We start from the raw sequence: 113,650 nt of genomic DNA, 5'->3' as shown, positions 1-113,650 counted from the left end.
GTTCCTTGGCGACCTCGTTCTTCGTGCGCCGCAGCAGGAACGGCCCGACGCGGCGCGCCAGCTGCGTGCGCACGCCGGCGTCGTCGTGCTTCTCGATCGGCACGCGGAAGCGGCGGCGGAACGAGGGGTCGTCGCCGAGATAGCCGGGCATCAGGAAGTTGAACAGCGACCACAGCTCGCCGAGATGATTCTCCAGCGGCGTGCCGGACAGGCAGAGCCGATGCCGCGCGTCGAGCTGCGCGACGGCGTGCGCCGCCTTCGAGCGCGGGTTCTTGATGTTCTGCGCCTCGTCGAGGATCAGCAGATGCCAGCCCTGGCGCTTCAATGCCTCGAGATCGCGCGGCAGCAGCGCGTAGGTGGTCAGCACCACGTCGACGTGCGCCATGGCGCTGAAGCGGCGGCGGCGATCCTGGCCGTGCAGCACCAGCACGCGCAGGTCCGGTGCGAAGCGCGCCGCCTCGCGGCGCCAGTTGAAGACCAGGCTGGTCGGGCCGACGATCAGCGCCGGCCGGTCGAGCCGGCCCTGCTCCTTCTCCAGCAGGATGTGCGCGAGCGTCTGCAGGGTCTTGCCGAGACCCATGTCGTCGGCCAGCACGCCGCCGAGGCCGCGCGTGCGCAGCCACTGCAGCCAGGCCAGGCCGTCGCGCTGGTAGTGGCGCAGCTCGGCCTGCAGGCCGGCGGGCGGCTCGACCGGCTGCGGCTTGAGCGCCCCGAGCTCGCTTTCGCGCAGCGCCGCGTCGCGGCCGAGATCGCCGAGCAGCGCGCCGGCCCAGCGCGGCAGGCGCAGGCTGCCGTCGTCCTGCAGCGGCGCATCGTCGTAGAGCTCGATCAGCGTCGCGAGGATCGGCTTGACGCGGCCGGCCGGCAGGCGGATCAGGCGGCCGGCGTCGTCGCGCACGATCAGCGGCGCGTCGTCGGCCATGGCCTGCAGCTTGGCCGGCGTCAGCTTGTCGCCGGCCTGGCGCAGCAGCGCGACCAGCAGCGGCAGCAGCGGCGTCTCGCGGCCGTCGATGACGATCTGCAGGCCGATGTCGAACCAGTCGGCGCTGCCGCCGCGTCCGTCGCGGCTGTGGGCGGCGACGCGCAGCCGCCAGTCGCTCTCGTCCGGCTCGTGCAGGCGCCAGGGAAAATCCGGATCAATCTCCAGGCGCCAGCCTTCGCCGCGCAGCTTCGGTGCTTCGACGGCGAGGAAATCGACCCAGCCGGCGCGGCCGACGCTCGGCGGCGGCGCGAGCAGGCCGGTGGCGTTGCGGTAGTAGTCGCGCACCGGTTCGAGCCGCGTCTGGCGCAGGCGCGCCATCAGCGCCTGCTCGCACGCCGGCTGGCGCTCGATCTGCGTAACGTGGCCGTCGACCACGCGCACCAGCGGCGCGACCGGCGTGTCCGGCGCGCAGCGCAGGCCGGCGTAGTCGAAGGTCAGCGAGGCGGCGTCGATGGTCTCCTCGCGCGCCCAGGACTGCGGCAGCCAGGTCTGGCGCAGGGCCAGCACCGGCACCGGCTGCACGTCGCGGCGACGACGGAAATGCACGGCCGGCGGCGGTGGCACGACCAGGGCGTGCTCGCCGAGCACCGCCGACCAGCGCTCGGTGAGCTTGGCGAGTTCGTCGGCGGCCGCCGGCTGCGCGCCCAGCAGCTGCCCGGCGAGGCGGTCCGGCACGCCGCTGTCGACCGGACCGGCGACCGCTTTGCGCAGGTCGACGTACCACGGCGGCTCGAGCGGCAGCACCGCGGCGGCGCCCTCGACGTCCAGCTGCAGATGGCTGCGCCCGTCGTCGCCGAGCTGCCAGCGGAATTCGCCGCGGCGCGCCTCGCCGAGCGACAGGGCCGGCGTCTGTTCGCTGTGCCAGTGGCAGCGGCCGGTCGCGATGAGCTTGCGCAGCAGCTCGGCGCCCCAGGCGCCCTGCAGCTGCCAGGGCGGGCCCGGCCGGCGCTGCTGGCGGTCGATGAACTGCAGGAGGCGGCGGTCGAGTTCGCTGACGTGGCGCGCGTGGCTGTGCGCCGCCTTCGGCTGCGCCTGCGCGCCGCCGTAGCCGCCGTCGCTGCGTCGCCGCGCGCTGATCACCTGCAGCTCCGGCGTCAGCGGTGCCCGCCGTTCGGCGTCGAGCAGGTACAGCAGGCGCTGCGCGCCCTCGCCGTCGGCCTCGTCGGCCAGCGGCACGATGTCGAGCTCCTGCAGCCAGCGCTCCAGCTCCGGGTCCGGCGGGCGCGTGCTCATCGCCGCCCCTCGCGCGCGGGCGCGGGAATGCGGAAGGGTCCGCGGGTGACGACGAGTCGGCGCATCAGGAACGTGGCAGCCAAAAGACTGCCAGTTTAGAGCTTGTCGGAACGGTCTACAAAAAGACCGGGGCGTCCGGCAGCTCGTTGCCGGCGTCCGGTCGCGCCGGCGGATAGCGGGCCAGCACGGCGGCGACCGCCTCGATCCCGGCCACCGCGCCCTGCTCGAAGCGGCCGGCGCGGAAGTGCTCCTCCATCAGGCGGCAGCAGGCCCGCCACTCGTCCGGCGGCACGCGCGCATCGCCGACGCCGCGGTCGGCGACGATCTCGACGTCACGGTCGGCGAGCAGCACGTAGATCAGCACGCCGTTGTTGTGCTCGGTGTCCCAGACGCGCAGCTGTGCGAACAGCTCGACGGCGCGGTCGCGCGGCGACAGGCCGGCGCAGAGCCGTGAAAGCGGCAGCGCGCCCTCGACGGCGAAGCGGATCTCGCCCGGATGGCGCACCTCGCAGGCGCGCACGGCGGCGGTGATCGCCTCGCGCGTCGCCGGCGGAAAGCGGCGGCGCGTCTGCCAGGGCGACATCGTCAGGTGACGCCAGAAGCGTTGCAGGCTCATCTCACCATCTCCCGGATGCGCCGCCGCCGCCGAAGCCGCCGCCACCGCCGCCGAACCCGCCCCCGCCGAAGCCGCCGCCACCAAAACCGCCGCCGCCGCGCGAGTTCCAGCCGCCGCCGAGCGGAATCACCGCGCCGAACAGGGTCAACACGAAGGCGACGAGGCCGAAGAACGCCGCCAGCAGCAGCATGCCGGAGAACAGCCAGGCGAGACCGAACACGGCGCCGCCGGCCAGCAGCGAACCGAAGCCGGCGCCGAACACGCGGCGCAGGAACTGCGCGGCGACCAGCGCGAAGAAGAGGATCGGGATCAGCGATTCGAGCTTGCCGCCCGAGCGGCGCTGCCGTTCCGGCGGCGGCGGCAACGGCTCGCCGTCGACCACCTTGATCAGCTGGTCGACGCCGGCGTCGAGCCCGCCGTAGTAATCGCCGTCGCGGAAGCGCGGCACGATGATCTCGTCGATCACGCGATGCGCGATGGCGTCCGGCACCACGCCTTCGAGGCCGTAGCCGACTTCGATGCGCAGCGTGCGGTCGTTGCGCGCGACCAGGATCAGCAGGCCATCGTCGACGCCCTTGCGGCCGAGCTTCCACTGCTCGGCGACGCGGATCGAATACTGCTCGATGGTCTCCGGCTCGGTGGTCGGCACGATCAGGATCGCGATCTGGCTGCCCTTGCGCTGCTCGAACGCCGCCAGCTTCTGTTCGAGCGCGGCCTTCTGCTCAGCCGTCAGCGTGCCCGTCTGGTCGGTGACGCGCGCCGCGAGCGCCGGCACCGCCACGTCGGCGAAAGCCGGCGCGGCGGCGAGCAGGACCAGCAGCAGCGCGGCGAACGCGCGACGCAGCATCGGATGTTCCCTGACCGCGGCTTACTTGCCGCCGCCGAAATCGACCTTTGGCGCTTCCGAGATCGCCTTCTCGTTCTCCACGGTGAAGCTCGGCTTGACCTGCATGCCGAACAGCTTCGCCGTGAGATTGGTCGGGAACGAGCGCACCGTGGTGTTGTACTGCTGCACGGCCTGGATGTAGCGGTTGCGCGCGACCGTGATGCGGTTCTCCGTGCCTTCGAGCTGCGCCTGCAGATCGCGGAACAGGGCATCGGCCTTGAGCTGCGGATAGTTCTCGGAGACCACCAGCAGGCGCGACAGTGCCGAGCTCAGCTCGCCCTGCGCGGCGGCGAACTGCTTGAGCTTGGCTTCGTCGTTGAAGCTATCGTTGTCGACATTGACCTGGCCGACCTTGGCGCGCGCGTTCGTCACCTCGGTCAGCACCTGCTCCTCGTGCTGCGCGTACCCCTTCACAGTGTTGACCAGATTCGGCACCAGGTCGGCGCGACGCTGGTACTGGTTCAGCACCTCAGCCCACGACGCCTTGATCTGCTCGTCCTGGCTCTGCAGCGAGTTGTAGCCGCAGGCGGACAGCAGGGTGACGGCCGACAGCAGCATCAGACGGATCAGTTGACGCATGGCGAACTCCCGTAAAGAAGGTGGCGGGCGCCAGTGTACGCGCGCCCGTCGTCAATATGCTGACAGCGGCGGCGCCTTCAAGAGCCGCTCAGGCGGCGGCGACTTCCACCAGGCAGTCATAGAAGGTCGGCGCGCGGCCGATATCGGTCAGACGCTGGCTGGTCAGCTCGTTGACGTTGCTGCCCTCGGCGCCGAGCTTGCGCCACCACACGCCGAGGCCGACGACGACGCCAGGCCGCGCCCGCTCGCTGACGTGTGCCTTGCAGACATAGCTGCCGCGATCGTTGAACACGCGCACGCGCGCGCCGTCACCGATGCCGCGCGCCGCCGCATCGCGCGGATGCAGTTCGAGCAGCGGCTCGCCCTCGATGCTGCGCAGGCTGCGCACATTGACGAAGGTGGAGTTGAGGAAGTGACGCGCCGGCGGCGAGATCATCGCCAGCGGATAGCGCGCCGCGAGCGCCGGCGCCGACGCGCGCGATTCGTAGTTGGGTATGTACTCGCCGCCCAGCCGCGCACGGCCGCTGCGGGTCGGGAAGCCGCCGTCAGCGAACGGCGCGTCGGCGACGGGCAGCTGCAGCCAGCCGTCGCGGCTGAGCCGCTCGAAGTCGACGGCGCGGCCGAAGGCCTTGCGGCCGATGTCGAGGTCGCTGTCGGCAAAACAGGGCTCGGTGAAGCCCAGGCGCGCGGCGAGGCCGCGGAAGATCTCGGTGTTCGGCCGCGCCTCGCCGAGCGGCGCGATCGCCGGATGGTTGATCAGCACCGAGGTGTGGCCGTAGCTCTTGTGCACGTCGAAGTGTTCGAGCTGCGTCGTCGCCGGCAGCACGTAGTCGGCGTAGTCGGCGGTGTCGGTCTGGAAGTGTTCGAGCACGACGGTGAACAGGTCTTCGCGCGAAAAACCGGCGACGACCTCGCGCGACTGCGGCGCGACCGCGACCGGATTGCTGTTGTAGACGATCAGCGCCTCGATCCGCGGCCCGAATGCCGGCGACGACTCGCGCAGCAGATCGGCGCCGATCGTGCTCATGTTGATCGTGCGCGGCTTGCGCGCGCCGAGCAGGTCCGGCCGTTCCAGGGCCATCGTGTCGACCGGATGCCAGCCCGAGGCCGACAGCAGGAGGCCGCCGCCGCGATGCCGCCAGGCGCCGCGCAGGCAGGGCAGCGCGGTGATCAGGCGCACCGCGTTGCCGCCGCCGCGGACGCGCTGCATGCCGTAGTTCACGCGGATCGCCGCCGGCGTCAGCGTCGCGTAGTCGCGCGCCAGGCCGCGCACGACCTCGGCCTCGATGCCGCAGGTTTCGGCGACGCGCTCGGGCGGCCATTGCAGCGCGCGCTCGCGCAGTTCGGCCCAGCCCTCGGTATGGCGGTCGATGTAATCCTGATCGAGCCCGCCATTCGCGATCAGCTCGTGCATCAGGCCGAGCGCCAGCGCGCCGTCCGTGCCCGGCAGCAGCGCAATGTGCTGATGGCATTTGTCGGCCGTCTCGGTGCGGCGCGGATCGATGCAGACGAGCTTGGCGCCCTGGCGCTTGGCCTGCTGGGCGATGCTCCAGAAGTGCAGATTGGAGGCAATGCTGTTGCTGCCCCAGATCAGGATCAGCTTCGATTCGGCGAAGAACTCGACGCGCATGCCGACGCTGCGGCCATAGCTGAGCGCCAGCGCCGTGGCGCCGGCGCTCGCGCAGATCGTGCGGTCGAGCCGCGAGGCGCCGAGCCTGTTGAAGAAGCGCGCCGCCATGCTCTCGCCCTGCACCAGGCCCATGGTGCCGGCGTAGCTGTACGGCACGATTGCCTCGGCGTTGCGCGCGGCAATCGCCTTGAGCTTGGCGGCGATGTCGTCGAGCGCCGCGTCCCAGCCGACGCGCTCGAAGCGGCCGCTGCCCTTCGCGCCGACGCGCTTCAGCGGATGCAGCAGGCGCTCGGGATGATAGGTGCGCTCGGCATAGCGCGAGACCTTGGTGCACAGCGCGCCGTGCGTCGTCGGATGGTGCGGATCGCCCTGCACTTTCAGCGCGCGACCGTTCTCCACGGTCACCAGCATCGCGCAGGTGTCGGGGCAGTCGTGCGGACAGGCGGCCTTGACGACGGTCGTGGTCATCGAGCTCTCGGATGCAACAGCGGAAGCGAACCACAGATTACACAGATAAAGGCAAGAAGCAGCATCGCCTTTTGATCTGTGCAATCTGTGGTTGTCGCTTTTTCCGACTCAGCCTTTCGCGCGCGACTCCAGCATCGCCACCGCCGGCAGCTTCTTGCCTTCGAGGAATTCGAGGAAGGCGCCGCCGCCGGTCGAGATGTAGCCGATCTTGTCGGCGACGTGGAACTTGTCGATCGCCGCCAGGGTGTCGCCGCCGCCGGCCAGCGAGAAGCCGCTGCTCGCGGCGATCGCCTCGGCCAGCGCCTTGGTGCCGCCGGCGAAGCTGTCGAACTCGAACACGCCGACCGGGCCGTTCCAGACGATGGTGCCGGCGCTCTTCAGCTGCGCGGCGAGCTTGGCCGCCGCCTTCGGGCCGATGTCGAGGATCATCTCGTCGGCTTCGACCTCGTCGATCCTGCGCACGACGGCGTGCGCCTCGGCCGAGAACTCGGTCGCGCAGACCACGTCCTCCGGCAGCGGAATGCTGCCGCCGCGCGCTTCGATCTTCTTCTGGATCGCCTTGGCGGTGTCGATCATGTCCATCTCGCACAGCGACTTGCCGACGTGAAAGCCGGCCGCGGCGAGAAAGGTGTTGGCGATGCCGCCGCCGATGATCAGCTGATCGGCGACGTCGGCGAGGTTGTTGAGCAGATCGAGCTTGGTCGACACCTTGCTGCCGCCCACGATGACGGCGAGCGGCCGCCTGGGCTGGGCGAGCGCCTTGCCGAGCGCTTCGAGCTCGGCGGCGAGCAGCGGGCCGGCGCAGGCCACCGGCGCGAATTTGGCGACGCCGTGCGTCGAGGCCTCGGCGCGGTGCGCGGTGCCGAAGGCGTCCATCACGTAGACGTCGCACAGCGCCGCCATCCTCTTCGCCAGGTCTTCGTTGTCGTCCTTCTCGCCCTTGAGGAAGCGCGTGTTCTCGCCGAGCGCGATCTGGCCCGGTTCGAGTGACACGCCGTCGATCCAGTTCGAGATCAGCGGCACGGTACGGCCGAGCGCGGCCGACAGCCAGGCGGCGACCAGCGTCAGCGAGGCGTCCGGGTCGAGCTTGCCGGCCTTCGGACGGCCGAGGTGCGAGACGACGAGCACCGACGCACCTTTTTCGAGGGCCAGCTTCAGCGTAGGCAGCGAGGCGCGCAGGCGCGCGTCGGAGGTGATCTTGCCATTGGCGACCGGCACGTTGAGATCCTGGCGGATCAGCACGCGCTTGCCGGCGAGATCGAGATCGGACATGCGAAGGACGGACATGGCGTTCTTCCTTTGTGGAATTCGGGGGCGGATGAATGAAATCTTCGGATCGATCGGCAATGACGCGATCGGAAAAAACGCGGAGCGAAACAAGAAGGGCGGCCTGAGCCGCCCTTCTTCGCCCGTCTTACTTGGCAGCCACCACGCGCACCATCTCGAGGCACTTGTTCGAGTAGCCCCACTCGTTGTCGTACCAGCTGACGAGCTTGACGAAGGTCGAGTCGAGGGCGATGCCGGCGCCGGCATCGAAGATCGAGGTGCGTGCGTCGCCGCGGAAATCGGTGGCGACGACGGCGTCCTCGGTGTAGCCGAGGATGCCCTTCAGGGCGCCTTCCGACTGCGCCTTCATCTCGGCCTTGATCTCTTCGTAGCTCGCCGGCTTTTCCAGCTCCGCCGTCAGGTCGACGACCGAGACGTCCGAGGTCGGCACGCGGAAGCTCATGCCGGTCAGCTTCTTGTTCAGCGCCGGGATGACGACACCGACGGCCTTGGCCGCGCCGGTCGATGACGGGATGATGTTCTCGAGGATGCCGCGGCCGCCGCGCCAGTCCTTGTGGCTCGGCCCGTCGACGGTCTTCTGCGTCGCGGTGGTCGCGTGCACGGTGGTCATCAGGCCGCGCTTGATGCCCCACTTGTCGTGCAGCACCTTGGCCAGCGGCGCCAGGCAGTTGGTCGTGCACGAGGCGTTGGAGATGATGGCCTGGCCGGCGTAGGTCTTGTCGTTGACGCCGTAGACGAACATCGGCGTGTCGTCCTTCGACGGCGCCGACAGGATGACCTTCCTGGCGCCGGCGGCGAGATGCTTCTCGGCGCTGGCCTTGTCGAGGAACAGGCCGGTCGATTCGATGACGACGTCGGCGCCGATCTCCTTCCACTTCAGGTTGGCCGGATCGCGTTCCTGGGTCAGGCGGATCTTCTTGCCGTTGACCAGCAGCGCGCCGCCTTCGACGGCGATGTCACCCTTGAAGTGGCCGTGCACGGAGTCGTACTTCAGCATGTAGGCCAGGTAGTCCGGCTCGAGCAGGTCGTTGATGCCGACGATCTCGATGTCGTGGAAGTTCTGCACCGCCGCGCGCAGCACGTTGCGACCGATGCGACCGAAACCGTTGATGCCTACCTTGACTGCCATATCTGCTTCCTCGGGTTGAAAGAAGGGAGCGGCCTGCCGCTCCGGATTCGCACCGCGGCGGAAACCGCGGCCTTGAAACGAAGACGCCCCGAAAACGGGGCGTCTATTCTAAACGCTTATCTGGCCAGAAGCTTTTCGGTTCGCTCCACGACATTGTCGACCGTGAAGCCGAAGTGCTTGAACACCGCGGCGGCCGGCGCCGATTCGCCGAAGGTGTCGATGCCGACGACGTCGCCGTCGAGGCCGACGAAGGCGCGCCAGTAGTTCGTGATGCCGGCTTCGACGGCTAGGCGCTTGCGCAGTTCCGGCGGCAGCACGGTGTCGCGGTAGCCGGCGTCCTGCCGCGCGAACACTTCGGCGCAGGGCATCGACACCACGCGCACGGCTCGGCCCTTGTCGGCGAGCAGCACGGCGGCCTTCACCGCCAGCTGCACTTCCGAACCCGTGGCGATGATCACCGCTTCCGGCGTCGACTTCGGCTCCCAGAGGATATAGCCGCCGCGCGCGGCGTCGGCCTGCTGCTGTTCGCTGCGCGCCTGGGCGTCGACGTTCTGGCGGGTCAGTGCCAGCGCCGCCGGGCCGTTGGCGCGCTCGATCGCCGCCTTCCAGGCGACGGCGGTCTCGAAGGCGTCGGCCGGACGCCAGACATGCACGTTCGGGATCAGGCGCAGCGACGACACGTGTTCCACCGGCTGGTGGGTCGGGCCGTCCTCGCCGAGGCCGATCGAATCGTGCGTCAGCACGAAGATCGAGCGCTGCTTCATCAGCGCCGCCATGCGGATGGCGTTGCGCGCGTAGTCGGAGAACACCAGGAAGGTTCCGCCGAACGGGATCAGGCCGCCGTGCAGGGCCATGCCGTTCATCGCCGCCGCCATGGCGAACTCGCGGACGCCGTAGTTGATGTAGTTGCCGGCCAGCTTGCCGTGGCGCAGGGCGACGTGGCCCTTGAAGTCGGTGCCGTTCGATTCGGACAGGTCCGCCGAACCGCCGATCAGCTCCGGCAGCCTGGCGGCGATCGCGTCGAGCACGGCCTTGCTGGCCTTGCGCGTCGCGTTCGGCTTGTCGGCGCGGGCGGCGGCGTCCAGCGCGGCGCCGATCGTCTGCGGCCAGTCGGCCGGCAGCTCGCCGCGCATGCGGCGCTCGAACTCGGCGGCATCGGCCGGGAACTTCGCGGCGTAGTCCTCGAACAGCGCGTTCCAGTTCCGCTCGCGCGCGGCGCCCTTGGCCTGCGCGTCCCAGCCGGCGCGGATCTCGGTCGGGATCTCGAACGGCGCGTGCGGCCAGCTGAGCTGCTGGCGGGTCAGCGCGACCTCGGCCTCGCCGAGCGGCGAGCCGTGCGACGATTCCTTGCCCTGCTTGTTCGGCGAGCCGAAGCCGATGACGGTCTTGCAGCAGATCAGCGTCGGCTTGGTGGTTTCGGCGCGCGCCGTCTCCAGCGCCTTCTTCACTTCGTTCGGGTTGTGGCCGTCGACATTGCGCACGACCTGCCAGCCGTAGGCTTCGAAGCGCGCCGGCGTGTCGTCGCCGAACCACGGACCGACCGGGCCGTCGATCGAGATGTCGTTGTCGTCGTACAGCACGATCAGCTTGCCGAGGCCCAGCGTGCCGGCCAGCGAGCAGGCTTCGTGCGAGATGCCTTCCATCAGGCAGCCGTCGCCGGTGAACACGTAGGTGTAGTGGTCGACGATGTTCAGGCCGTCGCGGTTGTAGCGCGAGGCGAGCGTGGCCTCGGCGATCGCCATGCCGACGGCATTGGCGAGGCCCTGGCCGAGCGGACCGGTCGTGGTCTCGACGCCCGGCGTCACGAAGTTTTCCGGATGGCCCGGCGTCTTGCTCTTGAGCTGGCGGAAATTCTGCAGCTCGGCCATCGGCAGGTCGTAGCCGGACAGGTTCAGCAGCGCGTACAGCAGCATCGAGCCGTGGCCGTTGGAAACCACGAAGCGGTCACGGTTGACCCATTTCGGGTTCGCCGGGTTGTGCGAGAGGAAGTCGTTCCACAGCACTTCGGCGATGTCGGCCATGCCCATCGGCATGCCGGGGTGACCGATGTTGGCTTTCTGGACGGCGTCCATCGCCAGCGCGCGGATGGCGTTGGCGAGTTCGAAACGGGTCGGCATGGCGTACCGGGGGCGGACAAAAAGGGGGCGTATTGTCCGGGTTTGGCCCGGCGCGGGCAAGAAACGCACGCGATGCGCGGCGGCGGCGTCACGAGGCTTTCACGCGCGCGGTCGACGATGGCGGGCGGCGCGGCACGCAGCCTCTATCCGCTGCTGTGGTGCTGCCCTACAATATCCGTTCATCCGTATAGACAGATTACCCCCGAGGATCCATCGATGTCCGAATACCTGTTCACGTCCGAATCCGTTTCCGAAGGTCATCCCGACAAGGTCGCTGACCAGATCTCGGACGCGGTGCTCGACGCGATCCTCGCGCAGGACAAAAAGGCGCGCGTCGCCTGCGAGACGCTGGTCAAGACCGGTGTGGCGATCGTCGCCGGCGAGATCACCACCAGCGCCTGGGTCGACCTCGAGGCGCTGGTGCGCAAGGTCATCACCGACATCGGCTACACCTCGTCGGCGGTCGGCTTCGACGGCGCGACCTGCGGCGTGCTGAACCTGATCGGCAAGCAGTCGCCGGACATCGCCATGGGCGTCGACCGCAAGAAGCCGGAGGAACAGGGCGCCGGCGACCAGGGCCTGATGTTCGGCTACGCCTGCGACGAGACCAAGGAGCTGATGCCGGCGCCGATCTACTACTCGCACCGCATCGTCGAGCAGCAGTCGAAGGTGCGCAAGAGCAAGAAGTCGGTGCTGCCCTGGCTGCGTCCCGACGCCAAGAGCCAGGTCACGCTGCGCTACCGCGACGGCGAGGCGGTCGGCCTCGACGCCGTCGTGCTGTCGACGCAGCACGACCCGGACGTCAAGCTCAAGACGCTGCGCGAAGCCGTGATGGAGGAAATCCTCAAGCCGGTGCTGCCGGCCAAGTGGATCAGCAAGAGCACCAAGTTCCACATCAACCCGACCGGCAACTTCGTCATCGGCGGTCCGGTGGGCGACTGTGGCCTGACCGGCCGCAAGATCATCGTCGACTCCTACGGCGGCTGGGCCCGCCACGGCGGCGGCGCGTTCTCCGGCAAGGACCCGTCGAAGGTCGACCGCTCGGCCGCCTATGCGGCGCGCTACGTCGCCAAGAACATCGTCGCCGCCGGTCTCGCCGCGAAGTGCGAGGTGCAGGTGAGCTACGCGATCGGCGTCGCCGAGCCGACCTCGATCATGGTCACGACCTTCGGCACCGGCAAGATCAGCGACGCCTCGCTGGAGAAGCTGGTGCGCCGCCACTTCGACCTGCGCCCTTACGGCATCACCAAGATGCTCGACCTCGTGCATCCGATCTACCAGCTGACCGCCGCCTACGGCCACTTCGGCCGCAAGCCGTTCGAGGTCAGGCTGGCCGACGGCACGACGGCGACGGCTTTCTCCTGGGAGAAGACCGACAAGGCCGAGGCGCTGAAGGAAGATGCGAAGAAGCTGAAATAAGCGTTCCGCGCTGCGCAAAAGGCCCGCCGCGTGCGGGCCTTTTCGTTTTCATCGCGGCCTTGTCTCCTGCTCCGGTTTTTGATTTCGCCTTGCGGTGCCGCACTTTTCCTTGCTTGTGCAAAGAGAAGCAAGGCCCGCGACAGCGCGAATGGAAAGGCCGGATCGGGAAGCACGACAGGGCGTCGCGTCCCTCGCACATCACCCCGTGTTCTGCAGTCCCTGCGCCACTCCGTTCACCGTCGCCACCAGCGCGCGCAGCAACTCCTCGTCCTCCGCGCCGCTGTCGCGCCAGCGCGCCAGCAGATCGACCTGCAGCAGATTGATCGGATCGACGTAGGGATTGCGCAGGCGGATCGATTGCGCGAGGCGCGGGTCGCCGGCGAGCAGGCGGTCGGCCCGCTTGATGCGCAGCACCCAGTGCACGGTGCGTTCGAACTCGTGCCGCACGCGCGCGAAGAACGCTGCATGCAGGGCGCCGGCGAGCTTCGAGTAGCGTTCGGCGACGTCGAGATCGCACTTGGCGAGCACCATGTCGACGTCGTCGAGCATGGTGCGGAAGAAGGCCCAGTCGCGCGCCATCTCCAGCAGGCGCTCCTCGCCGAATTGCCGCGCGGCGCGTTCGAGGCCGCTGCCGAGGCCGTACCAGCCGGTGACGATCGCGCGGCACTGCGTCCAGGCGAACACCCAGGGAATGGCGCGCAGCGATTCGACGCCCTGCATGGTGCCGCGCCGCGACGGGCGCGAGCCGAGCGTCATGCGTTCGATGACGTCGATCGGCGTGGCGGTCCGGAAGTAATCGACGAAGCCCGGCGCGTCGACGAACTCGCGATAGGCGGCGCGCGATTCGCGCGCCAGCAGCACCATGGTTTCCTTCCACTCCGCTTCACGCGCATCCGGCGGACGCGGCACCAGCGTGGCGCGCAGCGTGGCCGACACCGCGCGCTCCAGTTCGCGCAGCGCCAATGCGCGGATGCCGTACTTGCGATGGATCACCTCGCCCTGCTCGGTGACGCGCAGCACGCCGCCGACCGAGCCGCGCGGGCTCGCCATCAGCGCCGTCGAGATGCGTCCGCCGCCGCGGCTGGCGCTGCCGCCGCGGCCGTGGAAGAAGCTGAGCGCGATGCCGGCTTGCTGCGCGACTTCGAGCAGTTCCACCTGCGCGCGCTGCAGGCCCCAGCGCGACGCCACGGTGCCGCCATCCTTGCCGCTGTCCGAATAGCCGAGCATGACGACCTGGCGATCGCCGCGCACCGCCAGATGCGCGCGATAGACCGGATCGGCGAACAGTGCGCGCAGGGTGGCGGGCCCGTTCTGCAGATCGTCGACCGTCTCGAACAGCGGCGCGACATCGAGCGGCACGTGGCCGCGCGCGTCGACCAGACCGCCGTGGCGCGCCAGCGCCAGCACCGCGAGCACGTCGGCCGGACGCTGCGCCATGCTGATGATGTAGAGGCCGGTCGCCTCGCGGCCGTAGGTTTCGTGCGCCTCGGCCAGCTGCGCGAACACCGCGCGCGCGCGCTGCGCGACGGCGTCGCGGCTGGCGGCGAACACGGCGCCGCGGCCGGCGTAGGGGCGCAGCAGCGTCGCCTGCTCGTCGCCGGCGCGCTGCGGCCACTGCGCGTCGCCGAGCAGCGCGGCGACCGCCTGCGCGTGCACGCGCGAATCCTGGCGCACGTCGAGGCGCGCGAGGTGAAAGCCGAAGGTCCGCGCGCGCCACAGCAGGCGCCGCACCGCGAACCAGCCGGCATGCACGCCCTTGTGCGCGCGCAGCGAATCGGCGACGAGGCGGATGTCGGCGACGAACTCGTCGGCCTGCGCGTAGGCCTCGTGCTCGTCGCGCTGCGTCGCGCGCAGGCGCGCGCGCACCAGCGTCAGGAACACGCGGTAGGGCATGTCGGCATGGCGCGGACGGATCGCCGCCGCGGTTTTCGGCAGACGCTCGCGATAGTCGGCGATGCGTGCGGCCAGCGCGTCGCCGATCGCCACGCGGCGTTCGGTCTGGCTGAGCAGGCCGGCGAGCTCGGCGACTTCGGCCGCGTAGCGGTCGAGGATCATCTCGCGCTGGCCGCGCAGGGTCGCGGCGATCGTTTCGGCGCCGACGTTCGGGTTGCCGTCCATGTCGCCGCCGACCCAGGAGGCGAAGCGCAGCAGGCGCGGCAGCTCGGCCTGGATGCCGTAGACCGCCTGAACGGCATCCTCGAAAAGTTCGTAGAACACCGGCGCGACGAGATACAGCGGCCCGCCGAGATAGAAGCCGACGTGCTCGAACTCGTCCTGCACAGAGGGCTTCACCGGCGCGGTCTCGCTGGTCTGCCAGGCCACGGTCAGCGCCATGCGCAGGCGCTCCCAGTCGTGGCGATGTTCGAGCGGCGTGCGCGAGGGATCGAAACCGTTGATCAGGCAGCGCACGATATCCTGCTCCTTCTCGAGCAGGGCACGGCGCACGGCTTCCGTCGGGTGCGCGGTGAAAACCGGCTCGACGTCGAGCCTGCCGAGCGCGTCGAGCAGCGTCGCGGCGTCGACGCCCGCGGCTTTCAGCTGCTGCAGGCCGTCGACGAGGCCATCCGGCTGCGGGCGCTCGCTGGTGCGCTGGTAATCGCGGCGGCGGCGGATGCGGTGCACGCGCTCGCCGATGTTGACCGCCTGGAAATAGCTGGAGAAGGCGCGCGTCAGCGATTCGGCGAGCAGCAGCGGCAGGCCTTCCAGCTGCGCGGCGAGCGTCGCCGCCGGCTCGCCGCGTTCGCGACGCCTGATCGCCGCCGTGCGCAGGGCTTCGACGCGCGCCAGGAAGTCCTCGCCGAGCTGCTCGGCGAGCATCTCGCCGACGGTAGCACCGAGATGGCGCACATCCTCGCGCAGCGGCGCATCTTCGGCGGCGGTATCGGGGCGACGGACGACGGCGGCGGGGGATTCGGCGTTCATGCCAGACACGCTAGCAAACACCATGACAGCCGCAAGCGGGCTCGAGCCGTTCTTCTATATCCTTCCATCCGCATAAGCGGATATACTTAGCCCATTCGTCCCGCCGAGGGGCGCTGCGATCCGTGCGCGCCACGGGCCAGGCTCGGCGCGGACTTCAAGACGAAACCGGCGCGCCGCATCGTGTGCGCGGCGTTTCGAGCAACCGCGCCCGCTCCCGACGCCCAAGAGAACCTGTTTGCAGGAGTAACCGCCATGAACGCCCAGCTCAAACCCGCCGCCGCCGACTACAAGGTCAAGGACCTCTCGCTCGCCGAATTCGGCCGCAAGCGCATCGGCATGGCCGAGGAGGAAATGCCCGGCCTGATGTCGATCCGCGCCAAGTACGCGCCGCTCAGGCCGCTCAAGGGCGTGCGCCTGACCGGCTCGCTGCACATGACCAAGGAAACCGCCGTGCTGCTGGAGACGCTCGGCGCGCTCGGCGCCTCGGTGCGCTGGGCCTCCTGCAATATCTTCTCGACGCAGGACGATGCCGCCGCCGCGGTCGCTGCCGCCGGCACGCCGGTGTTCGCGTGGAAGGGCGAGACGCTGGAGGAGTACTGGGACTGCACGCTCGACGCCGTCACCCACACGCTGCCGGACGGCACGCTGACCGGCCCGGAGCTGGTCGTCGACGACGGCGGCGACGTGACGCTGCTGATCCACAAGGGCTACGAACTCGAGCAGGGCGACCGCTGGGTCGACACGCCGTCCGACAATCACGAAGTGAAGGTCATCAAGGACCTGCTCAAGCGCGTCGAGAAGGAACGCCCCGGCTTCTGGACGCGCGTGGTCAAGGACTGGAAGGGCGTCTCGGAAGAAACGACGACCGGCGTGCACCGCCTCTACCAGATGAAGGAAGCCGGCAAGCTGCTGGTGCCGGCGATCAACGTCAACGACTCGGTCACCAAGAGCAAGTTCGACAACCTCTACGGCTGCCGCGAATCGCTGGCCGACGGCATCAAGCGCGCCACCGATCTGATGATCGCCGGCAAGGTCGCCTGCGTGTGCGGCTACGGCGACGTCGGCAAGGGCTCGGCGCACTCGCTGCGCGGGCTCGGCGCGCGCGTCATCGTCACCGAGATCGATCCGATCAATGCCCTGCAGGCGGCGATGGAAGGCTTCGAGGTGAAGACCGTCGAGGACGTGCTGCCGTTCGCCGACATCTACGTCACCACCACCGGCAACAAGGACATCATCACCCTCGAGCACATGCGCGCGATGAAGGCCAATGCCCTGGTCTGCAACATCGGCCACTTCGACAACGAGATCCAGATGGATCGCCTCAATGCGTCGGGCGCCAGGCGCGACACCATCAAGCCGCAGGTCGACCGCTACAGCTTCGCCGACACCGGCCGCTCGATCTACATCCTCGCCGAGGGCCGCCTCGTCAATCTCGGCTGCGCGCACGGCCATCCGAGCTTTGTGATGAGCAACTCGTTCTCGAACCAGACGCTCGCGCAGATCGACCTGTGGCAGCACAAGGACGTCTACGAGAAGACCGTCTACCGCCTGCCGAAGAAGCTCGACGAGGAAGTGGCGCGCCTGCATCTCGAACAGATCGGCGTGAAGCTGACGAAGCTGACGCCCGAGCAGGCCGCGTATCTCGGCGTGCCGGTCGAAGGTCCGTACAAGCCCGAGCACTATCGCTACTGAGATGCGCGAGCACCCGGCGAACTGGTCGATCGGGCCGCTGCCGGCCTCGGACACGGCGACGGCCGAGGCGATCATCGATCTGCTGCGCGATCACAACGCGCCGTATCTCGGCCGTCCGTCGCCGGAGCCGTTTCGCCTTGCGCTGACCGGCGCCGGCCGCCTCGCCGGCGGCCTGCTCGGCCAGTTCCGCAGCCACTGGCTGCACGTCGAGATTCTCGTCGTGCAGCCGGCCCTGCGCGGCAGCGGCGCCGGCCGCGCGCTCATGGCGGCGGCCGAAGCGGCGGCACGCGAGCGCGGCTGTCACGGCCTGTGGCTCGACACCTTCGACTTCCAGGCGCCGCATTTCTACGAGCACCTGGGCTTCACGCGCTTCGGCACGATCGCGGATTTCCACGACGGCCATGCGCGCCACTTCTATCAGAAGCGCTTCTGAACAGCGCCGGGCGTCAACCGTGAGCACGATCCACTTCTCGTTCGAACTGTTCCCGCCGCGCACGCCGGAGGGTGCCGCCAAGCTGCCGGCCACCGTCGCGCGCCTCGCCGCCGTGCAACCGGCGTTCTTCTCGGTGACCTACGGCGCCGGCGGCTCCGGGCAGGACGGCACCTACGACACGGTCATGCAGGTCATCGGCCAGACCGGCATCGAGGCCGCGCCGCACCTGACCTGCGTCGGTTCGACGCGCGCCAAGATCGCCGCGCTGCTCGCCCGCTACAAGGCCGCCGGCATCCGCCGCATCGTCGCGCTGCGCGGCGATCTGCCGGCGACGGCGAGCTCGCCGAGCGCGCCCGGCGAGTTCCACTACGCCAACGAACTTGTCGCCTTCATCCGCGAGACGCACGGCGAGACCTTCAGGCTCGAAGTCGCCGCCTATCCGGAAATGCACCCGCAGGCCGCCAATCCGGCGCAGGACTTCGACGCCTTCAGGCGCAAGGTCGAGGCCGGCGCGCACGGCGCGGTCACGCAGTACTTCTACAACGCCGACGCCTATTTCGATTTCGTCGAGCGCTGCGCGCGCGCCGGCATCACGGTGCCGATCGTCGCCGGCGTCATGCCGATCACCAACTACACGCAGCTGATGCGCTTCTCGGCCGCCTGCGGCGCCGAGATTCCGCGCTGGGTGCGCCTCAAGCTCGAGGCGCTGCAGGACGACAAACCGGCCCTGCTCGACTTCGGGCTCGACGTCGTCACGCGGCTGTGCGAGACCCTGCTGAAGAATGGCGCGCCGGGCATCCATTTCTACACGCTCAACCAGGCCGAGCCGACCCTGAAGCTGTGGAAGAACCTCGGCCTGCCGGCGCCGCAAGCCTGAGAGAGGGGCTTGATCCGCTGCGTCGCGCCCGCGCAGGCCGAAGTCCGGCATCGAGCGCCGGACCGGCCGCGGTCGCAGGCCTGGATTTCCGTGCCGCCATGCTGGGCCGTTGATGACAAGGTCGCGGCGCGATCCGGCGCCGCGCGGGAATCGCCATGCCGACCGACGCCGCTTCGACTGAACCCTCACCACGCTGGCCGCCATCGGCCTTCACCGCGGCACTGGTGGCGACGCTGGTCGGCTTCGGCGGCACCATCGCCTTGATCGTGCGCATGGGCCAGAGCCTCGGCGCCAGTCCACCGCAGATCACGTCGAGCGTCACGGCCCTGTGTCTCGGCATCGGCCTCGGCGGCGCCTGGCTCAGCCTGCGGCTGCGCATGCCGGTCGTGCTCGCCTGGTCGACGCCCGGCGCCGCGCTGCTCGCCGGCGGCGCACTGCCCGGCGGCTACGCGACGGCGCTCGCGGCGTTCGCCGTCGCCGCGGCGCTGATGATGCTGCTCGGCCTCGTGCCGGCACTCGGCCGGCTCGCCGCACGCATGCCGACGACGCTCGCGAACGCGATGCTCGCCGGCGTGCTGCTGCCCTTCTGCCTCGCCTTGTTCCGCGGCGTGCAGCAGGAGCTGTGGCTGGCGCTGCCGGCGCTGCTGGTCTTCATCGCCCTGCGCCAGCGTGCGCCGACCTATGCCCTGCTCGGCGCGCTGTTCGTGGTGGTCGCGATGGTGCTCGTGCGCGGCGGCGGCGGCGCGCTGCCGGATCGCTTCACGTTCGGCCAGCTGCGGGCCACCACGCCGGCGTTCGATGCGTCGGCGCTGATCGGCGCCGGCGTGCCGCTGTTCCTCGTCACCCTCGCCTCGCAGAATCTGCCGGGCTTCGCCGTGCTGCGCGGCGCCGGCTATGACTTGCCGACACGGCCGGCGCTGCTGGTGACCGGCCTCGTCTCCTTGCTGCTGGCGCCGTTCGGCGCGCACAGCGTCAACCTCGCCGCGATCACGGCGGCGATCTGCACTGGCAGCGACGCCCATCCGGACGCGGCGCAGCGCTGGCGCGTGGCGCTGATCTACGCGGCGCTCTACGGCCTGCTGGCATTGTTCTCGGCGCCGCTGGTAGCGCTGTTCATGGCGCTGCCGCCGACCGCGGTCGCGACGATCGCCGGTCTCGCGCTGCTGGCGCCGCTGTCGGGCGCGCTGCTCGGCATGCTCGGCGACGCCGCGGAACGCGAGGCGGCGCTGCTGTGCTTCGTGGCGACGGCCTCGGGCCTGATGCTGTTCGGCATCGGCGCGGCGTTCTGGGGCCTGCTGATCGGCTTCGCCGCGCTCGGCGCCAGGCGTCTGCTGGCGCGCTGAGCGCGCGTCATCGCGGGCCGGCGGCGTGCGCGCCGCCGGAGCCGGCATAATGGAATGCCATGAATCTCGTGCGCATCCTCGATTTCATCGGCGTCGGCGTGTTCGCCGTGTCCGGCGCCCTTGCCGCCGGCCGCAAGCGGCTCGACCTGGTCGGCGTCATCGTCATCGCCACCGTCACCGCGATCGGCGGCGGCACGCTGCGCGACCTGCTGATGAACCGCACGGTGTTCTGGTTCGTCGATCCGTCCTACCTGATCGCCATCTTCGTCGCCGCGCTGCTGACCATGCTCTACGTGCGCTGGCGCCATCCGCCGGAGCGCCAGCTGGAGATCGCCGACGCGCTCGGGCTCGCCATGTTCTCGATCTCCGGCGCGCGCATCGCCGAGCGCGCCGAGCTGCCGGGCCTGATCGTCGTGGTCATCGCCATGATCACCGGCACCTTCGGCGGTGTGCTGCGCGACGTGTTGTGCAACGAGATCCCGATGATCCTGCAGCGCGGCAAGATCTACGCGAGCGCGGTGCTGATCGGCGCCTCGTTCTACGTCATCGCGCAGTCCTTCGGCGCGCAGCGCGACCTCGCCAGCTTCATCGGCATGGGCCTGATCGCGGCGCTGCGTCTCGCGGCGATCTGGTGGGATCTGACCCTGCCGGTGTTCGATCTCGAACGCCACCGCAAGCAACCGTGACTTCCGCACCGGGAATCCGCGCATGAGCCGCCGCCTGTGGCCAAGGCTGTTGCTGTGGAGCATCGCCGCCGTGCTCGCGCTGACCGTGCTGCCGGTCGCGCTGCTGCGCTTCCTGCCGCCGCCGACCACCTCTTACATGCTGCAGAGCCCGGTCAAGCCGGTGCAGTACCACTGGATGCCGGCGAGCCGGATCAGCGACAACGCGCGGCGCGCCGTGGTCGCCGCCGAGGATCAGAAGTTCTGGACGCACAACGGCTTCGATCTCGAGGCGATCGAGAAAGCGCGCGAACACAACAAGCGCTCGAAGCGCATCCGCGGCGCCTCGACGATCAGCCAGCAGACCGCCAAGAACCTGTTCCTGTGGCCGGGTGGCGGCTATTTCCGCAAGGGTGTCGAGGCCGGATACACGGTGCTGATCGAGGCGCTGTGGCCGAAAGCGCGCATCCTCGAGATGTACCTCAACGTCGCCGAATTCGGCCCCGGCATCTACGGCGTCGAGGCGGCCTCGCAGGCTTATTTCCACAAGCCGGCGGCGAAGCTGACGGCATCCGAGGCGGCGCGCCTCGCCGCCGTGCTGCCGAGCCCGCGCCACTGGAGCGTGACGCGGCCCGGCGGCTACGTGCAGCGCCGCGTCGGCTGGATCGTCGGGCAGATGGGTTCCGGGGGCCGCGCGCCGAGCGTCGAACCGGAACCGGAAATTCCCGACGAGCTGCAACGGCAGATCGACGCCGAGGACGAAGGCCGCAACGACGAGCCGGCGGCGGCGCCCGGCGCAAACGAGATCGCGCCGGCCACGGCGCTCGAGCCCGACGACGAGCCGCTGCCGCCGCCCGACTTGCCGGCCCCGACGCCGGCCGGTCCCGCCCCGGCGGAAACGGCGCCGCCGCCCGACGGTGCGCCGCCGGCGGCCGACACCTCGCGCTGAAAGCCGGCGGTGCGCGCTAGCGCACCGGCACGCGCAGCAGCGGCGCCGGCAGGCGCTCGCCGCTGATCCACAGCTCGTGGTCGTTCGCCCAGCACAGGGCCTCGAAGATGGTGTCGTGCACCGGCAGCTGCCGGCGCGGCAGGCGTCCGACCGCCTGCGGCGCACGCGCCAGCGCTGCCGCCCAGGATTCGCCCGCGCGCCGCGCGAACACCGCCCAGTGCGTATTGCTGAGCAGAGCCAGGCGGCGCCCGTCCGGCGACAGGTCCATCGCGCTCGCCGCGGCGCGGTAGCGGCGCATGGCGATCGGTTCGCTCGGCGTCGGCGGCTCCGGCCACCAGTCGGCGAGACGCGCGATCGGCCGTGCCGTCTGCATGGCCGGGCCGTCGAGATCGAGCGCATAGAGCGTGGCCGGCGGCCGGCGCTTTTCGAGCAGCAGGATCTGGCCGGCGGCGGCATCGACGGCCAGCGCCTCGACATCGCGCGGGCCGTCCGGGTAGCGGAAGGTGATGACGCGCTCCGGCCGCGCGCTGCGCTCGCCGGGCGCCGGTTCGCGCACGAGCAGTACGGCAGCGCTGTCGCGCAGCGCGAAGTTGTCGCCGCTGTCGGCAATGGCGAGATACGCGCCACCGTGCCAATCGAAGGCGGCGATGTCCTCCCAGTCGAGCGCCGCCGCGCCGTCGATCCGGACCCGCTCGCGCACCTCGCCGCGCGCATCGAGCGCGTCGATCACGGGCGGATTGCCGCTGTCGTTGTGGACCCAGAGCCTGCCGTCGGCGCGCTGCGAGCGCGCGCAGCCCGAGATTTCGGGCAGCGCACCATCGCGGATCAGCGCGACGCTCGGCGCCGCCGACGCAAGTTGCGGAAAATTGAGCAATAAAGCCGCCCACACCGGCCATCGGCAGCGGCCGGCGCTCACGTCCGGCGGCCCTGCAAATCGCCTCGGCTTACTTTAGGACCTGGCGCTAAACCCCTGTCACAGAGAAGAAAGCTCGGATTTGCCCACAAGCTCTGTGGATATCTCTGTGAGCAATGGTCGGAGTGCGCGCTTAAGTCGCGGTAACTGCGGCCATTTTTGCTTCCGGGCGAGTTTGTGATCATGCCGTTTTATTCATGTAAAACAAATGGATATCTGTTTTTTACGGCATTCTTGCAGAAAAAAGTCGCTACCATGCGGTTTGCGTAGCCGCTGCACCCGGGCTGTGCATAAATGCGGCAGCGCAGCGAAAGTTTCCAGCCGCTTGTCAAGCGTTTTCACCGTCGCCCTTTCCGGTTCCCGTCCTTGCAAGATGTCCACCGCCTCTCTTGACCGCCGCGCACGTGTCCTCTGTCTGTCCGGCCATGATCCCGGCGGCGGCGCTGGCATTCATGCCGACCTGGAAGCTGTCGCCGCGCAGGGCGCGCACGCCCTGACCGTGATCACCGCGCTGACCGCGCAGGACAGCGTCGACGTGCGCCAGGTGTGGCCCGTCGCGTCGGCGCGGCTGGCCGAACAACTCGAGCTGCTGCTGGCCGACGGCGCGATCGCCGCGATCAAGATCGGCCTGCTCGGCGACGCGACGCAGATCGCGGTGATCGTCGATGCGATCCGCCGCAGCGGCGCGCCGGTGGTCTGCGACCCGGTGCTGCGCGCCGGCGGCGGCCGCGACCTGAGCGACGCGGCGACGATCGCGGCCCTGCTCGATGAGCTGCTGCCGCACGTCGATCTGCTGACGCCGAACGCCGCCGAGGCGCGCCGCCTGAGCGGCTGCAACGATCCGTTCGAGGCCGCCGCCGCGCTGCGCGCGCGCGGCTGCCGGCAGGTGCTGGTCACCGGCGGCGACGAGGCCGAGGCCGAGGTCCACAACCGCTGGCTCGATGCCGAAGGCCGCGCGCACGAATTCCGCTGGCCGCGCCTGCCGGCCCGGTTCCATGGCGCCGGCTGCACGCTGGCGGCCGCCATCGCCGCGCGGCGCGCGCTCGGCGAGGACTGGGCGACGGCGGTCGAGGCCGGCCAGCGCTACACGCAGCAGGCGCTCGCCGGCGCGTATCGCGCCGGTCGCGGCCGCCTGATTCCGCGGCGGAGCGGCCGATGAGCCTCGCCATCCGCGGTCTGTACGCGATCACGCCCGAGCGCCTCGTGCGCGAGCCGGCGGCGCTGCTGACGGCGGTCGCCGCGGCGATCGGCGGCGGCGCCGGCCTCATCCAGTACCGCGACAAATGGAATCCGCCGGCCGAGCGCGAACGCCTTGCCGCCGCGCTCGCCGCGCTGTGCCGCGCACGCGGCGCGGCGTTCATCGTCAACGACGATCTGGCGCTCGCCGTGGCGAGCGGCGCCGACGGCGTGCATCTCGGCGCCGCCGACGGCAGCGTGCGCGACGCGCGCCTGCGCCTCGGCGCGGGGGCGATCGTCGGCGCGACCTGCGGCAATTCGCTGCCGCGCGCGCGCGCGGCGATCGCCGACGGCGCCAGCTATGTGGCGTTCGGCCGCTTCTTCGCGTCGCATACCAAGCCGGACGCAGCGCCCGCCGAACTCGCCACGCTGACGGCGGCGCGTGGCGAATTCGCGGTGCCGATCTGCGCGATCGGCGGCCTCACGCCGGACAACGTGCGTCTCGTGCAACAGGCCGGCGCGACGCTGTTCGCCGCCGTCGACGGCGTGTTCGGCGCCGACGATATCGGCGCCGCGGCGCGCGCCTACGTCAGCGCCCTCGAAGGGTGACGAGCGCGTCACCCACATCCCGTAGAATCCGGCTCCCGCCTCCAAACGCCGTCGACCGGCGCCGCCCGACGGTCGCCGCATTGCCATGAACCATTCCGAACAGCTGTTCCAGCGCGCGCAGAAAACCATTCCGGGCGGCGTCAATTCGCCGGTGCGCGCCTTCCGCGCGGTCGGCGGCACGCCGCGCTTCATTGCCAGCGCCGACGGTGCGTACCTGATCGATGCCGACGGCCGGCGCTACATCGACTACGTCGGCTCCTGGGGTCCGATGATCACCGGCCACCAGGACCCGGACGTGATCGCCGCGATCCAGCACCAGGCCGGCATCGGTGTTTCCTATGGCGCGCCGACCGAACTCGAGATCGAGATGGCCGAGCTGCTCTGCTCGCGCGTTCCCGGCCTCGACATGGTGCGCATGTGCAACAGCGGCACCGAAGCGACCATGAGCGCGCTGCGCCTGGCGCGCGGCGCGACCGGCCGCGACTACATCATCAAGTTCGAAGGCTGCTACCACGGCCACGGCGACGCGCTGCTGGTCAAGGCCGGCTCCGGCCTGCTGACCTTCGGCGTGCCGACCTCGCCGGGCGTGCCGGCCGATCTCGCCAAGTACACGCTGACCGCGCAGTACAACGATCTCGCCTCGGTCGAGGCGCTGCTGCGCGATCACGACGGTGAAGTGGCGGCGATCATCCTCGAACCGGTCGCCGGCAACATGAACTGCGTGCCGCCGCAGCCGGGCTTTCTCGACGGCCTGCGCGCGCTGTGCACGAAGAACGGCGCGCTGCTGGTCGTCGACGAGGTGATGACCGGTTTCCGCGTCGGCCCGCGCGGCGCCTGCGGCCTCTACGACATCGACGCCGATCTGGTGACGCTCGGCAAGATCATCGGCGGCGGCCTGCCGGTCGGCGCCTTCGGCGGCAAGCGCGCGGTGATGGAACAGCTCGCGCCGCTCGGCCCGGTCTACCAGGCCGGCACGCTGTCCGGCAATCCGCTGGCGATGGCGGCGGGCCTGGCGATCCTGCGCAAGCTCGACGACGCGCATCTGTACGCGCAGCTCGAACGCGGCACCGCGCAACTGCTCGCCGGCCTGCGCGAACGCGCGAGCGATGCCGGCGTGCCGTTCACCACCACCCAGGTCGGCAGCATGTTCGGCCTGTATTTCACCGACGTGGAGCGGATCACCACCTACGCCGACGTCATGCGCGGCGACGCGGCGCGCTTCAAGCGCTTCTTCCACGCCATGCTGGAACGCGGCGTCTACCTCGCGCCGTCGGCCTACGAGGCCGGCTTCGTGTCGACGCGGCACGGTCCCGAGGAAATCGAGCGCACGCTGGACGCGGCGTCCGAGGCGTTCGCCATCGCCAAATGACCGAAGCGCTGCAGTCGCTTCTGGCCTGGATCAACGCCCATCCGAACTGGGCGCTGTGGCTGCTGTTCGCGATCACCTTCTGCGATTCGCTGTTCATCGTCGGCGCCTTCGTGCCGGCGGCGCTGCCGCTGTTCGCGATCGGCGCGCTGGTCGCGCTCGGCGCGCTGGAGCTGTGGCCGACGCTGCTGCTCGCCGCCGCCGGCGCGCTGGTCGGCGACACGCTGAGTTTCTGGCTCGGCCACCGCTACGGCGAGCGCCTGTTCCAGGCGCGTTTCTTCCTCCGCCACCCGGAGATCGTCGTGCGGGCGCGCCGCTTCTTCGAGCGCTACGGGCCGTACAGCGTGCTGCTGGCGCGCTTCCTCGGGCCGCTGCGCGCGGTGACGCCGGCGCTGTCGGCGGCGGCCGGCATGCCGTACTGGAAGTTCCTGCTCGCCGACGGCATCGGCGCCTGCGCCTGGGCCTGCGCCTTCATCGTGCCCGGCGTGGTGTTCGGCGCCTCGCTCGGGCTCGCCGCCGAAGTCGCCGGCCGTCTCGCGAGCCTGCTGCTCGCGCTCCTGGTCGGGCTGTGGCTCGCCCTGTGGCTGACGGTCGTCATCACGCGCCGCACCAGCGCGCTCGCCAGCGTGTGGATTCCGCGCCTGCTGGCCTGGAGCCAGCAGCGCCGCGCCGCCGGCCGGCACGGCTTGGCGCTGATCGACGACGAACTGCCGGAATCGCCGGCACTCGCCGTGCTCGCCGTGCTGCTGCTCGCGATCGGCGCGGGCCTGCTCTACCTCGTCGCCGGCGTGCACCTGCACCACTACCCGATGCGCATCGACGGCGCGGTGTTCCAGTGGCTGCGCGACCTGCACACGCCCTGGGGCCTGTCGCTGGCGCGGCGCCTGCTGCAGATGGGCGAATGGCCGGTCTACGTGCCGGTCGCCGCCGTCGTCTTTGTCTCGCTGCTGGCGCTGCGCAAGCCGCGCGCCGCCGCGCACTGGCTGGCGGCGCTGGCCTTCGGCGGCGCGATCACCGCCGGCCTTTACGCGACGCCGCTGCTGCAGCCGCCGTATCACTACTTCGATGCCGGCGCGCCGCTCGCGGCGCGCAGCCGCGACCTGATTCTGGCGACCATCATCTACGGCTTCCTGCCGGTGCTGCTCGCCAGCGGCCGCAGCCCGTCGCTGCGCACGCTGCTGTATGGCATCAGCTCGCTGCTCCTCTTGCTGCTGCTCTTCGCCCACCTCTATCTCGGCCTGCAGTGGTTCAGCGTGGCCATGCTGCTGGTGCTGTTCGGCCTGGTATGGGTCGCCCTGCTCGGCCTCGGCTATCGCCTGCATCATCCCGACATGGTGCGCACGCGCTGGGTCGCGCTGCCGGTCGCGCTCAGCTTCGTGGTCGCGCTCGCCTGGCGCTGGCAGCAGCTCGACATCCCGCCGCCGCGTCCACCGCCGCATTACCAGACGATCACCGAGGCGGACTGGCGGAACGCGCCGGCCCGGCCGCGTTTCCCGACGCAGCGCCAGGACGCCGCCGGCCGGCTGCGCCAGCCGTTCACCGTGCAGTGGGCCGGCGCGCTGTCCGACATCGACGCCCGTCTGCGCGCCGCCGGCTGGCAGGAGCCGGCCCCGTTGGCGGCGACGCAGATGCTGCACTGGCTGACCAATTCGACGGCGGTCGGCGAACTGCCGGTGCTGCCGCAGGTGCACGCCGGCGAACATCCGGCGCTGATGCTGCGTCGGCCGATCGACGAGACGCACCAGTACTTCATCCGCCTGTGGCCCTCGCATTACCGGCTCGACGACGGCCGGCCGATCTGGGTCGGCAATGTCTCGCTGCAGGAAGCGCGCAGCTTCCATCGCCTGCTGCGCTATCCGGTCGCCACGGACTTCGATCCGCCACTCGCCGATCTCGTCGCGGCGCTGCCCGATACCGAGCACCGGCAGGTCGCGTCGGTCTGGCTGCTCTGGTAAAACCCCGTTTCCAGAAAACGCCCATGTCTTCCGAATCCTCCGGTCTGTTCACCAAGCTGCGTTCGCGCCTCAACAAGGGCGATTCGTGGCTGACGCGCGACCTCTCGACCCTCTTCGCCGCCGACAAGCTGACGCCGGAGGCGCTCGAGGAACTCGAGACGCGCCTGCTGCTGGCCGATGCCGGCGTCGACGCCACGCAGTGGCTGATCGAGCGCCTGCAGAATGAAGTCAACGCCGGCCGCATCAAGAACCCGCAGCAGCTGCGCGCGGCGCTGAAGAAGTATCTCGTCGAGCTGCTGGCGCCGATCGCCAAGCCGCTGGTCATGCCGGCCTTCATCAAGCCCTTCATCCTGTTCGTCGCCGGCGTCAACGGCGTCGGCAAGACGACGACGATCGGCAAGCTCGCGGCGCGCTACAAGCGCGAAGGCAAGCGTGTGCTGCTGGCCGCCGGCGACACCTTCCGGGCCGCCGCCGTCGAGCAGCTGACGACCTGGGCGAAGCGCGTCGACGTGCCGGTCCTCGCGCAGGGCGAAGGCGCCGACTCGGCGAGCGTGATCTACGACGCCGTGCAGTCGGCGAAGGCGCGCGACTTCGACCTGGTCATCGCCGACACCGCCGGCCGCCTGCACACGCAGGCGCACCTGATGGACGAGCTGCGCAAGATCAAGCGCGTGGTGCAGAAGCACGACCCCTACGCACCGCACGAAGTGCTGCTGGTCGTCGACGCGACGACCGGCGGCAATGCGCTGACGCAGGCGATCCAGTTCCACGAGGCGATCGGCCTCACCGGCCTCGTCATCACCAAGTTGGACGGCACTGCGAAAGGCGGTATTCTGCTGGCGATCGCGCGCCGCATGGCCTTGCCGGTGCGCTTCATCGGGCTCGGCGAGGCGGTGGACGATCTGCAGCCGTTCGACGCCGAGGCCTACGCCGACGCGCTCATCGGGGAATGACAACGGGAGCCATGGGGATGCGGAACGACAGGCGGCGGGCATCGCCGGACGCGGCGCCGGAGACGGCGCGCGCATGAGCCGCGCGACCTCCGACATCATCCGCTTCGATCAGGTCTCGTACCGCTATCCCGGCGGGCTCGACGTGCTCGACGGCGTCAGCTTCTCCGTCGCGCAGGGCGAGATGCTCTACGTTACCGGCCCGAGCGGTGCCGGCAAGACCACGCTGCTGCGCCTGATCGCCGCCCTGTGCCGCGCCAGCCGCGGGCAGGTCGTGGTCATGGGCCAGAACCTGTCGGCGCTGAAGAGCCGCCACATCCCGGCGTATCGCCAGCACATCGGCCTGGTCTTCCAGAACTTCAACCTGCTCTACGACCGCACGGTGTTCGACAACGTGGCGCTGCCGCTGGTGATCCGCGGCTACGCCTACGCCGACATCGGCCGTCGCACGCGCGCCGCGCTCGACGCGGTCGGCCTGCTGAATCGCGAGAAGTCGCTGCCGCTGACCCTGTCCGGCGGCGAGCAGCAGCGCGTCGGCATCGCCCGCGCCATCGTCACCAAGCCGGCGCTGATCCTCGCCGACGAACCGACCGGCAATCTCGATCCGGAGATGGCGCTCGAGGTGATGAAGGGCTTCCAGCGCTTCAACGAGGCCGGCGTGACGGTGATGATCGCCACGCACGCCATCGATCTGATCGAGGCGCTGCCGCATCGCATCATCCATCTCGAACAGGGTCACATCACCGACAAGCGGCCGACCGCCGCCTCGCAGCTGGGAGGGCGCCATGGCGCTCGTTGAAGCCGGACTCGAACGGCCGGGCTTCCTGGCGCGCCTGACGCAGGCGCACGCGCGCGTGTTCTTCTTCTCGCTCGGCAAGCTGGCCAAGGCGCCGCTCGCCGCCGCGCTCACCGCCCTGGTCATCGGCATCGCCCTCGCCCTGCCGGCCGGGCTCTACGTGCTGACCCGCAATCTCGCCGACGTCGGCTACAGCTGGCAGGCCTCGCTGCAGATTTCGCTGTTCCTCAAGGACAATGTCTCCGACGAGCGCGGCGCCGCGCTGGCGCGCGAACTGCGCTCGGAAATCGGGGTCGGCAGGACGGAGTACATCTCGCGCGCGCAGTCGCTCGCCGATTTCAAGGCGCAATCCGGTTTCGGCGACGCGCTGGCCATCCTCAGCGACAACCCGCTGCCGGCGGTGATCGCCGTGACGCCGAACCGCAGGCTCGGCAAGGCCGGCGTCGAGGAACTGGCCGCGCGTCTCGGCCGCGTGCCGGAGGTCGACCTCGCCAAGCTCGACCAGAAGTGGCTGGAGCGCCTGTACGCGCTGCTCGACATCGCGCAGCGCGCGGTCGGCATCGTCGCGGTGCTGCTCGGCGTCGCCGTCATGGTCATCATCGGCAACACCATCCGCCTCGACATCGAGGCGCGGCGCGACGAAATCGAGGTCATGAAGCTGATCGGTGCGCCCGACAGCTTCATCCGCCGGCCCTTCCTCTATGCCGGCTTCTGGCATGGCCTGCTCGGCGGCGTCCTCGCCTGGCTGCTGGTCGCCGGCGGCACGCAGGCCCTGCGCGGCCCGGCACAGGCGCTGGCCAGTGCCTACGGCAGCGAATTCAGCCTGACCGGCCTGCCGATGCAGGACGGCTTCGCCCTGCTGCTGGCCGGCATCGTGCTCGGCTGGACCGGCGCCTTCGTCACCGTCGGCCGGCGCCTGGCGCTCATCGAGCCGCGCTAGCTTGCAAACCGGCAAAACGCCCCCAGATGGGGATCGACCGCGCCGGATCAAGGACTTGGCCGCTGAGTGGCAGGGTTCCGGGGAACTTGGCGCGGTTTTAGCACTCCAATATTTCGAGTGCTAAACTCCATGAAGAGGGAGGTGATCGAGATGACTGCATCCACGACGCTTGCGCTGCGCCAGCCGATGGCCATGATGCCCTTGTCGATGGGCAGCCTCGACGCGTACATCGCGCACGTCAACCAGGCTCCGGTCCTCGACGCCGCGGCCGAGAAGAAGCTCGCGGAAAAGCTGCGTGACGACAGCGACATCGGCGCGGCCCAGCAGCTCGTCATGTCGAACCTGCGCCACGTCGTGCATATCGCGCGCGGCTACCTCGGCTACGGCCTGCCGCTCGGCGACCTGATCCAGGAGGGCAACATCGGCCTGATGAAGGCGGTCAAGCGCTTCGACCCGGACGTCGGCGTGCGCCTGATCAGCTTCGCCGTGCACTGGATCAAGGCCGAGATCCACGAATTCATCCTGAAGAACTGGCGCATCGTGAAGATCGCCACGACCAAGGCGCAGCGCAAGCTGTTCTTCAACCTGCGCTCGTCGAAGAAGTCGCTGGGCTGGCTCAGCGCGCAGGAGGCCGAGGCGATCGCCAGGGACCTCAAGGTCAAGCCGGAGGAGGTCTTCCAGATGGAGGCGCGCCTGTCCGGCAACGACATGTCGTTCAATGCCACGCCGGCCGAAGGCGAGGAAACGAGCTACATGCCGGAAGACTGGCTGGCGTCCGAGCAGGATGACATCGGCGCGATCGAGGAGGCCGAGTGGCAGGACGAACGCGAGACGCGCATGACGCGCGCGCTCACCACGCTCGACCCGCGCTCGCGCGACATCCTGCAGCGCCGCTGGCTGACCGAAGGCGAGAAGACCGGCCTGCAGGAACTCGCCGATGAATACGGCGTTTCCGCGGAGCGCATCCGCCAGATCGAGGCGGCGGCAATGAAGAAGCTGCGCAAGGTGATCGAAGTGTAGTGCGCGCCCTGCGCAAGCCGGAGCCCCCGTGGTTCCGACTGTCCAGGCAAGCAGACGCCCGGCCCCGCGCCGGGCGTTTTTCTTGGCGCGCCAAGGCGGCGGGCATCAGCCGGCGCGCACGGCCACACGGCGCGCGCCGAACAGCGCGCAGTCCTGCGCAAGCAGTGCGCACAGCGCTGCGTCCGGCACCGCAAGCCGGCGCTGCTCGGCATCGGCTTCGGCGAGCAGCGCGCGGGCGGCGACGACAGCATCGGCATCGCCGGTCTGCCGCGCCGCGAGATCGGCGCTGAACCAGCCTTGCGTCAGCGCGCCGAGCCGCTGCCAGGCGGCTTCGTCGCCGCCGGAGCCGGCGGCGACATAGCGCACGCACTCCGCATAGGTGTGTCCCTGGTCATGAAAGCGCTCGATGCAGGGCGCGGCGGCGGCGCGGCCGCGTTCGAGCGCGGCGATCTTGCCGCGGTCGTGCACATTGCAGGCGGCGAGTGCGCAGGCGGCGAAAGCCGTCAACGGCCGGCAACGCCAGCGCAACCTTCGCCGCCTAGCCTGTGCCTCCCTGTCCTCGTCCTGCACGGAGCGCAAGCGCATGCACTGTCTCCCACGTATCCGGATCCTGAGCGCCGCAGCGGCACTCGCGTTCGGCTCGCTGGTCGCCTGCAGCGACAATGACAACCATGGCGACGTGCCGAAGACGGCGAGCGTACGCATGATTGCGATCAACGATTTCCACGGCAATCTCGACGTCACCGGCACGCTCAATGTGCCGGATCCGAATGACGCGACGAAGACCATCAAGGAGAGCGTCGGCGGCGCGGCCTATCTGTCGACCTTGATCACGCAGCTCAAGCAGGATCATCCGCTCAACGTCGTGGTCGGCGCCGGCGATCAGGTCGGCGCGAGCCCGCTGGTGTCGGCGCTGTTCCATGACGAGCCGACCATCGAGGCGCTCAGCGCCATGGGCCTGGAATACACGTCGGTCGGCAATCACGAGTTCGACAAAGGCAAGACCGAGCTCAAGCGCCTGCAGAACGGCGGCTGCCGGAGCGGCGGCGTGGTCGGCAGCGACACCTGCCTCGACGGCGGCGCATTCACCGGCGCGAGCTTCAAGTATCTCGCCGCCAACGTCATCGATGACGCGACCGGCAAGCCGCTGTTCGACGGCTACGCGATCAAGACCTTCGAGGTCGGCGGCAGCCGGATCAGGATCGGCTTCATCGGCCTCGTGCTGAAGGAAACGCCGACCATCGTCACCCCGGACGGCGTCGCCGGCCTGACGTTCAAAGATGAGGCCGACACCGCCAACGCGCTCGCGACGGAACTGAAGCAGCAGGGCGTCAATGCCATCGTCGTGCTGATCCACCAGGGCATCTTCACGACGGTGCCGTTCAACGACAAAAGCTGCGCCGGTGCGAGCGGCGATCTGCTGCCGGTTCTCGATCGCCTGAGCAGCGACATCGATGTCGTCGTCAGTGGCCATACGCACTGGGCCTACATCTGCAAGGGTCAGGGGACCCGCAACGGCAAGCCGCTGTACGCGAGTGCCGGCAGCTACGGCCGCTACGCGACCGCCTACGATCTGACCATCGACACGGCCAGCGGCGACATCACGGCGGTCAGCGCCGACAACAAGCTGGTCGTCAACGACGCGCAGGACAATCCGGCGGCGAGCGCGTATCCGACGCTCGCCGCCGATGCGGCGATCAAGACGCTGGTCGAGCGCTACAAGACCGCCGCCGCGCCGCTCACGAACAAGATCGTCGGCAGGATCGGCGCCGATCTGACGCGCACCCAGAACGGCGCCGGCGAATCGACGCTCGGCGACGTCATCGCCGACGCGCAGCTCGCCGCCACGCAGGGCGACACGCAGAAGGCCGTCGCCGCATTCATGAATCCGGGCGGCATCCGCGCCGACTTCCAGGCCGCGCAGATCAGCGGCGGCGAAGCGGCCGGCGAGATCACCTACGGCGAAGCCTTCACCGTGCAGCCCTTCTACAACAGCCTGGTGACGATGACGCTGAGCGGCGCGCAGATCTACACGCTGCTCGCGCAGCAGTGGGTCGGCCAGACCAGCCCGCGCTTCCTGCAGGTCTCGGACGGTTTCGCCTACGCCTGGGACGCCAGCCAGCCGGACGACAAGAAGATCGTCGACGGCAGCGTCACGATCGGCGGCCTCGCCATCGACAAGAGCAAGACCTATCGCGTGACCGTCAACAGCTTCCTCGCCGGCGGCGGCGACAACTTCAAGGTGCTGGCCGACGGCACGGAGCGCGTCGGCGGCGACCTCGACATCGACGCGCTGGTCGCCTGGCTCGGCACCCATCAACCGCTCGCACCGCCGGCGCTGAACCGGATCCAGCGCAGCAACTGAACCCATCGCCGCTTCTTCGCAGCGGTAGCCTGGCGCCCGTTCCGCGGGCGCTTTTTTTTCTCAGGCGAGCAAGGCGCCGAGGTAGTGGTCGACGAGCAGCAGCGTGAAGATGCCCATCAGGTAGACGATCGAGTAGCCGAAGGTCTTCATCGGCAGGCCGGGCGTCGGCCACCACTTGAGACGGATCGCGTAGTACAGGAACACCGCGTTGAGCGCGAGCGAACCGGCGAGATAGATCCAGCCGGACATCGCCGTCGCCCAGGGCAGCAGGGTCACCAGCAGCAGCAGGATCGTGTAGAGCAGCACCTGGGTGCGCGTGAACTCGATGCCGTGCGTGACCGGCAGCATCGGGATGTCGACCTTTGCGTACTCGTCGCGGCGCTCGATCGCCAGCGCCCAGAAATGCGGCGGCGTCCAGATGAAGATGATGGCGAACAGGATCAGCGCGTGGGCGTGCACCTCGCCGGTGATCGCCACCCAGCCGAGCAGCGGCGGCGCCGCGCCGGCGGCGCCGCCGATGACGATGTTCTGCGGCGTCGCGCGCTTCAGGTACAGCGTGTAGATGCCGGCGTAGCCGATCAGCGTGAACTGCGTCAGCACCGCCGCCAGCGGATTGCAGAGGAACCACAGCACGGCGAAGCCGGCGATGCCGAGAATCGTCGCGAAGGCGATCGATTCGGTCATGGTCAGGCGCCCGGTGACCAGCGGCCGGCCGCAGGTGCGTGCCATGCGCGCGTCGATGTTGCGGTCGATGATCTGATTGATGGCCGCCGCGCTCGAGGCCTGCAGCGCGATGCCCAGCGTGCCCCACAGCAGCGCACCCCAGGGCGGCAGGCCCGGCACGGCGAGGAACATGCCGACGATGGCCGTGAAGACGATCAGCATGACGACGCGCGGCTTGCACAGCTCGTAGTACTCGTGCAGGCGCGACGGCGCCTTGCGCGACGCCTCCATCGTTTCGCTGCGCGCGGCCATCAGTCGGCGCGCCGCCACGCGAAGAAGTTGAGCGCCACCAGCGTGCCGAGCAGGAGTTCGGCGCCGAGGTTGTGCGCGGCGGCGAGCAGCAGCGGCAGCTGGAAATGCACGATGCTGATGCCGAGCGTGATCTGCAGCGCGAGCGCCGCCAGAACCGCTGCGCCGAAGGCCCGCCACCGCGGCGCGCCGCCACGGCGCAGCAACCAGACGCCGAGGGCGCCCAGCACCAGCATGACGATCACCGCGCCGACGCGATGGAAGTAGTGAATCGTCACGCGCGCCCGCGCGTCGAGCACGCCGTATTCGTAGTTGATGCCGAGGCCGCGCCACAGCGTGAACGCTTCCTTGACGTCGAGCGGCGGCAGATAGGCGCCGTGGCAGGTCGGCAGATCGGGACAGGCCAGCGCCGCGTAATTGGTGCTGGTCCAGCCGCCGAGGAAGATCTGGCAGGCGACGACCACGAGCGCGATCAGCGCGAACGCGCGCAGGCCGCGCGGCGCGGCGGGCGGCGCCGGCAGAGCCGCGACGCCGACCCGTTCACGCTCGATGACCAAGGCCGCCTCGCGTTCGCTGCGAATCTCCCGCGTGCGCGTCGCGACGGCGGCGATGGCGGTGCCGCGCGGCCGCGTCGACAGCCACATCCACAGCAGCAGCGAGAACGTCGACATGCCGCCGAGCAGATGGCCGGTGACGGCGAGCGGCTTGAGCTGCCAGGTCACGGTCCACATGCCGAGGACGCCCTGGAAGATCACCAGCGCCACCAGCAGCCAGGGCAGGACGCGCGGCCGGCGCGCGTCCCTGAGGAACAGGCTGATCACCGCCAGCGCGACGATGAACAGGCCCAGCGTCTCGGCGAGGTAGCGGTGGATCATCTCCTTCCAGGCTTTCGGCGCCTCGACCGGGCGGTCCGGAAAGCGTTCCTGCGCGGCGGCGACTTCGTGCTCGGCCTCCGGCACGGTCAGATGCCCGTAGCAGCCGGGCCAGTCCGGGCAGCCCAGACCGGCATCGGACAGGCGCACGTAGGCACCGATCACGACGAGGCAGAAGCACCAGACGACGGCGAGCAGATTGAGGCGGCGGAACCAGAGCATGAAGAGCGGCGTGCGAAGAACGCGGTGAAGGACCGAATAAAAACGGCGGCCCGGTCTGCAGGCCGCCTGAAAGTGTGCGAATTTTAACCGATTGGAAGACGCAGCCCTTGCGGGTTCATCGGGGCGGTCCAGGGCGCGACACGGGAGCCTTTTGCAAGCCCGGCCCGGCCGTCCTCAGCGCATGCCCGCTGGCCATCACAAACCGGACAGGCGCAAAGCGCACGCTCAGCCGATCTGCGAGATCGACAACAGCTTCTTGATGTCCTTGAGTACTTTCTTGTAATCGAGATCGGCACCGTCGACCGTCGCCGGATAGACCATCAGCCAGTTGCCGAGCGGATCGATCAGATAGACCGCCTGCGCCGGCGCACCGTCGGGCGCGAGAAACTCGCGCAGCCGCGGCGCGCCGCTCTCCGCATAGAAGTGCAGATCGGGATGCGTGCTGCTGAGCTGCTCGCGCAGCGCCGGCAGCGCGCCGGCGTCCGGCGCCAGATAGACGCGCTGCACGCGATCGCGCTTCTCGTTGAGCAGAATGCGGATCTGGCGGAACTGGAACAGCTTGTTGGCGCACACCGCATCGCACTGGTCGGCGCCGAGATACAGATAGGTCCAGTGGCCGCGCAGGGCCTCGCGATCGTAGGCCTTGCCGTCGGCATCGAGCAGCGCCAGCGTCTCCGGCACGGGCCGCGCCGGATTGATCAGCGCGCCGTAGTTGGTGCGCGCCGTCGGCGTGAACTGCGGGAAGACGAAATACAGCAGGACGGCTGCGAGCAGCGGTCCGAAGAACAGCGCCGCCAGCAGCAGAAGCTGGCCGCGCCCGCGGGGAACCTGGTTCATGAAGGGCTGCGAAAACTCAGTTTGACGAAAATCGCGATCAGCGTGAGCGTGAACGCGAACCATTGCGCCGCATAGCCGTAGTGCTTGGCCGGCTGCAGCTCCGGCGCCGTCTTCCACTCGCGGACGTAACCGTCGGCCGCGCCGGCATCCAGCAGCAGCAGGCCGGCGGCGACCGAAGGCCCGTACAGGCATTGCAGATCGGCCGCCGTCGGATACTGCACGACGCGCGGCCAGGGCCGCACCGCGCAGTTGTCGGCCTGCAGGCGCAGCCCCGGCTCCGGCAAGCTGCGCCAGTAGCCGTACAGTTCGCGCGTCTCGTCGCCGACCGCCAGCGCCGGCGCGGTCTGCGCCTGCGGCCGCGCGATCCAGCCGCGATCGACCAGCACCGTGCTGCTGTCGGTCTGCACGAACGGCGTCCATACATGATAACCCGGCTGCCCCTCGTAGCCCTGGTTGTCGAGCAGCAGCTGACGGCCCGCATCGTAGTGCCCCCGCACGACGGCGCGTTCGATCGCGCCATGCGCCGCGACCGTCTGCGCATCGATGTGGCGCGGCGCCTGCTCGGCGGCCTGCGCGTAGCGATCGAGCAGGGCCTGCTTGTCGAAGCCGCGCCGCAGCTGCCAGACGCCGAGCGCGATCATCAGGGCGCTCAGCGTCGGCACGAGCAGCAGCGCCCACCAGGTCGGCCGGAATTTCTTGCGCGTCATCGGGTCTCTGGGAAAGTGCAGGATGCCGGCACCCACCGCGGGCCCGGCATCGCGGCGCTATGATGCCGCATTCCGTCGCCGGCCTCCGCCCATGCTCGTCAAGACCATCATCGTCGTTCTGCTGATCGCGGTCGTCGTCGCCCTGCTGACGAGCATGATCTTCCTCGTGCGCGACCCGAGCTCGCGACGGCGCACGCTGATCGGCCTGAAGATCCGCATCGCCCTGTCGGTCACGCTGCTGATCTTCGTCGTGCTGTCGTACTTCATGGGCTGGATTCATCCGCATGGGCTGGTGCCGTAAAGCGACTGTCCGGCGGACCGTCGCAGGCACCAGCGGGCGCCAAGGAGCATTCGGCCTTGGCGAGGCATGACTCGATGTCATGCCGAGTTACGACGAATGCCGCCCTGGAGTAGATCGTCGCGCCGCATCCGCGCCAGGGACGGCGTCCCAGGACTGGGTAACGATGCAAACGAAAAAGGCGACCCGGAGGTCGCCCTTTTCTTGCATCGCGTGCAGCCTCAGAGCCAGTACACGACGACGAACAGGCCGAGCCAGACCACGTCGACGAAGTGCCAGTACCAGGCCACGCCTTCGAAGCCGAAGTGCGAGTCCGGCTTGAAGTGGCCTTTCATCAGGCGCAGCGTGATCGTGATCAGCATGATCGTGCCGAGCGTGACGTGCATGCCGTGGAAGCCGGTCAGCATGAAGAAGGTCGAGCCGTAGACGCCGGACTTCAGGGTCAGGTTCAGCTCGGTGTAGGCCTCGATGTACTCGTGCGCCTGGAAGTAGAGGAAGGCCACGCCGAAGCCGACCGTCGCCCACATCCACAGGATCGTCGGCAGGCGCTTGCCGGCCTTCAGCGCGTGATGCGCCAGCGTGATGGTCACGCCCGAGCTGAGCAGCAGGATGGTGTTGAGCAGCGGCACGCTGAACGCCGGAATCGTCTGGAACGCGCCGCCGGCATTGGCCGGACCGTTGGACGGCCAGCCGGCCTCGAAGCCCGGCCACAGGAACAGATTGGTCGCCGTCTTGGTGCCTTCGCCACCGAGCCAGGGCAGCGACAGCTCGCGTGCGTAGAACAGCGCGCCGAAGAAGGCGCCGAAGAACATCACTTCGGAGAAGATGAACCAGGACATGCCCCAGCGGTAGGTGCGGTCGACCTGCGCGCTGTACCGGCCGCCCTCGCTCTCCGCGACGATGTCGCGGAACCACAGGAAGATGATGGCGATCGCCAGCGCGCCGCCGGCATAGATCGGCAACGGACCGATGTGATCGTCCTCGAGATAGCTCGACACGCCGACCACCAGGCAGACCAGCGCCGCGGTCAGGATGAACGGCCACACGCTCGGCGCGGGGACGAAGTAGCGTTCGCCGTGTTGCGCGTCATGCGCGGCAGGGGTTCCCATGACTAGCTCCTGTCTCAGTTCTTCTGTGCAACGTCAGTGACATCGAAAAAGGTATACGCCAGCGTGATGCGGTCGATATCCCGCGGCAGCGCCGGATCCAGCGTGAAGACGACCGGCATGTGCTTCTCCTCGCCCGCCGCGAACGACTGTCGGCTGAAGCAGAAGCACTCGGTCTTGCGCAGGTACTGGGCGGCGTCGGGCGGCGCGATGTTCGGCACCGCCTGCGCGACGATCGCATGGTCCTGCGTGTTGGCGAAATCGAAGCTCACCGTGGTCATCGCGCCGGGGTGCACCACGACCTGCGCCTGGTCGGCCGCGAATTTCCACGGCCGGCCGCCATTGACCGTGGTCAGGAACTCGACCGTGACGGTGCGGCTGGTGTCGACCGCGACCGGCTTGACGGCGGACGCTTCGTTGGCGACGCGGCCGTTGAGGCCGATCGCGTAGCAGAGCTTGTTGTACAGCGGCACCGTCGCGAAGCCGAAGCCGAACATGCCGGCGGTGACGAACAGCAGGCGCACCCAGTGGTTGCGATTGCGGCGCTGCAGTCCGTTCATCTGCCCGCTCACTTGTGGGCGACCGAGTAGACGAACCAGCCGAGCACCACCGCCGCGAGCGCGATGTGCACCCAGAACAGCAGGACGTTGCGGCGCGAGCGGGCTTTGTCGTTCATCGTCGTTCGAGGTCTTGGCCGTCACGCACTCGAGGTGCGACGGCCCGATCCTCAGTGGTGCGTGGCCTCGGCGTCGTGCACGCCGGTGACTTCGGAGGCCGGCAGCTGCGGCGGATCCTCGAAGGTGTGGTAGGGCGCCGGCGACGGTACCGTCCATTCGAGGCCGCGCGCGCCTTCCCAGACGCGGGCCGGCGCCGTCTGCTTGCGGCCGAACCAGCCGTAGCAGCAGGCGAGCATGTTGAAGATGAAGATGAACTGCGAGAGGAAGAAGCCGAACGCGCCGATCGTGCTGACCTCGTTGAAGTCGGTGAACTGCACGGCGTAGTCCGGCACGCGGCGCTGCATGCCGGCGAGGCCGACGAAGTGCTGCGGGAAGAACGTCAGGTTGATGAAGATCGCCGACAGCCAGAAATGCAGCTTGCCGGCCGCCTCGTTGTACATGCGCCCGGTCCACTTCGGGATCCAGTAGTAGATGGCGGCGATGATCGAGAACACCGCGCCCGGCACCAGCACGTAGTGGAAGTGCGCGACCACGAAGTAGGTGTCGTGGTACTGGAAGTCGACCGGCGTCATGGCCAGCATGAGGCCCGAGAAACCGCCGATCGTGAACAGGAACACGAAGCCGAGCGCGAACAGCATCGGCGTCTCGAAGGTCATCGAACCGCGCCACATGGTCGCGACCCAGTTGAACACCTTCACGCCGGTCGGCACGGCGATCAGCATCGTGGCGAACATGAAGAACAGCTCGCCGGCCAGCGGCATGCCGACCGTGAACATGTGGTGCGCCCAGACGATGAACGACAGGAAGCCGATCGCCGCCGTCGCGTAGACCATCGAGTCGTAGCCGAACAGCGGCTTGCGCGCGAAGGTCGGGATGATCGTCGACACCACGCCGAACGCCGGCAGGATGAGGATGTAGACCTCGGGGTGACCGAAGAACCAGAACACGTGCTGGAACAGCACCGGGTCGCCGCCGCCGGCCGCCGTGAAGAAGCTGGTGCCGAAGTACTTGTCGGTGAGCAGCATGGTCACCGCGCCGGCGAGCACCGGCATGACGGCGATCAGCAGGTACGCCGTGATCAGCCAGGTCCACACGAACAGCGGCATCTTCAGCAGCGTCATGCCCGGCGTGCGCATGTTGAGGATCGTCACGACGACGTTGATGGCGCCGGTGATCGACGAGATGCCGAGCAGGTGGACCGAGAAGATCAGGAACGGGAAGGCGTTGCCGGTCTGCAGCATCAGCGGCGGATACATCGTCCAGCCGCCGGCCGGACCGCCGCCCTCCATGAAGAGCGTCGACAGCATCATCGCGAAGCCGAACGGCAGGATCCAGAAGCCCCAGTTGTTGACGCGCGGTAGGGCGAGATCCGAACAGCCGATCATCATCGGCACCATCCAGTTGGCGAGGCCGACGAAGCCCGGCATGACGCCGCCGAAGATCATCACCAGCGCGTGCATCGTCGTCATCGAGTTGAAGAACTCGGGCTGCACGAACTGCATGCCGGGATGGAACAGCTCGGCGCGGATGATCAGCGACATGATGCCGCCGATGAAGAACATGGTGAACGAGAAGAACAGGTACAGCGTACCCAGGTCCTTGTGGTTCGTGGTCTTGATCCAGCGCATGATGCCCTTGTCGGGGCCGTGGTGCGCGTGGTCGTCGTGTGCGTGAGCGTCGTGCCCGTGCTGCTCGTGTGTTGTCGCCATTGCGGTACTCCTGAGTTCTCTCTAGCGCGGCTTACTTGCGCAGCGCGGCAACTTGCGAAGGCTGGACGACGCTGCCCTTGTTACCCCAGGACTGGCGTTCGTAGGTGGCCACCGCGGCGATGTCCTCGTCGGACAGCTGCGGGAACGGCGGCATCAGATTCTTGCCCTTGAGGATCTGCTCGATGTGCGCCTCGGCCGGGCCGTTGGCGATCTTGCTGCCGTGCAGGCTCGGGAAGTTCGGCGGCAGGCCGGCGCCGCTGGCCTGGTGGCAGGCCGAGCAGTTGGCGGCGTAGACCTTCTCGCCCTTCGCCATCAGCTCGTCCTGGCCGAGCTCCTTGGCGGCGGCCGGCGCGGCGGCGGGCTTGGCGCCGGCGTTGGCGACTTCGGTGGCGGCCGGCGCAGGCGCAGCGGCCGGCGCGGCATCGCTCGCGGTGCCCGGCGCGGCGGCGGCGACTTCCGTCTTGCCGCCCTTCTTGCCGTCGAGGAAGGCCTTGAATTCCGCCTCGGGAACGGCGCGCACGACGATCGGCATGAAGCCGTGGTCGCGACCGCAGAGTTCGGCGCAGACGCCGCGATAGACGCCCGGCTGCTCGATCCGGGTCCACACTTCGTTGATGTAGCCCGGGATCGCGTCCTTCTTGACGGCGAACTCCGGCACCCACCAGGCGTGGATCACGTCGTTGGCGGTGATCAGGAAGCGGATCTTCTTGCCGACCGGCAGCACCAGCGGATTGTCGACATCGACGAGGTAGTTCGGCACCTTGGTCACGTCGACGCCGGAGCCGGTCTGGCGCGCGACGTTGGATTCCTGCGAGAGCGTGGAAAAGAAGGATACGCCTTCACCGACGTACTCGTACTGCCACTTCCACTGATAGCCGGTGACCTTCACCGTCATCTCGGAATTGCGCGTGTCCTCCATCTTGATCAGCGTGCCGGCGGCCGGGATCGCGAGGCCGACGAGGATCAGGAAGGGAATGATGGTCCAGGCGATCTCGACCTTGATGCTTTCGTGGAAATCGGCCGGCTTGGGATGCTTCGAGCGGCGGTGCTGGATGATCGAGTAGATCATCACGCCGAACACCAAGATGCCGATGATGGTCACGACCCCGAACACCCACATGTGCAGCTTGTGCACCTCATGGGCGATCTCGGTCACGCCGGTGGGCATGTTCCAGCCGTTGCTGGTCTGCGTGTACGCCACGGCCTGCAGCGCCGTCAGGGCCATTGCGGTACCTGCCGCGACTCGCGCCAGCCATCCCTTCATCGACATCATCGTTCTCCAAATGGCAACTCTTGCGCGGGCTCCCCGCCTCGCGCGCCCGGCGTCTTCGGCCGGACGGGTGACAATAGTTCCTGCAACCGCCCGTGCAACTGTTCCCGCTCTTCTTCCGTCAGGCAGCGCCCGATCTCGATCCGCTGGCCGGCGCAGCGCAGCAGCAGGCGACTCGGCGCATTGCGATGGGCGCCGGGCTCGAGCACGGCACGGGTCCACCAGCGCGACAAGCTCACCGTCGCCGAGGCACCGCGACCGAGCATGCCGAATTCCACATGCACCGTCTCCCCCGACATCCGGATCACTTCACGATAGCCATTGCGGCGCACCGAGACGTAAAGCGCGGTGCCCAGCGCCGCCAGTTCCAGTCCGGCAAATGGCAGGATCGGCCATAGCCCCCGCGCCGCCATCAGACCCGCAACGCCCAAACCGGTGGCCGCCATCAGTCCGAAGAACAGCCATGCCTGCCCGACCGTCAACGACGCGTTCGGACCGATCATCAGCTGCGTGTCCCGGAACATAGGGCGTGGCCGGCTCGTCAAGCCGCGGAATTGTAGTGCATCGCGTAAAAGCCGCGCAAAAGGTTTCGTGTGCGATAGCGGACACGATCAAGCGCGGCCGAGCAGACTGCGCGTCGCGCTCGTGTCCAGCGCGGCACGGTTGGCGGCGGCGTCACCGTCCGGCGGCAGCACGCCGAGACACGGCGCCGGCAGGCGCGCGCGCAGGCTGTCGAGATTGTCCTGCCAGCGCTCCTGCGGCGGCGGCAGCACGTTGGCGATCCAGCCGGCCAGCGTGGTGCGGCGCAGGATGGCCTCGACGCTGAGCAGCGCATGATTGAGACAGCCCAGGCGCAAGGCCACCACGAGCACGACCGGCCAGCGGTGGCCACCGACCCAGTCGGCGAAGTCGATGCGCTCGTCGAGTGGCACGCGCCAGCCGCCGGCGCCTTCGACGATCAGCAGCGCGTGGCGCGCTGCCAGCCGCGCGTGTCCCGCATCGAGGATCGCGGTGTCGATGCGCAGGCCGACATCGCGCGCGGCGAGGTGCGGCGCGATCGCCGCCGGCAGCGCGAGCGGATTGACGTCGGCGTAGGCGAGCCCGCCGCCGCTGGCGGCCAGCAGCTGTTCGGCATCGTCGTTGCGCCAGCCGTCGGCGGTCGCCGTGCAGCCGGCGGCGACCGGCTTGTAGCCGACCGCGTCGATGCCGATCGCGCGTGCGCAGCCGATCAGCGCGGCGGCGGCGCGCGTCTTGCCGACACCGGTGTCGGTGCCGGTGACGAACAGTGTGGCGGCGCCGCCGGTGGCCATGCCGCGCGTCACGGCGGCCGGCGCAGCAGCAGATAGAAGATTTCCCAGCTCGCCGCGATCGTGCCGTCGGCGTGCCGCGGCGCGTAGGCGGCCTCGAGCCGCGCCAGCGCCGACTTGCCGAGCCAGCGCTGGCGGCGCGCGGTGCTGGCGTTGACGGCGCCGATGTCGCGCAGGCTTTGCATGAGCGCCAGGGCATCACGGTGCCGCGGCCGGTACAGCGCCGTGTGCCGGTCGGCGAGCACGAGACCGGCCGCGCTTGCCTGGGCCAGCCAGCGATCCAGCGGCGCGAAGCGATGCACGTGTTCGTCGTCGTCGATCTGCCGCCAGGCCAGGCGCAATTCCTGCAAGGTCGCCGGACCCGGCACCGCCATCGCCAGCAGGCCGTCCGGCCGCAGCACGCGCGCCGCCTCGCGCAGCGCCGCCTGCGGCCGCGGACACCACTGCAGCGACAGATTGGCGTAGAGCAGATCGACCGAGGCCGCGGCGAACGGCAGCGCCTGCGCGTCGGCGACGACGGCGTCGCGCAGCGCCGTGCCGCGCGCGACATCGATCATGCCGGCGGCGCGATCGAGGCCGATGACGCGGGCATCGGGATAACGCTCGCGGAGCAGCGGCACGGCAAGGCCGGTGCCGCAGCCGAGGTCGACGATGCAGCGCGCCTGCGACTGCTGCGCGCCGAGCTGCTCCAGCAGCTGCGCGCGCGTCGTCGCCTGCAGCTGCGCCGCCTGCTCGTAGCGCGGCGCGGCCGCCGAGAAATTGCGCGCGGCGCGGCGCGCGTCGAGTGCGACGACGGCGCTCACGGCCGTTCGCGCAGGCCCGCCGCGAGCGCCGCCAGCAGCGTATCGATCTGCGCCGGCGTGTGCGCCGCCGACAGCGTGATGCGCAGCCGCGAGGTGTTGACCGGCACGGTCGGCGGACGGATCGCGGCGACCCAGAGGCCCTGCTCGAACAGGCGGCTCGACAGGCGCAGCGCGCGCGCCGCGTCGCCGAGCACGATCGGCTGGATCGGCGTCGACGAATCGCGCAGGGCGATGCCGAGCTGGCGCGCGCCGTCGCGGAAGCGGCGGATGTTGTCGAACAGCCGCGCGCGGCGTTCCGGCTCCGCGGCGATCAATTGCAGGCCGCGCCGCGCCGCGGCGGCGACCGCCGGCGGCGGCGCGGTCGAGAACACCCAGCTGCGTGCGCGCTGCACGAGATATTCGATGAGGTCTTCGCTGCCGGCGACGAACGCCCCGGCGGCGCCGGCCGCCTTGCCGAAGGTGCCGACGTGAATGTCCGGCGTCACGCCGAGCCGCTCCGGCGTGCCGCGCCCGGTGGCGCCGAGCACGCCGAAGCCGTGCGCGTCGTCGACCATCAGCGCCGCGCCCTGCGCGCTGCAGTGCGCGCCCAGTTCGCGCAGCGGTGCCAGATCGCCGTCCATGCTGAACACGCCGTCGGTCACCGCGAGCTTGAGCCGCGCCTCGGGCGCGTCGCCGAGCGCGCGCGCGAACGCCGCGGCGTCGCCGTGCGCGGCGCGCAGGTAATGCGCGCCGGACAGGCGCCCGCCATCGATCAGCGAGGCGTGGTTGAGTTCGTCGGCGACCAGCACGTCGTCGCGGCCGAGCAGGCCGCGCAGTACGCCGAGGTTGGCTGCCCAGCCGGTCGAGAACAGCAGCGCACGCGGCCGGCCGACGAAGGCGGCGACTTCCGCTTCGAGCTGCTGGTGTTCGCGGTTGTAGCCGCTGACCAGCGCCGCGGCGCCGCTGCCGGTGCCGTCGGCCAGGGCGCGCTTCGCGCTCTCGGCGAGACGCGGGTCGGCGGCGAGGCCGAGATAATCGTTGCTGCAGAAATTGACGCAGTCGCGGCCGTCGACCCGGATCGTCGCGCCGTGGCCGCCATCGATGACGCGCCGCGTGCGGTACAGATCGGCCGCGCGAATGCGCGCGAGCTCGGCCGCGAGATGGCTCGCCAGCGGCTTCACGGCGCGCAGATCATCGGCCGCCATCGGCGTGCTCAGTGACTGCTGCAGGACGACGCGCCGCCGCAGCCGCCCTGCGCCTGCCCGGCAGGCGCGTGGCCGCAGCTGTCGCCGCTCAGCGATTCGACGCGGCCTTCGATACGCATGCCGAGCCGCGCGATCAGCGCCTGGTCCTTGGCGTTCTGCGGGTTCTCGGTGGTCAGCAGGCGCTCGCCGTAGAAGATCGAGTTGGCGCCGGCGAAGAAGCACAGCGCCTGCATTTCCTCGCTCATCTGCTGGCGGCCGGCCGACAGGCGCACCTGCGACTTCGGCATGATCACGCGGGCGACGGCGATCATCTTCACGAAGTCGATCGGGTTGACCTCGTCCTGGCCTTTCAGCGGCGTGCCTTCGACCTGCACGAGGTTGTTGATCGGCACGCTTTCCGGATGCACGTCGAGATTGGCGAGCTGGCGCAGCAGCGCGGCGCGATCCTGCTGCTCTTCGCCCATGCCGACGATGCCGCCGCAGCAGACCTTGATGCCGGCCCCGCGCACGTTGTCGAGCGTCTGCAGACGGTCCTCGTAGGTGCGCGTGGTGATGATCTTGCCGTAGAACTCCGGCGAGGTATCGAGATTGTGGTTGTAGTAATCGAGGCCGGCGTCGGCGAGACGCTGCGCCTGCGCCGGCTTGAGCATGCCGAGCGTGACGCAGGTTTCCAGGCCCATGTCCTTCACCGCGCGCACCATCGCCTCGACGCGCTCGATGTCGCGATCCTTCGGCGAACGCCAGGCGGCGCCCATGCAGAAGCGCGTCGCGCCATTGGCCTTGGCTTCCTTCGCCGCTTCGACGACCGCGGCCAGCGGCAGCAGCGGCTCCTTCTTCAGGCCGGTCTCGAAGCGCACCGACTGCGGGCAGTACGCGCAGTCCTCGGGACAGGCGCCGGTCTTGATCGACAGCAGGGTCGACAGTTGCACCAGGTTCGGATCGTGGTACTGGCGGTGTATCGTCTGCGCGCGGAACAGCAGATCGTTGAACGGCAGGTCGAACAGGGCCTGGACCTCGGCCAGCGTCCAGTCGTGGCGCAGGCCGTCGTCGGCGCCGGCGCGCGGCGCGGTGTCCTTATTGATATCCGGAGACGAGGATGAGGGCGTCAGCACGGCGGACATGAGGCTTTCCTTCGCGAGGCCCTGGCCTCGTGTCAAATGATCGTATTTTGTTGTGGAGATTCCGCACTTGGCACGCCGAGGCGGCAGCTGCGGGGCTCACGGCGGCATGGTCTTGGAGCAAACGGGGACTTGTCAACTGAAAATGCACTTCATGGTTGACATCTGGCGCGCGGTTGCCACCGAGCTGGCGCCGCTGCGCTGCCAGTTCTGCGACGCGCCCTGCGCCGGCCTGCCGCTGTGCGCGGCCTGCCGCGCGACGCTGCCGTGGAACGATCCGGCCTGCCCGCGCTGCGCCCAGCCGCAGCATCACGATGGTGTCTGCGCCGACTGCCTCGCGCATCCGCCGCCGTTCGCCGCCGCCTGGGCGCCGCTGCGCCTGGCGACGCCGACGCAGCAGCAGATCCACGCCTTGAAATACCGCGCGGCCTTTCTCCACGCGCACGTCTTCGGCGAACTGCTGGCCGATGCCCTGCACGCGCGCGGCCGGCCCCTGCCGGACGTGATCATCCCGGTGCCGCTGCACCCGCTGCGCCTGTGGCGGCGCGGCTACAACCAGAGCGTCGAGCTGGCGCGCGCGCTCGCCCGGCGCGACGGCTTGCGCGTCGAACCGCGCTGGGCGGAACGCCGGCGCGCGACGCGCGACCAGATCGGCATGCACGCCGTCGAGCGGCGACGCAATGTGCGCGGCGCCTTCGTCGTCGATGCCGGCGTGCGCGATCTGCGCGTCGCCCTGCTCGATGATGTGATGACCACCGGCGCGACGCTCGCCGAGCTGGCGCGCGCCTGCCTGCGCGCCGGTGCCTGCCAAGTCGAAGCCTGGGCGATCGCCCGCGCACCGTAGGCGGTTCCGGCGCCTTCAGCGCGTCGCGGCCGGCGGCGCCTCACCGGGCACTGCCAGTCTTTGATCGAGGAACGCGAGTCCGGCGCGCAGCGGGCCGCGGTCGTAGAGAAAGGTCGTGAAATGGCCGGTGCCGTGCTGCAGGTACAGCGCGCACGGCACGCCGAGCGCGCGCAGGCCTCCGTACATGCGCCGCGAATTGTCGGCGCCGATCAGCCAGTCCCAGGTGCCGTGATAGAGCAACATCGGCGCGCTGTGCGCGCTGATGCGCGACAGCGGCGAGGCGTTCACGTAGGCGTCCCGCGCCTCGTCGAGCGGCGCGCCGATGTAGCGCTCGACGATGCCGGCGCGCGCCAGGCGCACGAGATCGGCCGGCATCGCGCCGAGCACGGCGGCGGCGATCGGCGGCACCTGGCGCGCCGGTTCGTCGGTCGCCACGACGCCGGCGATCTGCGCGCCGGACGAATAGCCCCACAGCGCGACGCGCCGGCGGTCGACGCCGAGTTCGTCGGCGTGCGCGTCGAGCCAGCGCAGCGCGGCGCGCAAATCGTCGACCGGCGCCGGATAGTGATAGTCCGGCGCGCGCCGGTAGTCGATGCTGAAGGCGATGTAGCCGTGCTCGGCGAGCGCCTGCGCGATGTGGATCATTTCGCCGCGCCCGCCGCGGAACCAGGCGCCACCGTGCAGCAGCACGACGGCCGGCCGCAGCGCATCGCCGTCGGGGCGATACAGATCGCCGCGCAGACGTTGGGGCCAGCCGTCCGGCGTATAGACGATGCCCGGCTGCATGCGATACGACAGCGGCGCGCGCGCCTCGAAGGACGGCAGCGCGCCGCGCTGCGTCGCGCAGGCGCTCGTCAGCAGCAGCAGGCAGGCGACAACGATCGGACGCATCGCGGCATATCGGCAGGCCCGCCATCCGGGGCCGCTCCATCCTGCCGCGGCGGTCTTAACGCCGACTGACGCCGCGCGGTCTCAGACGGCGTAGTCGAGCGCGAGGCCGAGCAGCACCGCCAGGCCGATGTTGTGACTGTGCAGGAAGGCGCGAAAGCAGGCGGCCGGCTCGCGCTCGCGGATCAGGCGCTGCTCGTGCAGCGCGCACAGCACGCCGACGGCGATGCCGGCGTGCCAGAAGACGCCGCGGCCATCGTGCACGCCGATGCCGATCAGCAGCGCGAACGACAGGCCCTGCAGGAGCGCGGTGGCCAGTCGATCGTGGCGACCGAAGAGGATCGCCGAAGATTTCACGCCGATCTTCAGGTCGTCGTCGCGATCCGCCATCGCGTAATAGGTGTCGTAGGCGATCACCCAGCAGAGATTGGCGGCGATCAGCGCCGTCGCCATGCCCCAGTCGACCGTGCCGCGCACCGCGGCATAGGCCATCGGAATGCCGGCCGAGAACGCGAGGCCGAGGATCGCCTGCGGAATCGCCAGCACACGCTTGGCGAACGGATAGCTGCCGGCGAGCAGCACCGCCGGCAGCGACAGCAGGATCGCGTCCGCATTGCGCAGCGACAGCAGCAGCGCGAAGGCAAGCAGCGAGAGCAGCACGAAGATCGCCACGGCTTCGCGCCCGCTGACCCTGCCGGCGGCGAGCGGCCGGTCCTTCGTGCGGCTGACGTGCGGATCGAAGTCGCGGTCGGCGTAGTCGTTGATCGCGCAGCCGGCGGCGCGCATCAGCACCGTGCCGAGCACGAACACCAGCAGCACGCGCAGCGGCGGCAGGCCGCGCGCCGCGAACCACAGCGCCCACAGCGTCGGCCACAGCAGGAGATAGATGCCGATCGGCCGATGCATGCGCGTCAGGCGCCACCAGTCGGCCAGCTTGTCTCGCGTCAGCGTCATCGTGCGCAGTATGGCATCGCGACGGCGGCTTCAGACGCGCGCGTAGCGGTCCGCGTCGCCGACCCAGCGTGCGATCAGCAGTTTCGCCACCTCGGGTTCCTCGGCGAGCCAGCGTTCGGCGAGCTGCTGCAGCTGCGGGATCAGCGGCGCGTCGCGCAGCGGGTCGGCGAGCTTCATGCCGATCTCGCCGGTCTGCCGGCGGCCGAGCAGTTCGCCGGGACCACGCAGTTCGAGATCGCGCTGCGCGATCGCGAAGCCGTCGGTCGTCGCGCGCATGGTCTCGAGCCGCGCGCGCGCCGCTTCGCCGAGCGGTCCCTGGTAGAGCAGCACGCACTGGCTCTTCTCGCTGCCGCGCCCGACGCGGCCGCGCAGCTGGTGCAGCTGCGACAGCCCCAGGCGCTCGGCGTTCTCGATCACCATGATGCTGGCGTTCGGCACGTCGACGCCGACCTCGATCACCGTCGTCGCCACCAGCAGTTGCGTGAGGCCGTCCTTGAAGGCGCGCATCTGTTCCTCCTTGGCCTCGCCCTTCATGCGGCCATGCACGAGGCCGACGCGCACGCCGGGCAGTTCGGCGCGCAGGCGCGTCGCCGTCGCCTCCGCCGCTTCGGCGTCCAGCTCGTCGGACTCCTCGATCAGCGTGCACACCCAGTAGGCCTGGCGCTTCTGCCGGCAGGCGTCGCCGATCCGCGCCAGGACCTCGTCGCGCTTCTCGTTCGACAGCACCACGGTCTGCACCGGCGTGCGGCCCGGCGGCAGCTCGTCGATCACCGAGATGTCGAGATCGGCATAGACGGTCTGCGCCAGCGTGCGCGGGATCGGCGTCGCCGACATGATCAGCTGGTGCGGCGCGCGCGCGCCGCCCTTGTCGCGCAATGCGAGACGCTGCTGCACGCCGAAGCGGTGCTGCTCGTCGACCACCACGACCGCCAGATTCCTGAATTTCACCTCGTCCTGGAACACCGCGTGCGTGCCGACCACCAGCGGCGCGGCGCCGCCGGCGATCGCCGCCAGCGCCGTCTCGCGTTGCGTCTTCTTGAGCTTGTTGGCGAGCAGCAGCGGCGCAAGGCCGAGCGGCGCGAACCAGCGCGCGAGATTCTTCTGATGCTGCTCGGCGAGCAGCTCGGTCGGCGCCAGCAGCGCCGCCTGCAGGCCGGCGCGCGCCGCGGCGAGCATCGCCACGGCGGCCACCACCGTCTTGCCGCTGCCGACATCGCCCTGCACGAGACGCAGCATCGGCTGCGCGGCGCCGAGATCGCGACAGACCTCGGCGATCACGCGACGCTGTGCGCCCGTCATCGCGAAACCGAGCTGGGCCTGCAGCTCGGCTTCGGCTTCCGCGGCGCGTGGCAGACGTGGCGACGGCCGGCTGCGCTGGCGCTGGCGCAGCACACGCAGGCTCAGCTGGTGCGCGAGCAGTTCCTCGCACTTCAAGCGGCGCTGCGCGGGATGCGTCTGCGCGAGCAGGCGCTGCGCGTCATGATCGTCCTTCGGCAGGTGGATGGCCTGCAGCGCGGCAAGCGTATCCGGGCCGTCGAGGCCCGGCAGCACCCGCATCAGCGCCGCGTCGCGTGCCGCCAGCTGCAAGGCCTGGGCGATCAGCTGGCGCAGACGCGGCTGCGCGAGTCCGGTGGTCAGCGGATAGATCGGCGTCAGCGTCGCCTCGGGCTGCAGTTCCTCGGCCTGATCGGCGACGCGATACTGCGGATGGACCATCTCGATGCCGGCCGCGCCGACGCGCGCCGTGCCGAAGGCCTGCAGCCAGCGGCCGTCGCCGAGATTCGCGCGCTGCGCTTCGTTGAAATGGAAGAAGCGCAGCAGCAGCGTGCCGCTGCCGTCCTCGATCTGCACGCGCAGCGTGCGTCGGCCGGCGAAGCGCACGTCGCTGCCGACGACGCGGCCGCGCACCAGCGCGTCCTCGCCGTTGCGCAGCTGCGCGATCGGCCGGTGCGCGCGACGGTCCTCGTAGCGCAGCGGCAGGTGGAACAGCAGGTCGCGCACGCGCTCGATGCCGAGCGCGCGCAGGCGCATGGCGACCGCCGGGCCGGCGCCCTTGAGAAAGGTCGCTTCGGTGTCGAGCGTCAGCGGCGGCTTCGCGCCGCCGGACACCGGCCGCGACGCAGCCAAGTCAGTCGACGACGATGATGCAGTCGGCCTCGACGCGCGCGCCGCGCGGCAGCTGCGCGACGCCGACCGCCGCGCGCGCCGGGAACGGCGCGCTGAAATACTGCGCCATGATCTCGTTGACCTTGGCGAAATGCGCGAGGTCGGTCAGGAACACGTTGAGCTTGGCGACCTGCGCGAGCGAGGCGCCGGACGCCTTGGCGACCGCCGCGAGATTCCTGAAGACCTGGTGGATCTCGTCCTCGATCGTCGCGTTGACCAGCTGCATGGTCTTCGGATCGAGCGGGATCTGTCCCGAGAGATAGACCGTGTCGCCGCAGCGCACCGCCTGCGAATAAGTGCCGATCGCCGCCGGCGCGTCGTCGGTATGAATGATCTGGCGGGCCATGCGTGTTCCCGGGATGAGGAGATCGCGCGATTGTCGGCGATGCCCGCGCGGCCGCCAAGGGTGTCAGACCCTCAGCACCTTCTCGACGCCCTCGATGCGGCGCAGGCGGCGCAGCACGCGCGCCAGATGCACGCGGCTCTTGACGGTGATGACGAAGCGCATTTCGATCGCCTCGCTGCCGGCGCGGTCCGGCATCTGCACGTTCTCGATCGACGATTCGCCGCCGGCGATCTCGGCCGTCACCTTGGCCAGCATGCCGCGCTTGCGGATCGACTTCATGCGGATTTCCGAGAGGAAGTCGCCCTGCACGCGCTCCGACCAGGCCAGCGGCACCCAGTCCTGCGGGCGCGCCTTGGCGTGCTTGCAGTCGAGGCGATGCACGACGATGCCGCGGCCGGTGCTGACGTGGCCGCGGATCTCGTCGCCGGGCAGCGGATAACAGCAGCGCGCGTAGTCGAGCACGAGGCCTTCGGTGCCCTCGATCGCCAGCGGCGCGGCGTGGCCGGGCTGCTTGGCGGCCTCGCCTTCCGGCAGGAAGTGCCGAGCCACCAGCGCGGCGAGCCGCTCGCCGGTGCCGATCGCCGCGAACAGTTCCTCGACGTCGCTCATCTGGTGCCCCTTGAGCACCGGCTGCAGACGCGCCTCATCCTTCAGCACGGCGGCGGGCACGTCGAGCTCGCGCATGGCGATTTCGAGCAGGCGACGGCCGAGGCGCACCGCCTCGTCCTCGCGCTGCGTGCGCAGGTAGCCGCGCACGGCGGCGCGCGCCTTGGCGGTCTTCACGAAGTTCAGCCAGGCGGCGTTCGGCCGCGCGTGCTTCGAGGTGATCACCTCCACCGTCTGGCCGTTCTTCAGATGCGTGTTGAGCGGTTCGAGCTGGCCGTCGAGACGCGCCGCGACGCAGTGGTCGCCGAGCTCGGAATGCACGGCATAGGCGAAATCGACCGGCGTCGCGCCGCGCGGCAGGCGGCGAATCTCGCCACGCGGCGTGAACACGTAGACCTCGTCGGGGAACAGGTCGACCTTGACGTTGTCGACGAAGTCGATCGCGTTGGTGCCGCCGAACTCGTCGAGCAGGCCGGACACCCATTCGCGCGCCCGTACCTGCGGCGCCGACTGGCTGTCGCGCTCGCCGAGCTTGTACTGCCAGTGCGCGGCGATGCCGCTTTCGGCGACATGGTGCATGTCGCGTGTACGGATCTGGATCTCGACCTTGTGGCCGCCGGGGCCGACGCAGGAGGTGTGCAGCGACTGGTAGCCGTTCGACTTCTGGTTGGCGATGTAGTCGTCGAATTCGCCCGGCACCGGCTTGTAGACATGGTGCGCGACGCCGAGCGCGCGGTAGCAGTCGTCGACCTTGCCGACGATGACGCGAAAGCCGAGCAGGTCGGTGACCTTCAGCAGCTTGAGCTTCTTGCGCAGCATCTTCTGGTAGATGCCGTAGACGTTCTTCTCGCGACCGACCACGCTGGCGCCGATACCCTCTTCGCGCAGCGCCGTCGACAGCTTCTGCTCGACCTCGCGGATCAGCTTGCGCGTGTCGCCGAGCTGCGCCTTGATCGCCTGCACCAGCACCGCGTAACGACGCGGATAGAGATTGGCGAACGACAGGTCCTCGAGTTCGGTGCGGATGAAGTAGATGCCGAGGCGCTGCGCGATCGGCGCGTAGATGTCCAGCGTCTCGCGGGCGATGCGCCGCTTCTTCTCCGGCGCCATGACGCCGAGCGTGCGCATGTTGTGCAAGCGATCGGCGAGCTTGACGAGGATCACGCGCAGATCCTGGGTCATCGCCAGCAGCAGCTTGCGGAAGCTCTCCGCCTGCATCTCGGCGCGCGTGCGCCCTTCCATCTTGGCGATCTTGCTGACGCCGTCGACCAGCGCCGCGACGTCGGCGCCGAACTCGGTCGCCAGCTGCTCGCGCGAGATGCCGGTGTCCTCGATCACGTCGTGCAGGATCGCGGCGATCAGCGTGGTGTGATCGAGGCGCATCTCGGCAAGGATGCGCGCCACGGCCAGCGGGTGATAGACGTAGGGCTCGCCCGAGGAGCGGCGCTGGCCCTCGTGCACGTTCTTGGCGAATTCGGCGGCGCGGCGCACCTGCGCGATCTGCTCGTCCGGCAGATAGCCTTCCAGCATGCGCGCCAGCGCGTCCATGCCGAACTCGCGTTCGGCGCGCTGCGTGCGCAGCGCATTGCCCAGGCGCTGGATGACGGAAAGCTGTTCCATGACCGGAGTATATGGAGGCGCGGCAGGGGCGGCGCAAGCGAAATCGCGCGGCCGCCGAAACGCGAAAGGCCCGCGCGAGGCGGGCCTTTCGGTCAAGCGGAAAAGGGATCCGGTGATCAGGCGTCGAACGAGGGGTCGAGCGCTTCGAGCTCCATCTTCGGCTGCTGGATCGCCGGCAGGTCGACCTCGTCGAGCACCGAGCGGTCGGTATAGCCCTCGGCGATCTCGCGCAGCGACAGCACCGTCGACTTGTGGTTGCCCCAGGGCAGGCGGGCCTCGGCGCCGCGCGCCAGCTGGCGGGCACGCTTGGCGGCGACCAGGGTCAGGTCGAACTGGTTGGGGATTCTGTCCAGGCAATCTTCAACGGTTACACGGGCCATGACTTGCTACCACCGGCATTTACATCTGAAGGGTCGCGCATGATACCGGAAAGCAGTCTCGCCGGCCAGAGCGCCAGTCGCCGGTCAGGCGCCGCGCCGCGCCAGCAGCTGCGCGACCAGGCCGGCGTGGCGGGTCAGCTGACGCTGGCTGCGCAGGCGCGGCTCGAGGAAGACCGCCGCCATCTCGGTCAGCGCCTGCTCGAAGCGCTCGTTGACGATCAGGTAGTCGTACTCGGCATGGTGCGAGATCTCGTCGTGCGCCTCCTGCATGCGCGCGGCGATCACCGCGTCGCTGTCCTGGCTGCGGCCGCGCAGGCGGCGTTCGAGCTCCTCCACCGACGGCGGCACGATGAAGATGCCGACCGCCTGCGGCCATTCGCGCTTGACCTGTCGCGCGCCCTGCCAGTCGATGTCGAGGATGACGTCGTGGCCGGCGTCGAGCAGGGTCCGCGTTTCCGACAGGCCGGTGCCGTAGCGGCGGCCGAACACGTGCGCGTGCTCGAGGAAATCGCCGCGCGCGATCTTCTCGAGGAAACGCGCTTCGTCGATGAAGTGATAGTGGATGCCGTCGACCTCGCCCGGCCGCGGCGCGCGCGTGGTGAAGGAAACGGAGATCGTGGCAGTGACGCCGTGCTTGGCAAGCTCGGGCACCAGCGCGCGCGTCAGGCTGGTCTTGCCGCCGCCGCTCGGCGCCGAAACGATGAAGAGGCTGCCCTGGCTCATGCGCGCTGCGTGTCGTTGGTCTTGATGTTCCGCGCCGGTCCGGCCGTGCGCGGAACTATAACATTCGCCTGCGCGCGGCCGGCCCTTCGCCGCCTGCGGGGACGCCGCTAGGCGCCGCCGAGATGCTGCAGCGCCAGCGCCATCGTCGCCAGCTCCTGCGTCTGCTGCGCGACGATCTCGGCGCCCAGCGCGCGCACTGCGTCGCTGCCGGCATTGCGCGCCGCGAAGCGCGCCATCGGCAGCCCGCCCTCGTGATGGCGGATCATCAGTCCGAGGAACAGCCGATCGCGCACCGGACCGTCGAGCCGGCGCAGGCGCTCCAGCTCCTCCTGTGTCGCCAGACCCGGCATGCCGCCGGCCGCATCGCGGCAGTCGCTCAGGTAGCGCTTCAGGGCGGCGTCCGGCGGCTCGCGTCCGAACAGCATCCAGTCCATGCCCGGCGTCGCCGGCAGCAGCGGCTGCCGCCACAGCTGCAGCCAGCCCTTCATCTGGCCGATCTCGAGCAGCTGCGCCGACTGGATGGCGCGCGCCAGACCGGCGAGCGGCGTGTCGCCGCGCCCGAGCAGGATCTGCGTCATGACGATGGCCTGATCGTGGTGTGCGCGCATGGCCTGCGCGAAGCCGACGTCGACCGGGTCCGGCGCAGGGGACGACGCCGCGGCCGATACCACGTGTCGGCCGAAACCGTAGCCGGCCGCGCAGGACACCGTCACGGCGAGCAGCGACAGTGCGGCGATGGCGAAGGCGCGCACGCTCAGTGGATCGGGAACACGCCGTTGCTGAACTGCAGGACCATGAAGCCGTTGTCCATGCACGTCACCCACAGCCGGTCGCCGACGAAGCGCGGCGGCGAGCTGCACCAGTCGGCGCCGAGATTGCCCGACAGCGGTCCGCTGCCGACGTTGGCGAGCAGCTGCGGCAGCGAGCCGACGAAAGCACCGACGTAGCGCGCGTCGATGCTCAGCGTACCGACGCTGACGCCGGAATCCGAGGTGTAGAGATCGGAGATCGGCGGCAGCAGGCCGCCGATCCAGGCATGCAGCGAGTGCTGCAGCGCCAGGCCCTTGCCGGTCTGCGCCGGCGGGTTGTAGTAGGCGATCTCGCGCACGCGCCGCGGATCGCGGATGTCGAAGACGCGCACGCCGGACTGGAAATAGCCGCAGGCCAGCGCCGTCGGATCGGCGGCGCGATCGACCGCGCAGTAGTGCGACTCGTAGCCGAACAGGCCGTCGCCGGCGGTGTCCGCGGTGCGCAGCGCAGCGTTCTCCTTGAACTGGATCTGCAGCTGGATCTGCCGCACGACCGCGGGCCGCGACGGATCGGTGATGTCGATGATATGGATGCCTTCCGAATCGAATTCGTCGGGCGCGATCAGGTATGGCCTGCCCTGCCAGGTCACCGGAATCGCATGCTGGCCGCAGCTGAACGGATTCCAGGTGACGGAGCCGAGCTGGCGGATCTGCGGCACGGCCTTGCGCTCCTGCACGTCACTGACGTCGAGGATGGCGACGCCGCCGGGGAAGCAGGTCGCGAGGTACATCGTCTTGCCGTCGGCGCTGAACTCGGCGCCGTGATTGGCGGGGAATCCCTGCAGGCCGGTGTAGACGATCTTCGGCCGGCCCGGCCCGGCCACGTCGATCGCGGTGATCGAACCGCCGATCAGGCCGGTCGCCCAGTAGGTCAGGCCGTCCGGCGCCCAGTTGCCTTCGTGGCCGAGCAAGTTGTTCGGCAGTTCGAGTCCGGTGCCGCCGAGCGCATTGAGATGAACGGGATGCGCGCAGTCGGCGATGTCGTAGACGTCGAAGAAGGCGGCGCCGGTCAATGCGCCGACGGCGACGCCGCCGAGCAGCTTGCGCGGTTCGTTCACCTTGAGCGACTCCCAGGTGCCGATCAGCATCGACGGCCCCGCCAGATTCGTCGCGCGCAGCGGCTGCGCCGGATCGCTGGCATCGACGACCAGCACGCCGGGGTCGGGCGCCAGCGCCTGCAGCGGATCGAGCAGCACGCCGCTGGTCGACAGATACGCGCAGGTGCCGGACGACGGACTGACGACGCTGGCGCCAGCACCCTGATACTGGCCGACGAGTTCGAGGTTGCAACGGTAGCCCTGCAGATTGCGGCCGCTCTGGCGATCGGCGAGCGGCACCTGGCCCTGCACGCCCGTCTCCGGTTGCGAACCGGGACCGCACTTCGCGAGCGCGACCTCGGAACCTTCATCGACCGCCGCGGGATCGCTGCTGCCGCAGGCGACCAGCAAGGACATCAGCGCCGCGACCAGCGCGGTGCGGCAAGCGAGCATCGACATGGCACTCCCCCATCGTCTTGTATGCGGCGTCTTGTGTGCGGCAGTCCTGCCGGCTTCGCGAGCCGACGCCACCGTCGATGCCACTATAAGACAGCCGCAGCCGCGCGACAGCCCGTGCGCCGCCTCGCGCTACTCGATGTTCTGCACCTGCTCGCGAATTTGCTCGATCGCCACCTTCATCTCCACCGCGCAGCGCGTCATCTCGGCGTCCTGCGATTTCGACGACAGGGTGTTGGCCTCGCGGTTCAGCTCCTGCATCAGGAAATCGAGACGGCGGCCGACCGACTCGCCGCGCGCCAGCGAGGTCTTCACTTCCTGCAGATGGCTGAGCAGGCGCGACATTTCCTCGTCGACGTCGAGGCGTTGCGCCATCAGCGCCAGTTCCTGCGCGAGCCGCTGCGGCTCCAGATCGACGCCGAGTTCGGCGCAGCGCGCCTGCAGACGCGCGAGCCATTGCTCGCGGACCAGCGGATGCCGCGCGCGCACCTCGCCGACCAGCGTCTCGATCGCCGCGCAGCGCTCGACGATGTACTGCAGCAGGCGCTCGCCCTCTCTGGCGCGCGCCGCCGCGAAATCGCGCAGCGCCGCGTCGAACAGCTTGCGCGCCTCGGCGAGCAGCGGCGCGAAGTCGGCCTGCTCCTCGCGCACCACGCCGGGATAGGCGAGCACGCGCATCGGCTCCGGCACGCCGGTCGCGCCGAGTTCGGCGGCCAGCGCGTCGAGCGCGGTCTTCAGCTGCGCGATGCGCGCGTGGTCGAGCTCGATCTGATCGGCGCCGGTCGCGTCGCGCGTGTAGCGCAGCCCGCATTCGACCTTGCCGCGCGCGATCCTGCCGCCGGCCACCTGCCGCAGCTCGCCTTCGAGCACGCGGAACTCCTCGGGCAGCTTGAACTGCACGTCGAAGTAGCGGTGATTGACGGAGCGCAGCTCCCAGGCCAGACGTCCCCAGGGAAACGCCGCCTCGGCGCGGGCATAGCCCGTCATGCTGTGAATCATGGATGGGGACTCCCCGTGGAGGTCGCCGCCGGTGCGGCGGGACGATGCGGTGCCATTGTAGCGGCGGCTTCGTCGGGCGTCGGGGAACGCGATCCTGAAGAAAGCGCGGCTAGTCGAAGACCGAGTAGCCGCGGCGTCAGGAGTGAAGTGCCTCTTTGAACTTATTGGAAGTGGGCGGCAGTCTGTGCGGCTTTGGTCCTCTCGTCGAGAGGGCCGCCCTTGCGACGAGACCTGCTTACTTCTTCTTCGCCGTCTTCTTGGTGGCCTTCTTGGTTGCCTTCTTTGCCGCCTTCTTGGCAACCTTCTTCACCGCCTTCTTCACCGCCTTCTTGGCCGGAGCCTTCTTGGCAGCCTTCTTCGTCGTCTTCTTAGCAGCCTTCTTCGCAGTCGCCATCTTTACATCCTCCTCGTTTCACAAGGTTCGCGGAAATCTCCGCGCAGATTTGGAAAACGCCCACTTGCGTGTTTCCACGTTGTGAATTTTTACTGATAAAAAGTTTTCAAATCAACGTCTTCATCCGGAACGATTTCATAAGATCATGCGTGCACCGCTCATCCGCATCATGCTTTTCGTCATCGCGACGACACTTGCATGCAATGACGCGATGGCCTTGAAACGTAGCTCTGACGCGGATTTCAAGGCATCGTCATCTTTGCGATACGAGGTCGTTCGCATGCTTGCGCATGCACGCGAAGACTTCACCGAAGGCCTCGAAATCTGCGATGGCGCGATGCTCGAGAGCACCGGCCTTTACGGCCTTTCTGCGCTAATTCGGAAGCGAATCGACGATGGCGCGGTGCTGCAGCGGCGTCCGCTGCCGGCCGCCGTGTTCGGCGAAGGCATCACCTGTTCGGGTGGTCACGTCTATCAACTGACCTGGCACGAACAGCTCGCGGTCGTCTATGACGCGCGCGACTTCACGCCGCAACGCGTGCTGCATTACGAGGGCGAAGGCTGGGGCCTCACGCACGATGCGCGGCATCTCATCATGAGCGACGGCAGCGCGACGCTGCGCTTCCGCGACCCCGATGACTTCCATGTGGTGCGCAGCATCGAGGTGCGCGACGGCGACACGCCGGTCACGCGCCTCAATGAACTCGAGTACGCGCGCGGCCTGATCTTCGCGAACATCTGGCAGACCGATCGCGTCGCCGTCATCGACCCGGCCGACGGCGTCGTGCGCGCCTGGCTCGATCTCGGCGCGCTCAGTGCCCGCTTCGACAAGCCGGCAAACTGGAGCGCGAGCGACGACGTGCTCAACGGCATCGCCTACGACGCGCCGCGCGACCTCTTCTACTTCACCGGCAAGCGCTGGCCGGCCCTGTTCGAGCTGCGGCTGCACGGCTTGCCGAAGCCCTCGCGCCAGCCGCATTGAGCGCTCGCGCTCACCGCTTCCGGCTCGTTCGGTAATCTTCATTTCTCCACGCCCGCGCGTGGCTCGCGATGCATTGACCTTCGCGCGAGGCGAGTCTTATATAGCGCTTCGAACTCAGCCCGGGAGCGCCGGTAATGCAGCTTACGCACGAGCATCAGGAGATTTACCGGACCACGAAGCGCTTCGTCGAGGAAGAACTGAATCCGCACGTCGATGCGTGGGAGCGCGCCGGCATCTGGCCGGCACACGAGATCATGAAGAAGATGGGCGCGCTCGGCCTGCTCGGCATCACCAAGCCGACGGCCTACGGCGGTCTCGGCCTTGACTATTCTTACGAGGTGCTGTTCGCGCAGGCGCTCGGCAACTGCAAGTGCGGCTCGGTGCCGATGGCGATCGGCGTACAGACCGACATGGCGACGCCGGCGCTCGCCCGCTTCGGTTCCGACGCGTTGCGCCGCGACTATCTCGCGCCGGCGATCAGCGGCGAGATGGTGGTGTCGATCGCGGTGTCCGAGGCGGGCGCCGGCTCCGATGTCGCCGGCATCCGGACGACGGCGCGCAAGGACGGCGGCGATTACGTCATCAATGGCTCGAAGATGTGGATCACCAACGGCACGCAGGCCGACTGGGCCTGCATGCTGGTCAACACCTCCGACGGCAAGCCGCACCGGAGCAAGAGCCTGATCGTCGTACCGATGGATGCCAAGGGCATCGACCGCAAGACCAAGCTCGACAAGCTCGGCATGCGCGCCTCCGACACGGCGATGATCTTCCTCGACGAGGTGCGCGTGCCGCAGCGCAACCTGATCGGCCAGGAAGGCATGGGCTTCACCTACCAGATGCTGCAGTTCCAGGAGGAGCGGCTGTTCGGCGCCGCCAGCGGCATCGACAATCTCTTCAACCTCATCGATGACACGATCGCCTACACCGGCCAGCGCCAGGCTTTCGGCCGGGCCCTGCTCGACAACCAGGTCGTGCATTTCCGCCTCGCCGAGCTGCGCACCGAGGTCGAAGCGCTGAAGGCGCTGATCTACCAGTCGACCGAGGACTATGTCGCCGGCCGCCGCTCGCCGGAACAGCTGGCGATGCTCGCCAGCATGTGCAAGCTCAAGGTCGGCCGCGTCTCGCGCGAGGTGACCGACGCCTGTCTGCAGTTCTGGGGCGGCCAGGGCTTCATGTGGGACAACGTCGTGAGCCGCGCCTACCGCGATTCGCGGCTCATCTCGATCGGCGGCGGCGCCGACGAGGTGATGCTCAGCATCATCTGCAAGCTGATGGGCATCCTGCCCGGCAAGAAGCGCGCGGCGCCGGAAGCCGCCTGAACCGGCCGCGGCCTTTGGCGGAGAGGACGAAGCCGCGGCGCGAGCCGCGGCCTTTTCGTTTCAGCGCATCGCCAGAGCGGCGGTCTCGAGATCGACGATGCCGTCGCGGCCGAACTCGCTCGCGTAATGGCACAGCGCGACGGCGCCGTCCGCATATCGGCGGTAATGCGGCGGACGCCGCGTGCACTGCTCGTCGGCCATCGGGCAGCGCGACACGAACAGACAGCCGACCGGCGGCGCGTAGGGGCTCGGCAGCTCGCCGTCACGGGCGCGGAAGCCGCGGAATGCCTCGTGACCGGGAATCGCCGCCAGCAGCGCGCGCGTGTACGGATGGCGCGGCGTGCTGAACAGCGCCTCGCGATCGGCCTGCTCCATCAGCTTGCCGAAGTACATCACCAGCACGCGGTCGCTGATGTGGCGGACCACGGCGAGATCGTGGGCGATGAACAGGATCGCCAGATCGTAGCGGCGCTGCAGCTCGCGCAGCAGGTTGACGATCTGTGCCTGCACCGAGACGTCGAGCGCCGACACCGGCTCGTCGCAGATCAGCAGCTTCGGACGCACGATCAGGGCGCGGGCGATGGCGACGCGCTGGCACTGGCCGCCGGAGAATTCATGCGGATAGCGCTCGGCGTCGACGCCGTCGAGCCCGACCTGTTCGAGCATTTCTCGCACGCGGTCGCGGCGCTCCTCGCGGCTCATTTCCGGATACAGCGCTTTGAGCGGCTCGCCGATGCTGCGGCCGATCTTGTGCCGGGGATTGAGGCTGGCGAGCGGGTCCTGGAACACCAGCTGCACGTCGCGGCGCAGCGCGCGCCAGTCGCGCTTGTGCAGGCCTTTGAGCTCGCGCCCTTCGAAACGCACCGAGCCGGCAGTGATGCCCTGCAGTCCGACCAGCACGCGGGCCAGCGTCGACTTGCCCGAGCCCGACTCGCCGACCACGCCGAGAATCTCGCCGCGGTGCAGGTTGAAGTTGAGATCGTCGATTGCGCGCAGCGTCGGTGCCGGCTGCCAGGGCAGCCAGCGCCGGCCACGGTAGTGCACGCGCAGCTGGCGTACCGCGAGCAGGGGAGTTTGGTTATCGCTGTTCAAGCTGTTTCTTTATCGATCGTTGGCGCACGCGCGGTCGCGTGCAGCGGCCGTTGTGAGCAGGGCCGAGGTCGCGATCCCGCGCACAGCCGTACACGAGTACGGCGAGCACGGAGATCGCGAGATCGGCCCGCGCAGCAGGCCGGTGCGCGCTACTCGAGAAGGGCGCGCAGCATCCAGGCGGTCTTTTCGTGCAGCTGCATGCGCTGCGTCAGCAGATCGCAGCTCGGCTCGTCGCCGGCCTGCTCGGCGACCGGGAACACGCTGCGCGCGGTCTTCGCGCAGGACTCGTGGCCCTTGACCAGCAGGCGCACCATTTCCATCGCCTCCGGCACGCCGTCGGTCTCGTCGATCGACGACAGCGCCGCGTACTGCCTGTAAGTGCCCGGTGCCGGGAAGCCCAGCGCGCGGATGCGCTCGGCAACGAGATCGACGGCCAGCGCCGATTCGTTGTAGTGCGTCTCGAACATCAGGTGCAGAGTGTTGAACATCGGCCCGGTGACGTTCCAGTGAAAGTTGTGCGTCTTCAGGTACAGCGTGTACTCGTCGGCGAGCAGGCGCGACAGACCGTCGGCGATCGCCTTGCGCTGGTTCTTGTCGATGCCGATGTCGATCTTCGGCGCCTTGTCGTCGCCATCCTTCTTCTTGGTCTTGCTCATTGCCTGCTCTCCAGTCTGGGACCCGGCCTCGCAGTCTAGTGCCGCCGCGCCGGTTCGAAAAATGAATTCTTGCAAGCCCGCCGATCGTCCACGCCTATCTCCCTCAGGCCGACAGCAGCTTGTGCTTGCGGTAGTAGCTGAAGATATCGTTGAGATTGCGCTTCGGCTTCCAGCCGAAGGTGCGCTGGAACAGGCGGCCGTCGATGATCACCGGGTACTTGAAATAGTTCACCAGGTACGGCGGGAAGAAGTCGTTCCAGTTGAGCAGCCTGCTGATCAGCTTCGGCAGCAGCGGCGGCACCGAGGGCACCGACAGCTTGCGGCAGCCGCACTGTTCGACGGCGACCTGGTAGGTCACGTAATCATCCGGCGCGACGTTGTAGATGCCCGGCCGGTTCTGCTCGAAGGCAACGACCATGGCGTCGGCCATGTCGTCGACGTGCAGGAACTGCATCAGCGGCGAAAACCCGAGCAGCACCGGCACCAGCGGCCGCGACAGCAGCATCGACATGGTGTTGCGCACACCGGGGCCGAGCACGTTGCAGGGACGCAGGATGGTGATGTTCAGCTCGGGCGCCTTCCACAGGTAGATCTGCGCGAGGTTCTCCAGCTCGACCGAATCGACCAGATCCTGCGTGACCTCGCTCGCCTTCAGCGGCGCGTCTTCATCGAGCAGCGCCGGGTTGTAGGCGGAGGCGCCGTAGACGAAGTAGGTCGAGTGCACGATGACCTGGCCGACGCCGTACTTGCGGCACAGCTCGAACAGTCGCTTGCTGCCGAGCACGTTGGCGTTGTAGCGCCGCGTGCGGTCGCCCTCGTGCGTGAAGATGCGGCCGATGTGCAGCACGGCGTCGATCCGGTGGCGGCGGAACACGTCTTCGAAGCCGCGCTTGTGGATTTCGACCTTGTACGAGGGAATGTCGGCGTCGGTCTCGACCTTGCGGCGGAAATCGACGGCGATCACCTGGTAACGGTCGTGCAGCCGCGCGATGACACGCTTGGCCAGCGAGCCGGCGGCGCCGGTGACGAGCACGGTTTTCTTCCTGTCGTTCATGGCCGCATTCAGAACACGCTCGTGCGCTCGTTGAGGCCACGGTCGATCAGCGCGCGGATCTTGTCCTTGACCAGTTCGACGCGCGCCGTCACTTCTTCCTCGCTGACCGCACTCTTGTCGAAGCAGATCGCTTCGCCGAAGTTGAGATACACGCGCGCCGGCAGGGGCAGCAGCGGCGCGAGCGGCACGTAGGGCAGGCCCAGCAGGCGCGCCAGCGGCGCGATGTTGGCGAGCGCCGGCATGGTTTCCTCGCAACCGACCACGCCGACCGGCACGATCGGCGCCCCGGTCTGCATCGCCAGATGCATGAAGCCGTTGCCGAAGCGCTGCAGCTGATAGCGCTTGCGATAGGGCTTGCCCGATCCACGGATGCCTTCGGGAAAGACGATGATCGCCTCGTCCTGTTCGAGCATCTTGATGCAGTTGAGCGGATCGCCGATCACTGCGCCCATGCCGGTGAGGATGCTGCCGAGCCAGGGCACGGTCGGGAAAAAGCGCTCGGTCATCGCGCGCGGCGCGCGCGGGCCATGCGGGTTCATGGCCAATGCGCCGCCGATCAGCATGCCGTCCATCGGCAGCTGCCCGGAATGATTGGCGACGACCAGCACGCGGCCCTGCGCCGGGATGTTGTCGAGCCCGTGCGCGGTGACGCGGAAGTACTTTTCGTAGAGCAGCTTGATGACGCCGAGGCCGAGCTTGGCGGCATTCTCGCTGTAGCCCCAGGCGTCGTAGCCGAAGCTGCCGACCGGCTTGGGCATGCGTGCGATCAGTTGCTCGACCTCCGGCGTCACCACGCGCCGGTACCACTCTTCGCGCGAGGCCAGCCGCGCCAGCTGCTTGAATCTTTCGTACACCTGCATGCGCGTGCCGGGCCGGGCCCGGTTCCCCTTGGGTCTGTTCTTGCCGTTACGGCTCGTTGCCCGAGCACGTTATGCGAAAAGACGGGCCGAGGCCAGCCGCAAAGGCGGTGGATGTGCGCCGGCCAACAAAAGGCCGCGCCCTCGCGGGCACGGCCTCTGGCGCCACGTCCCTCGTCTCAGCCCGGCGCCAGCGCCGACAGCTGCAGGAGATGGATGAAGGGTTGCGGGAAAACACCGAGCGCCAGCATCAGCACCATGGCCAGCAGCACCATGATGCCGCCGGCGCGCTGCGCCCAGTCGAGCGAGGCGGCGAAGCGGTGCTTCGATGGATCGAGCAGGAACAGCGAGATCAGCAGGCGCAGGTAGTAGTACAGGCCGATCGCGCTGCCGACCACGACGGCGCCGAGCAGCCACCATTGATGGCCGTCGAGACCGGCGGCGATGATGTAGAACTTGCCGATGAAGCCGGCCGTCAGCGGGATGCCGGCCAGCGACAGCAGCATGGCCGTGAGGATCGAGGCCAGGTACGGCCGGCGCCAGAACAGGCCGCGGTAGTCGTAGATCACGTCGGCATCGCGCTCGTCGCCGGCGCTCGAGGTCAGGGTGACGACGCCGAAGGCGCCGATCGAGGTGACGACGTAGGTCATCAGGTACGCGCCGACCGCTTCGACCGCCAGCGGGCCGCCGGCGACGAGGCCGACCATGCAGTAGCCGAAGTGGGCGATCGACGAGTACGCCAGCATGCGCTTGACGTTGTTCTGCCGCACCGCGAGCAGGTTGCCGACGAAGATCGACGCGAAGGCCAGCCAGCCGAGCACGCTGACCAGCGAGGTCTGGTAGTAGCCGCCGGCCTCGACGAAGTAGCGCGTCAGCACCGCGAACACCGCGACCTTCGACACCGTCGCCAGATAGGCGGCGACCGGCGCCGGCGCACCCTCGTAGACGTCCGGCGTCCACAGATGGAACGGCACCAGCGAGAGCTTGAAGGCGAGGCCGATCAGCAGCAGCGCGCCGCCGATCAGCGCCACCGGGCTGCCGGGCATGGCGCCGACGCCTGCGAAGTACGGACCGATGTCGGCGAAGGCGAGGCTGCCGGCCTGCGAATAGATCAGCGCGATGCCGAACAGCAGGAAGGCCGAGGCCACCGCCGACAGCACGAGGTACTTCAGGCCGCCTTCGAGCGGACGCCGGCTCTTCACCGGGTAGGCGATCATCGCGTACAGCGGCACGCTGAGCAGTTCCAGGCCGATGAACAGCGAGGCGAAATGCTGCGCGCAGGCCAGCGTCAGGCCGCCGAGCGCCGACAGCGTCAGCAGCAGGTACATCTCCTCCCTCTCGCCGCGAAAGCGCTCGAGGTAGGCGTGCGAGAGCGTCGCCGTCGCCAGCGTCGTGACCAGGATCAGGGCCATGTAGAACAGCGCGTAGCCGTCGATGACGAACAGCGGCGTGACGATGGTGTCCGGGTGATCGCTCCAGATCAGCCAGATGCAGGACAGCAGGGCGACGTTGAGGCCGACCACGGCGGTCGTCGCATTGCCCCAGTGGCGGCGGTTGAAGGCGATCGCCAGCATCACGGCGACGATCGTCGCCGAGAGCAGCAGGATCGGCGCCAGCGCGGCCAGGTGTTCGGACGTGAACGTCACGGCGTCACCCCCGTCAGGGCCTGGGCGGCGCTATAGATGCTGTGGACCTGGTGCATCGAGGCGGCGGACGTGTCGAGTACGGTTTGCGGGTGGAGGCCGAGGGCCAGCAGCAGTGCCATCAGCACGGCCATCATGCCGAGTTCACGCTTGCCGAGATCCTTCAGCGGCGGCGCCCCTTCTGCGGGCGCGCCGTGGAAGGCGCGCTGCACGAGGATCAGCGAGTAGACGGCGCCGAGGATCAGGCCGGTCGAGGCGATCGCCGTGATCAGCATGTTCACTTTCCAGCTGCCGAGCAGGATCAGGAACTCGCCGACGAAGTTGCCGAGGCCCGGCAGGCCGAGCGCGGCGACCGAGAAGAACAGTGCGATCGGCGGCAGATAAGGGAAGCGCGCCCACAGGCCGCCCATCTTGCTCAGCTCGCGCGTGTGCAGACGTTCGTAGATTTCGCCGCAGAGGATGAACAGCGCCCCGGCGGAAAGGCCGTGCGCGAGCATCTGCACGACGACGCCCTGCAGCGCCTGCGGCGTGCCCGAGTAGATGCCGATCAGCACGAAGCCCATGTGGCTGACCGACGAATATGCGACCAGACGCTTGATGTCGTTCTGCGCGAAGCAGAGGAAAGCCCCGTAGAGAATGCCGAGCACGCCGAACCACATCGCGACCGGCGCGAAGGCGGCCGAGGCGTTCGGGAAGATCGGCAGCGCGAAACGCAGCATGCCGTAGGCCGCCGTCTTCAGCAGGATGCCGGCGAGATCGACCGAACCGGCGGTCGGCGCCTGCGAGTGCGCGTCCGGCAGCCAGGAGTGCAGCGGCACCATCGGCGTCTTGACCGCGAAGGCGATGAAGAAGCCGAGCATGAGGATCATCTCGACGTTCGGCGCCATCTCGGTCTTCAAGAGGTCCATGTAGTCGAAGGTGATGATGCCGGTGTTCTGGTAATGCACGATGACCAGGCCGAGGATCGCCAGCAGCATGACCAGGCCGGACGCCTGCGTGAAGATGAAGAACTTGGTCGCCGCGTAGATGCGTCCCTTGCCGCCCGGCGCGTTGTGTCCCCACAGCGCGATCAGGAAGTACATCGGCACCAGCATCATTTCCCAGAGGAAGAAGAACAGGAACAGATCGAGCGTGAGGAACACGCCGACGACGCCGCCCAGGTTCCACAGCAGGTTCAGATGGAAGAAGCCGACGTTGCGGTCGATCTCGCGCCAGGAACAGGCCACCGCCATCACGCCGAGCAGATTGGTCAGCACGACCAGCATCAGCGACAGGCCGTCCATCGCCAGATGCAGCGAGATGCCGAAGCGCGGAATCCACGGCACCTGGTATTCGATGGTCCAGCGCGGCACGCCGCCGACCGCTTCCAGCGACCAGTCGCCGACCATCCACAGCCAGACCGAGATGCCGAGCGCGAGCAGCATCGTCGCCAGCGCGATCCAGCGCGGGAAGCCGCGGCCGACCGTGCGCTCGCCCTGCCAGGCCAGCAGGCCGCCGATGAAGGGGATGAGGATGAGCCAGAGCAGAATCATAGGAGGATCACCGCAGCGATCACGACAACCGCGCCAGCGGCGGTCGCGCCGGCATACCAGCGCAGCTGGCCGGTCTGCGTACGCGTCAGGCGCGCATTGAGGGCCAGCACCAGCCGCGGAATCTGACCGATCGCCTGGTCGGCGATGTCGTGACGGTTGGCGTGGACGATGAACAGGTACGGCCGCACGAACAGCTTGTCGTAGAGCCAGTCGAAACCGAAGGCGGCATTCCACCAGCGGAACAGCAGCGTGCCGATCGCCGAGTTGCGGATCGCCGCCGAGGCGGCGCGGTTCTTCAGGAAGAAGTACCAGGCCAGGAAGATGCCGAGGAAGGACACGCCGACCGACGCGATCGCCAGCGTGTGCTTCATCGGTTCGAGTTCTTCGGGGATCGCCGCCTGCGGCAGCACCGCGTCGAGCGGGATGTGGATCAGGCCGCCGAGCAGCGCCGCGACGGCGAGCACCGCGAGCGGCAGCGTGTGGTCGACGCCGTGCGGTTTGTGGACGTCGTGACCGTGCGCCTCGCCGAAGAAGGCGATGAAGATCAGGCGGAAGGTGTACAGCGCGGTCATGAAGGCGCCGGCGAGGCCCATCCAGAAGAACGGCTTGTGGCCGTAGGCCCAGGCCTGGAACAGGATCTCGTCCTTCGAGAAGAAGCCGGACGTCAGCGGGAAGGCGACGAGGCCGAGCGAGCCGATCAGGAACACCCAGAAGGTGAACGGAATCCGCGTGCGCAGGCCGCCCATCTTGAAGATGTTCTGCTCGTGATGGCAGGCGAGGATCACCGAGCCGGCCGAGAGGAACAGCAGCGCCTTGAAGAAGGCGTGCGTCATCAGGTGGAACACCGCCGGCTGATACGCACCGGCGCCGAGCGCCAGGAACATGTAGCCGATCTGCGACATCGTCGAGTACGCCAGCACCTTCTTGATGTCGCTCTGCGTCAGGGCGATGAAGCCGGCCATCAGCAGCGTCACGCCGCCAACCCAGCCGACCAGTTCGAGCACGCAGGGCGCCAGCTCGAAGATCGTGTGCGTGCGGGCGATCAGATAGACGCCGGCGGTGACCATGGTCGCCGCGTGGATCAGCGCCGAAACCGGCGTCGGGCCGGCCATGGCGTCCGGCAACCAGGTCTGCAGCGGCAGCTGCGCCGACTTGCCGACCGCGCCGCCGAGCAGCAGCAGTGCCGCCGCCGTCACCATCGGGCTGCCTTCCGCCCACTTCTGCGGCGCCAGCGTCAGCAGTTGCTGGATGTCTAGCGTGCCGAGTTCATGGAAGAGGATGAACAGGCCGATCGCCATGAAGGTGTCGCCGACGCGCGTGACGACGAAGGCCTTGCGCGCCGCGGCGCCGTTGGCCGGGTCCTGGTACCAGAAGCCGATCAGCAGGTACGACGCCAGGCCGACGCCTTCCCAGCCGAAGTACAGGAACAACAGGTTGTCGCCGAGGACGAGGAACAGCATCGCCGCGACGAACAGGTTCATGTAGGCGAAGAAGCGCGGGTACGAATCGTCGCCGCGCATGTACCAAGAGGCGAACAGGTGGATGAAGAAACCGACGCCCGTGATGACGCTCATCATCAGCATCGACAGCTGGTCGAGGCGCAGCGCGAAGTTCGGCGCGAAGCCGTCGACGCTCATCCAGGTCCACAGCAGCTGCGTGTACGACGCGCCCGCCGGCAGCTGGTAGAACTGCAGGCCGATGAACGCCGTGAGCAGCGCCGACAGGCCGATGGAGCCGACGCCGACGACCGCCGCGGCGTTCTCCGAAAAATGCCGGCGGCCGATCGCCAGCGTGACGAAGCCGAGCAGCGGGAAGAGAAAGACGAGGAACAGGAGATGCATCGTCTCAGCCCCTCATCTCGGACGCGCTGTCCACGTCCAGCGTGTGGAAGCGTCGGTACAGCTGCATGAGGATCGCCAGGCCGACCGAAGCCTCGGCGGCGGCCAGCGACAGCACGAGGATGAACATGACCTGGCCGTCGGCCTGCTGCCAGCGGCTGCCGGCGGTGACGAAGGCGAGCGCCGCCGAGTTCATCATGACCTCGAGCGACATCAGCATAAACAGGATGTTCCGGCGCACCATCACGCCGGCGAGTCCGAGGCAGAACAGGACGGCGGAAACCGCCAGCCCCTGCTCCATCGGGATGCCCACCAATGCGGTCGTTTCCATAGTCGTTCTTGTTAGTCGTGCTTGCCGAGATGGTAGGCGGCGACCAGCGCCGCCAGCAGCAGCATCGAAGCCAGCTCCACGGCGAGCAGGTAGGGACCGAACAGCACGATGCCGACCTGCTTGGCGTCGACTTCGGCGAGCGCCGCCGGATGACCGCCGCCGCCGGCCAGCACCGTCAGCAGGCCGGCGAGCAGCAGGCCGGCGAGCGCGGCCGGCGCCAGCCAGCTGCGCGGCTTGAGCCACGCCCGTTCCTGCTCGGTGGTCGCCTTGCCGAGGTTCAGCATCATCACCACGAACACGAACAGCACCATGATGGCGCCGGCGTAGACGATGACTTCGAGCACGCCGGCGAACGGCGCGCCGAGCATGAAGAACATGCCGGCCACCGCGAGCAGCGACACCACCAGGTTCAGCAGCGCGTGCACCGGATTCTTGCCGGTGATCACGAACAGCGTCGAGACCACCGCGATCAGCGCGGCGAAGTAGAAAAACAGATTGGCGGCGGAGAGCGTCATGGCAGCAGGCTCTTCACGTTCACCGGCGCCGCTTCGTTCGCCGCCGCGCCCTTCGGCTTGCCGGCGATCGCCATGCCGGCGACGCGGTAGAAGTTGTAGTCCGGATACTTGCCGGTGCCGCTGATCAAGAGGTCTTCCTTTTCGTAGACCAGGCTCTGACGCTTGTACTCGGCGAGCTCGAAGTCCGGCGTCAGCTGGATCGCCGTCGTCGGACAGGCTTCCTCGCAGAGGCCGCAGAAGATGCAGCGCGAGAAGTTGATGCGGAACCACTCCGGATACCAGCGGCCGTCCTCCTTCTCCGCTTTCTGCAGCGAGATGCAGCCGACCGGGCAGGCTACCGCGCAGAGGTTGCAGGCGACGCAGCGCTCCTCGCCGTCCGGATCGCGCGTCAGCACGATGCGCCCGCGGTAGCGCGGCGGCAGGTAGGGCTTCACTTCCGGATACGGAATGACGTCGCGCTTGCGGAACGCGTGCGAGAAGATCATCACGATGCTGCGCAGCTGGGTATAGATGCCCCAGAGAATGCCCTTCAGCAGCGCAAACACCGAGGTATCGGCACCCGTGTCGTTGGCATTGTGATCGGCCATTTCAGCTTCCTTGCGCGAGCACGACGGCGGCCGTGCCGAGCAGATTGATCAGGGACAGCGGCAGGCAGACCTTCCAGCCGGCGGCCATCATCTGGTCGTAGCGCGGACGCGGCAGCGACGCGCGCAAGAGGATGAAGCCGGACATGAAGAACAGGCACTTGAGCGCAAACCACGGAAACGCCAGCCAGGGATGGCTCGCGACGCCCGGTCCGCTCCAGCCGCCGAAGAACAGCACGACGGTGATGGCCGACACCAGCACGATGCCGACGTACTCGCCGACGAAGAACATGCCGAACTTCATGCCCGAATATTCGGTGTGGAAGCCGGCCGCCAGTTCCGATTCGGCTTCCGGCAGATCGAACGGCGTGCGGTGCACGACTGCGACCGCGGCGACCACGAAGGTACAGAAGCCGAAGAACTGCGGAATGATATTCCAGTAGCCATCGATCTGGTGCTGGACGATGTCGCGCAGATTGAAACTGCCGGCGAGCATGACGATGCCCATCAGCGCGATGCCCATGAACACCTCGTACGACACCGTCTGCGCGGTCACGCGCAGGCCGCCGAGCAGGGCGTACTTGCTGTTGCTCGACCAGCCGCCGAGCATCACCGCGTACACCTCGAGGCCGGCCAGCGCGAGGAACAGCAGCAGGCCGATGTTGAGATCGGCGACGCCCCAGCCGGGCACCACCGGCACGACGGCGAACATCATCAGCATCAGGCCCATGGCCAGCGCCGGCGCGAAGATGAAGGTGAACTTGTCGACGAACGGCGGAATCCAGTCTTCCTTGAAGAAGATCTTGATCATGTCGGCGACGACCTGGCCGAGACCGAACGGACCGATGCGGTTCGGGCCGTAGCGGTCCTGCCAGAGGCCGAGCAGGCGGCGCTCGAGCCAGATCATCCATGCCGCGACCAGCACCGTCGCCAGCAGGATGACGACGGCCTTCACGCAGGCGATCAGCGCCGCGCTGAACTGCGGGTGCGCGGCGAACCAGTTGGCAATCGCGTCCATGCGCCTCAGCCCCCGCTCACGGTGGCGAGCGCGCCATGGACGAAGAACGGCACGCCGGCGAAGCCCGCCGGTAGGCCGATCGTGCCGGCCGGCAGCGTGTCGCTGATGTAGGTGGGCAGCCTGAGCTGCGCACCGTCGATGGCGAGCGTCGCGTGGCCGTTGACGCCGCTCTTCACGGCATCGGCGCGGCTGATCGCGACGAAGGCCGGCGACGCGCGCTTGACGATCGGCTCGGCGCGCGACGACAGCTCGTCGCCGCCGAAGTGCAGATGCAGTGCCAGCACGCGGTAGGCATCGCCGCGCGGCGCGAACGCCGCCGGCACCTCGCCGAAGTACGGCTTGCCGGCGCCCGCCGCGAACAGCTGCTTGCCCGGATCGCCGCCGCGCAGGCTGCCGCCGATCTCCTGCTGGAACTTGTTCCAGGCCGACGGGCTGTTCCAGCCGGGCGACCAGGCATACGGCGTCAGCTCCGGCGGCCGGTCGAGACTGCCGGTGCCGTTGTAGCCTTCCATCGAGAAGCTCAGCGCCGTGTCCGGATCCTGCGGCTGGCGCGGCTCGTGCACGCTCTGGTTGGCGCGCATCGCCGTGCGCCCCGAGTAGCGGTGCGGCTCGCGCGCGACCTTGAGGCCGTCGATGCGGAACGCCGCGCCGGGCGCGGCGGCGACGATGCCGGCCAGCGCCGGCAGCGCCTGCGCGCACGCGGCGGTGACGTCGTCGAGGATCTTCCATGCCGACCGCGCTTCGAGATCGGCGAGCCAGCGCCAGGACTCGGTGAGGCCGATCTTGTTGTCGTAGTACGTCGGATCGAAGACCTGGAAGAAGCGCTGCGCGCGGCCTTCGTAGTTGACCAGCGTGCCGTCGCCTTCGAACACCGTCGCCGCCGGCAGCACGACCTGCGCGCGCGCGGCGGTCGGCGTCGCCTGGTGATCGATGACGATCAGGTGCTTCAGGCGGGCCAGCGCGGCCTCGACGCGGGCCTGCGGCGCGCGGCGGTAGAGATCGTTCTCGAGCACGACCAGCGTGTCGACCGCGCCGCTCTCGATCTGCGTCAGCGCCGCCTCGAGCGAGGCGCCGCCGAGCAGCGCGGTGCCGAAGCTGTTCGCTTCCGGCAAGGACAGCGCGAGGCCGGTCGCGTCGTTCTTCGCCTTCAAGGCCCAGGCGACATTGGCCGCCGCCTGCAGCACGGCCGGCGAGCCAGCGCCAGTGCCGGACACCACCAGCGGACGCTTCGCCGAGGCGAGCGCCGTGGCGATGGTCTGCGCGAGTTCGGCGGTCGCGGCATCGAGGCCGCTGACGGCCGGCGCGCTGGCGTCGATCGCATGGGCGATCGCGTAGCCGAGACGCGCGAGATCTTCCGGCGCCGCGCGGTGCGTGGCGCGGGCGATGTCGTCGAGCCGCGTCGTGTCGACGCTGGCGATGAACACCGGATAACTGTCGCGCTGCAGGAGATCGGCGAGCGCGATGGTCTGCCACTCGGCGAGCTTCTTCTCGGCGGCGAGCGCCTTGCCCTTGCCGCGCGCGGCCTGGCGGATCGCCAGCGCGAAGCGCGGCGCGGTCGCCGTCGGGTCCTCGCCGAGCACCAGTACGGCATCGGCACCTTCGATCTCGCTGATCGTCGATGCGCGCACCGGGCCGTCGCGGACGATGGCCAACGCGAGCTGCACGAGCGCGGCGTCGCCGAGCGCGTGGCCGTCATGGAAGGCCTCGGCACCGACGAGGCCGCGCAGCGCGTAATTGGCTTCGAGCGAGGCGCGCGGCGAGCCGATGCCGAGCACCTTCTTGCCTTTCAGCGCCGCGGTCGCGGCGGCGATCGCCGTTTCGCGCGTCACCACTTCGCCGGCGACCAGCGGCTGGCGCGGACGATCCTTGCGGTTGGTATAGCCGTAACCGAAGCGGCCGCGATCGCAGAGGAAGTAGCCGTTGAGTTCGCCGTGATAGCGGTTCTCGACACGGCGGATCTCGCCGTAGCGCTCGCCCGGCGAGAGGTTGCAGCCGACCGCGCAGCTCTCGCAGATGCTCGGCGCGTACTGCATGTCCCACTTGCGGTTGTAGCGCTCGCTGTGGGTCTTGTCGGTGAATACGCCGGTCGGGCAGACCTCGGTGAGGTTGCCGGAGAACTCGGATTCGAGCGTGCCGTCTTCCGGTCGGCCGAAGTAGACGTTGGCGGCCGCGCCGTAGACGCCGAGATCGGTGCCGCCGGCATAGTCCTTGTAGTAGCGCACGCAGCGGTAGCAGGAGATGCAGCGGTTCATCTCGTGACCGATGAACGGGCCGAGATCCTGATTGAGGTGCGTGCGCTTGTCGAAACGGTAGGAGCGGCTGTGGTGGCCGGTCATCACCGTCATGTCCTGCAGATGGCAGTGGCCGCCTTCCTCGCAGACCGGGCAGTCGTGCGGATGGTTGGTCATCAGGAACTCGACGATGGCCTCGCGGAACTGCTTGGCCTCCTCGTCGTCGATCGAGATGAACGTGCCGTTCGAGGCCGGCGTCATGCACGACATGACGATGCGGCCCTGCTTGTCGTTCTCGTCGCGGAACGCCTTCACCGCGCACTGGCGACAGGCGCCGACGCTGCCGAGCGCCGGATGCCAGCAGAAATACGGAATGTCGAGGCCGAGGTTGAGGCAGGCTTCCAATAGATTCTCGGCGCCGTTGACCTCGTACTGCTTGCCGTCTACGTGGATCGTGGCCATGGGAGCTTATGCGACCTTGGCGCTGCTCGCGCCGGTGGCGGCCAGCGCATCGGCGCCGGCGGCTGCGGCCGGGGTCTTGGCGACGCCGGCTTCGAACTCGGAACGGAAGAACTTCAGCGCCGACTGCAGCGGCTCCATCGCGCCCGGTGCATGCGCGCAGAAGGTCTTGCCCGGACCGAGCAACTTGGTGAGCTTTTCGAGCTGGACGATGTCCTCGGCGCTGCCGCGGCCTTCTTCGAGTGCCTTGAGCATCTTCACGCTCCACGGCAGGCCGTCGCGGCACGGCGTGCACCAGCCGCAGGATTCGCGCGCGAAGAATTCTTCGAGATTGCGCACCGCCGCGACCATGTTGTGCGTCTGGTCGAGCGCGAGGATCAGGCCGGTGCCCATGCGCGAACCGGCCTTGGCGATGGTGTCGAAATCCATCGCCAGGTCGAGATGCTCGGGCATCAGGAAGTCGGTCGAGGCGCCGCCCGGCAGCCAGCACTTCAGCGTGTAGCCCTCGCGCATGCCGCCGGCATGCTCTTCGAGAATCTCGCGCGCCGTGGTGCCGATCGGCAGCTCATAGATGCCGCCGCGCTTGACGCGGCCGCTGGCGCCGTAGAGCTTGGTGCCGCCGTCCTTGGACTTGCCCTGCGACAGGCCGCGGAACCACTCGGCGCCGTACTCGACGATCGGCGCGATATTGCACAGCGACTCGACATTGTTGACGACGGTCGGCCGGCCCCAGGCGCCGGCGATCTGCGGGAACGGCGGCTTGGCGCGCGGGTTGGCGCGGCGGCCTTCGAGCGAGTTGATCAGCGCGGTTTCTTCACCGCAGATGTAGCGGCCGGCGCCGGTGTGGACGACGAGCGTGAAGTCCCAGCCCGAACCGAGGATGCCCTTACCATCGGTGGGGCCGAGCAGGCCGGCGGCGCGCGCTTCGGCGAGCGCCGCGTTGAGGCGCGCCGCCGCCTTCACGTATTCGCCGCGCAGGAAGATGTAGCCGGCTGTGGCCTGGATCGCGTAGCCGGCGACCAGCATGCCTTCGATCAGCTGGTGCGGCGCGTCCTCCATCAGGAGGCGGTCCTTGAAGGTGTTCGGCTCCATCTCGTCGGCATTGCAGACGAGATACTTGGCGCCGGCGTCCGGGCCCATCGGCACCAGGCCCCACTTCACGCCGGTCGGAAAGCCCGCGCCGCCGCGGCCGCGCAGGTTCGAATCCTTGACCCGCGACTGCACGTCGGCCGGCGACAGTTCCTTGAGCGCGCGGCGCAGGGCGCGATAGCCGCCGGTCGCCTCGTACGACGCGAGGTCGACCGGCAGTCCGGCGGTGATGCGCGCCGTCAGCGGACGGACGAGCAGGTCTTTTTCGATCGCAGCGCTCATTACGGGTACGCCTCCAGCAGCCCGACGACGTTCTGCGGCGTCAGGTCGGTGTGCAGGTCGTCGTCGATCATCAGCGCCGGACCCTTGTCGCAGGCGCCGATGCAGCAGATCGGCAGCAGCGTGAAGCGGCCGTCGGCGGTGGTCTGGCCGTAGCCGATGCCGAGCGTCCGTTCCAGCGTCGCCTTGATTTCGTCGTAGCCGACCAGGAAGCAGGTGATGCTGTCGCAGACCTTGATGACGTGGCGGCCGACCGGCTGGCGGTAGATCAGCGAATAGAACGTGGCGACGCCTTCGAGTTCGGCGGCGCCGATGCCGATCATCCGCGCGATCGGTTCGAGCGCGCCGTCCGGCACCCAGCCGCGATGCTTCTGCACGATCTTCAACGCCTCGATGCTGGCGGCGCGGCCGTCCGGGAAGTGCGTCAGCTCATGCTCGATCTCGTGCTTTTCCGCGTCGGACAGCACGAACGGCTCCGGCTTAGCGGCCGGCCTGCCGACCAGGTCGGCGAGTTTGATCACATTGTCTTGGGATGTGGCGCTCATGACTTAACGATCCACGTCGGCCATCACGAAGTCGATCGATGCGATGTACGCGATCAGATCGGGAATCATGCTGCCGCGGATGACGCTCGGAATCTGCTGCAGATGCGCGAAGCTCGGCGTGCGGATGCGCGTGCGATAGCTCATCGTGCTGCCGTCCGAGGTCAGGTAATAGCTGTTGAGGCCCTTGGTCGCCTCGATCATCGTGCACGCCTCGCCGGCCGGGATCACCGGCCCCCACGACACCTGCAGGAAGTGCGTGATCAGCGTTTCGATGTCGGCCAGCGTGCGGTCCTTCGGCGGCGGCGTCGTCAGCGGATGGTCGGCCTTGTACGGGCCCGACGGCATGTTCTTGAGGCACTGCTCGATGATGCGCACCGACTGGCGCATCTCCTCGACGCGCACGATCAGGCGGTCGTAGGCATCGCCGCGCGAGCCGGTCGGCACCTCGAAATCGAAGTGCTCGTAGCCGCAGTACGGCCGCGTCTTGCGCAGGTCGTAGCCGAGGCCGGTCGCACGCAGGCCGCCGCCGGTCGTGCCCCATTCAAGCGCCTGCGCGGTGTTGTACTGCGCGACGCCGCGCGTACGGGCGACGACGATGCCGTTCTCCAGCGCCGCCTTCTGGTACTCGTCGAGCCGCTTCGGCAGATGCTCGACGAACTCGCGGACCAGGCGGTCCCAGCCCTGCGGCAGGTCATGGGCGAGGCCGCCGATGCGGTACCAGGCCGGATGCATGCGAAAGCCGGTGACGGCCTCGATGACGTCGTAGGCCTTCTGGCGGTCGACGAAGGCGTAGAACACCGGCGACATCGCGCCGACGTCCTGCAGGAAGGTGCCGTAGAACAGCAGGTGCGAGGTGATGCGGAAGAACTCCGACATCATGATGCGCACGGTCTGCGCACGCGGCGGCACCTTGATGCCCGCGAGCTTCTCGACGGTCATCACGTACGGCAGGTTGTTCATCACGCCGCCGAGATAATCGATGCGGTCGGTGTACGGGATGTACGAGTGCCAGCTCTGGCGCTCGCCCATCTTCTCGGCGCCACGATGGTGGTAGCCGATGTCGGGCACGCAATCGACGATCTCCTCGCCGTCGAGCTGCAGCACGATGCGGAAGGCGCCGTGCGCCGAAGGATGGTTCGGGCCGAGGTTGAGGAACATGAAGTCCTCGTTGTCGGTGCCCTTCTTCATGCCCCATTCTTCGGGCTTGAACAGCAGCGCTTCCTGATCGAGATCCTGGCGCATCTGGTCGAGCACGAACGGGTCGAACTCGGTCGCGCGCGCCGGGTGCTCCTTGCGCAGCGGATGGCCGACCCAGCGCGGCGGCAGCAGGATGCGGCGCAGATTCGGATGGCCGTCGAAGACGATGCCGAACAGATCCCAGACTTCGCGCTCGTACCAGTTGGCATTGGCGTAGACGCCCGTCACCGTCGGCAGGTGCGGGAACTCGCCGCGCAGCGCGACTTTCAGGCGCAGGTCCGGCGTCGCGCCGCGCGCCATGTCGCGCTCCACCGACAGCAGCTGGTAGACGACCGTGAAATCGGCCGGCGGCAGGCCCTGGCGGTGCTTGCGCAGGCGCTCGTCGACCGCGGTCAGGTCGTACAGCATCTTGTACGGCTTGGCGATGCCGCCCTTCAGGTAACGCAGGATCTCGACGATGCGCTCGGCGCCGACCCACAGCGTCGGCATGCCGTCCCGGGTCTGCTGCGTCGTGAACGTGCCTTCGCCGAAGCGCGCGTAGAGATCGCGGATGACCTCGCTGTCGAGGCCGGCCGGCGTGGGGTGCGGAACGTCGTCTGCCATCGGCTTCAGACCTGGTCCGGCGTGCGCAGCGTCGTCTGCGCGCTGCGTTCGGGGCGCAGTGTCTCGCGGCGCGACGGGAATTCGGCCTTGTAGACGCCCTGGTCGCCGACCACCCAGGACAGCGGGCGGCGCTCCTTGCCGATCGCGTCCTGCAGCAGGTTCAGCGCCTGCAGGAAGGCCTCGGGCCGCGGCGGGCAGCCGGGGATGTAGACGTCGACCGGCAGGAACTTGTCGACGCCCTGCACGACCGAATAGATGTCGTACATGCCGCCCGAGTTGGCGCAGGCGCCCATGCTGATGACCCACTTCGGCTCGAGCATCTGCTCGTAGAGGCGCTGCACGACCGGCGCCATCTTCATGAAGCAGGTGCCGGCGACGACCATGAGATCGGCCTGGCGCGGCGAGGCGCGGATGACTTCGGCGCCGAAGCGCGCCAGATCGTGCGTCGGCGTGAAGGCGGTCGCCATCTCCACGTAGCAGCACGACAGGCCGAAGTTGTACGGCCAGATCGAGTTCTTGCGGCCCCAGTTGACGACACCGTGCAGCGCGCTTTCCAGCGTGCCGAGGAAGACGTTCTTGTGGACCTGTTCCTCGAGCGGATCGCGCACCTTTTCGCGCTGCTCCATCGGATAGCGCGGCGCGTTCGGGTCAATGCGCGTGAGTGTGTATTCCATGGCTGGCTCTGCTGGCTGGCGGCGCGAGGTTTCAGCGCCCCGACGATGGTGCCGATCGCTCGGCCTGGCGTTCCCGCATCAGTTTCGCGCGGGAGGCGGGCGCCCATTCGAGCGCGCCGATCTTCCACAAATAGACGAGGCTGGCGGCGAGGATGAAGATGAAAATGACGGCCTCGACGAAGCCGGCCCAGCCGGCTTCCTTGACGGAAACCGCCCAGGCGTAAAGGAACAGGGCTTCGACGTCGAAGATCACGAAGAACATCGCGACCAGATAGAACTTGGCCGACAGGCGGATGCTGGTCGTGCCCTGGCCGACCACGCCGGACTCGAAGGGCTCGTTCTTGGCGCGGCCCCAGTCGCGGCCGCCGAGCACCCACGACAGCCCGAGCATCAGCGCAACCAGGCCACACACGGCGATGACGTAGACGATCAGGGACCAGGTGTTTGCCGACCACGCGCTGATGGGAGCCATCGCTAGCCTCTCGAGTACCGTCCGGACCCGGCACGGGGCCACATTGCCGCCGCGCTCGGTAAAGTGGCGGGATTGTATATGACTAGGCGCGCAATTCCGACCGTTCGCGTGTCGAAATCAAGGGCTTGAGCGGTCACCGGCGCCACGTCGTACAACGATTCTGCACGTCCGGCGGGAAATGCCGTGAATCGATTTGAGGGAAACCCCGCCCGCGGCCGGGAGCGCTCACACCAGGCGCGGCTGATTGCGCCGTCCGCGCTTGAGCACGCGGCGCGCGCTGCGGATGTTGCGCGCGACGCCGGCCGCCGTTTCCGGCGCATCGAAGCGCGCCAGATGGAAGAGCGCCTCGCCCTCGTAGGTCAGCGGCAGCGCGGCGCGGCCGATGACCACGCCGTGCGCATTGGCCAGCACCGGCACCTCGCTGCTGCCGATCGGATCGCCGACGACGCCGAGCACCTGGCCCTTGTGCACCTCCTCGCCGAGCGCCACCTGGGCGCGCAGCACGCCGCTGGCCGGCGCGCGGATCCAGCTGCTGGCGCGCGCGATCACCGGCTCCGGCAGGCGTTCGCGGCGCGGCGCGCTGGGCAGCATGTCGAGCGCCGCCATCACGTTCAGCAGGCCGCGCACGCCGGTGCGGATCGCCAGCTCGTCGAAGCGCAGCGCCTCGCCGGCCTCGTACAGCAGCACCGGAATGCCGTGCGCGGTCGTGTACTGGCGCAGCGTGCCGGGCGTGGTCGGCGAGTTCAGCACCAGCGGCACGCCGAAGGCCTTGGCCAGCCGCACCGTCTCCGGATTGTCGAGGTCGCCGCGGATATGCGGCAGGTTCGGGCGATGGATGGCGCCAGTATGCAGGTCGACGCCGTACTGCGCGCGGCCGACGATCTCCCTGAGGAACAGATGCGCGAGCCGAGCCGCCAGCGAGCCTTTCTCGCTGCCGGGAAAGCTGCGGTTGAGGTCGCGACGGTCCGGCAGATAGCGCGACTGGTGCACGAAGGCCAGGGTGTTGACGACCGGCACCGCCAGCACGGTGCCGCGCAGGCGCTTCAGCGCGCGCTGCAGCAGGAGGCGGCGGATGATCTCGACGCCGTTGATCTCGTCGCCGTGCAGCGCGGCGCTGACGAACAGCGTCGGCCCCGGTTCGCGGCCGCGCAGCACGCGCACCGGCAGCGACACCGGCGTGCTGGTGTAGAGGCGCGCGACCGGCAGCTCGACGACGCGCGCCTCGCCAGGTGCGACGCGCTGGCCGCCAATCTCGAAGCCGTCATCCGTCGCCTTGCGTCGCGCCATGCATCGCCTCCCTGCATGAGCGGCGTCGCCACCATCCCTGGCGCGACCCCATCTCCCAATTTCGCCCCTGCCCGGCGTTTGTCCGAACTCGACGTGACATTGAGTCACGTCTCGCCATAGCCAAACGCTCCCTGGCCGGGGTTCGCGCCTGCGCGAAGTGCCGCTGGCACTTCGCAAGCGCAGCCGCTCACCCGCGCCCTTTTGTCTTGGTCCGCCCCGGCCTGGCGTTGGCCTCGACGAAACCGATGATCGCGCCCGCGATGTCGATGCCGGACGCGGCCTCGATGCCCTCGAGCCCGGGCGAGGAATTGACCTCCATCACCATCGGCCCCGACTTCGAGCGCAGCAGATCGACGCCGGCGACGTTGAGGCCCATGATGCGCGCCGCGCGCAGTGCCGTGCGCCGCTCGGCGGGCGTGATCTCCATCGGCGTGGCGCTGCCGCCGCGATGCAGGTTGGAGCGGAACTCGCCCTCGCAGGCCGTGCGCTGCATCGCCGCGACCACCTCGCCGCCGACCACGAAGCAGCGGATGTCGCTGCCCCTGGCCTCGCCGACGAACTCCTGCACGAGGAAGTAGGCGTCGAGACCGCGGAAGGCCTCGATCACCGACGACGCCGCGTTGGCCGTCTCGGCGAGCACCACGCCCTGGCCCTGCGTGCCCTCGATCAGCTTGATCACCATCGGCGCGCCGCCGACCAGCTGCATGACGCCCTCGGTGTCGTCCGGCGCGTGCGCGAAGCCGGTGCGCGGCAGGCCGACGCCCTTGCGCGCCAGCAGCTGCAGCGCGCGCAGCTTGTCGCGGGCGCGCGTGATCGCCACCGATTCGTTGAGCGTGTAGACGCCCTGCATCTCGAACTGGCGCACGACGGCCGTGCCGTAGAAGGTGACCGAGGCGCCGATGCGCGGGATCACCGCGTCGAAGCCTTCGAGCTTCCGGCCGCGATACCAGATTTCCGGCTGGTGCGGCTGGATCTTCATGTAGCAGCGCAGCACGTCGATGACCTGCACCTTGTGGCCGCGCGCCTCGGCCGCCTCGATCAGGCGCCGCGTCGAATACAGATGCCGGTTACGCGAGAGAATGCCGATCTTCATGCCTGTCCTTTGCCGGCCGTGCCCCGTGCCGACCTGCGGCCCTGCACGAAGCTGGCCGCCGGGTCGATCGCGAAACGCCCGGCCAGCGCCGTGCGGCCGAGCAGCATGCGGAAGCGCATGCCGTCGCGGCGCGCCGACAGCGACAGCTCGGCATCCCAGCGCTGACCGCCCAGTTCGATGCCGGTGCGGATGAAGGGCCGCAACTCGCGATGACCGCCCGAATCCGTCACCCAGCGGCGGTCGACCATGGCGGCCTCGCACCACTGCACGCGCTCGCTGTTTTGCAGCGGGCGCAGCGAAAAGCGCACGCGCTCGCCGGCCAGGGTCTCCAGCGTCGCCACGTGCAGCGCCGACGAGCGCGCGCCGCTGTCGACCTTGGCCTTGATCCGCGCGATGCCGAGATCGGGCAGCGCCAGCCACTCGCGCCAACCGAGCATCGGCAGGGTTTCGCCTTCGCGTCGCTTCACCACCGCTCCCTGTCGTCGTCGTCCGACAAGCATAGCGGCGAAGCCATGACTGCGCGGCGTCACCCGGGCCGCCTATACTCGCCGACATCGAACCGGGCTGTCGCAAGGGGTGGACCATGGCCGACACGCAATACAAGACGTTCTCCGATTTCTACGCCTTCTATCTGACCGAGCACTCCAACCAGACGGCGCGTCGCCTGCACTTCGTGGGCTCCAGCCTGGCCCTGGCCTGCCTGCTGTTCGCGCTGTTCAAGATGCTGTGGTGGTATCTGCCGCTGGCGCTGGTGCTCGGCTATGGCTTCGCCTGGGTCGGTCATTTCTTCTACGAGAAGAACCGCCCGGCGACGTTCCGCCATCCGTTCTACTCCTTCGTCGGCGACTGGCGCATGTGGTGGGAGATGCTGAGCGGCAAGCTGGCGTTCTGAGCCACCGGAAGTCGGGCCCTCATGCCGCGCGACGGCGCGAGCCTGCTGGCCGGACTGGCCGACGGTTCGCTGCCGGCCTCGGCGTTCGGTCATGCCGAACACGTCCGCGCCGCCTGGCAATGCCTGCGCGACACGGCGGATGCCGGCGAAGGCCAGACGCGCTTCTGCACGCTCCTGCGGGCTTACGTGACGCACGCCGGCGCCGAGGCCAGGTATCACGAGACGATGACGGTCGCCCTGCTGCGCCTGATCGACCTGCGTCGGCGGGCGCTGCCGCAGGCCGACTGGCCGGCCTTCGCCGCCGCGCATCCGGAGCTGTTCGCCGATGCGCGCGCCCTGCTCGGCGCGCACTACAGTCCGGCGCAGCTGGACAGCGGCATGGCGCGCAGCCGCTTCGTCGAGCCGGACCGCCTGCCGCTGCCCTGAGCATCCGGGCCCGGCCTGGGCAAAATTTAACCGCGCGCGGAGATTGGCGTAGAATCCGCGCCCCTTCGCGGACTTCACCCGCGCGTCCTTACTATATGCCGGACCTTCAGCATTTCGACGTCATCGTCATCGGCGGCGGCCATGCCGGGCGAGCCGGGGCTGTCGTGGACTGCCTTGCATGGCAGTCCACGCCGGCGAGCGCCCGCGCCAAGGACGGCGTGGGCCGGGTTTCGCTGCGAGGCCGGGATGGCCGAGCTGACGAAACCTCGGTGCCGGCACCCTGAACATGGCTATGCGCAACGAACTTCAGCATTTCGACGTCATCGTCATCGGCGGCGGCCACGCCGGCACCGAAGCCGCGCTCGCGCCGGCGCGCATGGGCTGCCGCACGCTGCTGGTCACGCAATCGATCGAGACGCTCGGCCAGATGTCCTGCAATCCGGCAATCGGCGGCATCGGCAAGGGCCACCTGGTCAAGGAAATCGACGCGCTCGGCGGCCTGATGGCGCGCGCCGCCGACCGCGCCGGCATCCAGTTCCGCATCCTCAACGCGAGCAAGGGCCCGGCGGTGCGCGCGACGCGCGCGCAGGCCGACCGCATGCTCTACAAGTGGGCGGTGCGCGAGGCGCTGGAGAACCAGCCGAACCTGACGCTGTTCCAGCAGGAAGTCGAAGACCTCATCGTCGAAGGCGGCGCGGTGCGCGGCGTGGTCACGCGGCTGGGCCTGAAGTTCTACGCACCGGCCGTGGTGCTGACGACCGGCACTTTCCTCGGCGGGCGCATCCACGTCGGCCTCGAGAACTACCAGGGCGGCCGCGCCGGCGATCCGCCGAGCAACCCGCTCGCCACCCGCCTGCGCGAACTGCACCCGCGCGTCGGCCGCCTGAAGACCGGCACGCCGCCGCGCCTCGACGGCCGCACCATCAACTGGGATGTGCTGACGCCGCAGCCGGGCGACGAACCGACGCCGGTGTTCTCCTTCCTCGGCTCGCGCAGTGAGCATCCGCGCCAGCTGCCCTGCCATCTCACGCACACCAATGCGCAGACGCACGAGATCATCCGCAGCGGCTTCGACCGCTCGCCGATGTTCACCGGCGTCATCGAAGGCGTCGGCCCGCGCTATTGCCCGAGCGTCGAGGACAAGGTCAATCGCTTCAAGGACAAGGACAGCCACCAGATCTTCCTCGAACCGGAAGGCCTGAACACGCGCGAGATCTACCCGAACGGCATCAGCACCTCGCTGCCCTACGACGTGCAGGAGCGCTTCGTGCGCACGATCCGCGGCCTCGAACAGGCGCGCATCACGCGGCCCGGCTACGCGATCGAGTACGACTACTTCGATCCGCGCGACCTCAGGCGCACGCTCGAGACCAAGGTCATCGCCGGCCTGTACTTCGCCGGACAGATCAACGGCACGACGGGCTACGAGGAAGCCGCCGCGCAAGGCCTGCTCGCCGGCCTCAATGCCGCGCTGCAGGTGCAGGGCCGCGCGCCGTGGACGCCGCAGCGGCACGAGGCCTACATCGGCGTGCTGGTCGACGACCTCATCACGCGCGGCACCAACGAGCCCTACCGCATGTTCACCTCGCGCGCCGAGCATCGCCTGCTGCTGCGCGAGGACAACGCCGACCTGCGCCTGACGCCGCTCGGCCGCGAACTGGGTCTGGTCGACGATGCGCGCTGGGACGCGTTCGCACGCAAGCGCGAGGCGATCGACGCCGAGCGTGGCCGTCTGCAGACACTGTGGCTGAAGCCCGCGCAGCTCGCGCAGGCGGCGCTGGTCGAACGCTTCGGCCCGGCACCGAGCGACAGCGGCTTCTCGGGCCTCGATCTCCTGCGCCGCCCCGAAGGCGACTATGCCTTCCTGCAGGCGCAGCAGCTGGCGCCGGCCGACATCGATCCGCGGGTCGCCGAGCAGGTCGAGATCCAGGCCAAGTACGCCGGCTACATCGAGCGCCAGCAGCTGGAGATCGAACGCATACGCCGCTACGAGGACGCGCCGCTGCCGGCGGATTTCGACTACGGCGCTGTCTCCGGCCTGTCGAACGAGGTGCGCAGCAAGCTGGCCCAGCACCGGCCGGAGACCGTCGCGCAGGCCGGCCGCATCTCCGGGGTGACGCCGGCCGCGGTGTCGCTGCTGCTCGTGCACCTGAAGAAAGCCGGGCAACTGCGACGCGCTTAACGAATCCGGCAGCGCGTTCAGATTGAGTTCAGCGGCCTGCCTTTAGTCTGGCCCCGCACTTGCTGAACCGGTCCCCCCGCCCTGCACCCCCCCGCAGGGCACCCCGAGGGCTCTCTCACCCCCCCGAGAGAGCCCTTTTTTATGGCCCGCGTCCGGCACAGCCGGCGCTTGCGCGCATCGGGCGCCGGGCGCATAAAGGCGAGGCCATTCACGGCGCGTCGTTGTCGGGGGAATCCATGAATGCATCGAGATGGACGGCCGCCGCGCTGGCCTTGGCCTGTGGCGCGGCGTTCGGCGCCGGCATCAAGGAAGGGCGCTGGACCTACACGACGACGATGAACATGCCGGACATGCCGGCAATGCCGAAAATCGACGCGTCGAAGCTGCCGCCGGGCATGAAGCTGCCCCAGGCGGGCGCCGGCGGCATGCAGATGAGTTTCGAGCGCTGCATCAGCAACGCCGATCTGCTGCCGCGCGATGAACAGACGCAGGAGCGCTGCAAGATCACCAAGATGGAACGTCACGGCGACACCGTCGACTGGGCTTCGGTCTGCGAAACACCGCGGGGCCCGATGAACGCGACCGGCACCGCCGTCTACAGCGGCGACCGCATGACCTCGACCACGCACATCACCGGCAGCGCCCGCCAAGGCCGGCCGATCGACGTGACGCAGACCATCGCCGGACGTTACGTGGGCCCCTGCAGCTCGCCGTAGCGCGACTCAGCAGCAGTGGCTGATCGCGCGCAGCACGTCGGAGCGCGAAATCTGGCCGACCAGCTTGCCGTCGTCGACGACCGGGAAGCGGCGGAACTGACGGTTTTGGGTGAACAGGCCGGCGAGCTGCGCGAGGCTCATGTCGGAGGAAACCGTCTCGACGTTCTTGCTCATGTACTGACTGACGGGGCCGGCGACGCAGGTGTCCTGCGCGGCGACCAACGCGATCTGCAGGCAGTCACGCTCCGAGAGCATGCCGACCAGCTTGCCCGACGCGTCGACGACCGGCGCGCCGGAGTGACCGCTCTTGACGAGCTGGTGAACCGCGTTCATCACTTCCATTTCCGGCGTAAAGGTCATCAGCCGCGTGCTCATGTAGTCGCGGACGCGGACTGTTTCCAGCGTGGCCATGGCCCTCTCCTCGAATCGCTCACTGCTGCAAGCGCTGTGCCGACGATAGCCCTTGCGCTTCGGCCGCTCAAGCCTTGCGCCGCGGCAGCCAGCCATGCAGCTGATGGCCGTGATCGCGCAGCCAGCGCTTGTGCAGCTCGTAATCGGGCATGTGCTTTCTTACCAGATTCCAGAAGCGCGCCGAATGATCGAGATGGACGAGATGGCAGAGCTCGTGCACGGCAACGTAGCGGAACACTTCCGGCGGCGCCATCACCAGCCGCCACGACAGGCAGATGACCGCGCCGGGATTGCAGCTGCCCCACAGGGTCTGCGGATCGTTGATGCGCAGCTCGCGATAACGCACGCCGAGCGGCGCGGCGCCGGCTTCGAGGTGCTGACGCGCGTCGAGCTGCGCCTGATGGACCAGCGCCTGGCGCAGCGCCTGCTCGAGCTTGCGCGGCTGTTCGCGCCAGGCCGGCGGCGCGAACACGACGACGCGGCTCGGCTCGATGCGCACGGTGGCGCTGCGCAGGCGCGCCGGCTCGACGCGCAGCGGCAGACTCTGGCCGCGCAGGTGGATGAGATCCTGGCCGTCCCAGCGCTGCGGCGGCGGCACCGGATGCGCGGCGGCCTGCTGTGCGAGTTCGGCGAGCTTCTCGCGCACCCAGCGCTCGCGCGAGCGCAGGAAGGCCAGCGCCTCGGCGCGCGGCGTCCAGCGAGGATAGACGAGCACGACGCTGCGATCGGGCCGCACTTCGAGGCGGATGTTGCGCGCCTTCGCGCTGACCCGCTCCTCGAATCGGTAGTCGTCACGGAACAATTCGATCTGCATACCGCTCCCGCTCACCCGCGCGCCGCTGCGCAATCCCGGCGCCGCGCGCGCCGATGCCGATTCTCCGGGCTCGCCACCTGCCGCGCCCGCGGCAGGCAATGATCCGCCCTCGTCCTGTGCCTCGCCGCCGCCGCGACGCCGCTCAAATTTTCGCCGTCGCGCAGGCCATGCTTGTCGCAGCAAGCTCTGCGCCATTCCATCAATCGGCTATCCACAAGCTTATCCCGCCCTGCTGTCGATAAGCCGACCGCTCGTGTCGAAAAACTCGCCGGTCGGCTTGAAACCTCGCTGCAACAAGCCGCGCGCCCGTTCATCCGCCACCTATCCACAAGCTTGTCACCACGCGCCGGGCATAACTCGCGGACGCCTACTTGGCGACGTAGCCGACCTTCGCCAGCACGCCGTCGAGCTCGTCGAGCGAATGGAATTTCACGCGCAACTCGCCCTTGCCGCCCTTGTCGGCGCTCACCGTCACCGGGCAGGCCAGGTGATCGGAGAGCTCACGCTCGAGGCGCTGCCAGTCGCTCGGCTTGCCGGGGCGGAACACGACGAGCTGGTCGCGTGCCGTGGCGATGCGCTGCTCGAGGCCGCGCACCGTCAGCTTGTGGCGAATGATCTCGTCGGCCCAGCGCGGCTGTTCGCTCACCGCGACGCCGGCCAGCACCTTGGCGTGCCCGAGCAGGATATGGCCTTCATTGACCAGCCGCGCCACGTCCGGCGCGAGATTGAGCAGGCGCAGGTAGTTCGTCACGTACTCGCGCGACTTGCCGATGCGCTCGCCGATCTCGCTGTGCGTGAGCTCGAACAGTTCGCCGAGGCGCTTGAGGCCGGCGGCCGTTTCGATCGGCGTCAGCGATTCGCGCTGCAGGTTCTCGATCAGGCCGACGACGAAGGCTTCGCTGTCGGACAGGTCGTCGCGGATCACCGCCGGAATTTCGTGCAGGCCGGCGAGCTGCGCCGCGCGCCAGCGCCGTTCACCGGCGAGCAATTCATAGCCCCAGACGCGCGTGCGCAGCACGATCGGCTGCACGACGCCGGATTCCTTGATGCTGCCGGCGAGGTCGCGCAGCGCGTCGGCGTCGAAGTGCCGCCGCGCCTGCTGACTGCCGGGACGGATCAGATCGACCGGGACTTCACGGATTTCGCTGGCGGCGCGCTTGCGGCTCATCGGCGCATTTTACTTCCTGCAGGCGGCGGCGCCGTGGCGGGTGCGCTCGCCGTCGGCGCCCCGCGACGCCGAGCCGTGGAATAATGGCGGGAAAACGACGAGAACGGACCCGACCATGGAAGAAAATTTCCGCGCGATCATCGAGGCGATCGGCGAGAACCCGGAGCGCGAAGGCCTGCTGCGCACGCCGCACCGCGCCGCCAAAGCGATGGAATTCCTGACGCAGGGCTACGAGCAGGACGTCAACGAAATCGTCAACGGCGCCGTGTTCGAGTCGAGCAACGACGAGATGGTGATCGTGCGCGACATCGAGCTGTACTCGATGTGCGAACACCACCTGCTGCCCTTCATCGGCAAGGCGCACGTCGCCTATCTGCCCTCCGGCAAGGTCATCGGCCTGTCGAAGATCCCGCGCATCGTCGACATGTACGCGCGCCGTCTGCAGATCCAGGAGAACCTGACGCAGCAGATCGGCAACTGCATCCAGTCGGTCACCGACGCGCATGGGGTCGGCGTAGTCATCGAAGCGCAGCATTTGTGTGCCATGATGCGCGGCGTTCAGAAGCAGAATTCGACGATGGTGACGTCGGTGATGCTCGGCCGTTTCCGCGAAGATCACCGGACCCGCGAGGAATTCCTGAGTCTCGTCCGGCGCGGGTGATCCGTTCCGTCCGGGGGGGATTTCTTATAATCTGGGCACCACGGCCGCTTTCGGCCGGTCCAAGATTCGCATGACCCGGAGTGGTGACGATGTCTGGCTTGGCGCTTTCTGCGCGGTTTGGCACCCCTGATCAGATCGAAACGCTCGTCTCGATCGAGACGGTCGTGGCCGAGCAGATGGATCTGCACGTCCAGAAGCGCCGCCTCTGGTTCCCCAACGACCTGATGCCGGCCGACGCCAATCTCGACGCGGCCGCCGACGCCGAGCTGGCGCGCGTGCGCGACGCCGCGCGCGGCCTGCCGGACACGGTGCGCGTCGCCGTCGCCCTCAACCTCCTGACCGAGGAAGGCCTGCCGCACTTCCACCGCCTGATCGCCGTGCACCTCGGCAACAGCGCGCCGTGGAGCAGCTGGAACAATCTGTGGACGGCCGAGGAAGACCGCCATGGCTGCGCGCTGCGCGACTACGTGCGCGACGCCCGCCTGTTCGACATGGGCGAGCTCGAGAAGCTGCAGTACCGCTACATCGAGGCCGGCTTCAATCCGGACTGGGAGCAGGACCCGTATCGCCTGCTCGCCTACACCTCGCTGCAGGAAAAAGCCACGCAGATCTCGCACGCCAACACCGGCCGCCTCTGCGCGACGGTCGAGCCGATGGCGCAGAAGGTGCTCGCGCACCTCGCCGGCGACGAATCGCGGCACTACCAGTTCTATCGCGCGGTGTTCGGCGCGATCCTCGAACGCGACCCGAACCGCGCGCTGCAGTCGCTGCTCAAGGTCACGCTGAATTTCGCGATGCCCGGCCACGCCATCGCCGGCTATGACGAGATGAGCGAAGTCGTGCGCCGCGCGCGTATCTTCTGCGCGCGCCAGTACCAGGAAATCGTCGAGGAACTGCTCGATTTCTGGAAGATCGGGCTGATGAGCAATCTGTCCGCCGCCGGCCGCGAAGCGCAGGACAAGCTGATGAAGGTGCCGTCGCGCCTCGCGCGCATGGCCGACTTCCAGGACGCCAAGTCGGCGGCCCGCGACTTCCAGTTCGGCTTCATCTACGGCCGCGCCGTGCGGCTCTAGAGTCACTCGCAAACCGGTGCCGCTGCGCTACAGTCGCCGTCGCCGGTTTTTTTACGGCCTTAATTAATCTATCGTTCAATAAAACGAGAATCGCGGAGGGAGAGCATGCAGCGCGATCACGCACCGGCCGGCATCGACCGGCGTGGCTTCCTGAAACTCGGCCTCGGCGGCAGCGCGGCCCTGGCCCTGCTCGGCGGCGGTGCGCAGCTGGCGGGCTGCAGCGCGCAGACCGCGGCGCCGGCCGCGGGCATGCGCTGGCTGACGGCCGCCGACCTGCCGTTCGCGCGCGCACTGCTCATGGCGGTCGCCGGTCCGGCGCTGCCGGCCGACGCGCAGGCCGCGCGGGCCATCGTCGACGAAGGCCTGCGCCGCGCCGACCTGGCGCTCGACGCGCTCGGCGCGCCGGCGCAGAAGCAGCTGCGCCAGCTTTTCGATCTCGTGCAATGGTCGCCGTTCCGCCGCCTCGCCGGCGGCGTCAGCCGCCCCTGGGCCGAGGCCGATGCCAGCGACGCGGCAACGCTGCTGACGCACTTCCGCGACAGCCGCCTCACGCTGCTCAACGGCGCGTACCGCGCGCTGGTGAAGCTCGGCAGCACCGTCGTCTGGAGCCAGCCGGCGACCTTCCCCGCCTCGCACTACCCCGGCCCGCCGGCCTGGGCGGTCGCCGCCCTCAACGCCTGATCCCGCCATGGCCATCAACGACCTCTACGCCGACGGCCTCGCCAAGGGCTGGCTGATCCGCGACGCCTCGAAGCTCGAGCGCGACGAAACCCTGGAAGCCGATGTCGTCATCGTCGGCAGCGGCGCCGGCGGCGGCACCGCCGCGGAAATCCTCGGCGCCGCCGGCCTCAAGGTGCTGATGCTCGAAGAAGGCGCGCTGTACACCGCGGCCGACTTCAAGCAGCTCGACGAATTCAGCTCGTACAGCAAGCTCTATCAGGAAGGCGCCGGCCGCGCGACCTCGGACGGCGCGATCCCGATCCTGCAGGGCCGCGCCGTCGGCGGCACCACGCTGGTCAACTGGACCACGAGCATCCGCACACCGGCGCCGACGCTGGCGCACTGGACGCAGCGCTTCGATCTCAGGGATTCCGGCGCCGACGACATGGCGCCGTGGTACGCGAAGATGGAAGCGCGCCTCGGCATCGCGCCCTGGGCCGCCGAGCCGAACGCCAACAATGCCGCGCTGCGCGACGGCTGCGAGAAACTGGGCCTGCACTGGAAAGTCATCCCGCGCAATGTGCGCGGCTGCTGGAACCTCGGCTACTGCGGCCTCGGCTGTCCGACCAACGCCAAGCAGTCGATGCTGGTCACGACCATTCCCGCCGCCCTCGAGCGCGGCATGACGCTGGTCCATCACGCGCGCGTCGAGAAAGTGCTGTTCGCCAAGGGCAAGGTCAGCGGCCTGACGGTGCGCGCGCTCGATGCCGAGACGCGCCACGCGAGCGGCGTCACGCTGAACGTGCGCGCCCGGCACTACGTGCTCGCCGGCGGCGCGATCAACACGCCGGCGCTGCTGCTGCGCTCGCAGGCGCCCGATCCGCACCAGCGCCTCGGCCAGCGCACCTGCGTGCATCCGGTCGACGCCAGCGTCGCGGTTTTCGACCGTGCGATCGACGGCTATCACGGCGCGCCGCAGTCGATCTATTCCGATCATTTCCTGTGGCCGGAGGACGGCCGCATCGGCTACAAGCTCGAGGTGCCGCCGCTGCAGCCGATGCTGTTCAGCAGCGTGCTCGGCCGTTTCGGCAGCGAGCTGGCGGCGGCGATGGATCGGCTGCCCAGCACCGGCGTGCTCATCGCCCTGATGCGCGACGGCTTCCATGCCGAATCCGAGGGCGGCCGCGTCCGCATCGACGATCTCGGCGCGCCGGTCTTCGACTACGAGCTGCACGACGCCCTGTGGGACGCGCTGCGCCGCGCCTATCTGAGCATGGCCGAAATCCAGTTCGCCGCCGGCGCGAAGAGCGTGCGCCCGGCGCATCTCGACGCCGGCACGTACACGAGCTGGAGCGCCGCGAAAGCCGCAATCGAACAACTGCCGATGAAGAAGCACCGCGCCGGTCTGGTCACCGCGCACCTGATGGGCGGTTGCGCGATGGGCGAGGACCGCAAGCTCTGCGTGATCAACAGCCGCGGCCGCCATCACGAGATCGAGAACCTGTCGGTGTTCGACGGTTCGATGTTCCCGAGCTCGATCGGCGCCAACCCGCAGCTGTCGATCTACGGCTTCGTGGCGCGCAATGCGAGCGCGCTCGCCGAGCAACTGGCGCCGGCGAAAGCCACCGCATAGGGCATGGTCAGCGCCGCACGCTGAAGCCGTCGGGCGGCGGCTCGTCGCTGACGCGCCACTCGACGTGCTCGACGCGCGCCGCCGGCGGACCGCGCTGCAGCCATTCGCGCAGGGCGGCGAGCGCGTCCGCGGCGCCGCCGGCCAGGCCTTCGACACTGCCGTCGGCGCAGTTGGCGACCCAGCCGCGCAGGCCCAGCGCCAGCGCCCGCTCGCAGGTCGACTGCCGGAAGTGGACGCCCTGCACACGGCCGCGGACGCGGAACCGATACGATGTCGTCATGGACTTATAGGGACGCGGATTCGATCGAGGATTGCACGATGGCCATCTTGAAACGCCGCCGCAAGGACGCCGCGCCAGCGGTCGAAACGCCGACCGAGAATTTCGCCTTCGCCGCCGAGATACCCATCAGGACGGGGCCGGCAGGCGAGAAAGAGCCGCTGTGGAAGCTGCAGGTGCAGATGGTCAGCGAGCCGCAGGCCGACGGCGAGCGCCTGCGCCTGCGCGCGCATCTGCAGACCAACCTGGCGAGCGCGCTGCGCCCGGCGCTCGAAGCGGCGCGCGTCGGACAGATCAGTGCGCTGCCGCGACCGGACAGCGAACCGCGTGCGCTGCGCCTCGCCGAACGGGCCGGCCACGCCGCGCAGACCGTCGCGCAGCGCGCCCTGCGCATTCCGCTCGTGCGCCGCCTCGCCGAGCCGCTGCTGCAGATCGATTTCAACACCTGGATCGAAATCCAGACCTCGACCGCCTCGCTCGACGCCGGCAGCCACAGCCTGCTGCCGCAGGCCGAGCGCCTGAAGACGCTCGGCATCCATCCGAAGCGCGCCGGCGATCAGCCGCTCACCGAGTCCTGGGCCGGCGAAGCGCCGGACGGCTTCGCGCAGGTCTCGGTGCTGCAGATCGACAAGCGCCACCTGCCGCCGCGGCTGCTCAGGCTGCTCGGCGACCAGCCGTTCGGCCTCGCCGCGACCATCGTCAACACGGCGCAGCAGAAGAAGTAACGAAATGGCTCCCTCTCCCGGTGAACGGGGAGAGGGAGTCGTTGTCAGGTCTCGCCGCGCTCGATCGACCGAGGCGCCGCCGTAGACCAGGCCGACGCCGGCATCGCCGAGCGCCGGCGCCGCATCGCGATAGGCGGCGCGCGCGCCACCGCTCGAACCGCAGACCACGCAGAGCCGCATCAGAGCCTGACCGTGAACAGCGTTTTCGAGCGCCGCCACATCCAGACGACCACGCCGCAGGTGACGGCGGCGCCGGCGACCACCGACGGCACCGTACCGAGCAGCTTGGCGGCGAGCCCCGATTCGAAGGCGCCGAGTTCGTTCGACGAGCTGATGAAAATGCTGTTGACCGCCTGCACGCGGCCGCGCAGATGATCGGGCGGGATCGACTGCATCACCGTGTTGCGGATCACCACCGAGATACTGTCGAAGGCACCAGTCGCGAACAGGGCCGCGAAGGACAGCCAGAACAGTTTCGACAAGGCGAACACGAGGGTCGCGAGACCGAAGCCGAGCACGGCGAGCAGCAGGTTGCGCCAGGGACGCGCCAGCGGCGGATGGTAGGCGCACCAGACCACGGTCAGCAGGGCGCCGATCGCCGGCGCCGCGCGCAGCACGCCGAGCCCCTCGGGACCGACCATGAGGATGTCGTCGGCGAACACCGGCAGCAGGGCGACCACGCCGCCGAACAGCACCGAGAACATGTCGAGCGACATCGCGTAGAGCACGATGCGGGTGCCGAACACATAGGAAATGCCTTCGCCGAGACTCGCCCAGAGATTGCCGGCGCCCGGATTCACCGCCACCGGGCGCGGCTTGACGAAGGCAATGAGGAACAGCGCGCCGGCGCACATGCAGACCACGATCAGCAGCGTCGCGGACAGTCCGGCGTAGGCGTAGAGAAAGCCGGCCGACACCGGCGCCAGGATCGCGCCGGTCTGGAAGAAGGTGCTCCACCACGTCGCCAGATTGCCGTACACCTCGCGCGGCACGAGGAAGGCGCGCAGCGAGGCGGCGGCCGGCGAATAGAAGCCGCGCGCGAAACCGACCAGGGCGATCAGGCCGTAGGCACCGAGCAGCCAGACGCCCGGCGCCAGCCGCGCTCGCAGCGACGGCAGCGAGAGCAGCGCGATGACGAGCGAACCGGCGAACATCACGCCGATCGCCGAGCGGATGATGCCGCGCTTCTCGCGGCGATCGGCGAGATGGCCGCCGAAAAGCGCCAGGGTGATGAACGGCACCGCCTCGACGAGGCCGATCAGGCCGAGCGACAGCGGGTCATGGGTGACGCGGTAGATTTCGTAGGAGAGCGCGACTTCCTGGATCAGCAGACCGCAGCTGACCAGGAAGGCGCCGAAGGCCAGCGCGCGGAATTCCGGATAGCGCAGGGCCGCATACGGATCTCGGCGCGCCGGCAGAGGAGCCGGCGACGGCTCCTCAGGCATGCGCCGGCACGGTCTCGAGGCGCGCGATCACCGACTGCGCGATCAGCTCGCGGGCGCGGGCGACGATCTCCTCCATCGCCGGCGTGCGCGCGAAGCGGCGGCGCGCGTGGCGATAGAGCTGATCGAGGCTCGGCAGTTCGGCGTGCACGTTCTGCATGAGCTGTTCGCGGCGCGTCGCCAGCTGCTCGCTCCAGTGCCGGCGCCAGTCGGCGACGGTACGGCCGCGGTTCAACTCGGCCCAGCGCTTCTGCATGCGCGCGACGATGCGGTCGGGGCAGAAGCGATGCGCCAGGGCCTGGGCGATGCGCTCCTTGATCTCGGCCGAGGCGGTGCGCGAACCGTCGAGCACGTGCGCCGGCGGATCGCGCAGTTCCGACACCAGGCCGATGCGCTCGAGCCCGCACAGCGCGTAATAGGTGATGTCGACTTCCCACCACCTGAAGCCCTGGCGCGCCGAGGCCATGTAGTAGTGATGGTTGTTGTGCCAGCCCTCGCCGAGCGAGAGTAGCGCGAACAGCCAGTTGTTGCGCGAGTCGTCGCCGGTCAGGTAGCGCTGGCGGCCGAACACGTGCACCAGCGAATTGATGCAGAAGGTCGCGTGCCACAGCAGCACCGTCGACCAGACGAAGCCGACGACCAGCAGCGACCAGCCGCCGACCAGCCACACGGCGAGGCCGAGCGTCGCGCCCGGCACCCAGTGGTACTTGTCGAGCCAGCGCAGCTCCGGGTACTTGGAAAAATCGCCGATGCGCTCGTAGTCGGCCGCCTGCGCCTGGCGGTTGAAGATCCAGCCGACGTGCGAGAACCAGAAGCCGTAATGGCGCGGCGAGTGCGCGTCGAGTTCGCTGTCCGAATAGCGGTGATGGTCGCGGTGCTTGGCCGCCCACCACAGGGCGCCGGACTGCAGCGAGGACTGCGCCAGCCAGGCGAGCACGAACTGGAATCCGCGCCCGGCCTTGTAGGCCTTGTGTGAGAAGTAGCGGTGATAGCCGGCGGTGACGCCGAACATGCGCATGACATACAGCGCGATGCACAGCGCGATGCCGCTCCAGTGCACACCGGTCCAGATCGCCGCGAAGCAGGCGAGATGGAAACCGGCGAACAGCATCATCATGGGCCAGCTGGCCGGGTCGAACTTGCGGGATTTCAGTGGAGCGTCCATCGGGCTACTTCTGCGGTGACGGCGCGGGCGGGCGCCGGGAAAGGCGAGGCAAGGCGAAAACGGCATGCGGCACCCTCATTGTGCACCGTGCTCGCGCGTTTCGAGAAAGCGTACATCAGGAAAGCGCTCGCGCGTCATGGACAGGTTGACCGAGCTCGACGCCAGGTAGACCAGCTGGCCGTAATGATCGAGCGCGAGGCGTGCATCGTTCTTGTCGCGGAATTCGCGCAGCTTCTTCGGATCGTCGCATTCGACCCAGCGCGCCGTGTGCACCTGCACCGGCTCGAACACCGACTCGACGCCGTACTCGTCGCGCAGGCGGTACTGCACGACGTCGAACTGCAGCACGCCGACCGCGCCGAGGATGATGTCGTTGTTGACGATCGGCCGGTAGACCTGCGTGGCCCCTTCCTCCGACAGCTGGTCGAGGCCCTTGTTCAGCTGCTTGGCCTTCAGCGGGTCCTTGAGGATCACGCGGCGGAACAGTTCCGGCGCGAAGTTGGGGATGCCGGTGAAGTTCAGCACCTCGCCTTCCGAGAACGAGTCGCCGATGGCGATCGTGCCGTGGTTGTGCAGGCCGATGATGTCGCCCGGATACGCTTCTTCGACCGCCTCGCGGTCGGCGGCCATGAACACCAGCGCGTTCGACACCCGCACCGGGCCATTGAGGCGCACGCTGTGGATGTTCATGCCCTTGCGATAGACGCCGGAGCAGACGCGCAGGAAGGCGACGCGGTCGCGGTGCTTCGGGTCCATGTTCGCCTGAATCTTGAACACGAAGCCGGTGAACTTCTCTTCGGTCGGCTGCACGTCACGTTCGCCGTCCGGCGTCTTGGCGTGGCGCGGCTGCGGCTCCGGCGCCCATCCGGTGAAGCCGTTGAGCAGCTCGCGCACGCCGAAGTTGTTGATCGCCGAGCCGAAGAACACCGGCGTCAGGGCGGCGGCGCGGTACTGCTCGAGATCGAACTCGGCGCCGGCCATCTGCAGCAGTTCGATCTCGTCCTTGAGCTGGCGGTAGACGGCGCCGAAGCGCTCGTCGAGGCCCGGCGCGTCGAGGCCGTCGACGGTCTCGATCTCGGAGATGCGGTGCTTGTCGCCAGAGTACAGATAGAAGCGGTCCTCGAGCAGGTGGTAGACGCCCTTGAACTCGCGGCCCATGCCCAGCGGCCAGGTGATCGGCGTGCACGACAGCCCCAGCACCTTCTCGACTTCGTCGAGCAGTTCCAGCGGCGGCCGGCCTTCGCGGTCCAGCTTGTTGATGAAGGTGACGATCGGCGTGTCACGCAGGCGGCAGACTTCCATCAGCTTGATGGTGCGCGCCTCGACGCCCTTGGCGGCGTCGATCACCATCAGCGCCGAGTCGACCGCGGTCAGCGTGCGGTAGGTGTCTTCCGAGAAGTCTTCGTGGCCCGGCGTGTCGAGCAGGTTGACGATGCGCTCGTTGTACGGGAACTGCATCACCGAGGTCGTGATCGAGATGCCGCGCTGCTGTTCGAGCGCCATCCAGTCCGATGTCGCATGCCGGCTCGCCTTGCGGCCCTTGACGGTACCGGCCAGCTGGATCGCACCGCCGAACAACAACAGCTTCTCGGTCAAAGTCGTCTTGCCGGCATCGGGGTGCGAGATGATGGCGAACGTGCGGCGGCGCGCCGCGCGCTCGGCGATAACGCTCATGAATCCTCCGGGTGGGCGCGCATTGTAGCGGCTGCCCACGCCGAACTGTGGCCTCTCCGGCCCGGGGGCCGGCGCGCGGCGACGGATGGCCGGGCGGGCCACCCGGCATGCCTGCCATCGCCGGCCGGCGACCGCGCATCCGCGACGCCTCAGCGCCACGGGAAGGACAGATTCCAGTTCAGGCTCTGCTGGTCGTCGCGCACGCTCTGGTTGTCGGAGCGCATCCAGCTGTACGACATCGCCATGGTCGGCGTGTAGCGGCCCAGACCGTCGACCGCCCAGGGCGAGAAATCGACGGACAGGGCGAAGGTGTCGGCCGGCGCGCGCACATTGGGCAGGAACCAGTAGGCGTCGCCGCGCTGCCAGCTGGCGGCGACATTCGCCGCGCCGAGCCGCCGCTGCAGCTCGGCGCTGGTCGCCCACGGCGAGGCCTCGGGCAGTTCGAAGGCCGGGTGCAGCGCTTCCGGCGGCCGGCGCCAGGCCAGTCCGGCCTTGGCCTGCCAGTCGCCGAGCTGGCGCTGCTGCGAGAGGCGCAGCTCGTAGCCGGAACCGGCGGTCAGCGGCCGGTCGGATTCGATGACGTTGGCGCCCGGCCCCGGCGTCACGCTCTGCAGGCGCAGCGCCGTCTCGCGGCTGGCGCGGCCCCAGCGCAAGCCGGTCGACCAGGTGTTCGCGGTGAGCTCGGCGAGCGCCGGATCGTCGCCGGCGGCGACGCGGCACAGGCGCGTGCGCGCGTCGACGCTGACGTAGCGGCCGGGCGCATCGCCCTGCGCCGTCAGCGGCACGCTGATCTGCCCGGAGCGATCGCATCGCAGGGCCTGCGTGGTGTCGACCGGCGCGCCCTCCGGCATCCAGTTCAAATGCACGGCCGCGAATGACGGCGCCCAGCGCAGATCCATGGCCTGCTGCGCGCTCGCCGTGGTGCCGGCGACCTGCAGCGCCTCCTGCTGGCGGTACTGCGCGCCGACCGTGAGCGGTGCGCCGGCCAGTTCGTCGAGCTTGAGCTGCAGGCGCTGGCTGACCGTCTGGCTGCTGACGGTCTGCGGCAGGGTGTCGGCGCGCCAGCGGCTGGCGGCATCGGGGTTGAGCAGGTCGCCCGGATCGACCTCGTAGCCGGCGCTGTACTGCAGCCGGCGTTCGAGCCCGGCGAAGCTCAGGTCGCTGTCGAACAGCGGCATCGCGCCTTCCAGCGGCGCGCTGCCGCCGAGGCGCAGGCCCAGCTCGCCGAGCCCCGCGTCGAAGTTCTCGTTCCACAGCGCCGGCGCCAGCACCGCCGGCGGCGCGCCGGCAGCGGCGTCAGCAGGCGCCGGCGCGAGCGGCCGGCTCGCGCAGGCGGCGAGCGCCAAGGCCGCGAGCGCCGCGGCGGCACGGGCACGATACGTCGCTGGCATGGCGGGGGAACGCATGGCGAAACAGCGCGGCGACCGATAGAGTAGCCAGCATAACGCGTGCGTCCGGCATGGCAAGCGCCGGTGTTCAGGCGGCGAGGATGCCGGCCTCGTAGTTGCGCACCCAATCGAGGAACTGTTCCTCGGGCATCGCACGGCTGAAATAGAAGCCCTGCATCAGGCGCACGCCGAGCTTCTGCATCAGGCGCATGTCGTCCTCGGATTCCACGCCCTCGACGATCAGCGTCAGATCGAGGCTGCCGGCGAGCTGCACCATGCTGCGGATGATTTCCTGCACGCGGTGGTTCTGCGCGGCGGCGCGCGTCAGCACCGGATCGATCTTGATGCCGCCGACGTCGAAACGGTACAGATGGGTGAGCGACGAGTAGCCGGTGCCGAAATCGTCGAGCGACAGCAGCACGCCGGCGGCGCGCAGATCGTCGAGCACGAGGCTGACGTCGTCGATGTTGCCGACCAGCGCCGTCTCGGTGACTTCGGCGACCAGCTGCCGCGGATTGAGGCTGCTTTCCTTCAGCGCCTCGCGGACGATGTCCATGACGTTGGCCGACAGCAGCTTCGCCGAGAGATTGAAGGCGACGCGCAGCTCGTAGCCGCGGTCGTTCCAGTTCTTGAAGGTGCGGCAGGCGCGCGCCAGCACGGCGCGCGTCATGTCGGCGATGAGATCGGAGCCCTCGGCGACGAAGATGAATTCGCTCGGCAAGGTCACGCGGCCATCGGGCTGGCGCCAGCGCGTCAGCGTCTCGGCGCCGATCACCTTGCGTCGCGCGACATCGACGATCGGCTGGAAGAACGGCACGAACTGGCCCTGTCGCAGGCCGCTGCGGATCTGCTCGGTGAGCGCGAGATGGCGTCGCAGGCGATGCGTGTGGCCGCGCTCGCCGAAGCGCAGGTGGCCGGGCCCTTCGACGCGCGCCAGGCGCAGCGCCTCCAGGCAGACGTTGACGTATTCCTCCGGATCGCGCGCGTCGTCGGGATACACGGCGCCGCCGGCGCTGGTGGCAAGCAGGAAGCGCTGCTCCTCGACGTCGACCGGCGGCGCCAGCCGCCTCATCGCCTCGGCGGCGATGCGCTTGAGGTCGGCGCGCGTCACCGCTTCGGTGTTGCCGCGATCGATGAGGATCGCCAGCGTTTCGACGTCGACGCGGAAGACCTGCGTCGGCAGCGCGTCGAGATCGCGCAGACGCTCGCCGCCGATGCGGATCGCCGCCTCCGCGAGGCGCATGCCGAAGCCGCTGCGGATCGCCACGTAGCTGTCGATGCCGAGCAGCAGCAGACCGTGCGTGCCGTCGATCGGCCGCAGGCGGCGCACCTCGCGCAGCTCGGCGTCGAGGCTGTTGCGGTTCGGCAGCGCGCTGCCCGGATCGAGATAGGCGATGCGGCGGATGTGCTCGGCCTGCGCCTGGATGCGGCGCATGGCGCGGACGATGTCGCCGAATTCGTCGGCCGTCTCCACCAGCTTGGCATCCAGCTTCGGCGCACGGCCGGTGAGCACGGCATTGAGACTGCCGGTGACGGCGCCGAGCGGCCGCAGCAGGCGGCGGTACGCGAACACCGACAGTGCCAGCGCCAGCAGCAGGGCGCCGACCACGGCGCCGAGCGCCAGCGCCTGGCGGTTGCGCATGCGCTGGAAGGCGGCGGCGGTTTCGCGCTGGCTGGCACTGTTGTCGCGCTCGATCTGCGCGCTCAGGAGCGGCGATACGCGCGCGTCGAGCTGGTCGGCGATGTTCACGATCTGCCGCGCGCGCGCCGCATCGATCGGCGGCACGAGCAGCGTGTCGAGCGCCGCGCTGCGTTCCTCGACGAATGCGCGCAGGCCGGCGACCGGCGCGCCGCCCGGCGCCGGCAGGAAGGCCAGCTGCTGGCGCAGCACGGCGCGCGCCGATTGCAGACGGGCGATGTACGGAGCGGGATCGGCGCCGCCGGAGACCGCCGAGGCCAGCGCATCGCTTTCGCGGCGCAGATCGGCGAGCGCGCGTTGCAGGACCAGCGCCATCGCCGTGCGGTTGCTGCGGCCGAGCGCGACCGACTCGACGCCGTCATCGGCGTCAAGCGAAGGGATGATCACCAGTCCCGCCAGTACGATGGCCAGGTTGACCAGGATCATCACGGCCAGCAGCTTGGTCCGGACTCTCACAGTCTGAAGTTTCCCCGTCTCCGCCCCCGTTCGCAACGCGATCCGCAACACTCGCCGATTCTACGGGCAGCATAACGACAAGCCGTTGGCGATGGTTACTATTCTTTACAAAGCGCTGCGCATCATTGCTCGCTCCCTCCGTATAACGTGGCTGCCATCTCCCGTGGCAACGAGACCCGGAGCAGAAACGTGAAGAACCCCCTTACCCTCATCCCCATCGGCGCCGCCCTTGCCGGCGCGATCGCCATCGGCACCGCTTACGCGGCCGCGCCGCTGGCGCCGGGCAACGCCCCGGCGGCCGTCGCCGACGATGCCGACGCGCCGCCGGCGCCCGACCACTCCGGCCGGCGCGACGGGCACGGCCCGCAGCATGGCGACGCCCATTTCCGCAGCCGCGGCTTCGATCGCTTCGGCTTCATGCCGGGCGGCGAAGGCCCCGGTTCCGGCCTGATGCGCGAGCTGCATGGCCTCGGCCTCAGCGAGGCGCAGCGCGACAACATCGACGATATCGTCGACAAGCATCATCAGGAGCAGCGCGAGCTGTTCAAGCGCGGCCGCAGCCTGCACCGCGCCTATCGCGATCTCGATCCGACCGCCAAGGACTACGTCAGCCAGAGCGGCAAGCTCGCCGACCAGACCGCGGCGCTGACGCGCGACGCGCTGAAGCTGCGCGCCAGGATCGACAGCGAGATCGTCGCCACGCTGACGCCGGAGCAGACGCAGCAGCTGCAGGCCAGGATCGCCGACAGCAAGGCGCGGCGCGACGAGCGCCGCGACGGCCGGGCCGGCCCGTAGAGCGCCGCCATGGCAGACGGGGTTCGCGCCCCGTCTGCCGCGCCTGGCAGTCGCGTAAAGTGCAAGGCATGAACGACACCGGAAAAACGCACGTCCTGCTGGCCGACGACGACGTCGGCTTCTGCGAGCTGCTGTCCGAATACCTGCGACACCAGAACTTCGACGTGACCATGGTGCACGACGGCCTGGCGGCGATCGAGCAGGTCGAGCGCGGCCTCTACGACGTGCTGGTGCTCGACGTGATGATGCCGAGAGCCGACGGCTTTCGCGTACTCGAACGACTGCGCGCCAGCCACCGCATCCCCGTCGTCATGCTGACCGCGCGCGGCGAGGACGTGGACCGCATCGTCGGCCTCGAACTGGGCGCCGACGACTACGTCGCCAAGCCCTGCAATCCGCGCGAGCTGGCGGCACGCCTGCGCGCCGTGCTGCGCCGCTCGCAGCCGGCGGCGGCCGATCCGACGCCGCTGCGCAGCGGCGACCTCGAACTGCTGCCGGCGGCGCGCGCGGTGCGCGTCGCCGGCCAGCCCGTCGAACTGACCGGCGCCGAGTTCGACGTGCTGCGCACGCTGATCGAGGACGCCGGCCAGGTGATCGCCAAGGACGAGCTGTCGCGCCGCGCGCTGAACCGCCGCCTCGGCGCCTTCGACCGCTCGATCGACATGCACATCAGCCGCCTGCGCCAGAAACTCGGCCCGCACCCGGACGGCAATCCGCGCGTACGCTCGGTACGCAACCGCGGCTATCTCTACGTGACCGCGGAATAAGCGCCGATGCGCCTGCGCACGCGTCTCGCGCTGTGGTTCATCGCCGCGATCGTCGTCACCGTGGCGATGAGCTTCGTGGTCGGCGCGCAGCTCTGGCGCCTGCTCTACACCGACTACGACGCCCTCAGCGACGCGCACGCCGCCGTCGAACAGCTGCGCCAGAACGGACCGCACGGCCTCGATCGCTGGCTGCGCGAACGCCGCCGCGACGACGGCATCTTCCGCGTGCTGCTCGACGAGAACAACGAGCCGATCGACGGCCGCAGCCACGAGGGCCCGCCGCCGCCGCCGCGCCTGCGCGAGGCGATCGCCGCCGTCGAAGCCGGCAACCGCATCGTGCAGCTGCCCGGCGGCGGCCTGCTGAAGACCGCCGTGGTGCTGACCGACGACGGCCGCAAGCTGCGCTGGGTCGCCGTCATCCCGCCGCCGCGCGGCGCCGAAGTCGCGCGCGTCAACACGCTGGTGCTGCTGGGCATCGGCACCGTCGTCGTCATGCTAGCCGCTTGGCTCCTGGCGCGACGCATCACGCGGCCGATCGCCGCGCTGCAGGACGCCAGCCGCGCGATCGCCAACGGCAAGCTCGACGTGCGCGTGCCGGCGCTGGCGAGCGGCCGCGACGACGAGATCGGCGCGCTGTCGCGCGACTTCAACCACATGGCCGAACGCCTGCAGCGCCTGCTCGGCGCGCAGCAGCAGCTGCTGCGCGACATTTCGCACGAGCTGCGCTCGCCGCTGGCGCGCCTGCGCATCGCCACCGAGCTGGCGCGCGACACGCATGCCGACGCGCAGTTCGACCGCATCGAAACCGAGGCCGGCAAGCTCGAAGAGATGATCGCCCAGCTGCTGCTGATCGCACGGCTCGAACATCGCGAGGCGCCGCTCGCCAGCGAAACGGTCGCCATCGACGAACTGCTCGACACCGTCTGCGAGGATGCGCGCTTCGAAGCCGGCGCGCGCCGGATCGACGTGCGCAGCGAGATCACCGCGCGGCCGCAGGTGCGCGGCCAGGCCGGCCTGCTGCACAGCGCCATCGAGAACATCGTGCGCAACGCCGTGCGCTACTCGGCGCCGCAGACGGCGGTCACCGTGCGCCTGTACGAGGCGGCGGGACACTGCGTGATCGAAGTCGACGACCAGGGCCCCGGCATTCCGTCCGACAAGCTCGAAGCCGTGTTCCAGCCCTTCGTGCGCATCTCCGAGGCACGCGATCGCGAGAGCGGCGGCTACGGCCTCGGCCTGGCGATTGCCAAGCGCGTCGTCGACGCCAGCGGCGGGCGCATCCGCGCCGAGAACCGCAGCGAGGGCGGACTGCGCGTGACGATCGAACTGCCGAAAGCCTGAGGCCGCGCCCGTTCCGGCCCGCGCCCCGCATCGCTTAATATGGCGCTCCCGCGTGCGGGCCTATAGCTCAATCGGTTAGAGCAGAAGACTCATAATCTTTTGGTTGCAGGTTCAAGTCCTGCTGGGCCCACCACTTCCGCGCAGCGCCGCGAGTCTGTGTGTGCTGCCAGCCAAAAGATTGAAACGTTAGTTTCAAACTTCGATGAGCTTGGAACAACCGTGGTGCGACCCAAAAGGAATGCCGATTGGCACGGAAGCCGCCGTGGTTCGCATGCCCTGGCGCTGCCGACTCGCTCTTGTGGGCCGACGTCACATTCTCCGATGACAAGGTGAGCATCATGGCCGACCGTTCGCCTATCTCCGAAGTCGAAGCAATTTCTAAGTGCCTGCAGGCGGCGGTTGCGATCCTTGGTTCGATCGGAGCGAACTTTGAGAAGGACAATCCTTTTCTGCCGATCAACGCCGCGGTCCTGGATATTATGAAGCAACTCGCCGATGAAGCGGTTCTGTTGAAAGGCGAATTGATGCCTGTTCTCGGAACATTGCCGCCCGTTGAGGTGATCGTCGCTCCCGAACAATCTCGGAGTTCGGTGGTATTCGACGATGCTGCGATGGGTCCCGGCGTGAAAAAGCTCACTGAAGCGGCCGAGCGGTTTGAGCAAAGCCGAAAGGCTCTCGAAGTGCTCAATGCTGAAGTAACGGCGGACCTGCCATGGCTGAGGGCGCAGATTCGCTCGATCCTGCTTTCAGACTTCAAGGTTCTGTGTGCCTTGCTCATCCGGGATGCAAGAGCGATACACGATGCTCAAGACGTTCGAGATGCCGTTGAGACGATCAGCGATGCAGCGGACGGATTAATGGACCTCGGAACGTGGGGTGTGCTGCCGAATCTCATCAACCGGCTGCGGCGCCGCCTGAGTACAGCCCCGCCGGAAAGCATTGCGACCACCAACGAAGTGACGAGGTTCTATCGCGAACTGTCGAATCGCCTGACTAAGACAGCTGATACTGTTATTCGACTTCGCCAAGCTCTGGCCAACCATTCAAGCTGACATATCCCTTGGATGCTTCGGTTCGCTGAATGGCACACCTGGGCGCGTGGAATCGGAAGAGCCTCAGTGGAACCGGCCATCTGGCAATTAGAGAGGGTGAACCTGCAGGCAGAGTGTGAGCATCGATGCTTGACGCTCGCCACGATTTCGCCGAATGCATGGAAGCCGACGCGGCGCGCGGCACCGATGAGGCCCGCGTCCGCCATCCGGCGGGCGCCCGAGTTGTCTCTGCCTCGGACGCGCGCCGCTGGCGGGCGGTGGCGCTGAAGGCGCGGTGGCCGGGCTCGCGCGCGCTTCAGCCCGCGGACTGCGGCCGCGTGTTGAACGCCCGCTGCGCCTCGAACGCGCGCCGGTACGCGGGTCGTGCCTCGCCGCGCGCCACGTAGGCGGCGAGGTTCGCAAATTCATCGAGCAGGCCGGACGAACGCAGGCGCAGCAGCACCGAAACCATCAGCAGGTCGCCGGCGCTGAACGCGCCATCGAGCCAGTCGGCGTCGCCGAGGCGCGCCGCGAGTTGCCGCAGCCGGCCGCGCACGCGCTCGTGAATCAGCGGCATGCGCGCCTTCGCCCACGGCTGCTCGCCCTCCTGGAACATGGCCGTCTGGATGTCGAGGATCGGCGGCTCCACGGTGTTGAGCGCGGCGAACATCCAGCTGATCGCGCGGGCGCGCGCCTCGGGCGCCTCCGGCAGCAGGCTGGCGTGGCGATCGGCGATATGGAAGACGATCGCGCCGCTCTCGAACAGCGTCAGCCCGCCGTCTTCGAAGGTCGGAATCTGCCCGAACGGATGCCGCGCCAGATGCGCTGGTTCTTGCATTGCCTGCCATGCGACGGGGCGGACTCCGTAGTCCACGCCGACTTCTTCGAGCGCCCAGCGCACGCGCGTATCGCGCGCCAGGCCGCGGCCGCCGTCGGGCGAGCGGTCGAAGGCGCTAATGATGATGCTCATCGTGAGGCTCCTCGTTCAGGGTCTGCGCAGGGCGGGCTTCGCGTCGGGCGATGCTGCCCGAAACCGCCACCCCCATGCAGACGTCGATGCGGAGCCGCGCAAATCGACATGCCGCCGCGAAATCCCGGCTCGGCGGCGCAAAAAAATTCCTGGCGATCTTGTCGACTTTCGCCCGCCCCGATCGACGATTCCATGACGGCGGATTCCGGCCACCGGCTTCTCCCGCCCTCCGCCACCCGCCATAGTGTCCTCTCGACGCAAGGAGCGCGCATGAACGAAATGATCGTCAAGACCTTCGACTGGGTTCCCGACCTGCCGCGCGGCCATGTGCGCGATCTGCGCGTGCGCTGGGCGCTGGAGGAAGCCGGCCTGCCGTATCGCGTCGAGGGCGTACCGTTCCGCGAACGCGACGCCGGGCATTTCGCGCACCAGCCGTTCGGCCAGGTGCCGTGGCTGATCGATGGCGAAGTCTCGGTCTTCGAGAGCGGCGCGATCCTGCTCTACCTCGGCGAGCGCAGCGACGCCCTGCTGCCCAACGACGCGCAAGGACGCAACGAGGTGATCCAGTGGGTGTTCGCCGCGCTGAACTCGATGGAAATGGCCAGCGTGCCATGGTCGATCTTCATGTTCTCCAATCTCACCGGCGACACGCCGGGCTGGAAGATGCTCGACGGCTTCATCGGCGCGCGCGTGCAGCACGTCGAGGCGGTGCTCGCGCAGCGCGAATGGCTGGCCGGGCGCTTCTCGATCGCCGACATCCTGATGTCCGACGTGCTGCGCCTGGTCGACCGTTTCGGGCGTCTGAGCGGGCAGCCGGCCTGTCGCGCCTACATCGCGCGTGCCACGGCGCGGCCCGGCTTCATCAAGGCGCACGCCGACCAGATCGCGTTCTACGCGGCGGCGGACCGCGCCGGCAAGGGCGGCTGACCGCACAAGGCGCGGCTCCCGGATGCGGCGGCGGGACGGACTACAATTCCGCGCCCCGCATCCCGCCGCCGCCCATGCCGCCGTTCGTCGTCGCCGCCCTCTACCACTTCGCGCGCCTGCCGGATCACGCCGCGCTGCGCGAGCCGCTGCTGCGCGTCTGCCGGGACGCCGGCGTGCGCGGCACGCTGCTGCTGGCCGCCGAAGGCATCAACGGCACCATCGCCGGCACGCGCGCCGGCATCGACGCCGTGCTCGCGCACCTGCGCGCCGATCCGCGCCTCGCCGGGCTCGAACACAAGGAATCGCCGGCCGCGGAGCTGCCGTTCGCGCGGCTGAAGGTCAAGCTCAAGCCGGAGATCGTGACGATGGGCGTGCCCGGCATCGACCCGGCACGCATCGCCGGCACCTATGTCGAACCGCAGCAGTGGAATGAACTGCTGACTCAGCCCGACCTGCTCGTCATCGACACGCGCAACGACTACGAGGTGAAGATCGGCACGTTCCAGAACGCCGTCTCGCCCGGCACGCAAAGCTTTCGCGAATTCCCCGCCTACGTCGAACGCGAACTGCGCGGCCAGGAACAACGCCCGATCGCCATGTTCTGCACCGGCGGCATCCGCTGCGAGAAGGCCACGGCCTATCTGCGCGAGCGCGGCTTCGAGCAGGTCTACCACCTGCGCGGCGGCATCCTCAAATACCTCGAAGAAATCCCGGCCGAACAAAGCCTGTGGAACGGCGAGTGCTACGTCTTCGACGAGCGCGTCGCCGTCAGCCACGGATTGCAGCAAGGGAAGGCATCCCGCTGCGATGCCTGCGGCCAACCGCTCACGCAGGAAGAACAGCAATCAGCGGACTACGAGCCCGGCATCCATTGCCCGCACTGCGTCGCCGCGCTGACGCCGGAGCGGCGGGCGATGCTGGTGATGCGGCGGGCGCAGCGGAATACGAGTCAATTTGCGGGCTGAACGAGCGGCGTCTTTTTTGTGCCAGAAGCGGCGATTCAACGTTAGAGTTCAGTCGGCTGCGCAAGCGGGCGAAGCCCGCCGTGGCAGGTCGGGCGTAACGAAGGCCTCGCCATTCGCCACTACCGCTTGAATGCCAGGACCACCACGCCGCTCGCCACCAGCCCGATACCGAACCACTCTCGCGCCGACGGGCGCTCACCAAGAAACGCGAAGGCAAAGACTGCAACGAGTACGAGACTGAATTTGTCGACGGGCGCGACCTTGGACGCCTCGCCAACTTGGAGCGCCCGGAAATAGCAGACCCAGGAAGCGCCCGTTGCCAAAGCCGACAGCGCCAAGAACAGCGATGTCTTTGAGGACAGGTTGCGAGGGTCACTCCACTTGCCCGCGCACAGCACGAACGCTGCAAGCAAAAAGACGATGATGACGGTACGAACGAGTGTGGCGAAGTCGGAGTCGATATCCCGAATGCCGACCTTGGCGAAGATCGCGGTGAGCGCGGCAAAACACGCGGACAGAGCCGCCCAGAAGAACCAACTGCCTGAGGAAGTCATCATGGTTTTCAGAATCTGCTGAATGACAGGGGACCTCCCCTCCTCTGGCGGCGCGGCGCGGCCAGAATGGAGATGTCGAGTTTGTGATGAAGGAGAGTTGCCATGTCATCGATTATCTGTTTCGGCCTGGATCTGGCCAAGAACAGCTTCACATTTTTCGGCGTGGATGCGTCTGAACGCGTCGTGATGCGGACCCTGAGCCGCGCCGAGCTGGCAATCTTCTTCTCGGAGCAGTCGCCGGCCGTCGTGGCGATGGAGTCGGGCTCCGGGGCGTATCACTGGGTGCGGCGTCTTCGCGCCGGGGGACACGGGCCGAAGATCATCGATCCGAGGTTCGTCGCACCGTACCGTACACCAGGGCCCAACGCTGCCTCTCCGATTTGAGGCTCCACCCTCACCGCACCCAATCCGTCTCCTGCACCTCCGTCGCCGTGCTGGTCAGTACCCGCGGCACGCCGTCGAGCGCGAGCAGGGCGAGGTGGCCGCTTTGCGAATAGAGCAACGCATCGCCGGTCGGCGAGAAGCTCGGGCCGATGTCGCGCGGGCCTTGCGTCAGCGGCTCGGTCCGGCCGGTCGAGATGCGGCTGAGGGCGATGTACAGCTGGCCATCGCGGCTGCTGACGTGGGCGATGGATTTTCCGTCCGGCGACCAGCGCGGGCGCATGTTCTGGCCTTCGCGCGTCAGCATGCGCTGCTCGCTGCCGTCGGCGTTCATCAGCCAGATCTGCGGCGTGCCGCTGCGGTCGGAGGTGAAGGCGATGCTGCGGCCGTCCGGCGACCAGGCGGCTTCGGTGTCGATGGCCGGCGAGTCGGTGAGCCTGCGCACGTCGTCGAAGGTCCTGGCGCCACGGCGCGGATCGACCAGGGCGATGTCGGCGTTGCCCTTGCCGTCGCTGATGGTCATGGCCAGCGTGTTGCCGTCCGGCGACCAGGCGGGCGAGCCGTTGATGTTGGGCAGCGAGGTGAGCCGCCGGATGACGCCGCTGGCGAGTTCGTAGAGGTAGAGCCCGGCCTGGCCGCGGTCGTAGGCGACGACGGCGATGCGCTGGCGGTCCGGCGACCAGGCCGGCGACATCAGCAGCGCGTCGGAGCGCATGACGGCTCGCGGCGCGCTGCCGTCGGCTTCGGCGATCAGCAGACGCCAGTGGCGGCCATTGCCGCCGCTTTCGACGTCGATGTAGGCGATCTTGCTGCCGGGCGCGATGTCGACGGCATCCGCGGCCGCGGCCGGCAGCGCCGTGAGGCCGAGGGCCGCCAACAGGGCCGTCAGTGGGGTGTTCAGCAGCGTTTTCAGCACGACGTCACCGTCGGGGCGATGGATCAGCGCCCATTATCCTCGACGCGCGTGATCGGGCCCGAATCCCGGCCGATCGCCTGCGGTGTTGCGTGCTGCGCGCGCGGTGGCGCGCGGCCGCGGCGGCCTTACTGCGCGGCGAGCTGTTCGAGCCGCGCGCGCGCTTCCTTCTTGCCGATGCCGCGCAGCTCGGCGATCGCGGCGACCGCATTGGCGCGCGGCGTCGCGGCCTTGCTTTCCCAGTTGTAGACGGCCTGCTCGCTGACGCCCACCAGGAGACCCAGCTCGCGCGCGCTGAGGCCGAGACGCGTGCGCAGCGACTTGAGGCCCTTGGCCACGAAGCGCGTCTTCGGCGCATCGGCTTCGGCGGGCGCGGCCGGTACCGCCTTGGACAAGCCGCGGCGCAGGCCGGCGACCTCGCGCTGCAGATCGGCGATCTGCTTCTTCAGCGCCGCGATCTGCCGGCGATGCGTGGTGGAAGCCTTCTGCAGCGAGGCGCTGTGCTGGCGTACCACCTTCTTCGACAAGCGCGTGATTTCACTTTTCAGCAAACCGGCGATATCGGACATGAGAGCGGCCAAAAGTTGGAAAACGGCGCCCATTATGCCCGAGCTCGCCCCGAACCGCTCACGGATGCGGCTCGCGCGCGCCAAGACCTTGAAGTTCCTGCAAACTGCCCGACGGCATGCAGCGGTACGCCAGACGATCGCAGCCGGTGCGCCCCGCCCGCGCGGCTGCCGCGGAACTGGTTACGCGCCGCGCTTGGGCGCTAGGCGATGGAAGTCGCGGGCGTGTCGCCGGCGGCTTCGACCACCACGCAGTTGCGGCCGGCGCGCTTGGCGCCGTACATGGCGCGATCGGCACGCTCGAAGATCGCCTCGATCGATTCCTTTCCTTCGCTGGCGGTCACGCCGAACGAGGCGGTCAGCGGCACGGCGCGGCCATCGGCGCTGCGCAGGCCGGCCGTTTCGATGGTGCGGCGCAGGCGCTCGGCGACTTCCCGGGCATGGAGCATCGAACTGTTGGGCAGCAGCACTGCGAACTCCTCGCCGCCGAGCCGCGCGAACAGATCGCTGGCACGCAGCATGGGGCCGACGATGTCCTTCATCGCGCGCAGCACCTGGTCGCCGGACGCGTGGCCGCGCGTGTCGTTGATGTCCTTGAAGTGATCGAGATCGATCATCAGCAGGCCCACCGAGCCGCCGCGGCCGGCCTGTGCGATCAGGCGTGCGGCGGCATCGAGGAAGGCGCGGCGGTTCGGCAGGCCGGTGAGATCGTCGGTCAGGGCCCGCTGTTCGAGCGCCCGCTCCTGCTCGATGCGCCGCGTGATGTCCTGGATCTGCGAGATGAAATGCAGCGGCCGGCCATCGGCACTGCGTACCAGCGACACGTCGAGCTGGATGTACACGATGTGGCCGAAGCGGTGGAAGTAGCGCTTCTGCATGCGATAGCTGATGCGCTCGCCGCCGAGCAGCTGCGCGACGTAGGCGAGATCCTGGTCGAGATCATCCGGATGCGTGATGTCCTGGAAGGTCTTCATCAGCAGCTGACCCTCGGCATAGCCGAGCATCTCGCACAGCGAGGAATTGACGCTGAGGAAGCTGCCGTCGAGCGCGACGTGGGCGAAGCCGATCGGCGCGTTCTGCAGGGTCAGGCGGAAGCGCTCATTGCTCTCGATCAGCGCATCGTGGCTGGCCTGCAGCTCGGCATTGACGCGGCGCAGGGAGGCAGCGGTGTCGTGATACTCGCGCAGCAGCGCGGTCGCCTTCGGCAGCAGCGGCCACATGGTCAGCGCCGTGGCGACGGAGGCGGCGGCGGTGATGGCCTTCACCGACAGTTCGAGCCGATACACCGGAATCCACAGGCTGAAGATGTCGACCACGTGGCCGGCGCCACAGGCGAAGATGAACAGGCTGAACATCGCGAACAGCCCGTTGAAGTGCAGCGTGGGATTGCGCCGCACGAACACCGTCAGCGTCAGCGGGATCGAGAAGTAGGCGAGCGCGATCAGCGCGCTGGCGATCACGTCCGCACCGACCAGGAACGGGTCCCAGGCCAGGCAATAGCCATGCGGCTGAAAGGCGCCACCGCTCACCAACGAGGACATGTCCATGGCGTTCCGGCTCGCCGACGGAAGATGGCGGCATTATCGGCAGTGCCGATGGCAGCTCGCGGGCAGCGCGATCAGCGGTCATCGCGCAGAGCCCGACGGTCGCTGGCGTGGCGGACGCCGCGGCGCGCCATTATCTTCACGCGAATGATCCGCTCCCTGCTCGACACCGATCTCTACAAGTTCACGATGATGCAGGTCGTCCTGCATCAGTTCCCCGCCGCCGAGATCGAGTACCGCTTCATGTGCCGCACGCCGGGCGTCGACCTGGCGCCGTGCATCCCGGCGATCCGCGCGGCGCTCGCCGAGCTGTGCACGCTGCGCTTCCGCGACGAGGAGCTCGACTACCTGCGCGGCCTGCGCTTTATCCACAGCGACTTCGTTGATTTTCTCGGCCTCTTCCAGCTCAACGCGAAATACCTGCGGCTGACGGCGAACCCCGAGGAGCGCGGCGGCCTGGAGATCGTCGTGCGCGGGCCGTGGCTGCATACGATCCTGTTCGAGATTCCGCTACTAGCGATCGTCAACGAAGCCTGGTTCAGCCATCGCCATCCGCAGCTCGATTTCGGCGAAGGCCGCCGTCGCCTGCACGAGAAGATGGCGGCGCTGGTCGCCCGCACCGACGACGGCTGCAAGATCGCCGACTACGGCACGCGCCGGCGCTATTCCTCGCAGTGGCACGAAGAGCTGATCGGCACGCTGTCGGCCACGCTCGGCCCGCGCCTCGCCGGCACCAGCAACGTGCTGCACGCCATGCGCCATGGCCTCACGCCGCTCGGCAGCATGGGCCACGAATACCTGCAGGCCTGCCAGGCCCTCGGCCCACGCCTGCGCGACGCGCAGACCTTTGCCTTCCAGCGCTGGGCGCAGGAGTACCGTGGCGACCTCGGCATCGCCCTGTCCGACACCTACGGCCTGCCGGCCTTCCTGCGCGACTTCGACCTGTACTTCTGCAAGCTGTTCGACGGCGCGCGGCACGACTCCGGCGATCCGGTGGCCTGGGGCGAATGCCTGCTCGCGCACTACGCCGCGCTGCGCATCGATCCGGCGAGCAAGACGCTGGTCTTCAGCGACGGCCTCACCTTCCCGAAGATCGTCGAGCTCTACCAGCACTTCCGTGGCCGCTGCCGGCTGTCCTTCGGCATCGGCACCAACCTCACCAACGATCTCGGCCCGGCGCCGCTCAACATCGTCATCAAGATGTTCCGCTGCAACGACCAGCCCGTCGCCAAACTCAGCGACGACCCGGGCAAGATCACCGGCGACGATCCCTCGTATCTCGCCTACCTGCGCCAGGTCTTCGACGCCGGCGCCTGAAGCCGCGCCGCGCACAGCAAAGCCCCCACCTCACCCAACCCTCTCCGCCCCGGGGCGGAGAGGGCTCGGAGTGGAAAGCTCGCATGGTGCGCGGGCCATTCTGATCACGCATCTCCACCACGACTCCCCTCCGCCCGCTTGCGGGG

The 113,650-nt window shown here is 68.7% G+C and carries 106 protein-coding genes, 1 tRNA gene and 1 riboswitch (1 of these 108 cut by a window edge); of the genes, 38 read left to right on the top strand and 69 right to left on the bottom strand.

Features of this window, described 5'->3' with window-relative positions; genetic code table 11:
- From K344_RS22335 to tkt, 8 genes are all read right to left on the bottom strand, one after another.
- Positions 1-2,215, bottom strand: the 5' portion of a protein-coding gene (locus tag K344_RS22335) for a DEAD/DEAH box helicase (RefSeq protein WP_051362356.1). The gene continues 743 nt to the left of window position 1, outside the view; only the first 2,215 of its 2,958 coding nucleotides appear in the window; the start codon lies at positions 2,213-2,215; the stop codon falls past the left edge of the window.
- A gap of 115 nt (positions 2,216-2,330) precedes the next feature.
- Positions 2,331-2,831 (bottom strand): TPM domain-containing protein, encoded by a 501-nt coding sequence (locus tag K344_RS0117365; protein WP_028081735.1) that lies wholly within the window; start codon positions 2,829-2,831, stop codon positions 2,331-2,333.
- Position 2,832: 1 nt separating this feature from the next.
- The gene (locus K344_RS24870; RefSeq protein WP_028081734.1) at positions 2,833-3,678 is read right to left on the bottom strand and encodes a TPM domain-containing protein; all 846 of its coding nucleotides are present in this window, start codon (positions 3,676-3,678) and stop codon (positions 2,833-2,835) included.
- Between the two features lie 21 nt (positions 3,679-3,699).
- A complete protein-coding gene (locus tag K344_RS0117355) occupies positions 3,700-4,296 on the bottom strand; it encodes a LemA family protein (RefSeq protein ID WP_028081733.1) in 597 nt (198 codons plus the stop codon).
- Positions 4,297-4,384: 88 nt separating this feature from the next.
- Complete coding sequence (locus K344_RS0117350) at positions 4,385-6,394, bottom strand: molybdopterin-containing oxidoreductase family protein (RefSeq protein WP_028081732.1); 2,010 nt, start codon at positions 6,392-6,394, stop codon at positions 4,385-4,387.
- A gap of 108 nt (positions 6,395-6,502) precedes the next feature.
- The gene (locus K344_RS0117345; RefSeq protein ID WP_028081731.1) at positions 6,503-7,681 is read right to left on the bottom strand and encodes a phosphoglycerate kinase; all 1,179 of its coding nucleotides are present in this window, start codon (positions 7,679-7,681) and stop codon (positions 6,503-6,505) included.
- Between the two features lie 127 nt (positions 7,682-7,808).
- Positions 7,809-8,810, bottom strand: coding sequence for a type I glyceraldehyde-3-phosphate dehydrogenase (gene gap, locus K344_RS0117340; protein ID WP_028081730.1), 1,002 nt, complete (start codon positions 8,808-8,810; stop codon positions 7,809-7,811).
- A 116-nt stretch (positions 8,811-8,926) separates the two neighbouring features.
- Complete coding sequence (gene tkt, locus K344_RS0117335; protein ID WP_028081729.1) at positions 8,927-10,927, bottom strand: transketolase; 2,001 nt, start codon at positions 10,925-10,927, stop codon at positions 8,927-8,929.
- A gap of 216 nt (positions 10,928-11,143) precedes the next feature.
- On the opposite strand from tkt, the gene metK reads away from it, so the two are divergent.
- On the top strand, positions 11,144-12,346 hold the full coding sequence (gene metK, locus K344_RS0117330) for a methionine adenosyltransferase (protein ID WP_028081728.1): 1,203 nt from the start codon (positions 11,144-11,146) through the stop codon (positions 12,344-12,346).
- Positions 12,347-12,544: 198 nt separating this feature from the next.
- Here the strand turns inward: metK and ppc are convergent, their stop codons facing one another.
- The gene (ppc, locus tag K344_RS0117325) at positions 12,545-15,268 is read right to left on the bottom strand and encodes a phosphoenolpyruvate carboxylase (RefSeq protein WP_028081727.1); all 2,724 of its coding nucleotides are present in this window, start codon (positions 15,266-15,268) and stop codon (positions 12,545-12,547) included.
- 99 nt (positions 15,269-15,367) lie between these two features.
- A riboswitch (S-adenosyl-L-homocysteine riboswitch) is annotated at positions 15,368-15,449 on the top strand.
- A gap of 71 nt (positions 15,450-15,520) precedes the next feature.
- Between ppc and ahcY the strand changes: the two genes are divergently transcribed.
- The 6 genes from ahcY (at position 15,521) to mtgA (ending at position 21,224) form a co-directional block, all read left to right on the top strand.
- Positions 15,521-16,960: an adenosylhomocysteinase gene (gene ahcY / locus K344_RS0117320; protein WP_028081726.1), complete on the top strand. Its 1,440-nt coding sequence runs from the start codon at positions 15,521-15,523 to the stop codon at positions 16,958-16,960.
- Position 16,961: 1 nt separating this feature from the next.
- The gene (locus K344_RS0117315) at positions 16,962-17,393 is read left to right on the top strand and encodes a GNAT family N-acetyltransferase (protein WP_051362355.1); all 432 of its coding nucleotides are present in this window, start codon (positions 16,962-16,964) and stop codon (positions 17,391-17,393) included.
- Between the two features lie 19 nt (positions 17,394-17,412).
- Positions 17,413-18,270, top strand: coding sequence for a methylenetetrahydrofolate reductase [NAD(P)H] (metF, locus tag K344_RS0117310; RefSeq protein WP_028081724.1), 858 nt, complete (start codon positions 17,413-17,415; stop codon positions 18,268-18,270).
- A 155-nt stretch (positions 18,271-18,425) separates the two neighbouring features.
- Positions 18,426-19,613: a benzoate/H(+) symporter BenE family transporter gene (locus K344_RS0117305; protein WP_051362354.1), complete on the top strand. Its 1,188-nt coding sequence runs from the start codon at positions 18,426-18,428 to the stop codon at positions 19,611-19,613.
- A gap of 59 nt (positions 19,614-19,672) precedes the next feature.
- Complete coding sequence (locus tag K344_RS0117300) at positions 19,673-20,299, top strand: trimeric intracellular cation channel family protein (protein WP_051362353.1); 627 nt, start codon at positions 19,673-19,675, stop codon at positions 20,297-20,299.
- A 22-nt stretch (positions 20,300-20,321) separates the two neighbouring features.
- Positions 20,322-21,224, top strand: coding sequence for a monofunctional biosynthetic peptidoglycan transglycosylase (gene mtgA / locus K344_RS0117295; protein WP_043114839.1), 903 nt, complete (start codon positions 20,322-20,324; stop codon positions 21,222-21,224).
- Between the two features lie 16 nt (positions 21,225-21,240).
- Here mtgA and K344_RS23200 read toward each other — a convergent pair whose 3' ends face one another.
- The gene (locus tag K344_RS23200; protein ID WP_157623070.1) at positions 21,241-22,140 is read right to left on the bottom strand and encodes an SdiA-regulated/phytase-like domain-containing protein; all 900 of its coding nucleotides are present in this window, start codon (positions 22,138-22,140) and stop codon (positions 21,241-21,243) included.
- A gap of 370 nt (positions 22,141-22,510) precedes the next feature.
- Between K344_RS23200 and thiD the strand changes: the two genes are divergently transcribed.
- From thiD to rpoH, 8 genes are all read left to right on the top strand, one after another.
- Complete coding sequence (thiD, locus tag K344_RS0117285) at positions 22,511-23,296, top strand: bifunctional hydroxymethylpyrimidine kinase/phosphomethylpyrimidine kinase (protein WP_028081719.1); 786 nt, start codon at positions 22,511-22,513, stop codon at positions 23,294-23,296.
- Entirely contained in the window at positions 23,293-23,922 is a 630-nt protein-coding gene (gene thiE, locus K344_RS0117280; RefSeq protein ID WP_028081718.1) for a thiamine phosphate synthase, read from the top strand. Before thiD ends, thiE begins: the two co-directional genes overlap by 4 nt.
- An 85-nt stretch (positions 23,923-24,007) precedes the next feature.
- On the top strand, positions 24,008-25,291 hold the full coding sequence (gene hemL / locus K344_RS0117275) for a glutamate-1-semialdehyde 2,1-aminomutase (RefSeq protein WP_028081717.1): 1,284 nt from the start codon (positions 24,008-24,010) through the stop codon (positions 25,289-25,291).
- Positions 25,288-27,243: a VTT domain-containing protein gene (locus K344_RS0117270; RefSeq protein WP_028081716.1), complete on the top strand. Its 1,956-nt coding sequence runs from the start codon at positions 25,288-25,290 to the stop codon at positions 27,241-27,243. Before hemL ends, K344_RS0117270 begins: the two co-directional genes overlap by 4 nt.
- Before the next feature lie 23 nt (positions 27,244-27,266).
- On the top strand, positions 27,267-28,196 hold the full coding sequence (gene ftsY, locus K344_RS22325; RefSeq protein ID WP_043114838.1) for a signal recognition particle-docking protein FtsY: 930 nt from the start codon (positions 27,267-27,269) through the stop codon (positions 28,194-28,196).
- A gap of 73 nt (positions 28,197-28,269) precedes the next feature.
- Positions 28,270-28,992, top strand: a complete 723-nt coding sequence (gene ftsE, locus K344_RS0117260; protein WP_028081715.1) for a cell division ATP-binding protein FtsE — start codon at positions 28,270-28,272, stop codon at positions 28,990-28,992.
- Entirely contained in the window at positions 28,979-29,929 is a 951-nt protein-coding gene (gene ftsX, locus K344_RS0117255) for a permease-like cell division protein FtsX (RefSeq protein ID WP_028081714.1), read from the top strand. Before ftsE ends, ftsX begins: the two co-directional genes overlap by 14 nt.
- A gap of 150 nt (positions 29,930-30,079) precedes the next feature.
- The gene (gene rpoH, locus K344_RS0117250; protein WP_043114896.1) at positions 30,080-30,949 is read left to right on the top strand and encodes an RNA polymerase sigma factor RpoH; all 870 of its coding nucleotides are present in this window, start codon (positions 30,080-30,082) and stop codon (positions 30,947-30,949) included.
- Between the two features lie 105 nt (positions 30,950-31,054).
- On the opposite strand, the gene K344_RS0117245 is transcribed toward rpoH, so the two are convergent.
- On the bottom strand, positions 31,055-31,456 hold the full coding sequence (locus K344_RS0117245; protein ID WP_028081712.1) for a hypothetical protein: 402 nt from the start codon (positions 31,454-31,456) through the stop codon (positions 31,055-31,057).
- Between the two features lie 76 nt (positions 31,457-31,532).
- Between K344_RS0117245 and K344_RS22320 the strand changes: the two genes are divergently transcribed.
- Positions 31,533-33,314, top strand: a complete 1,782-nt coding sequence (locus K344_RS22320) for a bifunctional metallophosphatase/5'-nucleotidase (protein ID WP_043114837.1) — start codon at positions 31,533-31,535, stop codon at positions 33,312-33,314.
- Positions 33,315-33,374: 60 nt separating this feature from the next.
- Here K344_RS22320 and cyoE read toward each other — a convergent pair whose 3' ends face one another.
- The 4 genes from cyoE to K344_RS0117220 form a co-directional block, all read right to left on the bottom strand.
- Positions 33,375-34,289, bottom strand: a complete 915-nt coding sequence (gene cyoE, locus K344_RS0117235) for a heme o synthase (protein WP_028081711.1) — start codon at positions 34,287-34,289, stop codon at positions 33,375-33,377.
- Positions 34,289-35,380 (bottom strand): COX15/CtaA family protein, encoded by a 1,092-nt coding sequence (locus K344_RS0117230; protein ID WP_028081710.1) that lies wholly within the window; start codon positions 35,378-35,380, stop codon positions 34,289-34,291. Before K344_RS0117230 ends, cyoE begins: the two co-directional genes overlap by 1 nt.
- Positions 35,381-35,605: 225 nt before the next feature.
- Positions 35,606-36,217, bottom strand: a complete 612-nt coding sequence (locus K344_RS22315; RefSeq protein ID WP_051362352.1) for an SCO family protein — start codon at positions 36,215-36,217, stop codon at positions 35,606-35,608.
- A complete protein-coding gene (locus K344_RS0117220) occupies positions 36,214-36,924 on the bottom strand; it encodes an SURF1 family protein (protein ID WP_028081709.1) in 711 nt (236 codons plus the stop codon). The genes K344_RS22315 and K344_RS0117220 overlap by 4 nt, the downstream gene beginning before the upstream one ends.
- Before the next feature lie 91 nt (positions 36,925-37,015).
- Between K344_RS0117220 and K344_RS0117215 the strand changes: the two genes are divergently transcribed.
- Positions 37,016-37,225, top strand: coding sequence for a DUF2909 family protein (locus K344_RS0117215; RefSeq protein ID WP_028081708.1), 210 nt, complete (start codon positions 37,016-37,018; stop codon positions 37,223-37,225).
- 218 nt (positions 37,226-37,443) lie between these two features.
- On the opposite strand, the gene K344_RS0117210 is transcribed toward K344_RS0117215, so the two are convergent.
- The 9 genes from K344_RS0117210 to bioB all read right to left on the bottom strand — a co-directional run bounded on the left by K344_RS0117210 (position 37,444) and on the right by bioB (position 46,399).
- The gene (locus K344_RS0117210; RefSeq protein ID WP_028081707.1) at positions 37,444-38,331 is read right to left on the bottom strand and encodes a cytochrome c oxidase subunit 3; all 888 of its coding nucleotides are present in this window, start codon (positions 38,329-38,331) and stop codon (positions 37,444-37,446) included.
- A gap of 14 nt (positions 38,332-38,345) precedes the next feature.
- Positions 38,346-38,888: a cytochrome c oxidase assembly protein gene (locus K344_RS22310; protein WP_051362351.1), complete on the bottom strand. Its 543-nt coding sequence runs from the start codon at positions 38,886-38,888 to the stop codon at positions 38,346-38,348.
- Positions 38,889-39,055: 167 nt separating this feature from the next.
- Positions 39,056-40,714 (bottom strand): cytochrome c oxidase subunit I, encoded by a 1,659-nt coding sequence (gene ctaD / locus K344_RS22305; protein ID WP_043114835.1) that lies wholly within the window; start codon positions 40,712-40,714, stop codon positions 39,056-39,058.
- Between the two features lie 31 nt (positions 40,715-40,745).
- Positions 40,746-41,984 (bottom strand): cytochrome c oxidase subunit II, encoded by a 1,239-nt coding sequence (gene coxB / locus K344_RS0117190; RefSeq protein WP_043114891.1) that lies wholly within the window; start codon positions 41,982-41,984, stop codon positions 40,746-40,748.
- Complete coding sequence (locus K344_RS22300) at positions 41,984-42,487, bottom strand: DUF2244 domain-containing protein (RefSeq protein WP_169729316.1); 504 nt, start codon at positions 42,485-42,487, stop codon at positions 41,984-41,986. Before K344_RS22300 ends, coxB begins: the two co-directional genes overlap by 1 nt.
- Before the next feature lie 108 nt (positions 42,488-42,595).
- Positions 42,596-43,294: a dethiobiotin synthase gene (gene bioD / locus K344_RS22295; RefSeq protein ID WP_043114890.1), complete on the bottom strand. Its 699-nt coding sequence runs from the start codon at positions 43,292-43,294 to the stop codon at positions 42,596-42,598.
- Between the two features lie 8 nt (positions 43,295-43,302).
- A complete protein-coding gene (locus tag K344_RS22290) occupies positions 43,303-44,094 on the bottom strand; it encodes a methyltransferase domain-containing protein (RefSeq protein ID WP_043114832.1) in 792 nt (263 codons plus the stop codon).
- Positions 44,091-45,278, bottom strand: coding sequence for an 8-amino-7-oxononanoate synthase (bioF, locus tag K344_RS0117175; RefSeq protein ID WP_051362350.1), 1,188 nt, complete (start codon positions 45,276-45,278; stop codon positions 44,091-44,093). Before bioF ends, K344_RS22290 begins: the two co-directional genes overlap by 4 nt.
- An 8-nt stretch (positions 45,279-45,286) precedes the next feature.
- Positions 45,287-46,399, bottom strand: a complete 1,113-nt coding sequence (bioB, locus tag K344_RS22285; protein ID WP_084197571.1) for a biotin synthase BioB — start codon at positions 46,397-46,399, stop codon at positions 45,287-45,289.
- Between the two features lie 151 nt (positions 46,400-46,550).
- On the opposite strand from bioB, the gene K344_RS0117165 reads away from it, so the two are divergent.
- The gene (locus K344_RS0117165; protein WP_043114885.1) at positions 46,551-47,240 is read left to right on the top strand and encodes a ComF family protein; all 690 of its coding nucleotides are present in this window, start codon (positions 46,551-46,553) and stop codon (positions 47,238-47,240) included.
- A gap of 15 nt (positions 47,241-47,255) precedes the next feature.
- On the opposite strand, the gene K344_RS22280 is transcribed toward K344_RS0117165, so the two are convergent.
- From K344_RS22280 to K344_RS24360, 11 genes are all read right to left on the bottom strand, one after another.
- Positions 47,256-48,131: an alpha/beta hydrolase gene (locus tag K344_RS22280; RefSeq protein WP_043114831.1), complete on the bottom strand. Its 876-nt coding sequence runs from the start codon at positions 48,129-48,131 to the stop codon at positions 47,256-47,258.
- A gap of 81 nt (positions 48,132-48,212) precedes the next feature.
- Complete coding sequence (ubiA, locus tag K344_RS0117155) at positions 48,213-49,082, bottom strand: 4-hydroxybenzoate octaprenyltransferase (RefSeq protein ID WP_028081703.1); 870 nt, start codon at positions 49,080-49,082, stop codon at positions 48,213-48,215.
- Between the two features lie 30 nt (positions 49,083-49,112).
- Entirely contained in the window at positions 49,113-51,167 is a 2,055-nt protein-coding gene (gene recG / locus K344_RS0117150; protein WP_028081702.1) for an ATP-dependent DNA helicase RecG, read from the bottom strand.
- Between the two features lie 43 nt (positions 51,168-51,210).
- Positions 51,211-51,594 carry a RidA family protein gene (locus tag K344_RS0117145; protein ID WP_028081701.1) on the bottom strand — a complete coding sequence of 128 codons (384 nt, stop codon included), beginning with the start codon at positions 51,592-51,594 and terminating at the stop codon, positions 51,211-51,213.
- A 63-nt stretch (positions 51,595-51,657) separates the two neighbouring features.
- Positions 51,658-53,820, bottom strand: coding sequence for a RelA/SpoT family protein (locus K344_RS0117140; RefSeq protein WP_028081700.1), 2,163 nt, complete (start codon positions 53,818-53,820; stop codon positions 51,658-51,660).
- Positions 53,821-53,936: 116 nt separating this feature from the next.
- Positions 53,937-54,200, bottom strand: a complete 264-nt coding sequence (gene rpoZ, locus K344_RS0117135; RefSeq protein WP_028081699.1) for a DNA-directed RNA polymerase subunit omega — start codon at positions 54,198-54,200, stop codon at positions 53,937-53,939.
- Between the two features lie 84 nt (positions 54,201-54,284).
- Positions 54,285-54,923, bottom strand: a complete 639-nt coding sequence (gene gmk / locus K344_RS0117130; protein WP_028081698.1) for a guanylate kinase — start codon at positions 54,921-54,923, stop codon at positions 54,285-54,287.
- 107 nt (positions 54,924-55,030) lie between these two features.
- A complete protein-coding gene (locus K344_RS22275; protein WP_051362348.1) occupies positions 55,031-55,675 on the bottom strand; it encodes a DUF305 domain-containing protein in 645 nt (214 codons plus the stop codon).
- A gap of 2 nt (positions 55,676-55,677) precedes the next feature.
- Positions 55,678-57,228: an LVIVD repeat-containing protein gene (locus tag K344_RS0117120; RefSeq protein WP_028081697.1), complete on the bottom strand. Its 1,551-nt coding sequence runs from the start codon at positions 57,226-57,228 to the stop codon at positions 55,678-55,680.
- 129 nt (positions 57,229-57,357) lie between these two features.
- Positions 57,358-58,224, bottom strand: a complete 867-nt coding sequence (locus tag K344_RS0117115) for a YicC/YloC family endoribonuclease (protein ID WP_028081696.1) — start codon at positions 58,222-58,224, stop codon at positions 57,358-57,360.
- 235 nt (positions 58,225-58,459) lie between these two features.
- Entirely contained in the window at positions 58,460-58,618 is a 159-nt protein-coding gene (locus tag K344_RS24360) for a hypothetical protein (protein WP_051362347.1), read from the bottom strand.
- 145 nt (positions 58,619-58,763) lie between these two features.
- Between K344_RS24360 and K344_RS22265 the strand changes: the two genes are divergently transcribed.
- A complete protein-coding gene (locus tag K344_RS22265; RefSeq protein ID WP_084197568.1) occupies positions 58,764-59,600 on the top strand; it encodes a glutaminyl-peptide cyclotransferase in 837 nt (278 codons plus the stop codon).
- A 134-nt stretch (positions 59,601-59,734) separates the two neighbouring features.
- Positions 59,735-60,922, top strand: a complete 1,188-nt coding sequence (locus K344_RS0117100) for an acyl-CoA dehydrogenase family protein (RefSeq protein ID WP_028081695.1) — start codon at positions 59,735-59,737, stop codon at positions 60,920-60,922.
- A gap of 60 nt (positions 60,923-60,982) precedes the next feature.
- Here the strand turns inward: K344_RS0117100 and K344_RS22260 are convergent, their stop codons facing one another.
- The 20 genes from K344_RS22260 to K344_RS22250 all read right to left on the bottom strand — a co-directional run bounded on the left by K344_RS22260 (position 60,983) and on the right by K344_RS22250 (position 82,438).
- Complete coding sequence (locus K344_RS22260; RefSeq protein ID WP_043114830.1) at positions 60,983-62,014, bottom strand: ABC transporter ATP-binding protein; 1,032 nt, start codon at positions 62,012-62,014, stop codon at positions 60,983-60,985.
- A 149-nt stretch (positions 62,015-62,163) separates the two neighbouring features.
- Positions 62,164-62,670 (bottom strand): Dps family protein, encoded by a 507-nt coding sequence (locus K344_RS0117090; protein WP_028081694.1) that lies wholly within the window; start codon positions 62,668-62,670, stop codon positions 62,164-62,166.
- Between the two features lie 103 nt (positions 62,671-62,773).
- Entirely contained in the window at positions 62,774-63,724 is a 951-nt protein-coding gene (locus K344_RS0117085; RefSeq protein WP_028081693.1) for an SDR family oxidoreductase, read from the bottom strand.
- An 8-nt stretch (positions 63,725-63,732) separates the two neighbouring features.
- On the bottom strand, positions 63,733-64,584 hold the full coding sequence (locus tag K344_RS0117080; protein WP_084197566.1) for a lysophospholipid acyltransferase family protein: 852 nt from the start codon (positions 64,582-64,584) through the stop codon (positions 63,733-63,735).
- Between the two features lie 176 nt (positions 64,585-64,760).
- Positions 64,761-66,227, bottom strand: a complete 1,467-nt coding sequence (nuoN, locus tag K344_RS0117075) for an NADH-quinone oxidoreductase subunit NuoN (protein WP_028081691.1) — start codon at positions 66,225-66,227, stop codon at positions 64,761-64,763.
- Complete coding sequence (nuoM, locus tag K344_RS0117070; RefSeq protein WP_028081690.1) at positions 66,224-67,756, bottom strand: NADH-quinone oxidoreductase subunit M; 1,533 nt, start codon at positions 67,754-67,756, stop codon at positions 66,224-66,226. The genes nuoN and nuoM overlap by 4 nt, the downstream gene beginning before the upstream one ends.
- On the bottom strand, positions 67,753-69,597 hold the full coding sequence (gene nuoL, locus K344_RS0117065) for an NADH-quinone oxidoreductase subunit L (protein WP_028081689.1): 1,845 nt from the start codon (positions 69,595-69,597) through the stop codon (positions 67,753-67,755). Before nuoL ends, nuoM begins: the two co-directional genes overlap by 4 nt.
- Positions 69,598-69,601: 4 nt before the next feature.
- Entirely contained in the window at positions 69,602-69,910 is a 309-nt protein-coding gene (gene nuoK / locus K344_RS0117060) for an NADH-quinone oxidoreductase subunit NuoK (RefSeq protein ID WP_157623087.1), read from the bottom strand.
- 26 nt (positions 69,911-69,936) lie between these two features.
- Positions 69,937-70,440, bottom strand: coding sequence for an NADH-quinone oxidoreductase subunit J (gene nuoJ / locus K344_RS0117055; protein WP_028081687.1), 504 nt, complete (start codon positions 70,438-70,440; stop codon positions 69,937-69,939).
- Positions 70,437-70,925: an NADH-quinone oxidoreductase subunit NuoI gene (gene nuoI, locus K344_RS0117050; RefSeq protein WP_301331300.1), complete on the bottom strand. Its 489-nt coding sequence runs from the start codon at positions 70,923-70,925 to the stop codon at positions 70,437-70,439. Before nuoI ends, nuoJ begins: the two co-directional genes overlap by 4 nt.
- Positions 70,926-71,028: 103 nt before the next feature.
- Entirely contained in the window at positions 71,029-72,042 is a 1,014-nt protein-coding gene (gene nuoH, locus K344_RS0117045) for an NADH-quinone oxidoreductase subunit NuoH (RefSeq protein ID WP_051362345.1), read from the bottom strand.
- 5 nt (positions 72,043-72,047) lie between these two features.
- Positions 72,048-74,735 (bottom strand): NADH-quinone oxidoreductase subunit NuoG, encoded by a 2,688-nt coding sequence (gene nuoG, locus K344_RS0117040; protein ID WP_028081684.1) that lies wholly within the window; start codon positions 74,733-74,735, stop codon positions 72,048-72,050.
- A 6-nt stretch (positions 74,736-74,741) separates the two neighbouring features.
- The gene (gene nuoF / locus K344_RS22255) at positions 74,742-76,103 is read right to left on the bottom strand and encodes an NADH-quinone oxidoreductase subunit NuoF (RefSeq protein ID WP_043114828.1); all 1,362 of its coding nucleotides are present in this window, start codon (positions 76,101-76,103) and stop codon (positions 74,742-74,744) included.
- Complete coding sequence (gene nuoE, locus K344_RS0117030; protein WP_043114826.1) at positions 76,103-76,645, bottom strand: NADH-quinone oxidoreductase subunit NuoE; 543 nt, start codon at positions 76,643-76,645, stop codon at positions 76,103-76,105. Before nuoE ends, nuoF begins: the two co-directional genes overlap by 1 nt.
- Positions 76,646-76,648: 3 nt before the next feature.
- A complete protein-coding gene (nuoC, locus tag K344_RS0117025; protein ID WP_028081682.1) occupies positions 76,649-78,445 on the bottom strand; it encodes an NADH-quinone oxidoreductase subunit C/D in 1,797 nt (598 codons plus the stop codon).
- Between the two features lie 5 nt (positions 78,446-78,450).
- A complete protein-coding gene (locus tag K344_RS0117020; RefSeq protein ID WP_028081681.1) occupies positions 78,451-79,119 on the bottom strand; it encodes a NuoB/complex I 20 kDa subunit family protein in 669 nt (222 codons plus the stop codon).
- A 31-nt stretch (positions 79,120-79,150) separates the two neighbouring features.
- Positions 79,151-79,591, bottom strand: coding sequence for an NADH-quinone oxidoreductase subunit A (ndhC, locus tag K344_RS0117015; RefSeq protein WP_028081680.1), 441 nt, complete (start codon positions 79,589-79,591; stop codon positions 79,151-79,153).
- Positions 79,592-79,816: 225 nt separating this feature from the next.
- On the bottom strand, positions 79,817-80,878 hold the full coding sequence (locus K344_RS0117010) for a succinylglutamate desuccinylase/aspartoacylase family protein (protein WP_028081679.1): 1,062 nt from the start codon (positions 80,876-80,878) through the stop codon (positions 79,817-79,819).
- A gap of 187 nt (positions 80,879-81,065) precedes the next feature.
- Positions 81,066-81,971: a 30S ribosomal protein S6--L-glutamate ligase gene (gene rimK / locus K344_RS0117005; protein ID WP_028081678.1), complete on the bottom strand. Its 906-nt coding sequence runs from the start codon at positions 81,969-81,971 to the stop codon at positions 81,066-81,068.
- Positions 81,968-82,438, bottom strand: a complete 471-nt coding sequence (locus K344_RS22250) for an ATP-dependent zinc protease family protein (RefSeq protein WP_245586257.1) — start codon at positions 82,436-82,438, stop codon at positions 81,968-81,970. The genes rimK and K344_RS22250 overlap by 4 nt, the downstream gene beginning before the upstream one ends.
- 116 nt (positions 82,439-82,554) lie before the next feature.
- On the opposite strand from K344_RS22250, the gene K344_RS0116995 reads away from it, so the two are divergent.
- From K344_RS0116995 to K344_RS0116975, 4 genes are all read left to right on the top strand, one after another.
- Positions 82,555-82,863 carry an Mpo1-like protein gene (locus tag K344_RS0116995; protein WP_028081677.1) on the top strand — a complete coding sequence of 103 codons (309 nt, stop codon included), beginning with the start codon at positions 82,555-82,557 and terminating at the stop codon, positions 82,861-82,863.
- 21 nt (positions 82,864-82,884) lie between these two features.
- Complete coding sequence (locus K344_RS0116990) at positions 82,885-83,289, top strand: hypothetical protein (RefSeq protein WP_051362344.1); 405 nt, start codon at positions 82,885-82,887, stop codon at positions 83,287-83,289.
- A 292-nt stretch (positions 83,290-83,581) separates the two neighbouring features.
- Positions 83,582-85,471, top strand: coding sequence for a tRNA uridine-5-carboxymethylaminomethyl(34) synthesis enzyme MnmG (gene mnmG, locus K344_RS0116985; RefSeq protein WP_211234570.1), 1,890 nt, complete (start codon positions 83,582-83,584; stop codon positions 85,469-85,471).
- A 236-nt stretch (positions 85,472-85,707) separates the two neighbouring features.
- Positions 85,708-86,187, top strand: a complete 480-nt coding sequence (locus tag K344_RS0116975; protein ID WP_084197564.1) for a DUF3617 domain-containing protein — start codon at positions 85,708-85,710, stop codon at positions 86,185-86,187.
- Positions 86,188-86,193: 6 nt separating this feature from the next.
- Here the strand turns inward: K344_RS0116975 and K344_RS0116970 are convergent, their stop codons facing one another.
- The 3 genes from K344_RS0116970 to K344_RS22240 form a co-directional block, all read right to left on the bottom strand.
- Positions 86,194-86,598, bottom strand: a complete 405-nt coding sequence (locus tag K344_RS0116970) for a CBS domain-containing protein (protein ID WP_028081673.1) — start codon at positions 86,596-86,598, stop codon at positions 86,194-86,196.
- 67 nt (positions 86,599-86,665) lie between these two features.
- Positions 86,666-87,412, bottom strand: coding sequence for a M48 family metallopeptidase (locus tag K344_RS0116965; RefSeq protein ID WP_028081672.1), 747 nt, complete (start codon positions 87,410-87,412; stop codon positions 86,666-86,668).
- Positions 87,413-87,779: 367 nt separating this feature from the next.
- Complete coding sequence (locus K344_RS22240; protein WP_043114822.1) at positions 87,780-88,580, bottom strand: ParB/RepB/Spo0J family partition protein; 801 nt, start codon at positions 88,578-88,580, stop codon at positions 87,780-87,782.
- A gap of 115 nt (positions 88,581-88,695) precedes the next feature.
- Between K344_RS22240 and folE the strand changes: the two genes are divergently transcribed.
- The 4 genes from folE (at position 88,696) to K344_RS0116935 (ending at position 92,607) form a co-directional block, all read left to right on the top strand.
- On the top strand, positions 88,696-89,241 hold the full coding sequence (gene folE, locus K344_RS0116950) for a GTP cyclohydrolase I FolE (protein WP_028081671.1): 546 nt from the start codon (positions 88,696-88,698) through the stop codon (positions 89,239-89,241).
- 89 nt (positions 89,242-89,330) lie between these two features.
- Positions 89,331-90,314 (top strand): acyl-ACP desaturase, encoded by a 984-nt coding sequence (locus K344_RS0116945; protein ID WP_051362343.1) that lies wholly within the window; start codon positions 89,331-89,333, stop codon positions 90,312-90,314.
- A gap of 105 nt (positions 90,315-90,419) precedes the next feature.
- Entirely contained in the window at positions 90,420-90,995 is a 576-nt protein-coding gene (locus tag K344_RS0116940) for a hypothetical protein (RefSeq protein ID WP_028081669.1), read from the top strand.
- Between the two features lie 7 nt (positions 90,996-91,002).
- Entirely contained in the window at positions 91,003-92,607 is a 1,605-nt protein-coding gene (locus K344_RS0116935; protein ID WP_028081668.1) for a GMC family oxidoreductase, read from the top strand.
- A 7-nt stretch (positions 92,608-92,614) separates the two neighbouring features.
- Here K344_RS0116935 and K344_RS0116930 read toward each other — a convergent pair whose 3' ends face one another.
- Complete coding sequence (locus K344_RS0116930) at positions 92,615-92,887, bottom strand: acylphosphatase (protein ID WP_028081667.1); 273 nt, start codon at positions 92,885-92,887, stop codon at positions 92,615-92,617.
- Between the two features lie 38 nt (positions 92,888-92,925).
- Here K344_RS0116930 and K344_RS24355 point away from each other — a divergent pair, with 38 nt between their 5' ends.
- Positions 92,926-93,609 carry a hypothetical protein gene (locus K344_RS24355; protein WP_028081666.1) on the top strand — a complete coding sequence of 228 codons (684 nt, stop codon included), beginning with the start codon at positions 92,926-92,928 and terminating at the stop codon, positions 93,607-93,609.
- 179 nt (positions 93,610-93,788) lie between these two features.
- On the opposite strand, the gene K344_RS0116920 is transcribed toward K344_RS24355, so the two are convergent.
- The 5 genes from K344_RS0116920 to K344_RS0116900 all read right to left on the bottom strand — a co-directional run bounded on the left by K344_RS0116920 (position 93,789) and on the right by K344_RS0116900 (position 101,433).
- Entirely contained in the window at positions 93,789-95,054 is a 1,266-nt protein-coding gene (locus K344_RS0116920; protein ID WP_051362342.1) for an MFS transporter, read from the bottom strand.
- Complete coding sequence (locus K344_RS0116915; protein WP_051362341.1) at positions 95,047-96,216, bottom strand: acyl-CoA desaturase; 1,170 nt, start codon at positions 96,214-96,216, stop codon at positions 95,047-95,049. Before K344_RS0116915 ends, K344_RS0116920 begins: the two co-directional genes overlap by 8 nt.
- Before the next feature lie 75 nt (positions 96,217-96,291).
- Positions 96,292-97,890, bottom strand: a complete 1,599-nt coding sequence (locus K344_RS0116910) for a peptide chain release factor 3 (protein ID WP_028081663.1) — start codon at positions 97,888-97,890, stop codon at positions 96,292-96,294.
- Positions 97,891-98,039: 149 nt separating this feature from the next.
- Positions 98,040-99,281: a hypothetical protein gene (locus K344_RS0116905; protein WP_028081662.1), complete on the bottom strand. Its 1,242-nt coding sequence runs from the start codon at positions 99,279-99,281 to the stop codon at positions 98,040-98,042.
- Positions 99,282-99,366: 85 nt separating this feature from the next.
- Positions 99,367-101,433: a putative bifunctional diguanylate cyclase/phosphodiesterase gene (locus tag K344_RS0116900; RefSeq protein WP_157623064.1), complete on the bottom strand. Its 2,067-nt coding sequence runs from the start codon at positions 101,431-101,433 to the stop codon at positions 99,367-99,369.
- 189 nt (positions 101,434-101,622) lie between these two features.
- Here K344_RS0116900 and K344_RS0116895 point away from each other — a divergent pair, with 189 nt between their 5' ends.
- From K344_RS0116895 to K344_RS0116875, 5 genes are all read left to right on the top strand, one after another.
- On the top strand, positions 101,623-102,228 hold the full coding sequence (locus K344_RS0116895; RefSeq protein ID WP_028081660.1) for a Spy/CpxP family protein refolding chaperone: 606 nt from the start codon (positions 101,623-101,625) through the stop codon (positions 102,226-102,228).
- Between the two features lie 68 nt (positions 102,229-102,296).
- Entirely contained in the window at positions 102,297-102,995 is a 699-nt protein-coding gene (locus K344_RS0116890; RefSeq protein ID WP_028081659.1) for a response regulator transcription factor, read from the top strand.
- Between the two features lie 6 nt (positions 102,996-103,001).
- A complete protein-coding gene (locus K344_RS22235; protein WP_051362340.1) occupies positions 103,002-104,336 on the top strand; it encodes an ATP-binding protein in 1,335 nt (444 codons plus the stop codon).
- 56 nt (positions 104,337-104,392) lie between these two features.
- Positions 104,393-104,469: transfer RNA gene (locus tag K344_RS0116880), tRNA-Ile, on the top strand.
- A gap of 205 nt (positions 104,470-104,674) precedes the next feature.
- Positions 104,675-105,388: a hypothetical protein gene (locus K344_RS0116875; protein ID WP_157623062.1), complete on the top strand. Its 714-nt coding sequence runs from the start codon at positions 104,675-104,677 to the stop codon at positions 105,386-105,388.
- Positions 105,389-105,683: 295 nt separating this feature from the next.
- Here K344_RS0116875 and K344_RS0116870 read toward each other — a convergent pair whose 3' ends face one another.
- A complete protein-coding gene (locus tag K344_RS0116870; RefSeq protein WP_028081657.1) occupies positions 105,684-106,337 on the bottom strand; it encodes a glutathione S-transferase family protein in 654 nt (217 codons plus the stop codon).
- Positions 106,338-106,607: 270 nt separating this feature from the next.
- On the opposite strand from K344_RS0116870, the gene K344_RS0116865 reads away from it, so the two are divergent.
- Together K344_RS0116865 and trhO are read left to right on the top strand one after the other, a co-directional pair.
- A complete protein-coding gene (locus K344_RS0116865; RefSeq protein WP_028081656.1) occupies positions 106,608-107,264 on the top strand; it encodes a glutathione S-transferase family protein in 657 nt (218 codons plus the stop codon).
- A gap of 74 nt (positions 107,265-107,338) precedes the next feature.
- Entirely contained in the window at positions 107,339-108,229 is an 891-nt protein-coding gene (gene trhO / locus K344_RS0116860) for an oxygen-dependent tRNA uridine(34) hydroxylase TrhO (protein WP_028081655.1), read from the top strand.
- Between the two features lie 119 nt (positions 108,230-108,348).
- Here trhO and K344_RS0116855 read toward each other — a convergent pair whose 3' ends face one another.
- Positions 108,349-108,783, bottom strand: a complete 435-nt coding sequence (locus K344_RS0116855; RefSeq protein WP_028081654.1) for an EamA family transporter — start codon at positions 108,781-108,783, stop codon at positions 108,349-108,351.
- Between the two features lie 102 nt (positions 108,784-108,885).
- Here K344_RS0116855 and K344_RS22230 point away from each other — a divergent pair, with 102 nt between their 5' ends.
- On the top strand, positions 108,886-109,167 hold the full coding sequence (locus K344_RS22230; RefSeq protein WP_051362339.1) for an IS110 family transposase: 282 nt from the start codon (positions 108,886-108,888) through the stop codon (positions 109,165-109,167).
- A 10-nt stretch (positions 109,168-109,177) separates the two neighbouring features.
- On the opposite strand, the gene K344_RS22225 is transcribed toward K344_RS22230, so the two are convergent.
- The 3 genes from K344_RS22225 to K344_RS23195 form a co-directional block, all read right to left on the bottom strand.
- Positions 109,178-110,080: a PD40 domain-containing protein gene (locus K344_RS22225; protein ID WP_051362338.1), complete on the bottom strand. Its 903-nt coding sequence runs from the start codon at positions 110,078-110,080 to the stop codon at positions 109,178-109,180.
- Between the two features lie 125 nt (positions 110,081-110,205).
- Positions 110,206-110,646 carry a helix-turn-helix domain-containing protein gene (locus K344_RS0116840; protein ID WP_028081653.1) on the bottom strand — a complete coding sequence of 147 codons (441 nt, stop codon included), beginning with the start codon at positions 110,644-110,646 and terminating at the stop codon, positions 110,206-110,208.
- Between the two features lie 200 nt (positions 110,647-110,846).
- Positions 110,847-112,184, bottom strand: coding sequence for a sensor domain-containing diguanylate cyclase (locus K344_RS23195; RefSeq protein ID WP_169729314.1), 1,338 nt, complete (start codon positions 112,182-112,184; stop codon positions 110,847-110,849).
- A 150-nt stretch (positions 112,185-112,334) separates the two neighbouring features.
- On the opposite strand from K344_RS23195, the gene pncB reads away from it, so the two are divergent.
- Positions 112,335-113,504: a nicotinate phosphoribosyltransferase gene (gene pncB, locus K344_RS0116830; protein ID WP_043114820.1), complete on the top strand. Its 1,170-nt coding sequence runs from the start codon at positions 112,335-112,337 to the stop codon at positions 113,502-113,504.
- Positions 113,505-113,650: the final 146 nt, after the last annotated feature.

The sequence above is a fragment of the Solimonas soli DSM 21787 genome (assembly GCF_000474945.1).
In the GTDB taxonomy this organism is placed as follows: Bacteria; Pseudomonadota; Gammaproteobacteria; order Nevskiales; family Nevskiaceae; genus Solimonas; species Solimonas soli.
This window is presented reverse-complemented; position numbering and strand designations above follow the sequence as displayed.

Bases quoted from the DNA above. Each gene is read 5' to 3' on its own strand.
- K344_RS0117365 (WP_028081735.1), bottom strand. From the start codon at position 2,831: ATGAGCCTGCAACGCTTCTGGCGTCACCTGACGATGTCGCCCTGGCAG.
- K344_RS24870 (WP_028081734.1), bottom strand. From the start codon at position 3,678: ATGCTGCGTCGCGCGTTCGCCGCGCTGCTGCTGGTCCTGCTCGCCGCC.
- K344_RS0117355 (WP_028081733.1), bottom strand. From the start codon at position 4,296: ATGCGTCAACTGATCCGTCTGATGCTGCTGTCGGCCGTCACCCTGCTG.
- K344_RS0117350 (WP_028081732.1), bottom strand. From the start codon at position 6,394: ATGACCACGACCGTCGTCAAGGCCGCCTGTCCGCACGACTGCCCCGAC.
- K344_RS0117345 (WP_028081731.1), bottom strand. From the start codon at position 7,681: ATGTCCGTCCTTCGCATGTCCGATCTCGATCTCGCCGGCAAGCGCGTG.
- gap (WP_028081730.1), bottom strand. From the start codon at position 8,810: ATGGCAGTCAAGGTAGGCATCAACGGTTTCGGTCGCATCGGTCGCAAC.
- tkt (WP_028081729.1), bottom strand. From the start codon at position 10,927: ATGCCGACCCGTTTCGAACTCGCCAACGCCATCCGCGCGCTGGCGATG.
- metK (WP_028081728.1), top strand. From the start codon at position 11,144: ATGTCCGAATACCTGTTCACGTCCGAATCCGTTTCCGAAGGTCATCCC.
- ppc (WP_028081727.1), bottom strand. From the start codon at position 15,268: ATGAACGCCGAATCCCCCGCCGCCGTCGTCCGTCGCCCCGATACCGCC.
- ahcY (WP_028081726.1), top strand. From the start codon at position 15,521: ATGAACGCCCAGCTCAAACCCGCCGCCGCCGACTACAAGGTCAAGGAC.
- K344_RS0117315 (WP_051362355.1), top strand. From the start codon at position 16,962: ATGCGCGAGCACCCGGCGAACTGGTCGATCGGGCCGCTGCCGGCCTCG.
- K344_RS0117305 (WP_051362354.1), top strand. From the start codon at position 18,426: ATGCCGACCGACGCCGCTTCGACTGAACCCTCACCACGCTGGCCGCCA.
- K344_RS0117300 (WP_051362353.1), top strand. From the start codon at position 19,673: ATGAATCTCGTGCGCATCCTCGATTTCATCGGCGTCGGCGTGTTCGCC.
- mtgA (WP_043114839.1), top strand. From the start codon at position 20,322: ATGAGCCGCCGCCTGTGGCCAAGGCTGTTGCTGTGGAGCATCGCCGCC.
- thiD (WP_028081719.1), top strand. From the start codon at position 22,511: ATGTCCACCGCCTCTCTTGACCGCCGCGCACGTGTCCTCTGTCTGTCC.
- thiE (WP_028081718.1), top strand. From the start codon at position 23,293: ATGAGCCTCGCCATCCGCGGTCTGTACGCGATCACGCCCGAGCGCCTC.
- hemL (WP_028081717.1), top strand. From the start codon at position 24,008: ATGAACCATTCCGAACAGCTGTTCCAGCGCGCGCAGAAAACCATTCCG.
- K344_RS0117270 (WP_028081716.1), top strand. From the start codon at position 25,288: ATGACCGAAGCGCTGCAGTCGCTTCTGGCCTGGATCAACGCCCATCCG.
- ftsY (WP_043114838.1), top strand. From the start codon at position 27,267: ATGTCTTCCGAATCCTCCGGTCTGTTCACCAAGCTGCGTTCGCGCCTC.
- ftsE (WP_028081715.1), top strand. From the start codon at position 28,270: ATGAGCCGCGCGACCTCCGACATCATCCGCTTCGATCAGGTCTCGTAC.
- ftsX (WP_028081714.1), top strand. From the start codon at position 28,979: ATGGCGCTCGTTGAAGCCGGACTCGAACGGCCGGGCTTCCTGGCGCGC.
- rpoH (WP_043114896.1), top strand. From the start codon at position 30,080: ATGACTGCATCCACGACGCTTGCGCTGCGCCAGCCGATGGCCATGATG.
- K344_RS22320 (WP_043114837.1), top strand. From the start codon at position 31,533: ATGCACTGTCTCCCACGTATCCGGATCCTGAGCGCCGCAGCGGCACTC.
- cyoE (WP_028081711.1), bottom strand. From the start codon at position 34,289: ATGGCCGCGCGCAGCGAAACGATGGAGGCGTCGCGCAAGGCGCCGTCG.
- K344_RS0117230 (WP_028081710.1), bottom strand. From the start codon at position 35,380: ATGCTCTGGTTCCGCCGCCTCAATCTGCTCGCCGTCGTCTGGTGCTTC.
- K344_RS22315 (WP_051362352.1), bottom strand. From the start codon at position 36,217: ATGAACCAGGTTCCCCGCGGGCGCGGCCAGCTTCTGCTGCTGGCGGCG.
- K344_RS0117220 (WP_028081709.1), bottom strand. From the start codon at position 36,924: ATGACGCGCAAGAAATTCCGGCCGACCTGGTGGGCGCTGCTGCTCGTG.
- K344_RS0117215 (WP_028081708.1), top strand. From the start codon at position 37,016: ATGCTCGTCAAGACCATCATCGTCGTTCTGCTGATCGCGGTCGTCGTC.
- K344_RS0117210 (WP_028081707.1), bottom strand. From the start codon at position 38,331: ATGGGAACCCCTGCCGCGCATGACGCGCAACACGGCGAACGCTACTTC.
- K344_RS22310 (WP_051362351.1), bottom strand. From the start codon at position 38,888: ATGAACGGACTGCAGCGCCGCAATCGCAACCACTGGGTGCGCCTGCTG.
- ctaD (WP_043114835.1), bottom strand. From the start codon at position 40,714: ATGGCGACAACACACGAGCAGCACGGGCACGACGCTCACGCACACGAC.
- coxB (WP_043114891.1), bottom strand. From the start codon at position 41,984: ATGTCGATGAAGGGATGGCTGGCGCGAGTCGCGGCAGGTACCGCAATG.
- K344_RS22300 (WP_169729316.1), bottom strand. From the start codon at position 42,487: ATGATCGGTCCGAACGCGTCGTTGACGGTCGGGCAGGCATGGCTGTTC.
- bioD (WP_043114890.1), bottom strand. From the start codon at position 43,294: ATGGCCACCGGCGGCGCCGCCACACTGTTCGTCACCGGCACCGACACC.
- bioF (WP_051362350.1), bottom strand. From the start codon at position 45,278: ATGGCGGCCGATGATCTGCGCGCCGTGAAGCCGCTGGCGAGCCATCTC.
- bioB (WP_084197571.1), bottom strand. From the start codon at position 46,399: ATGTCCGCCGTGCTGACGCCCTCATCCTCGTCTCCGGATATCAATAAG.
- K344_RS0117165 (WP_043114885.1), top strand. From the start codon at position 46,551: ATGGTTGACATCTGGCGCGCGGTTGCCACCGAGCTGGCGCCGCTGCGC.
- K344_RS22280 (WP_043114831.1), bottom strand. From the start codon at position 48,131: ATGCGTCCGATCGTTGTCGCCTGCCTGCTGCTGCTGACGAGCGCCTGC.
- ubiA (WP_028081703.1), bottom strand. From the start codon at position 49,082: ATGACGCTGACGCGAGACAAGCTGGCCGACTGGTGGCGCCTGACGCGC.
- K344_RS0117145 (WP_028081701.1), bottom strand. From the start codon at position 51,594: ATGGCCCGCCAGATCATTCATACCGACGACGCGCCGGCGGCGATCGGC.
- K344_RS0117140 (WP_028081700.1), bottom strand. From the start codon at position 53,820: ATGGAACAGCTTTCCGTCATCCAGCGCCTGGGCAATGCGCTGCGCACG.
- rpoZ (WP_028081699.1), bottom strand. From the start codon at position 54,200: ATGGCCCGTGTAACCGTTGAAGATTGCCTGGACAGAATCCCCAACCAG.
- gmk (WP_028081698.1), bottom strand. From the start codon at position 54,923: ATGAGCCAGGGCAGCCTCTTCATCGTTTCGGCGCCGAGCGGCGGCGGC.
- K344_RS0117120 (WP_028081697.1), bottom strand. From the start codon at position 57,228: ATGTCGATGCTCGCTTGCCGCACCGCGCTGGTCGCGGCGCTGATGTCC.
- K344_RS0117115 (WP_028081696.1), bottom strand. From the start codon at position 58,224: ATGATTCACAGCATGACGGGCTATGCCCGCGCCGAGGCGGCGTTTCCC.
- K344_RS24360 (WP_051362347.1), bottom strand. From the start codon at position 58,618: ATGGCGACTGCGAAGAAGGCTGCTAAGAAGACGACGAAGAAGGCTGCC.
- K344_RS22265 (WP_084197568.1), top strand. From the start codon at position 58,764: ATGCGTGCACCGCTCATCCGCATCATGCTTTTCGTCATCGCGACGACA.
- K344_RS0117100 (WP_028081695.1), top strand. From the start codon at position 59,735: ATGCAGCTTACGCACGAGCATCAGGAGATTTACCGGACCACGAAGCGC.
- K344_RS0117090 (WP_028081694.1), bottom strand. From the start codon at position 62,670: ATGAGCAAGACCAAGAAGAAGGATGGCGACGACAAGGCGCCGAAGATC.
- K344_RS0117085 (WP_028081693.1), bottom strand. From the start codon at position 63,724: ATGAACGACAGGAAGAAAACCGTGCTCGTCACCGGCGCCGCCGGCTCG.
- K344_RS0117080 (WP_084197566.1), bottom strand. From the start codon at position 64,584: ATGCAGGTGTACGAAAGATTCAAGCAGCTGGCGCGGCTGGCCTCGCGC.
- nuoM (WP_028081690.1), bottom strand. From the start codon at position 67,756: ATGATTCTGCTCTGGCTCATCCTCATCCCCTTCATCGGCGGCCTGCTG.
- nuoL (WP_028081689.1), bottom strand. From the start codon at position 69,597: ATGCATCTCCTGTTCCTCGTCTTTCTCTTCCCGCTGCTCGGCTTCGTC.
- nuoJ (WP_028081687.1), bottom strand. From the start codon at position 70,440: ATGACGCTCTCCGCCGCCAATCTGTTTTTCTACTTCGCCGCGCTGATC.
- nuoI (WP_301331300.1), bottom strand. From the start codon at position 70,925: ATGATCTTCTCGCACGCGTTCCGCAAGCGCGACGTCATTCCGTATCCG.
- nuoH (WP_051362345.1), bottom strand. From the start codon at position 72,042: ATGGACGCGATTGCCAACTGGTTCGCCGCGCACCCGCAGTTCAGCGCG.
- nuoG (WP_028081684.1), bottom strand. From the start codon at position 74,735: ATGGCCACGATCCACGTAGACGGCAAGCAGTACGAGGTCAACGGCGCC.
- nuoF (WP_043114828.1), bottom strand. From the start codon at position 76,103: ATGAGCGCTGCGATCGAAAAAGACCTGCTCGTCCGTCCGCTGACGGCG.
- nuoE (WP_043114826.1), bottom strand. From the start codon at position 76,645: ATGAGCGCCACATCCCAAGACAATGTGATCAAACTCGCCGACCTGGTC.
- nuoC (WP_028081682.1), bottom strand. From the start codon at position 78,445: ATGGCAGACGACGTTCCGCACCCCACGCCGGCCGGCCTCGACAGCGAG.
- K344_RS0117020 (WP_028081681.1), bottom strand. From the start codon at position 79,119: ATGGAATACACACTCACGCGCATTGACCCGAACGCGCCGCGCTATCCG.
- ndhC (WP_028081680.1), bottom strand. From the start codon at position 79,591: ATGGCTCCCATCAGCGCGTGGTCGGCAAACACCTGGTCCCTGATCGTC.
- K344_RS0117010 (WP_028081679.1), bottom strand. From the start codon at position 80,878: ATGGCGCGACGCAAGGCGACGGATGACGGCTTCGAGATTGGCGGCCAG.
- rimK (WP_028081678.1), bottom strand. From the start codon at position 81,971: ATGAAGATCGGCATTCTCTCGCGTAACCGGCATCTGTATTCGACGCGG.
- K344_RS0116995 (WP_028081677.1), top strand. From the start codon at position 82,555: ATGGCCGACACGCAATACAAGACGTTCTCCGATTTCTACGCCTTCTAT.
- K344_RS0116990 (WP_051362344.1), top strand. From the start codon at position 82,885: ATGCCGCGCGACGGCGCGAGCCTGCTGGCCGGACTGGCCGACGGTTCG.
- mnmG (WP_211234570.1), top strand. From the start codon at position 83,582: ATGCGCAACGAACTTCAGCATTTCGACGTCATCGTCATCGGCGGCGGC.
- K344_RS0116975 (WP_084197564.1), top strand. From the start codon at position 85,708: ATGAATGCATCGAGATGGACGGCCGCCGCGCTGGCCTTGGCCTGTGGC.
- K344_RS0116970 (WP_028081673.1), bottom strand. From the start codon at position 86,598: ATGGCCACGCTGGAAACAGTCCGCGTCCGCGACTACATGAGCACGCGG.
- K344_RS0116965 (WP_028081672.1), bottom strand. From the start codon at position 87,412: ATGCAGATCGAATTGTTCCGTGACGACTACCGATTCGAGGAGCGGGTC.
- K344_RS22240 (WP_043114822.1), bottom strand. From the start codon at position 88,580: ATGAGCCGCAAGCGCGCCGCCAGCGAAATCCGTGAAGTCCCGGTCGAT.
- folE (WP_028081671.1), top strand. From the start codon at position 88,696: ATGGAAGAAAATTTCCGCGCGATCATCGAGGCGATCGGCGAGAACCCG.
- K344_RS0116945 (WP_051362343.1), top strand. From the start codon at position 89,331: ATGTCTGGCTTGGCGCTTTCTGCGCGGTTTGGCACCCCTGATCAGATC.
- K344_RS0116940 (WP_028081669.1), top strand. From the start codon at position 90,420: ATGCAGCGCGATCACGCACCGGCCGGCATCGACCGGCGTGGCTTCCTG.
- K344_RS0116935 (WP_028081668.1), top strand. From the start codon at position 91,003: ATGGCCATCAACGACCTCTACGCCGACGGCCTCGCCAAGGGCTGGCTG.
- K344_RS0116930 (WP_028081667.1), bottom strand. From the start codon at position 92,887: ATGACGACATCGTATCGGTTCCGCGTCCGCGGCCGTGTGCAGGGCGTC.
- K344_RS24355 (WP_028081666.1), top strand. From the start codon at position 92,926: ATGGCCATCTTGAAACGCCGCCGCAAGGACGCCGCGCCAGCGGTCGAA.
- K344_RS0116920 (WP_051362342.1), bottom strand. From the start codon at position 95,054: ATGCCTGAGGAGCCGTCGCCGGCTCCTCTGCCGGCGCGCCGAGATCCG.
- K344_RS0116915 (WP_051362341.1), bottom strand. From the start codon at position 96,216: ATGGACGCTCCACTGAAATCCCGCAAGTTCGACCCGGCCAGCTGGCCC.
- K344_RS0116910 (WP_028081663.1), bottom strand. From the start codon at position 97,890: ATGAGCGTTATCGCCGAGCGCGCGGCGCGCCGCCGCACGTTCGCCATC.
- K344_RS0116905 (WP_028081662.1), bottom strand. From the start codon at position 99,281: ATGCCAGCGACGTATCGTGCCCGTGCCGCCGCGGCGCTCGCGGCCTTG.
- K344_RS0116890 (WP_028081659.1), top strand. From the start codon at position 102,297: ATGAACGACACCGGAAAAACGCACGTCCTGCTGGCCGACGACGACGTC.
- K344_RS22235 (WP_051362340.1), top strand. From the start codon at position 103,002: ATGCGCCTGCGCACGCGTCTCGCGCTGTGGTTCATCGCCGCGATCGTC.
- K344_RS0116875 (WP_157623062.1), top strand. From the start codon at position 104,675: ATGGCCGACCGTTCGCCTATCTCCGAAGTCGAAGCAATTTCTAAGTGC.
- K344_RS0116870 (WP_028081657.1), bottom strand. From the start codon at position 106,337: ATGAGCATCATCATTAGCGCCTTCGACCGCTCGCCCGACGGCGGCCGC.
- K344_RS0116865 (WP_028081656.1), top strand. From the start codon at position 106,608: ATGAACGAAATGATCGTCAAGACCTTCGACTGGGTTCCCGACCTGCCG.
- trhO (WP_028081655.1), top strand. From the start codon at position 107,339: ATGCCGCCGTTCGTCGTCGCCGCCCTCTACCACTTCGCGCGCCTGCCG.
- K344_RS0116855 (WP_028081654.1), bottom strand. From the start codon at position 108,783: ATGACTTCCTCAGGCAGTTGGTTCTTCTGGGCGGCTCTGTCCGCGTGT.
- K344_RS22230 (WP_051362339.1), top strand. From the start codon at position 108,886: ATGTCATCGATTATCTGTTTCGGCCTGGATCTGGCCAAGAACAGCTTC.
- K344_RS0116840 (WP_028081653.1), bottom strand. From the start codon at position 110,646: ATGTCCGATATCGCCGGTTTGCTGAAAAGTGAAATCACGCGCTTGTCG.
- K344_RS23195 (WP_169729314.1), bottom strand. From the start codon at position 112,184: ATGTCCTCGTTGGTGAGCGGTGGCGCCTTTCAGCCGCATGGCTATTGC.
- pncB (WP_043114820.1), top strand. From the start codon at position 112,335: ATGATCCGCTCCCTGCTCGACACCGATCTCTACAAGTTCACGATGATG.